Below are 94,872 nucleotides of genomic sequence, written 5' to 3' on the forward strand. Positions count from 1 at the left end.
AGTAGGGTGGCAAACAGTAACCCAAACACCAGTACCACTGACATCGATTGGAAAAACGCATCAAAGTATAGTGGTATTACCCCTAGTACGGTGGTGAGTGTGCCCATCATTACTGGTCTTACCCGACTATTTGCCGAATCGATAATGGCCTCATAGCGTGGTTTTCCTTGGCGTATTTCCATATCCATCTGATCCACTAATACAATGGCATTTTTAATCAATAAACCAGAGAGCGACAGTAATCCTAATATACCCATAAACTCTAATGGGATTTGTGTAGTAACCAGCCCAAAAACAACACCAATTAAGGCTAATGGCACCACAAGCCAAATAATAATAGGTTGTTTTAATGCGTTAAATAACACAATAACAATGAGTACCATGGCTAAAAAACCCAGTGGAATAGTTGAGGCCAGCATTTCGTTAGACTCTTTCGATTGACCATATTCGCCATCCCATTCTAGGCGGTAGCCTTGTGGTAGTTCAATGGCTTCTATTTTTGGTTTTACTCTATTAAATAACTCAGAAGCAAGCTCCCCTGGCAGTGGATCGGCTTGGGCTTTTATGGTCCATTCACGGTCTTCACGTTTTAATATGCCGTCGCGCCATACGGTTTTAAAGCCATTGGTGACTTGAGCAAGAGGCAGTGTTTCACCGGTGATATTGCTTTGCACTTGAATGTTACCAATGTCGTTTATGTCTACGCGTTCTTTTTGTGGCGCTCTGACGATAATAGGAATGAGCTCTTCGCCTTCACGATACTGCCCAACCACTTGCCCTGAAAAGTTTTGTTGCAGTGCTTCAGCAACAGCTTTGCGCGTTACACCTGCGCGCTGTGCATTAATGGCTGAGTACTGTGGCTCAATAACACTAATGCGTTGTCGCCAGGTGTCTTTAATTGATAACGCACCGCCATCATCAATTAATATGGCTTTTGCTTTTGCTGCCAGCTCTCTTAATACACTCGGATCGGGGCCTTTAAATGTGGCTTCTATTTTAGAGCCACCACCTGGGCCCATTACAAAGCGCCATACTTTGCCTTGAGCATCGACAAAGTTATCGTCAATGTAATTTTGTACGGTAGGTAAAAGTTGATCTAGCTTTTTGTAGTCATCGACTTTAGCTAAAATTTGCCCGTAAGAACTGTTTGGTGACTCACTACCATAAATAAGCATGTAGCGAAGCCCGCCGCCGCCAATAAGCGTTTGTATGCCTTCAACGCCATTTTGTTGCTTTACAAATTCCTCTAACTTGAGCATATCTTTTTTGGTTTTTTCAATATCGGTACCTTGCGGTAGCCAAAAATCAACCACCATTTGCGGTGTGGTAGAAGCTGGGAAAAAACCTGATTTTACAAATTGAAATCCCCACATAGACACACTAAAAGTGGCAACCACAATGGCAATACTAAGCCAGCGGTGATGCAGTGCTGACACCACTACCGATTGATAAAGAGCCATGAGTTTATTTGGTTTTGCTGAGCCTGAGGTGTCGTTATCTTGCTCTTTAAACAAGCAATAGCAAAATAAGGGAGTTAGGGTAATGGCAAATAACCAGCTGTATAATAAGGAGATTAAAATAACCCAAAATAAATGGCCGGTAAATTCAGCGGTATCGCCCGGTGCGAGGCCAATAGGTGCAAAGGCAACAATGCCGACTAATGTACCGCCAAGTAGTGGCCATTTAGTTTGTTTTACAACTTCACTGGCAATGTCTAACTTTTTACGCCCTTGTTGTGTGCCTACCAAAATTCCTTCTGTCACCACAATCGCATTATCAACCATCATACCGAGGGCAATAATAAGCGCACCTAAGGAAATACGGTGCATGGGTATACCGCTAAAGTCCATGGTAGCAAGTGTCGCAAAAATAGTTAGCAGTAATACGGCGCCAATAATAATCCCAGAGCGCAACCCCATAAATAGCAGTAGCGTGACCATGACAATCACCAGCGCGACTAATACATTAACCACAAAGTTATCGACTGAGTCTTGTACCACTTTTCCTTGGTGGTAAAACTCATGCACGCTGATGCCAAGCGGTCTGAGGTTTTCAGTTTGCTTTACTTTATCATCAACGCGGTCAAACACTTTTACCACATTAGCGCCTAATACACTGGCAACCCCCAGGGATATGGCAGGCTTAGAGTTGTAGCGCACTAACTTGGTTGCTGGGCTTTGAAAACCGCGGTATACATTGGCAATATCTTTTAGGTAAATTGTTTTACCTTTAGCGCTGGCACTTACCAGTAGGTTTTTAATGGTATCAACGGAGTTTAATTCGCCGGTGGGATCAATAAAAATACGTTGATCGCCAATTTGGGTATTACCTGCACTCAATACGGCGTTTTGTTCATCCAAAATACCGTAAATGTTATTGATAGATACACCTAAAGAGGCTAACTCTTCTCGAGCAATTTCTACAAATATTCCCTCTTGTTGTACGCCCGTCATGGCAACTTTCGCTACACCGTCTACTTGTAAAATGTCACTTTGTAGCGTTTTAGCATAGGCATGTAACTCGTCGGGTGAGTATCCTTCGGCGGTTATTAAATAGCTCAAGCCATACACATCACCAAAATCGTCATAAACTTGAGGCGTGCCAGTACCTGGCGGTAATGTTGGACGTGTGTCATTTATTTTGTTTCTGAGCTTAGTCCAAATAACTTGCAACTCAGATTTAGTCGGAGAAAACTCTGATTTAATCTCTACTTTAATTTCAGATAAACCTGTAGATGAGGTGGACGATATAGTATCAACTTCTTGTAGTTCTTGAATTGCACGTTCAAGCGGCTCAGTTACCTCTTTTGCTACTTCTAGCGGGCTTGCACCTGAGTACGAGACAAACACTTGCGCGGTGCGAATTATAAATTCGGGGTCTTCAAACCGCGCCATATTTTTATAGGATGAAAAACCAAACCCTAGAGTTAAAATTATGAGTATGGTGCTAATTAATTTATTATTGATTGTCCATTTTGCTAAATCCATTACCGCGCTCCTATGCTTTAGTCCAAGGACGTACTTTCATACCCTCAGTTACATAGTTTGCACCTGCACCAACAATTACATCGCCAGCACTTAAACCGTCAGTGACGATGAGTTGTTCTCCAATGCCATTTTCAATAGTAACGGGAGTTTTAGAAGCTTGCATAGTTTGAGCGTCAACTGTCCATACAAAGTGTTCACCATTTTGTTCAAAAATAGCAAAGGTTGGCACTAATAAACGAGTTGTATTTGAGCTGCTTTCACGGGTTATTTTTAGACTGGCATTCATGCCAGGCAATACATTAAGGTTATTTGGTACAGCAAATGCAAATCGGACTTCATAAGTTTGACTCGCAGAGTCAGCTTCTAAATTGGCACGTCTAAATGTTGCTGGAATGGGGGGAGTCGATACATCTTGTAAAATAACTGACGCTACATTGTTTTGCTTAGAGTCAACCGTGGCCACAATTGAAGCGGGAATATTTACCACCGCTTCCATTTCGCCTTTACCAAATAAAGTAACAACATGTTGACCCGCGCTTATGTTCTCAAGCTGCTTTACTGGCACCTCAGCAACAATGGCATCGTAAGGCGCTATAATTTTACTGTCGGATAGTGCTTTTTGCGCTGAGTCATACTGTGATTCGGCTACTTCTTTTTTAGATTTTAGTTGCTCTATATCTCGTTGCGAAATAACCCCATCTTTAGCGAGCTTTAAACCACGTTGATAATCATTGTCGGCGGTTTCAAACTGAATTTTGCTCGACTTAACCTCATTAATAAAGTTTCGTTGTTCCAATACGGCTATTACATCGCCTTTTTTTACATTTTGTGCGGCAATAACATTAAGCGTTTCTAGCTTTCCGCTAACTTGAAAAGCAAGCTTTGAGCTATTTATAGTGTCGATAGTGGCGGGGTAGGTGAGCGTTTTTGATTGCGACTCATCACCTATGGTTATTAGTTTAACCGCACGTGGTTCGTTTTGTTTTTGTGTAGTGACTTCGTTTTCTGAGCAACCGGCTAATAAAAGCAAAAACGTAATACTAATTAAATTAAATTTAGTAAAACATGGTGTTTTGATCATTTGGCTTACCTTAAATAAAGAGTGCGTTGTTAATTGTTGGCATTTTTAAGCAATTAAAAATTACAAAATAGCCAATTGAGTTTGTTTTCAAATTTACCTGAAATGCAATTTATAAAGTAGTAACTACTGACTACTTGAATAGAAGCAGCCGTTAGTTAATGAGTAAAAAATAACATTTTAATTTCAAGAGTTTATTATTGCTGTACGGTTTTGTTTTAATTTGTGTGATTTTGTAGAACGTAATAAATCAGTACCCTAATGCTTGCTTTGTATCAACATTAGTATAATTAACAATCGGCTTTTTTAAAGCGCAGCTCATAAAGATTATATTTTTGGAATTTAAAATACTTAAAGTGCGGTTTTTATTAATTAAATTGAAATATTAATTGCTTGGGGTCGGTCTTGTGAGTGTCGTGTCGGTATAACTAAATAAAAGCTATCCGATCTAAAGCATATCTCAGTAATGGTTAGCCATTAATTTAAAGACGTAATTAAAACTATGAAAAATTCCAAACATAATCATCATGAAAATAATCATACGAGGTCTAATCCTACCATGAGTAAAAAAATCACCTTAATTGCAATAATCACTTTATTTGCACTGACGATTTTATATTTTACCGGCGCTTTTAACAGCGATGCGGTTACTGCGCAGCGTTTTGTTAATTTACAACAAGGTGATCAAGCCCATGCGGGTTTTCGTCGAGCCCATGCAAAAGGTATTTGTTTAGCGGGGTCGTTTGAGTCTACCGGTGAGCTTGCTAAATATTCGCAAGCAAAGGTATTTGATTTAGGGGCCACTCCTTTTGTTGGCCGTTTTTCTATTGCGGGCAATAACCCAACCGCGCCTGATTTAAAAGCACCGGTGCGCAGTTTAGCGTTTTCTATAACTACCGATGATAACCAAGAATGGCGCGTAGCAATGAACACGCCTCCAGTTATGGCTGTAGCGACGCCAGATGCGTTCTTTAAACAGTTACAAGCGCTATCCCCTGATCCGGTAACTAAAAAACGCAGTCCTGAAAAAATTAAAGCCTTTTTTGCCGCACACCCTGAAAGTGCCGCATTTAATAACTGGAAAGCAAGTTATAAACCAACCAGCAGTTTTGCCACTGAGCAATACCACAGTATTAATGCCTTTTATTTGGTTGATGAAAATAATAAAAAGCACGCCGTACGTTGGATAGCTAAACCACAATTAAGTGATGAAAACATTCAACCACTTAATAATGATTCAGCCGATGCATTGCAGCTACAACTTAAAGATCAAGTTGCTCAAGCCCCCGTTAAATTCGACATGCTGTTTAGCTTTGCAACCGAAGAGGATGATGAAAATAACCCAACTGTTTTATGGCCTCAATCACGTAAAACCATAAATGCCGGTACGTTAGTTATCTCAAGGCTTCAGGCGCAAGAAGGAGGCGTGTGTGCTGATATGAACTTTGATCCCTTGGTACTTCCTACAGGGATAGAGCCAAGCGCCGATCCTATATTACGTGCCCGTGGCGCGGCTTATGCTGAGTCATTTCGTCGTCGTGCTAAAGAAGTACTTTTAAATAATTAATAACAGGAAATATCGAATGAAAACAATTAATAAATACTCAGCGTCGAGTATGCTTATTCACTGGGCGATGGCGTTAATCATACTTTCTATGTTATTTCTTGGTTTGTCGATGGTACAAAGTTTAGCGGTTTGGCAAATAGAGGCCATTGCGCTGCATAAGTCATTTGGTATTTTAGCGTTGGTGTTAGTTGCTATTAGATTAATCAATAAAGTCGTCACCACCAGTCCTGCATTACCACCGAGTGTGCCTAAGGCTCAAGCATTAGCCGCGCATTTAACCCAAGTGGGTTTATATGCATCTATGATTTTAATGCCGATTTCTGGTTGGTTAATGCAAAGCGCTGATGGCCGTCATGTGGGCTTTTTTGATTTATTTACTTTGCCTAGCTTAGTTAGTAAAGATATTGAACTATATGCTTTTTTCCGTGAAGCACATGGTTTAATTGCTTACGCATTTTTATTGTTTATTTTTATGCATGTTAGTGCCGCGCTTTATCATGGTTTAATAAAGCAAGATGGCGTATTAGGCTCTATGTTACCTGGTAAGCATAAATAAACTGATAGTTTTATACAAAAAAGGCACAGATGCGCTCGCACCTGTGCCTTTTTTAGAGCTATATTTTTAGCTTAATTTAAGCGCGTCTTCTACGCTAAAAGCACCATCTAATAAAGACTTGCCTAAAATCACGCCGCCAACACCAAGTTCATTTAGCTTTTTAATATCATCTAACGAACTTACCCCACCCGACGCTTGTACTTTAATATCTGCATTATGATTAATTAAATCTTCATAAAGCGCAAAAGAGGGGCCGGTCATGGTGCCGTCTTTACTGATGTCCGTACATAAAAAATCAATAATGCCCAGCTCTACATAAAAATCAATAAGTTCAAATAGCCCAAACTCAGATTCATTTAACCAACCATGGGTTGCTGGCGCCCAGCCGGACTCAGTTTTATTAACATCAAGGGCAATCACAAAGTGCTCAGCGCCAAATTGTTCAATCCAAGCTTTAACCTGTTCACGCTTTTCAACTGCCATTGAACCAATAACCACTTGATTTGCTCCGGCTTTTATCCAATCGCTCACATCTTGCTCTGAACGAATACCACCACCCACTTGGTAGGGTACATCCAGTGCTTTTGTGGCTGCTTGAATATGTTGCCACTGCTTTTTACTTGGATCGCGTGCGCCTTCTAAATCAACTAGGTGCAGTTTACCCGCGCCGCTGTCAGCGTATTCTTTTAGGCGAGCGCCAAGTTCAAAGGGGTAAAACTGTGCGGTATCATATTTACCTTGATACAAACGTACAATTTGATTTTGTAATACGTCTAATGCTGGAATAATCACTGTGTATCTCTTTTATTATTTATTAACAGTCGCTTATAACTGCCAATCTAGAAAGTTTTGTAATAAACGAGTGCCTACTTTAGCACTTCGCTCTGGGTGAAATTGCATACCGGCATAATTATCTTTAGCAACAATGGCTGAAAAAGTTTGCCCGTATTCACTACTGACTAAAGTGGCATCGTTAACGGTGTGCGCAAAGCTGTGCACATAATAAACCTGATCGTCTTTATGCAGCCCTTTGGTTAGTGGGTGCGCTTGTTGGATAGATAAGTTATTCCACCCCATATGCGGTGACGTTAAACTACCTACATCCAGTGCTTTTACTTGGCCTGGTATTTTACCTAAGCATTGCACGTTACCTTCTTCGGTGCTTTCGCACAGCAGTTGCATCCCCAAGCAAATTCCCATTAGCGGGCGCTGATATTCGTTAATGGCTTGCTGCCAACCATTATCGACTAGGCGCTTCATAGCCACAGATGCATGGCCAACACCAGGTAAAATAGCGCGCTCATAGCCCGCTAATTGTTCTGGCGAGGTAATAACCGTAGGGGTTTTACCTAAACGCTCAAATGCAAAGCGTACCGAGTTGATATTGGCACAACCGGTATTAATTATCGCTATCATAAACACCCCTTAGAGCTGGCTGTTTGTTGACTAGTATCTTGTGCAATTGCCATACGCAGTGCCCGTGAAAACGCTTTAAATAAGCCCTCTACTTGGTGATGACAGTTACCGTCACTTACCGACAAAATAAGGCTAATTGCAGCGTTATCACTTAAGCTTTTGAAAAAATGCTCTACCATTTGTACGTCTAAATCACCGGCTTTTTCGCGGCTAAAGTTTGCGTTTAACACAAATGAAGCACGTCCAGATAAGTCAATTTGTGCTTCGGCTTTACATTCATCCATAGGCAATGCAAAACCATAACGCGCAATTTGAGATTTTGTGCCAAGTGCTTGTTTAAGAGCAACCCCTAAGGCAATACCAATGTCTTCAACAAGGTGATGCTCGTCTATGTGTAAATCGCCTTTGGCTTTAATGTTTAAGCCAATGTTTGCGTGGGTGCGTATTTGATCCAGCATGTGATCAAAAAAGCCAAGGCCGGTGTCTATGCTACCGTTTTTAGTTTGATCAAGATTAACCGCTACATCAATTTGTGTTTCTTTGGTATTGCGTGTAACACGGCCTTCACGGTTTGCCGTTGTAAGCTTAGTAACAATAGCAGGCCAGCTACCATCGTATAAAATACCTTCACAACATAAGTTTTGCGCAAGACCAATATCTGTTTGGCGGTCGCCAATTACAAAAGAGCGCGCTAAATCTACGTTGCCAGAGCGCATAAGCTCGGTCAGTAAGCCTGTTTTTGGCTTACGGCAATCGCAGTTTTGTTCATCAAAGTGTGGGCAAATGAGTACATCTTCAAAGTTAATCCCTTGGCTGTTGAGTATGTCCATCATTTTGTCTTGGGCTATGTCAAAATCCGCAGTAGGGAAACTGTCAGTGCCTAAACCATCTTGATTAGATACCATCACTAAGCGATAGCCTGCTGCTTGCAGTTGCAATAATGCCGGAATAACACCAGGTAAAAAAGCCAACTTTTCAAGGCTATCTACCTGTTTGTCGGTGATTGGCTCTTCAATAATGGTGCCGTCACGGTCTATAAATAAATAGGGATTACTCATGATACTTCCTGTTGTGATAGGGCTGTTGGGGTGGTTAAACCATCGAGCCAAATTTTTACTTGTTCTAATTCTTGTTCGCTACCAATTGAAATGCGTAGCCAGTCGTCTTCACCGTATAAGGTAAATGCTCGCATGACTAAGCCTTGTTCAAGGGCAACTTTAAAGCTGTTTTTATCGGCCAATTTTAAGGTAACAAAGTTGCCTTCACCAGTGAGAATTTTTAATACAGCAGGGGAGGCGTTTAACCACTCTATTAGCTTTAATTTTAAGCTGTTTAAAATGCTCACTTGGCGACGCATAGAGGTAATGGCATCAGGGGCAATGGCTTGCGCTGCAATACTCGCTACCACGCTCGATACCGGATACGGTGCAATGACTTTACAAATGGGCGCAAGTACACTGGCTTGAGCGAGGGTAAACCCGGTTCGCAGGCCTGCCAACGCAAACGCTTTTGACAGTGTACGTAGCACTACAATATTACTAAACTCGTTTATAAGTTGTGTTGCACTTTGCTCTGGGCAAAACTCAATATAGGCTTCATCAACAATCACCAATGCTTTACCTGCAAGCGCAGTGGCAATGGCTTTTACTTTATCTAGCGGCGTTAAACTACCTGTTGGGTTATTTGGATTACAAATAAACACCAGTTTTGAGCTACCGACCGCAGTGACAATATCATCAACATTGGCTGTTAATAATAACTCTTGAGTAAGCGCGTTAATAGCCACATTGTGCGTATCAGCAGTGACTTTATACATACCGTAGGTAGGCAAAAACAGCGCAATACTGTCCTTAGCTGGCTGGCAATACGTGCGTACTAAAAGCTCAATGCCTTCATCTGCACCTCGCGTCATAAGGACATTGTCGCTTTTAAGCTCGGTATAAGCTGCATAGCGATCAATAACCAATTGTGGCTGAGGGTCGGGGTAGCGATTTAAATCTTCAATACTCAACTCAAGGTTTTTAGCATATGGGCTTTCGTTGGCATTGAGCCACGTTGTGCCTGTTAACTTTTCACTTTTAGCCGAGCTGTAAGCAGCAAGCGCTTTAATATTCTCGGGTAATAAGCTGGTTGCTTGGGCGCTCTCATTGCTCATTGTTTATTGCCTCTAAACGAATTGAAACCGCATTAGCGTGGGCATCAAGGCCTTCTGCGTCTGCCAGTGGTAAAATAGCTTTTGAAAGCTCTGTTAAGCCACTTTTACTAATAGTTTGTACTGTGTATGTGCGGAAAAAATCAAGCAAGTTTAAGCTTGAGTATGTCGCGCTATAACCGTAAGTAGGTAATACGTGGTTAGTACCCGATGCATAATCGCCAGCCGATTCTGGTGTGTAGTCGCCAACAAATACTGAACCTGCATTTTTAACCGCATCAAGGTACGGGCTTGCATCTGCCAGCTGTAAAATTAAGTGCTCTGGCCCATATTGCGCTGATACATCAAATGCTTGCGCTATTGAATCCACTAAAATAAGTGACGAATTGGCCAACGCTTGTTCAGCGGTGTCTTTTCGGCTTAAGTTAGCTAATTGACGAGTAAGCGCGTCTTGTGTTTGTTTAATAATAGTTTCGCTGTTACACAATAAAATAACTTGCGAGTCGGCGCCATGCTCTGCTTGTGAGAGTAAATCGGCCGCAATAAACTCTGGATTTGCTCGTTCATCTGCTATCACTAATACTTCAGATGGACCTGCTGGCATATCAATCGCCATTCCTGGAATTGTTTGTGCAACTAACTGCTTTGCCATAGTCACAAAGCTATTACCTGGGCCAAAAATTTTATTCACTTTAGGTACTGATTCAGTGCCGTAGGCCATTGCAGCAATCGCGCCTGCACCACCGCTTTCAATAATAGTGGTGATACCACATAATTTAGCAGCATATAAAATAGCAGGATTTATTGCTTTATCGCCTTGTACTGGGGTAGTGAGTACCACGGTTTTTGCACCGCTTAACTGCGCCAATACACCTTGCATTATAACTGACGATGGCAATGGGGCACTGCCCCCAGGGACATAAATACCGACCGCTTCGATGGCTTGATATTTCAGTTCACATTCAACGCCCGGTTGAGTCGATAACTTAATATCTTTAGGCAGTTGCGCTTGGTGAAAACATTTTACATTTGCATAAGCGGTATCAATTGCATACTTAAGCTCAGGGCTTAGCATTTTCTCAGCGGCATTAATTTCATCAAGTGGAACACGTAAACGCGGCTCAGCTCGGTTATCAAACTCTTTTGCTAACGCCAGTAATGCAGCATCGCCTTGCGCATTTACTTTTGCCAAAATAGTTTGGCAAATACTTTCTACTTTTTCACTCGCTGATACAGCAGGGCGCATCAGCGCCGCTGCTTGAACCTGTGATGATTCTTCATTCCAACGAAGCATGGCTGTTACTCCATCATTTTTTCAATTGGCATAACTAAAATAGAATTCGCGCCGAGTGCTTTAAGTTGCTCCATGGTTTCCCAAAATAACGTTTCGCTACTTACCATGTGCAATGCTACATATTCGTCAGATCCTGCTAGTGCAAGTAATGTAGGTTGACCAGAACCAGGCAGGATTTCACAAATTTCATCCAGCTTGTCTTTTGGTGCGTGTAGCATGATGTATTTGCTTTCTTTGGCTTGCTTAACACCACGCAAACGCGGCATCAATTTATTGATAAGCGCGAGTTTGTCAGCATCTTGCAGTTGGGTGTTTTGAATTAAACAAGCGTTTGACTCTAAAATGGTATCACCCTGCATTAAGCCATTAGCTTCAAGGGTTGCACCTGTTGAGACCAAATCACAAATGGCATCAGCAAGACCAGCACGCGGCGCCACTTCAACAGAGCCTGTGAGCATAACAGTGCTGGCGTTGATGCCTTCACGTTTTAAATATTGGCTTAAAATTTCAGGGTAGGTGGTTGCAATACGTTTGCCTTCAAACCAGCTTTTGTCTTGCTTACCTAGTTCTTGTGGCCATGCAAGTGCAAGACGACAGTAACCAAAATCTAATTTTGATAATTTAGTTACTTCGCTTGGAACGCCTTGGCGCTCTCTTTCTGCTTGTACTTCAACTAAAACGTTTTCGCCAACAATACCTAAGTCACATACACCGTCCATAACTAAACCTGGAATATCGTCATCGCGTACACGTAAAACGTCAATTGGCATGTTGGTTGAGTGTGCTATAAGGCGCTGCTCGCGAAGGTTGAGTTTTACACCCAGTTGCTTAAGCAGATCTTGACAATCTTTAGATAGGCGGCCGCCTTTTTGGATGGCGATACGAAGACGATTACTATTATTCATTACTCATTTTCCTTTAATTTTAAAACTAAAAACCCCGAGGGAAACCTCAGGGCGAAAATGAATCTTGGTATGTTGATTCGCCAGAGGTTTCCTTTTAGGAACAACCTCTCAGCGAAAGACCTGACAGGTTATTCCGATGAATGATGGTGGTGATGTACTGCTGTCAGAGTGTTGCGCATTTTTTATCCTGTTTAGCTATTCGTTATTATGTTAACGCTTAGCTGTTGCTTGTTTAATAAATTTCGCATTTATAAAAACACATAAACCAATAGCATGGCAAGAAAAATTTTCTTAAATTAAAGAATACCTTATAACTGTCGATAATAACTAAAGGTTTGCTTTATTTATCAACAGTTTTATAGTGATTAAATTACATTCAATTCAATGGAGGCACGCATGGATATAATGATCCCTTATTTAGGGCCTATTACGCGTTTAACGCTTGAATCTAAAGGGGCTTTTCATATTGCTGGGGTTCAACAAAGTGCCAGTGCCAAAAAAGTCGAGTTAGAAGAGCGTAAAAAAAGAGAAGTAGAAAAGCAACATAAGCTGGCGTTTGACGAAAATAAATCGCGCAATAAAACCGCTGAAGAAGATGACGACAAACCCCATTTAGATACATGGGCTTAGTACAAGTGATTGGCGATACCGTTATTGCCTCAAGTTAAAATCGCCCTCAATAAAAGCAAATTTGTTTAAACATAGCAAATAGTGGTGCATGGCTATGAACTGCGTGTTTTTAAAACTACTCCCTACCCATTTAAAATAGATTACCCCTCTTTTAAAGCTCAACAGGTAAAGTCTTTTCCTTGCAACTACATGCTCATTGAGCAGTCGATTAGTGATTAACAATAAAGCGTGTGATTTTAAAATCTAATGCTTTTTGCTTGCTGTTTTATGTAAATATATGTATACGAAATGTTGTTTCTGGACTTCATTAGTTAAAACAGTAGTTTTTAAATCATTGTAAAATAATAGATTAATTTCCGAGCTAATACTTTAATTGTAAATTAAATGTTTAATTTTCGTTATTTAAGTTTGTAACCTACTCTGATCCTTAATCGGGTACAAGGTGTGCCGATTAATACAAATATATTAAAAACTTAAACTTTAACGGAGCGTAAACGTGAATTTATCTAAAATCACAATAGCAACTTTTGCTGCTTTAACTTTGGTTCAAGCAACAAATGCAGTAGCTGCGAATAAGAAATACCTAAATCAACAACCGACAATTAATAATATGGTGCAATCAAACTCTGCTTCCTTATTATCAGTAAGTCCAAATCAGTTGATTGGGTTGAGTGTAGGGAACGAATTAGTTGTATTAAAAGAATTTACTAGCAATAACGGAGAAGTAACCCGCCGCTATCAACAAACGTATCAGGGCATTCCTGTCATTGGTGATACGGTCAGCTTAACATTTAATAATGGGATGCTTAAAAAAGCCCATGGTGCAGCTGTTTATAATATTGATGAAGATTTATCTGATGTATCGGCTAAATTGACAAAAAAAGATGCGATTTTAAAAGGGTCTAAAACGGGTATAGCTGCAAAATCAGTAGGCTTAAAAAAACATAATGAGCAATCCAGACTTGCTATCTGGGTTGACGATCAAAATAAGGCGCATTTAGTTTATGAAGTGTCTTATGTTACTTATGGCAAGTCACCATCAAGGCCATACCTGATCATTGATGCTAATACCGGTGAGGTCTTGCTTAGTTACGATAACCTGCAACATGCCAATGCAACAGGCCCTGGCGGTAATCTAAAAACAGGCAAGTATTTATATGGAACTGATTTTGACAGCCTAGATGTTAGTCAATCAGGTAATACTTGTAGCATGAATAACGCAAATGTTCGCACTATTAATTTAAATGGCGGAACAAGTGGCTCTTCTGCGTATTCATTTACATGTCCTGAAAATACGTTTAAAGAAATTAACGGTGCTTATTCACCGCTAAACGATGCTCATTTTTTTGGTAACGTTATTTTTAATATGTATAACGATTGGTTAGGGACTGCGCCTTTGAGTTTTCAGTTACAAATGCGGGTTCATTACTCAAGTAACTATGAAAATGCGTTTTGGGATGGCAGTGCAATGACCTTTGGTGATGGCCAAAATACGTTTTATCCATTGGTAAGTTTAGATGTATCTGCACATGAAGTTAGCCATGGCTTTACTGAGCAAAATTCAGGCTTAATTTATAATGGTAAACCAGGCGGGTTAAACGAAGCATTTTCGGATATGGCTGGTGAAGCCGCTGAATTTTATATGAAAGGCAGCAACGATTGGCTAGTCGGAAAGGATATTTTTAAAGGTAATGGTGCACTGCGTTACATGAATAACCCTACCCAAGATGGCCGTTCAATAGATAACCAAAGTAACTATTATTCAGGTATGGACGTGCATTATAGTTCAGGTGTTTATAACAAGGCATTTTATAATTTAGCAACCACGCCGGGTTGGGATACGCAAAAAGCCTTTATCGTAATGGCACGTGCTAACCAACTATATTGGAGTGCGGGTGTAGGCTGGGATTTAGCCGGTAACGGTGTGATGGATGCTGCGTGTGATTTAAATTATGACCCTAATGATGTAAAAGCCGCTTTGGCTGCGGTAGGTGTTAATTCAAATCTTAGTTCAGGTAGTGATTGTGCTACACCACAACCACCGACTGACGATGAAGTGTTAACCAATGGGGTAACCCGTACGGGTATTAGCGGCGCAGAAAAAGAGCAACTATTCTTTACTTTGGAAGTCCCTGACGGCGCAACAAATCTTCAATTTAATACAATGGGTGGCTCAGGTGATGCAGACCTATATGTTAAATTTGCTAGTAGACCAAGCTTAAATAACTATGATTGCAATAGCACAACATCTACCAGTACAGAAAGCTGCAACATAAGTAATGCACAAGCAGGAACTTACTATGTAATGGTTGAAGCATGGAGTGCGATATCTGGTGTATTGCTAACGGGAAGCTACTCTGATGGGAATGGTGGTGTGACGCCAATTAATAGAACTGAGTCTAATATTAATGTGACTACTAATAACTGGAGCCGCTTTACTCAAGATTTATCAGAAGGGTATAGCACTTTAAATATTAGTATTGCCGGTGGTAATGGTGATGCTGATCTTTATGTAAACTTTGGCTCGCCTTCAAGTACGTCTTCATACTTATGTAGACCCTACAAAAATGGTAATAATGAAGAATGTACATTTGATAACCCACAAGCAGGTACTTGGTACATTGATTTAAGAGGTTACAGCTTAGCAAGCGGCGTAACACTCAACGTAACGGCTAATTAGGCATACATATCAAAAGGGGCTTTGCCCCTTTTTTAATGCTTAAAATAAAAGTGACAAGATAAGGAATATTTATGAACTACTTTAAACAGTTAGCAGTTATTACTACTTTAACCTTAAGTTTTAATTGCTTAGCAAATGAAAATCCAGACAATATTTGGGTCACCATTGACTCAACTGCAGCCCAGCATTATCATCATGAACAAGGTACATTTTTGCAAAAAATGCAATTTGCGCATAGAAAATCAAGTATTTTACCTGACGTTGATTTACTCAGTGTACCGCGTGACGCAGTAAACAATTTAAGTGAGTTTATGCACCAGAACTATAACCGTTGTGGTGGGTTTGTTGCGCATAGTTCGTTCGAAGAAGCGAATGATTACGCAAAACAATTAGCTGTTGTTCAAAATAGCCAAGCTACATCAGCCTTTAATTATTCAATTGATAATGCGCAAACAGTACAAAGTTTAATTAGTGCACAAAGCCCAATTAATTTACAAAGCACTGTAAATTCACTCACTAGTTTTAATAATCGTTATTATACTTCGCAAACCGGCGTTGATGCCTCACAGTGGCTGCAAAGTTATTGGCAACAAATTGCCAGCGTTCGAAGTGATATAACCATTGAGAGTTATCAGCATAGCTGGGCGCAATCATCAGTGATTGTAACCATTGCAGGTGCTGAAAATGCAGATGAAATTGTTATTATTGGGGGGCATTTAGACTCGATTAACCAAGCAAATCCAGCACAAGGGCGCTCTCCTGGCGCGGATGATAATGCATCGGGTATTGCAGTGTTAACGGAAGCGTTAAGAGCAATTGTTGATACAAATTATAAACCGCAAAAAACTATTCAAATAATGGCGTTTGCAGCAGAGGAGGTGGGGTTAAAAGGGTCTAAAGCTATAGCCAGTAGCTATCGTTCGCTGGGTAAGAATGTAGTTGGCATGGTGCAATTTGATATGACTGGTAATAACGGCAGTATCGAAGATATTATTATGATGACGGATTACACCACCAATGCTCAAAACCAGTTTTTAGCCCAGCTGATAGACACCTACTTACCACAAATTAGTTATGGCTTTGATCAATGTGGGTATGGTTGCTCCGATCATGCTTCGTGGTATCAACAAGGGTTTGCGGCCTCTATGCCTTTCGAATCAAAAATGAATGACATTAACCCACTGATACATACACAAAACGACAGTAATTTTGACGCTGATCATGCAATTAAATTTGCTAACTTAGCCGTTAGCTTTGTTGCTGAATTGGCAAAAAATGCCGGTGATGTCACTCCGCCAAATAATAATGAGTTAGTCAATGGTGAACCAATTTCTGGTATCAATGCCACTGCTAAAGAGCAGCTTATCTATACATTGAATGTACCAAAAGGAGCGCAAAACTTAAGCTTTGAAACCTCAGGTGATAATGGCGATGCCGATTTATACGTTAAATATAATCAGGCGCCCACGTTAACTGATTACGACTGTAAAAGTACCTCTGCCACAAGTAATGAGCGTTGCGACATTCCAACCAGCAATGAAGGCACTTACTATGTCATGGTTGAGGCATACAGCGCAATTAGTAATGTTTCTTTGACGGGCAGTTTTGAGCCAGCAGGCGCTTTAGAGCCCATTAATCGCGTAGAAGATAATGTTAGCGTAAATACAGGTGGTTGGCAGCGTTTTGAACAACGTTTAGCCGCGGGTTATGCCTCACTAAACGTTGCTATTTCAGGCGGAAGCGGCGATGCTGATTTGTATTTAAATTTCGGTGCGCCATCTTCAAATACACAATTTGTGTGTAGGCCATATAAAAACGGCAACACAGAAAGTTGCACTATTTCTGCACCCCAGGCAGGCGTATGGCACATAGATGTTAAAGGCTATCGTAATGCAAGTGGTATTACGCTAACTATAAATGCACAATAATTAACAGGGGCATAAGCCCCTTTAAAGGCCAAATTCTCACGCTATTTGGCTTGCCCTTCATCAATAGCTTACGTAGAATCCCGCTATTATTTTTTATAAAGTGATTGGTATTATCAAACAGCTGTTTAGTGCAACCGGGCCTTTGGCTTTATCAATAGATGGATACTCACCACGCCAACCTCAAATTGATATGGCCGTGGCTGTTGAGGATGCATTAAAAACAAGTTCCCAGCTTGTTGTTGAGGCCGGTACTGGCACAGGAAAAACCTTTGCTTATTTAGCGCCAGCCCTTAAATCTAAAGGAAAAACAATAATTTCAACTGGTTCTAAAGCACTGCAAGAACAGCTGTATCATCGTGATTTACCTGTGTTAGTAAAAGCCTTAGGCGCGGCTAAAAAAACGGCATTGTTAAAAGGGCGTGCCAATTATTTATGTACTTATCGGCTTACCCAACATGTTGCACACGTACCCACAGACGACCCTGATGTAATGCATCAGCTCGCTATGGTTGCTAAATTTGCCAGTGAAACGCATACGGGCGATTTAGCCGACTGTATTGGTATTGAAGAAGATGCCAAAGTGTTGCCGTATGTCAGCTCGACTGCAGATAACTGTTTAGGTAAAGAGTGCCCTGACTTTCAAGAGTGCTACATTCGTAAAGCGCGTTTAAAGGCAGGGGATGCCGACGTTGTCGTGATTAACCATCATCTATTTTTTGCCGATATGGCGGTTAAAGAGTCTGGCTTTGCAGAGCTAATGCCCAACGCAGATGCTTATATATTTGATGAAGCCCACCAGTTAAGTGAAATTGCCAGCGACTATTTTGGCGAAACCATGAGTACTAAAAAGCTGGTGGATTTAATTAATGATTTACGCGCTATTTACCGCGCTGAAATTCCTGACATGCTGCAATTAGGCAAAAGTTTGAATAAACTGGAAACCAGTGTCGCCGATTTAAGATTGCAGTTTGGTGTGGATGGTAGCCGCGGTGATTGGCGTGAAAAGCTCAGTAATAAGCTTATTTGCTCTGCATTACACCGCGTTATTAGTGATTTAGAATTTGTGTATCAGGTTTTAAAACACTGCCTAGAGCGAAGTGATAAAATTGAACACCCATTTGAGCGGGTGCTGGCATTTAAAGGCCAGTTAGAGCGCGTATTTGATACCGCCCAAACAGGCTTTAGTTATTGGTACGAAACCACGCGGCGCTATTTAACCATAAATATAACGCCACTGAATGTATCGGCTAAATTTGCTTTGATGATGAAAGAGTCTGGTGCAGGGTTTGTGTTTACCTCAGCCACGTTATCGGTCGACAACGAACTCACTCACTTTAATGCCAGCCTTGGGTTAAAACCAAAGCAAAGTATGATGGTAGATAGCCCGTTTGATTATGAAAATCAGGCGCTATTGTGCTTACCGCGCTATTTACCTGAAACCCACGCAGATAATATGCCGCATGCGATTGTAAAGTTAACTCTCGAACTCATAAAATCAGCAAAAGGGCGTTGTTTTGTGCTATTTACTAGTTACCGAATGATGCATTTGGTGGCTGAGGGCTTAACCACACAAATGGACTATCCGGTTTACATGCAAGGGCAAATGTCTAAACGCATTATATTAGAAAAATTTACCCGTCATGGTAATGCCGTGTTGCTCGGTACAGCGTCCTTTTGGGAAGGGGTTGATGTAAGAGGCAGTACTTTAAGCTGTGTTATTATCGACAAACTGCCGTTTGCAGCGCCCGATGATCCGCTTTTGCAGGCTAGAATGCAAGATTGCCAAATGCAAGGAAAAGACCCGTTTGCGCATATTCAGTTACCACAAGCGGTTATTGCCTTAAAGCAGGGCGTAGGTCGCTTAATTCGTGATAACAAAGATAAAGGTGTGTTAGTAATTTGCGATAATCGTTTAGTTACACGCCAATATGGACAAGTATTTTTAAAGAGTTTACCGCCAATGCGCCGTACACGTAGCTTAGAAGATGCAAATACATTTTTAAAACATATTAATTGAGTACAAAAATGATCAAAAGTAACATTCTCGCCCTAGACGCTTCTACTGAGGCTTTATCGCTTGTTTTGCATTATCAGGGTAAAACATTTCATCATTTTGAAGAGTGTCCGCAGCAGCATAGCCAAAAAATTCTGCCACTTATTGATGAGCTGCTTAATAAAGCCAATTGTAAATTAAAAGATTTAGATGTTATTGGCTTTGGCCAAGGTCCAGGCAGCTTTACGGGTGTTCGTATTAGTGTGGCCATAGCACAAGGGCTTGGGTATTCAACGAATTTACCGCTAGTGGGGGTTTCTACCTTAGCGGTTATGGCGCAACAAGCGTTTGAACAATTTGGCGATGAAGTGGTTTATCCAAGCATTGATGCGCGTATGGGGGAAATATACTTTGCTCAATACCAAGTTAATAATAATTTGATGACACTTCAAGGTGAAGAACGTGTTTTTAAGCCAGAACTGCTTGATGCTTCATTGATAGACACAAACAAAACAGCAACCGGCGTGGGGACTGGATTTAAAAGCTACCCCGATGCATTAACTACATTTACAAATGTGAGTGTACACCCTGAAATTACGCTACCCGATGCACAATACATGTTAGCGTTAGTGGATGCACAGTACCTTGCAGGTAATGGCGTAAAAGCAAGTGATGCTCAGCCTAAGTATGTGCGTGACACAGTGACATGGAAAAAATTACCAGGCCGCGAGTAACGCTAAGTTGTATTGTTTGCATATTGAGCTATTTTAAATCATAATTTAAGCATGTTGTTGGTTGGAGAAGCGTAATGTCGCTGCCTATAAGCTCTGGTTTTTTTACTGGTGATATCCCTGCTAAGGTGCGTTCTACTGCTGTTGTTACGGCAAAGCCTGAACGACTATCAGAGCAGCCAATACCACAGAAAACCAATACAGATTATGTTAAGAGCAGTCCTGAAGGGCTTGAACTCGCAAAAGAGTTTGTAAAAGCGAACACCAAAGAGGCCCAATATAGCCAAACTATTTACGATCAACCGAGTGCGCAAGTCAGTAAGGCAATTTCTACTTACACTGAGTTTGCTAATTTAGAGCGAAGAGCTGAAGTTCAAAGCTTAATTGGTGTTGATATATACGCTTAATTATAAAATTAATAGCCAAATAAAAAGCCCGAATAAATTATTCGGGCTTTTTATTTTCATAACAGCGATTACTGTTCTATGTAACTAATCAGTTTTTTAGCTATGTCAGTATTGTTTTGCGAACCAATAAAGTCATCGCTATTTTTACCATAGGCAAATACTTGCACATCGGAAGCGGTATGTCCGCCCGTTGTCCAACCAGTGAAACTTAAATCATTGATAATGCTTTTAACCGCTAAATTAAGGGTTTTTTCACCCATGGCTTTAGCTTGCTTAAGTTTAATTTCGTTTTCAGTTGTAAACTCAATACGGGTATTAGCCTGCCATACCGTTTTAAGGTTATCTGATCCCATTAATAATTTGGTTAATGTACCCGCAGTGGCTTTAACACCTTTGATAATGTCGGTTTCCCATTTATATTGGCCATGCGCGCCAATGGTTAAACCGCCTGTAGAGTGATCAGCCGTGATCACTAAAATAGTGTCTGGGTTGTTATCTACATACGCTTTTGCCGTCTCGATTGATTTTGCAAAGTCATCCATTTCAGCCATTGCACAAGCAATGTCATTTGCGTGGCCACACCAGTCAATTTGGCTGCCTTCAATCATTACAAAAAAGCCTTTATCGTTTTGCCCATCAAGCAAATCAAACGCTTTAGAGGTTAACTGTTTTAATCTCGTAGGGTTTTCATCTAGCGCAAAAGGTAATCCCTTAGGTGCGTATAGACCAATGGCAGGGATTTGTGTGATTTGACCTAAGTTTTTAATATCGTCGCCGTATTGATAACCTGCTTTTTTAAATTCGTCGACTAAGTTTCTGTCATCACGAATAAAATATTGAGTTCCACCGCCTAACATTAAATCAACCGGTAATTTACCAGCAATTTTATTGTCAATGTAGTCGTTTGCGATGTCATCATAATTTCTTCTTGATTCATTATGCGCGGCAAAACTTGCAGGTGTTGCATGGTTAATTTGTGAAGTAGCCACTAACGCTGTTGTCATTCCTTGCTCTTTTGCAATTTCTAGCATGGTTTTAACCGGTTTTTTGGCCGTATCGACAGCGATTGCGCCATTATAACTTTTATGGCCGCTGCTAAGTGCAGTTGCACCTGCTGCGCTGTCTGTTACATAAGTATGGTCATCAGGATAAGTGTGCGCCATGCCTTTTAACATAGTGTCGAAAACGGTTGTTTCTATTTCTTTTGTTGTAGGGTCATCTTTGTAATATCGATAAGCGGTAGTGAAAGCGGGACCCATGCCATCACCAATCATATAAATAACATTTTTAGGCGCTGTTTGAGCGAATGCTCCTGTTGTACATAAAAGCGCTAATAAGCCGAACTGTTTTTTCATTGTGTGTACCCTTTAAGTGTACTTATTTTAATAGCGACTATTATTGTATACCGATAGCAAGATAAATAAATGAATATGTTATGAAATCTCGAAATTTAAGTGTGTGTTCTATTAGTTCAGTTCTATTATTTGTGTATTAACTCTTGTATGTTATGGCCATAACCAAATAAAAAAGTAGAGGTTTGCGTTGCAACCATTTTCGGTAAAAGCTAATGACCTAGATATACACGGTATTAAATTTGGAGACGGTGAAGACGTCGTTATCGCTTTGCATGGCTGGCTAGATAATAGTGCTAGCTTTGTGCCTATGCTGAGTCGAGCTGCAACTTCGCAAACATGGTATTGCATTGATTTTCCAGGGCATGGACTGTCATCTTGGCGAAGCCCTCAGGCACATTACTACTTTATTGATTATGTGGATGATGTGTATGCATTAATCACAGCGCTTAAGTTAAAGAAGGTACACTTAGTTGGTCATTCTATGGGGGCTATGGTTGCAGGACTATTTGCTAGTTGTTTTAGTGAGTATGTAAAATCTGTTTCTTTTATTGAAGGTTTAGGTTGTGTTACTACCGATAGCGATGAAGTGTGTTCTCAGCTAAGAAATGCCATACTAAACCGAGCAAGGCTTAGTACAAAAAAATCACGGGTATACACTTCAAAACAACAAATTTATCAAGCACGTGCAAAAACAACTGATTTAAATAATGAACAAATTGCATTGCTGATGGACAGAAATATAAAACAAATGCACAGTGGTTTTGAGCTAACTTGCGATCCTAAGCTTAAAAATCACTCAGGTTTTCGATTTGATGAAGCGCAATGTATTGGTGCAATAAAAGAATTAATTGCACCATGCCAATTAATATTAGGTGATCAAGGTTATCCATTTGTAAAACAAAATCTAGACAAGTATAGTAAATATTACAATAACTTGAGTGTAATAGATGTGCCTGGTGGGCATCATTGCCATATGCAAAGTAGTGGACTATGTTTTGAACACATTCACGCATTTATGGTGCAAAGTAGTGCATGTTAATTGTATATTACCGATAAATGTGGGATTATCTCTAGATTAGAGTATTTGCTCAATTGTGAAAGTGCCTTACTTAGATTAAGGTTAATAAAAATATAATTATAAACAGGGGCTAAGAGTGGAAAAAATCTGGCTTAAGCGCTACCCAGAAGGTATGCCTGAAACAATCGATCCTGAGCACTACAACTCGTTACTCGAAGTGTTTGAAAAAAGTTTTAATGATTACAAAGATTTACCTGCATTTACTAATATGGGTAAAACATTGTCATATAACGAAATTGACGCGGCAACAAAACGTGTTGCGGCTTATATTCAAAACGATTTAGGATTAAAAAAGGGCGATAAAGTCGCTGTTATGATGCCTAACTTGTTGCAAACCCCAATTGCTATATTAGGTATTTTACGCGCAGGGTGTGTGGTGGTTAACGTTAATCCGCTATATACCGTTCGTGAGCTAGAGCACCAATTAAAAGATTCTGAAACATCAGCAATATTTATTCTTGCTAACTTTGCTGTGACGCTTGAAAAAGCACTGCCTAATACTGACGTTAAACACATTGTGGTTACGCAGGTTGGTGACATGATGGGTGGTCTTAAAAAGCATTTAGTCAATTTTGTTGTTAAGCATTTCAAAAAAATGGTACCAAGCTATACGTTGCCTAACACGATTAACTTTTGTGATTTATTAAAAGCTGATCTAAATGGCTATAAGCGCCCAGAGGTTAACTTAAGCGATTTAGCATTTTTACAATACACCGGTGGTACAACCGGTGTGTCTAAAGGGGCAATGTTGAGCCACGGTAATTTGGTGGGTAACCTTGAGCAAGTATCTGGTTGTTTAGATAACGTGCTTGAGCGTGGTAAAGAAGTGGTTATTACCGCGCTACCGCTCTATCATATATTTGCATTAACAGCGAACTGTTTAGCATTTATGAAATACGGCGGCTTAAACGTTTTAATTACTAATCCACGTGATATGCCTGGATTTGTAAAAGAGCTTAGTCAGCATAAATTTACTGCTATTACAGGGGTGAACACTTTATTTAATGGCTTATTAAATACCCCAGGTTTCTCTGAGCTTGATTTTAGTCACCTTAAAATGTCATTAGGCGGCGGCATGGCAGTACAACGCCCTGTTGCAGAAAAATGGCAAAAGGTCACTAACAGCAAACTAATGGAAGGCTATGGCCTGACAGAATGTTCTCCTTTAGTCACAATTAGCCCGTATGATTTAGAAGCTTATAATGGCTCTATCGGTCTACCTGCGCCAAGTACTGACATTAAATTAATGCTCGATAACGGTGAAGAAGCTGCTAAAGGTGAGCCGGGTGAACTGTGGGTAAAAGGTCCGCAAGTAATGCTTGGTTACTATAATCGCCCTGATGCAACAGCTGAATGTTTGAAAGATGGCTGGTTTGCAACTGGTGATATTGCCACTTACGATGACGAAGGTTTTTTCTACATTGTTGATCGTAAAAAAGACATGATTATTGTTTCAGGCTTTAATGTTTTCCCAAATGAAATAGAAGAAGTGGTTGCCATGCACGAAGGCGTCCTTGAAGTGGCCGCGGTTGGTATCCCTCATGACATTAGTGGTGAACAAGTTAAAGTTTTTGTTGTGAAAAAAGACCCTTCTTTAACTGAAAAAGATATAATAAAACATTGTCGTGATAATTTAACTAATTACAAGGTTCCTAAACTCGTTGAGTTTAAGGATGAGTTACCCAAAACTAACGTGGGTAAAATTCTCAGAAGAGCCTTAAAAGATTAGCAACTATAAAAAAGCCGACATCAGTCGGCTTTTTTATTGTAGGAGACTCAGTGCACTACCAATTGATCCAAACCCAAAATGAGCTTAATACGTTTGTAGAACAAATTAAAAACAAACCCATTCTTGCTATTGATACCGAGTTTATGCGCCGCCGTACTTTGTATCCAGAAGTTGCACTTATTCAAGTTTATGATGGTGAACATTTAGCGCTTATTGACCCGCTTGCCGAGCTTTCCTTGTTTGATTTTTGGCAAATACTTAAAGATCCTAAAGTGCTAAAAGTACTCCATTCACCCTCAGAAGATATTGAAGTTTTTCAAAAGTACGCAGGGTTTGTTCCTTATCCTTTATTCGATACCCAGTTTGCACTTCAGCTATTAGGTGAGGGAAACTGTATGGGCTTTGCCTTAATGGTGAAAACATTATTGAATATTGAGATTGATAAAAGCGAATCGCGCACTAATTGGTTACAACGCCCCCTTACCCAAAAGCAACTTGAATACGCTGCTGCTGATACGTATCACCTGCTGCCTTGTTTTGAGTTAATTATAGATAGCATTAAAGCCGCTGATTTATTTGATATTGTGATCAATGAAAGTGAATTAGTTGCCAATAAACGTGCTTTTCAAATTCCGGATGAACTACTTTACAAAGAAATTAAAAATGCATGGCAACTTAAGCCGCATGAACTAGCGGTACTTAAAGAGTTAGCAGTATGGCGTCGAAATAAAGCTATTCGTAAAAATCTAGCGCTTAATTTTGTGCTTAAAGAGCACAATATGACCGAAATTGCCAAACGAGGCCCTTCAAGTTTAAATGCTCTGAGACAAATTCCTGGGGTAGAACCCATTGAAGTGAATCGTTCTGGGGTTGAAATTTTAAAGTGTATTGAGCAGGCCAAAGCCATTCCAGCTGAGCAACACCCACAAGTATTAAAGCGGTTAATTGATTTTCCTACCTATAAAAAAGTAGCGAAGGAGATCAAACAAAAAATTACTAAAGTTGCTAAAGAGCATAACATTCCAGAAGACGTTATGGCCTCTAAAAAGCAAATAAATCAGCTAATTAGTTGGAACTGGAAGTTAACTGCTCAGCAAAAAGAAAAACACATAAAACCAGATTTAATCAGCTCATGGCGATATGATTTTGTTAAAGATGCGCTAAAAGAGTGGGATAATTAGAGTATTAAATAGCTTGATGTAAAAAATAAAAAGGGCGCTTAGCGCCCTTTTTTATTATTTCTTTTCTTCGTCAGGTAATGTGACATTGAGCTCGAGTACCGCTAAATCGTCTTCATTTTGATCAAACTGAACTTGAACCGCATCGGCGCCTACATTAACGTACTTACGAATGACATCAAGAATATCTTGCTTTAATTGTGGCAAGTAATCTGGTGTTCCACGCTGAGAACGCTCGTGCGCGACAATGATCTGCAATCGCTCTTTTGCTAATGACGCACTGTTTTTCTTTTCTGAGCGGAAGTAGTCAAGTAAAGACACATTAACCTCCAAATATCCGTTTGAATAAACCCTTTTTCTCTACATCTAAAAATCTAAATTCAACCGTTTCGCCTAATAAACGACTGATCGCATCAGCATAAGCTTGACCTGCGTCTGATTCGCTATCAAGAATTACCGGTTGTCCAGAGTTTGATGCACTAAGCACTGCTTGAGATTCAGGAATGACACCTAGTAAGTCGATGGCTAGGATGTCCTGGATATCTTCAACAGATAACATTTCACCTTTTGATACACGATCTGGATTATAGCGTGTTATTAGCAAATGCTCTTTAATGTTTTCTAATCCTTCTTCGGCACGTTTCGATTTACTGTGTAAAATGCCTAGAATACGATCCGAATCTCGTACTGACGAGACTTCAGGGTTGGTTGTAACTATCGCTTCATCAGCGAAGTACATCGCCATCATAGCTCCGGCTTCAATACCTGCAGGAGAATCACAAACAATATAGTCAAAGTCTTCTTTTAACTCGTTCAATACGCGTTCAACACCATCACGGGTGAGTGCGTCTTTATCGCGAGTTTGTGAAGCAGGAAGTAAAAATAACTTTTCTACACGTTTGTCTTTTATGAGTGCTTGATTAAGGTTAGCTTCGCCATTGATCACATTAACAAAGTCATACACTACGCGACGTTCACAACCCATGATGAGGTCTAAATTACGTAAGCCGATATCAAAATCGATGATAACAGTTTTGTAGCCTTTTAATGCTAAGCCTGTACCAATTGCTGCGCTTGATGTTGTTTTACCAACACCCCCTTTACCCGAGGTAACGACAATTATTTTTGCCATGAGATTTATCCTTTAACCAAAGCTGAAATTTCTAAAGATTCATTTTTTTGTTGTATTTGAACTGCGTTACCCCAGTGTTCACCTTGCAGTGAGTCACTGATCCAGTAATTACCATTGATTGAAACGAGTTCTGCTTCTAATTTATTACAAAATATGTATGCGTTTTCGAGCCCTTTTGCGCCGGCAATTGCACGCCCTCGTAGGGTTCCGTAAATATGTACATTGCCATCGGCAATCACTTCTGCGCCATGGCTTACCGCGCCTAACACCACCAAGTCGCGGTCTTTGGCGTAAACTTGTTGGCCTGAGCGCACCGCACCATTAATAATTTGCGCTGGTAAATACACGGTTTTTTCTACAACCGAAGTATTTGACTCTACTCTTGCGGGTTCACTCTTAACGTCTTGTGAATAGTTTAAAACAGATAACCCTGCGGCTTTTGCCTGTTTATGCTGTTCATCCGAACCATTACATACACCTACAGCATTAAAGCTCATGCGTTCAATAAGCGATTTTAAGTGAACAAAGTCGATTGCGCTGTTTTTTACTTCAATTAAATTGACGACAATGGGGGCACCCTCAAAGAACTTTGGGGCTTGGGCAATTTTTACATACAGTTGTTCTGCTAAAAGGTTAATATCAGTACTATAAAGATGTAAAACTGATAACGTAAAAAGGTTGCCTTTTAGCTCAAAAATTTGGTCCGACATAGATGCTCAACTGGATTGTCTAGTTAGCATGTAACTTTATATAAACCTAGGCTGAACAAGGCTTTTATTACAGTTTCCACACTAATTTTTATAACTTATTATTATTGCCATGTTATAGTGTGTAGCACTGTTAAGCAAGATTTTATAGGGCCATAATGCTAACTGCGGTATATAAAAGTAAGAAAAAAGCAGATACTTTCTTATTTATTGAAAAAAGAGACGATTTTAGTAAAGTTCCGGAACCTTTAATGGCCATGTTTGGTCAACCTCAGTACGTGATGATCATTAACTTAGCGAAGCGGACTCAATTAGGCGTTGCGGATTTAGACACTTTAAAACAGTCGCTTAGCGACCAAGGCTATTATTTACAAATTCCGCCACCAGAGGAAAACTTGCTAAGTCAATTAAGAAAACAAAATGGAGCAGATAGTGATTAAAAAATTAGCGGTTGTATTGTGTGGTGTGTGTTTAAGCTCATCGGTGATGGCAAAAACACAAGCTGAGTTTCAACAATATCTTACTAATTTAAAGCAAGAGGCAATAGCAAAAGGCTACGATACTCAGTTAATTGAGCAAGCATTTGCCACTGCATCTTATAAAGAAAAAGTCATTTCAGCAGACAAAAACCAGCCAGAAGTAAAAGAAACGCTGGAAACGTATTTACCAAAACGAGTACCGCAATGGAAAATAGATCGTGCGCGTAAATTGTATAAAGAAAACCAAGAAGTCTTAGAAAAAGTAGCAAAAGACTTTGGTGTTCAAGCGCGTTTTATTGTGGCTATTTGGGGTTTAGAAAGTAATTTTGGCGCTATTCAAGGCGGCCACAATGTTATTTCATCCTTAGTAACTTTAGCATTTGATGGACGTCGTGAAGCGTTATACAAACGCCAATTGTGGGCAGCACTGGATATATTAAAGTCGGGACATATCACGCTTGATAAATTTAAAGGCTCGTGGGCGGGTGCAATGGGGCAAACCCAGTTTATGCCAACCTCATTTAATGCTTACGCCGTTGATTACAATAACGATGGCCGCAAAGATATTTGGACAACCAAAGAAGACGCGTTTGCTTCAATTGCAAATTACTTAAAGCAAGAGGGTTGGAATGACAACTTAACCTGGGGTCGCCAAGTTCAATTACCTGCTGATTTTGACCAGCAGTATATATTAAAGCGCGGTACTAAAACCCGAAAGCAATGGCTAGAGTACTGGGATAAATCAGAGCGCTCTTTAGCAGATTGGCAAGCATTAGGTGTTCGTCGTGTTGATGGCAGTGATTTACCTACGGTTGCTGTAGATGCAGCACTGGTGATGCCGGATGATATAAATGGACGCATGTATTTAGCATACGATAACTACAAAGTATTTATGCACTGGAATCGATCATATTACTTTGCAACCAGCGTAGGTTATTTGTCAGATAGAATTGCTTACCCAAAAATTTAAGCTAAGACGAATAACTAAAAAGCCGCTCATTGCGGCTTTTTAATGGTTTACTGCTCTTTTTTGAATATTTTATCTTTAAGGTCAATGACTTTGCCAATGCCTGAACCTAGCTTCATTAGTTTGTTGAGCTGCTCTGGGGTTAAGCGTTGTAATTCTGACGACCATTTAGTCACTGTTTCAAGTAAGTTATGAATTTCGCCCATTTGTTTTTGTGCATAAATTTCATCGTCGTTACTTGCTTCATCTAATAAATTATCTCTGAGTAAGCTAAGCGTAGGTTCTACTTCACGCTTTTTACGTTCTTCAAACACGCGATTAGCCATATCCCAAATATCGCCTGCAGGTGCATAGTATTCTTTTCTATCTCCTGGGATATGCATTACCTTGATCAGCTGCCAAGATTGTAATTCTTTAATTCCCATACTTACGTTACCGCGTGAAATACTCAGCGCATCTGCGATTTGGTTTGCCGTCATTGGATCTTTGGTAATAATAAGTAACCCGCACATTTGGCCGATTGTACGATTAAATCCCCAGCGGCTGCCCATCTCGCCACAATGCATTACAAAGGCAAAGTTTTTTTCTGATAATGTCATTGTTACAAGTTTCAAAAATAAATGAAATCTATGCTAGCACGCTGGTTAAGTATGGCAAGCGTTTAGCTTGGATAAAAAACCACGTTTTACGACTAATGATTGATATAGATTAATATTTAAGCATTTATAGTGGGTTATGTTGCGGGTATGCAACATGACATTGTTGTTTAACGCCTTTGTTAAATAGCATAATTTTTTATAAACGATGGAATGACTATGAAAGCAGCAATAAATACAGAATATAAAGGCAAGTTAGAAATCACCGATTTACCAATCCCAGAGGTAGGTCCTAACGATGTGCTGGTAAAAATAGCCGCTTGTGGTGTATGTCACACCGATTTACATGCGTGTCATGGTGATTGGCCGGTAAAACCAAAAATGCCATTGGTACCAGGTCATGAAGGCGTGGGTGTGATAGAAAAACTAGGCAGTAATATTAAACATTTAGAAGTGGGCGACCGAGTGGGTGTACCTTGGTTGTATAGCGCCTGTGGCCATTGTGAATTTTGTTTAGATGGACGTGAAACCCTGTGTTTATCGCAACATAATACCGGTTACTCAATTGACGGTGGTTATGCAGAATATTGTTTAGCACATGGTGATTACATCATCAAAATACCGGAAGGATTAGGCTTTGCTGAAGCTGCCCCGTTATTCTGTGCCGGCGTAACAACGTATAAAGCATTAAAAGTATCAGATGCAAAACCGGGTCAATGGGTTGCTATTGTTGGTGTGGGCGGTTTAGGTCACTTAGCGGTGCAATATGCAAAAGCAATGGGCTTTAATGTTATTGCTGTAGATACAGGCAAAGAAAAAATGGCCCTAGCTAAAGAGTTAGGCGCTGATATTACGCTTGATTTTAAAGAAGTGGTGCCAAGTGAGGCTATTTTTGAGCAAGTAGGTGGGGCGCACGCTGTTGTTTGTACCGCAGTATCAAAACCTGGGTTTGAACAAGCGTATAAAAGTGTTCGCCGTGGGGGCAAATGCGTATTAGTTGGCTTACCACCAGAAGATATGCCACTGCCAATTTTTGATACTGTGCTAAATGGTGTTTCTGTGGTTGGTTCTATTGTAGGTACACGTAAAGACCTGCAAGAATGCCTTGAATTTGCCGCACAAGGTAAAGTAAAAGCTATCATTGAAGAGAAAAAACTCGAAGATATTAATGAAATTTTCGATGACATGCTCAAAGGCGAAATTAACGGTCGTATAGTTGTTACAATCTAACTATACCAAAATATAGTGCGCACAAACCAACCTGGCTTGTGCGCATTGTGTTAAAGCGTATAACTAAAGCTTAACTTTGCATTTCTTTCCTCACCTGGCATACCGCCTAAAAACATGGCTTTAGAATAGTATTTTTTATTAAACAGGTTATTAATGTTTAATTGCATTTGCCAGTTGTCTGCTTTATAGCTAACTGCAGCATCATACACGGTATAAGCAGGGACGTAGCCGTTATCAATACCGAACGAACTTGAGTTAGTACTGCGCTTATCAACAAACGTTAAGCCTGCGCTTAAATCTACTGCGTGAGGTAATTCAAATAACGCCGCAGAGTAAGTTACCCATGAGCTAGCAGTTACATAAGGCACGCCTTTTTGGCGAGTATCAAAGCTTGTGCTGTTAGGGTTAGTTTTATCTCTAGCATCTTGATAAACACCGTTGATGTTAACTTTCCATTGATCGTTCAAATACGCATTTAAGTCAATTTCTACACCTTTGGTTTGTTCTTCACCATCAAAGAAACTTTCCACTACGTTTGGTGCAGACACGCCTGCTTCATAAAGTGGGTTGGCATATTCTAAATTAGTACGTGCACTTTCAAATACTACAATTGAAGCCAGTAATTGGTCATCAAACGCTTTAAAACGAAATCCTAAATCGTTACTAACAGATTCTGAGTCTTCTCTATCGGCTTCATTACCAGCAACAGAGCCAAGTACACTGTAGGCAGTACGACCTTTTGAGTGATTTAAAAATAAAGCCATGTCAGCGCTTAATTGATAAGTAGCCCCTAAATTGTACGTTAAACCGCTATCTGAGGTGTTTGCCTCTGGCGTTGGGTTTGCGCGGCTTTGACTATAACGTGGGTCAACACCAAAATGCTCGTAACTTTGTTTTATACGATTATGAGCAATCCCAATACGGGTGGTGATTTTATCGTTAATGTAGGCAACATGCTGAAGGCCTAAACCCCATGCTTGTACTTTTTTATTATAATCGCTGGTTTTAAGCGGATCGTAATTATTAAATTCACCTGTAGGCCAATTTGGCTGACGCATATCAAAAATATACGGCAGTGCGCCTTGGTAAATAACTTCACCGGCTTTGTTTTTAATGACTTTATCAGCATCGTAAATAGAATATTGTTTAAAACGAATATCACGGTCTTCATAGTTGGCATTAACCAGTAATTCGTTTTCTATGTTACCGAGCATAAAGTCATAACGTAAATCTAAAAAGTATTGCCATGATTTTTCATCCGCTTCTACTTGGCGGTACTCTTGGCGTCTGGCTGCAAAAGGGTATAACACGTCATCAACAACTAGCGGTGCGCGTGGGTCTTGGTTGATCACGCCGTTACGTTTCCAGTAAACGTAGTTGTAAGCACCTGTTTGGCGGGCAAAACTTGAGGTGTAATTACGGTACTGTAGTTGTTGATTAACAAATAAATCATCACTAATGTAATAATTATGGGCTAATTTAAAACGCAGCTCTTCACCTTCGTTATCCTTTGCCATCGGTGATATTATGCCATTGGTGCCAAAGTTAAAGGGTGTTAAACCATCATTGCTTGCCAAAGAGTTAGCTAGTTCATTTCGTTGTGCTTCACTCAATTGTAAGCCACTTGCTGTAGGGTCATTCACTAAATCGGCGCCTGATACTTCACCTGCAGTTAAACCGTTTACCGATTCACTGTTAAAAATACGAATAGGATGGCCGATAGAATCCACAGCAATGGCGTCCTTGATATAGGCTCCCGATAACACAAACGCATGTTGATCATTTAGTACATATTTTAAAGACGAATAAATTTCATCACGTTGTTCTTTTAAATCACGAAAGCCATCGCTAGAGGCGGTTTTTGCCATGACTCGATAAGCTAAGTCGTCTGTTATTGCATTGGTGCTATCGAGTGCCAGTGAATAACTATCCCACTGACCAATATCCATTTCTAAGGTATGTTGTTCGTTAAACTGTGGCTTTTTTTCAATCAGGTTAATCACACCACCAGCACTGCCCATGCCATATAAACCAGTTGCTGGGCCTTTTAATACTTCAATTGATTCAACATTGGTTAAAGAACGCGTTGGATTAAAGGTATTGCCTAATCCTGCACCACCGTACATGCCATCATAGGTATAATTAGCACCTAAACCACGAATTACTAAATTATCACCAATGCCATAGTTGTTACCGGCTTGCGTTAAACCACTTACATTTCGGATCACATCTTGTAAACTATCAATACCTTGCGATGCAATTAGCGCTTTATCAACAATGACCACGGGTGCAGGGGTTTCCATTAGTGACATATCAGATTTAGTGGCCAAACCTGAGCTCATTACCACTCGGTTTTGTTGCTCGTAAACACTAATACGTTCAATATCGGAATTAACTTGTGACTCGTTTGCCAATGCCAAGTGCGCGTTTAAGCACGCGAGTGTGAGTAGTGAGTATTGAAACCTTTTCATAGAGTGATAACCATTCGCATTTGTTAATTTTCGTGAATGATAATGGTTATCATTTTAAAATAAAATAAAAAGTTCAAACTTTTTTACTTTAATGGGTGTGTTTGCTTGATAGTTATACAATGTGATTTAAAAACAATCACATTTAAAAATATTAACGGGGTATTGCAGTCGCTAGTTGGCTTTACCAAGAGAGAATTTAAATAAAGTATTGATGATTAAATGGGCAGTTTAGCTACATTAGCTAAAAAATTGTTAAGGTTGAGCTAAGCTCAACCTTATAAAGATGTATTGGGTTTACTGCTTGTAAACGACACCGGCTTTCATTACAAAAGGAATACGCTCTAGTGTAGAAATATTTTTAAGTGGGTTAGCACTCACCGCTATAATATCAGCAGCAAAACCAGTTTTAATTTGCCCCAGTTGTGAATCTGCCTTTAGTAATTTAGCACTATTAATGGTCGCGGCTTGAATAGCTTGTAATTCACTCATACCAAATTCAACCATTCGCGAGAACTGTTTCGCATTATCACCATGTGGATAAATAGCCGCATCTGTACCAAATACCATGTTAACCCCAGCTTCAACGGCGCGTTTAAAGCTGTCTCTTTGCTTTTTAGAAACAAGGCGTTCTTTATTTAGGTTCTCTTCATCTACCCCATTTTGCTCACCAAAGCTCAGTGTATATTCAGTATTGTAAATATCCATAGAGAGCCAAGTACCGTGCTTTATAGCAAGCTCAATCGCTTCATCGTCTAAAAAGCTAGCATGCTCTACGCTGTCTACACCGGCTTTAATGGCTGTTTTAATGCCGTTAGTGCCGTGTGCGTGAGCCGCAACAGGTAATTCTCGCATGTGCGCTTCATCCACAATGGCTTTCATTTCTTCAAATGCGTATTGTTGTATGCCCACCTTTGTGCCTTTAGAAAATACCCCACCAGTTGCACATAATTTAATTGCATTAGCGCCATATTTAATATTTTCACGTACTTTAATGCGAACAGCCCATGGGCCATCAGCAACCCCCGAGGCGGTATATTTCATTTCTGGAGGCAAACGATTATTGTCACAGTGTCCGCCAGTAATCCCCAAAGAAGGGCCTGCAGCCCAGATGCGAGGGCCAATAATATCACCTGCATTAATGCCGTCGCGAACCGCAATAACACTAAAGCCTTCTGCACCTAGGTTACGCACTGTGGTAAAGCCGGCTTCTAATGTTTTTTTAGCAAAGTAACTGGCTTTAATAGCCATACGCGGTACTGATTGGCCTATACGTTCACTGCGCGAAACGGTTGGATCGCTGGTTAAATGCACATGCATATCCATCAACCCCGGCATTACGGTGAGTTCAGGTAGGTTAATCAGTTCATCATTACTGGTAAGCGTTGGCTGTTTATTAAATTGGATTTGGCTTATTACACCCTCGTCAATCGCGATTAACGGATTAGCTTTTAGCTCTCCAGTTTTTACATCAAGCAAAGCTTTGGCCGATATATAGGTGGTTGCCAGTGTACTTGCGCTGGTTAAGCTCAGTAATGCGATTGATGTAGTTAGTAAATGTTTTTTTATTTTGATCATTTTTATTATTTAATTATTTAAATTTACCTGAATGTAGCAATCATTAGCTATTGAGTAAATTATTTAGCGACGAATCCCACTCACCGTAATTGCTTTATTTAAGCCATTTAAAACCGCATAATTGGCGGGTAAAAACTAACAAGGATCTTTATGAAAGTTATTAAAATAGCACTGGTTGCCAGTAGCGTTATGTTTGCCTTAAGTGGTTGTATGAGCACCAGCTCACAATTAAACACAAATCAGCCGGTCGCGCCTGTAATAAGCGAATTATCAGCACAGCAACAGTTGGATGTGCTCGTTGCACAGTACTACGATGAGTCATTAACCTTTAATCCCTTAAGCGCCACTTATAACGGTCGCCATGAATTCGATGATCAATTCTTGCCGGTGATATCGCAGGCTAATCGTGATAAAAAAACTGCTTTTTATAAAAAATATCAACAACGTTTAACGCTAATCGATGAATCACAATTAACAGGGCAGGCGCTACTTAACTTTGAAGTATTATCGCGAGATTTAGCCCTGAAGCTTGAGGGCATGCAATATAAAGATTATTTGTTACCGATTAACCAAATGTCGGGAGCACATAATACCTTTGCTGGATTTGGTTCAGGGCAAAGTGCACAGCCCTTTAATACTGTTGCCGACTATGAGCAATTTATTAAACGTGCTGATGGTTTTGTGAAATGGTTAGCCAGTGTTGAACAATCAATGGCGCAAGGTGTTAAACAAGGCGTGGTATTGCCTATGCCATTGGCTAAAAAATTATTGCCTCAGTTTAAAGTGCACGTAGTAACTAACGCAGAAGATTCATTATTTTATTCACCAATAAAGGCCATGCCCGACTCATTTTCTAATGCACAAAAACAGCAACTCACTGAGCAGTATAAAACGCTTATTTTAGATAAATTAGTCCCCGCTTATCAGCGTATGAGTGAGTTTTTACTCAACGACTATATTCCTCATGCTCGCGATTCTGTTGGTTATGCTGATTTACCTAATGGTAAAGCGTGGTACGAATATCAAATCAAGAAAAACACCACGTTGAGTTTATCAGCAGATGAAATTCATGACATTGGCTTACGTGAAGTGGCTCGAATTTTAAGTGAAATGAAAACGGTTAAAAACACCGTGGGATTTGAAGGTGATTTAGCATCGTTTTTTGATCATTTACGTGACTCAGATGAGTTTTATTATAAAACAGCCGATGAGTTAATTGCCGCCTATGAAGATATTAAACTAAAAATAGATGCGCGCTTACCGCGATTATTTAATATTGAGCCTAAAGCCCCTTACATTGTTAAAGCAGTAGAAGCGTATCGTGCGCAATCGGCAGCGGGGGCATCTTATGCAGGGCCTGCACCAGATGGTTCTCGTCCGGGTATCTTTTACATTAATGCTTACAACTTAAAAGCGCAGCCTAAATTTTTACTTGAAACGCTGTCTATTCATGAAGCAGCACCAGGTCATCACTTTCAAATTGCACTGCAACAAGAAGTGGAAAGCCTGCCCGATTTTCGTAAATTTGGCGGCTACACGGTGTTTGCTGAGGGCTGGGCATTATACGCAGAGAGTCTTGGCAAAGAGCTTGGCTTATTTACCGACCCGTATATGTGGTATGGGCGTCTTAACGATGAGCAGCTAAGAGCTATGCGTTTAGTGCTTGATACAGGCTTTCATGCCAAAGGGTGGACACGTCAACAAGGCATTGACTACATGTTAGCAAACTCTTCAATGGCAAAAAGCGATGTTATTGCTGAGGTTGAGCGTTATATTGCATGGCCTGGGCAAGCATTATCGTACAAATTGGGTGAGTTTAAAATTAAAGAGCTCAGAGATTACGCCCACCAGCAGTTAGGTGAGCAATTTGATATTAAAGCCTTTCATACGCAAATATTAATAGATGGCGCATTGCCTATGCCTATCTTAGAGCAAAAAATTAAACGTTGGGTTAAATCTCAGCAGTAACATAATCGCGCAAAGTCATTATTTGAACAGGGATTGGCTTTGCGCGCTTTGCTGCAATACGTTAGAATGCGCGCTCTTAAAAGGCGCGAGAACACCATGTTTGATCAACAATTAGCAAAAACCCAATTTTGGCTTAGCAAAAGTCTCAATGAAATGAACCAGCAAGAATGGGAAGCCATTTGTGACGGATGCGGAAAGTGTTGTTTAAACACCTTTATTGACAGCGAAGACGAAGATGACTTTACCGCCACCGATCAGCTAAGAGAAGGTGAGCAACTTATATTTACCAATATTGTTTGCCAATACCTTGATAACACAACCTGTGGTTGTAGTGAATACGAAACCCGCCAAACCTTAGTGCCTTCTTGCGTTAAGCTTACCAAAGAAAACCTCAAAGACATTTTCTTTATGCCGCAAAGCTGCAGCTATCGCCGACTTCACGAAGGACGTGGATTAGCAACGTGGCATCCGTTACTTAATAACGGCGATAAAACTAAAATGCACGAGCTAAACATTTCTGTTAAAGATAAAACCGTAAAAGACTGTGACGTAAAGCTAGAAGATTTTGATTTGTATATAGCCGAGTGGCCAACCAAGGATTGCAATTAATGAGTAAATTACAAGCAAGTATTGGCTTAATTAATCCTAAAAGCCCGACCAACGTGGGGGGCGTATTACGCGCCGCAGGTTGTTATGACGCACAGCAGGTTTTTTTTACTGGCAACCGTTATTTAAACGCACAGAAATTTCATACCGATACTAAAAATGTAGTGCAACGTATTCCATTAACCGCTACCGATAATTTAGCATCAAGTAAACCACAAGGCGCTAAAGTGGTGGTGATAGAGCTAATAGAAGGGGCCACTCCCTTGCCTGAGTTTACCCACCCTGAGAACGCATTTTATGTGTTCGGCCCAGAGGATGGTTCAGTGCCAAAAGACGTTTTAAAATGGTGCGATGAAGTTGTTTATATTCCAACCATAGGGTGTATGAATTTAGCAGCAACCTGTAATGTTGTTCTTTATGACCGGCTCGCCAAGCTTGGCGGTATTCAAAGTAGTGATGAAACCATTATCACTTCACGCGATACCAATAATAAAATGAAATGGCAAAAACAACCTTAAATATATTAGCTTTTTAAGGTTTATCCCTTGCTAAATGTAAAATAAAGTAACTAGTTAACTTAAAAAATAAGCAATTCGTCTTTTTTAAACACTATAAATGTAAAACTATGTAATTATATTAAAAAATTATAATTATAAGAGCTTATTATTTATGTTGTTCTTGCACCATGTGATTAGGTGTTACTTGGTTGTTACATTGATATATATACTCAGTGCCTGCACCAGCAAACCTGCAAAATTAGATCCCCTCGTTGCTAATACTGGTCAACCATTATCTAGCGTGGCTCAATCAACCGATGTTATTTTCTATGATCTTAAGTTAGCCGTTTTTCCAGAAGAAAAGCAGATAGCCGGCACAGGGAAAACAGTATTTCGGGTCGTTAAAGAAACTCAGCAAATTGAACTAAAACTCGATAGTCGCTTTAGTATAAACACAGTAACAGTGGCTGATAAGAAAGCCGAATTTCTCCATTCTCATGGTGTGATCACGATTAACTTATATGAAAAAAAGTACCCTGGAGAAGTGGTTGAAGTTGCCATTAACTATTCAGGCAAGCCACATATTGCGCTTAACCCTCCATGGAGTGGTGGTTTTGTATTTAGTGAAACAAACGATGGTAAACCTTGGATAGCAACAGCGGTGCAAGGTGAGGGCTGTGATTTATTTTGGCCTTGTAAAGATCACTTTAGTGACAAAGCCGATAGTATGCGTATACGGGTAACGGTACCCACTGGATTGTATGTTGCCAGTAACGGGGTACTAAAAAATATAACTGTATTACAAAACAAGACTACCGAGTTTGATTGGTTTTTATCTGAGCCTGCGAGTGATTACAACATTGCGCTGAATATTGGCCCATTTGAGCGTGTTCAACAGCAATATACCAGTATAAATGGTACTGACATTCCTGTGGAATTTTGGGTGTTACCTGAAAATAGGCAAAAAGCCAGTAATTTGCTCACCAACGATGTTTATCAACAAATGGCATTTTTTGAATCTGTGTTAGGTCCATATCCATGGGGGCAACAAAAACTTGGCTTTGTAGAAACGCCTCATTTAGGCATGGAACATCAAACGATAAATGCTTATGGCAAAGGGTACACTCGCGACCCTAGTGGTTATGATTGGCTTATTCAGCATGAATTAGCGCATGAGTGGTTTGGTAATTTAATGACACACGAGCAATTGAATGATGCGTGGTTACATGAAGGTTTTGGCTTTTACATGCAACCGTCTTACAGTTTATATACCTTTGGTGAGGCCGCTTATAACCATGCAATGTATAAAGCCTATTTAGGGATAAAAAACTGCCAACCTATTGTTAAAGAGGGTGAGTTAAGCTCAAAAGAAGCTTTTAACTCAGATATTTATGGTAAAGGAGGCTGGACATTACACACTTTGCGTTGGTTAATTGGTGATGAGTTATTTTGGCAAGCAACACGCGAGTTAATCTACGGGAGTAGCGACACGCAAAGTCTCAGTTACCCAATTCAATCGCGATATCGCAACACGCAACAGTTTATTGATATTGTTAATCGCATTACAAAAAAAGACTATAACTGGCTATTTGATGTGTATTTAAAACAAGCTGCATTGCCAACACTAACCATGAAACGTCAAAATAACGTGGCCAATTTATATTGGAGCAAAAGTGAAAAAGATGCGACGCCTTTTAAAATGCCAGTACCCATTTCAATTAATGGCCAGCTTCAAGTTTATACACCAATTGAAGGAGTCATTACCATTAAAGCTAAACCTGTTGATCATATTATTGTAGATCCACAGATGAAGGTACTTCGGCAATTACCGATCACAAGCCAGTGCCAACAAGATGAATAATTTAGATAAAGCGTTACTATGGGGATAAAATTTATCCCCATAGTGCTTTTAAACACTTATTTATCTAGCTCTGCTAGTCTAAAAATTAAACGCACTGTGGCAAAGTCATCCTTGAAAGAACTAGTTATTTATTATTATTTTTGTTCTTTAATTTCATTGAAATCATATTTGCTAAGACATTCAGTTAAAAATTTGTTAAAAAGACACTGATAATAATGATTAATACTTAAGGTACTTATGTTTAGCTCGCTTAAATTCACCTCCAAAATCACCATTGCTGCATCATTAGTGTTAGTTTTAGTGCTAGGTGTTTTCACCATAAATAATTATTTTTCAATGCGGCATCAAACTCAAGAGCAGTTATCGCTAGTACTAGAGCAAAACTCTGAGTCTGTCTCTAAAAATATTGCAAGCTGGCTAAATAATAAATTAGCGATTGTGATCTCTATCGCAAAAACATACCAAGATGACGATGCCAAGTCTTTAACGCTTTCGCAATTAAATACCGCTGAGCTTGCAGGGGATTTTAAAAATACCTACATAGGTAAATCATCGGGTACATTTATTCTAAATGATCAAAGTGTTGTACTCCCCAGCGATTTTGATGCGACAAGTCGCCCTTGGTATAAATTAGTAGAAAATAAAACAACAACGGCTTTTACAACGCCTTATATCGATGTAACGACCAACGAACTGACAATTTCAGCCGTTGCCCCTATTAATAGTAATGGTCAATTTAAAGGGGTAGCGGGGGCAGATATTGATATGCAAACCATCGCTGAAATTATTGGAGATATTGATTTTTTAGGACTCGGTTATGGTTTTTTGCTTGATAATAAAGGGCAAATATTGAGTCACCCTGATAGCAAATTAAATTCAAAAACAGTCGCTGACTTAATTGGTAAAAATGCACCGTTAGCAAGAGAATTCACCGAGCATCAAGTAGCAGGTGAAACCTCGCTGGTATCCTTTACTAAAATTCGTGGTATTGAAAACGTTGATTGGTATCTAGGTGTAGTAGTCAATAAAGATAAAGCGTATTCAAGTGTTTCTTCGTTTGGGCAAAAGGCAATTGTATTTTTAATTATTGGTATTTTAGTGATTGTTGCGTCACTGGAATTTTTACTGCGTTATTTGATGCGCCCTATGTATCGTCTCAATGATGCCATTAGAGATATAGCGCAGGGTGAAGGCGATTTAACCTGTCGGTTAAGCGTTGAAAACGATGACGAATTTGGTCAATTGAGCAATTCGTTTAATATTTTTATAGAAAAAATCCAAAATTCAATAATTCAGGTTAAATCTTCAACGCAGTTACTGGAAACGGCAGTTGCTAAATTGGTTACGCAGACAGACTCAACATTAACTATGTATGATGACCAAAGTGAGCGCACCAACAGTGTGGCGTCGGCAATTAATCAGTTTTCAGCTACCTCAACAGAAATTTCAACCAGCGCCAGTAATGCCTCGACGCTTGCCAAAGATGCAGATCAATACTGTGCTAAGAATCAACAGACCCTCACAAACAACGTTTCAAGTATTCATCAACTGTCACAAAATATAGAGCAAGCGCAAGAAACCATAAATAGTTTAGACTCGCATACCGCTAATATAGGAAATGTATTGGCAGTAATAAAAGGGGTGAGTGAGCAAACCAATTTGCTGGCTTTAAATGCGGCGATAGAAGCGGCTCGTGCTGGTGAAGCGGGAAGAGGATTTGCGGTTGTTGCCGATGAAGTAAGGCAACTTGCACAGCGTACTCAGCAATCAACTCAAGAAATAGAAAACACCGTCATTGAATTACAAAAAGGTTCAAGCTCTGCCGTTGAACTTATGAAAACCAGTTTAGAAGAAAGTGAAAAAAGTGTTCAGCAAGCGGATGCAGTTGGCGATGTAATGAAACAAATAATTAGTGCGATTAAGCAAATAACCGACGCCAATCATAGTGTCGCTAATGCTACGGATGAGCAAAACCAAGTGGTTAAGTCATTACATAGCGATATTCACGTTATCAGCGACTTATCGATTCAAGGCCAATCAAACCTAAATCTTACTTTGGAAGAGTGTACCAAACTTAAGCATCAATTTAGTGACTTAGAGCGCATGGTTAAAAAATTCAAAGTATGATCAGTAAAACAAAAATAAATAAGCCAAGCTGGCTCAATTTAATCAATATTGACAGCGTTTATAGCTTTGATAAACAACGCCAAGTATTTTCGTTATTTACCATGATAGCGATTGCCTTGGTGTTAATTACCTATTTAGTAATTGCCAATCATCACGTGTATGCACCAATCCTTACTATTGCGTTAATTGTGGTTAACGTAACGATTGTAGGGTGTATTATTTATTTTATGAAAACAAAGCAGATTGATGCAATCGCCCTCATCACTTTAGTGATTGTATTTGTGATGTGCTTAGCTTTGGTATACACCGGCGGTAAAGAAAACACTGCTTTATATTGGCTAATGTTTTATCCCGTTGCTGTATTTGCCATACTGGGTGTGAAGTTTGGCGCCTGGTTAAGCAGTGCCATGTTATTGAGCTGTATTGTTATGTTGTATGGCCCTGATATGGGGCAAGTTATTTATGGCGCGGTAGAAAAGACCCGTTTTGTTGCTGCATTTTCGCTGGTGTTAGTGTTTTCGTTTATCGGTGAGTATTTTCGTCACCGCAGTCATTTAGCAATTGCTGATATCACCTTAGAGCAAAAACAGCATGCTCATACCGATCAGCTTACCGGGGCGCCTAATCGTCGCTTTATTACCTCACATTTTTTAAAGCTAGCAGCTTCAAGGCCAGAACATTATTTGCCGCTGTCTATTTTACTCATTGATTTAGATAAGTTTAAACAATTAAACGACAGCTACGGACATGATTTTGGTGATACGGTTTTAATTGAATTTACTAAGTTATTAGAGTCTCAGTTTCCTGCAACAGCGCTTAAAGCACGTTATGGCGGCGAAGAGTTTGTGGTTATTTTACCGCAACAAACAACCCTTGAGGCCAGCATTTTGGCCAACCGTTTTAGAGAATGTGTGCAAAACCATGTGATGCTAACCGACAAACATCAGCGAGTATCATTAACGTGTAGTATGGGTATTGCTCAGGCTAACAGTGTAGATGATTATAATAATGCGTTAAAGCAAGCGGATCAGTATTTATACAGCGCTAAGGCGCAAGGTAGAAATAAGGTGGTATCTGTACATGATCAACACGCCTCAGAGTAAATTAATATATGTACACGACCCTATGTGTAGCTGGTACTGGGGTTATAAACCTACATGGCATGCGCTTGAGGCTGCCTTGGTAAACAAACTTCCCATTGAATACAGAGTGGGTGGTTTAGCTGCAGATACTGACTTGCCAATGAGTCAGGATATGCAGTTGCAACTACAAGCCATATGGCAAAAAATTAGCAGCCAGTTAGGCACAGAGTTTAATTTTGATTTTTGGCGAGACTGCCAACCTCGCCGTTCTACCTATCCCTCTTGCAGGGCCGCTTTAATTGCTCGCAGCTTCAACAAAGAACCACAGATGATAGCGGCAATACAGCAGGCATATTATTTACAGGCACAAAACCCATCGGATGAAGCGGTTTTAATTAAACTGAGCGAAATAATTGGTTTAGACGCCCGTTTATTTGCACAGTTACTTCACTCTAATGAGCTTAAGCGTCGCTTTGATGATGAGCTTAATTATGTTCGCAGTTTACCTATTCAAGGTTTTCCGTCGTTAGTATTAATACATAACAATCGCGCTTACCCTATTGCTATTAACTACACAGATTGGCGACAAACCCTGATTGAAATACAATCTTACTTGTAAACTTAATCCCACTATTTTCATCCCTGAATTGTAAAATAGGCCAATAAGGCTAATTTATTACCGTTGTCATAAAAGCGACTTTTTTACGCAACACGCTTGTCATTTTTAATCTATACACTTTCGCTCATTGAAACTATCTCGCTTTAAATTGTTTTTTTGTAAACAAGCTAAAGCGATTAATAAACACTAGCAAATCCGCTAATTAACGAGCAAAGGTGTATACGATGAAAGGCGTTAAACCATTAATTTTAGCTGGTATTGTAGCCGCAAGTGCAGCAGTCCACGCCAATGATTTAAACACGGTAATTGAGAAAAGCAGCGAAATTAATAATTTAGCTGCGCAATCACAAACAAAAATAGACAAGATTGCAGATTCAATGCAAGGGCGTTTACAGCAATTTAAAACCCTAAATAAAGAAATAGATGGCCTAGCCGTTTATAACGCACAGCTTACCAAACAGTTAAATAATCAAATAGAAGAGATGGAGTCGATTAATTTATCGATGGATCAAGTATCGATAATTGAACGCCAAATAACCCCTTTAATGCTTCGTATGATCACCGGGCTTGAACAGTTTGTTGCCTTAGATGTGCCGTTTTTAAAGCAAGAGCGTAAGCAGCGCCTTGAATCATTAAATGCAATGATGGCGCGTGCTGATATTTCATCAAGTGAAAAATTTCGTCGTGTTTTAGAAGCTTACCAAGTTGAGGTTGACTACGGACGCACTATTGAGGCGTATACCGCATTGCTTGATGTGGATAATAAAGAACGCGAAGTCGACTTTCTACGCATTGGTCGTTTAGAGCTAATTTACCTCACCCGCGATGGTAAACAAGCAGGTAGTTGGGATCAGCAGTCACAGTCGTTTGTTGCGCTACCAGATTCAACCATAAGCCAAATTAATAAAGGGCTTCGCATTGCTCGCAAACAACTTGCCCCCGATATGTTAACACTGCCAATTCACGCTGCAGAATAAGAGGTTTACCATGAAATTATTAACGAAAATGACAAAAATGGCCGTGTTTGCAGCCAGCTTAAGCTTTGTGGGCACCAGCATTGCCGCTGAGCCGATGAATTTAGATGCTTTATTAAAAACCTTAGAGCAGGGTAAATTAGCGCAATCAGAGCAAAATAAACAACGTGAACAAGAATTTGCAGCACGTCAAAATGAACAAGTGCAAATGCTTAAAAACACCCAAGCTAAACGTAACCAAATGCTTAGCGAGTCAGAGCGTTTAGAGACGCAATTTGAAGAAAACGAAATTAAATTGGCTAATCTAACTGATACCTTATCAAAGCGTATGGGTTCATTAAAAGAGCTATTTGGTGTGCTACAACAAGTCGCTGGCGATTCAAGTAACAAGTTTGCTACCTCTGTGGTATCGGCACAGTTACCTGGGCGTAGTACTTTTATGGACGAATTGGCGCAAAAAATGGGTTCAACTTCAAAGCTTGCGTCTATTGAAGATATAGAAAAGGTTTGGTTTGAGCTACAACGCGAAATGACCGAACAAGGAAAAGTAAGCCGCTTCAATACTGATGTAATTGTTGAAGGGGGCAATAAAGTACAAAAAGAAGTGGTACGTGTGGGTGCATTTAACCTTATTAGTGACGGTCAGTACTTAGAGTATACACCGGCCACCAATACCATTAGCCAGCTTACTCGCCAACCAAGTAGCCGCTTTACTGCGACTGCGGCTGATTTGCAGCAAGCAAACACGGGTGTTGTACCGTTTGCGCTTGACCCAACAGGCGGCTCAATTTTAGGTTTGTTAGTACAAGCCCCTGATACCAGCGAGCAAGTTCATCAAGGTGGTGCGGTCGGTTACGTTATTTTAGGCGTTGGTTTATTAGCGTTATTAATTGCGCTAGAGCGTTTTGTATCGCTCATGCTGATGGGTGGAAAAATCCGTCGTCAATTAAAAGACGATACAGCCCGTGATGACAACCCGTTAGGGCGCGTCATGAAAGTGAAAGATCAATACCCAAATGTGGCCTACGACACGCTTGAACTTAAGTTAAGCGAAGCCATTTTACGCGAAATGCCAAAAATCACCCGTAATTTAACGCTTATTAAAATTATCTCTGTGGTAGCGCCATTACTTGGCTTGCTCGGTACGGTAACCGGGATGATTAATACCTTCCAAGCAATTACTTTATTTGGTACTGGCGACCCTAAACTAATGGCGGGCGGTATTTCGCAAGCCCTAGTTACTACGGTATTAGGTCTTGTGGTTGCCATTCCAACGGTGTTTTTATACACCTTATTGAATACTCGCTCAAAAGGCTTACTGCTTATTTTACAAGAACAAAGTGCAGGTATTATTGCCGAGCGAAGCGAGAAAGGAGCCTAAACCATGGTGCTATTGATTGATTCAATCAATGCTATCCGTGATTTTCTCGACACGGGTGGCCAAGTGCTCTTGGTCATTGCCGTGTTAATTTTCGCGATGTGGTTATTGATACTCGAGCGATTTATGTACTTTTTTAATGGCTATCGGCACTACAAAAAAGACGTTAAAAATACGTGGAAAACGCGAAGTGAACGCAACAGCTGGAATGCAGAGCAAATACGCCAAGCCATGGTGTCACGCGCCAGCATGCGTTTAAACGCAAATTTACCGCTGATTAATGTAATGGTGGCGCTGTGTCCACTATTAGGATTGCTTGGCACAGTTACAGGGATGATAGAAGTCTTTGATGTAATGGCCATTACAGGTACAGGCAGTGCACGCTCTATGGCATCAGGTGTGTCAAAAGCAACCATACCAACAATGGCAGGAATGGTCGGTGCGTTATCTGGGGTGTTTGCCTCAACCTATTTACAACGAAAAGCAAAGCGTGAAGTTGAATTGTTGCAAGACACTATGGTGTTAGACCACTAAATAATTATTGAAAAGCGGTGAACATAATTACCGCTTATTCTAGGAGAAATAACATGAGAGCCCCATTAGGTAATTTATTCCAAGAAGACGAAGCAGAAGAAATAAACATGACCCCTATGCTGGATGTTGTATTTATTATGCTTATTTTCTTTATCGTGACAGCCTCGTTTGTTAAAGAAGCGGGTATTGATGTAAACCGTCCAGAAGCGGCAACCGCAGTAAAAAAAGAGCGGGCTAACATATTAGTGGCCATTTCAGATCAAGGCGAAATTTGGATCAATAAACGTCAAATTGATGTACGCGCTGTACAAGCCAACATTGAGCGCTTAAAAGCTGAAAATCCACAAGGCAGTGTAGTTATTCAGGCTGATAAAAAAGCCACCACAGAAACCTTGATAAAAGTCATGGATGCCTCGCGTGCAGCGGGTGTATTTGATGTTTCAATAGCGGCTCAAGAAGGGTAACGAGTGATGCGTTATGTACTTGCGTTAATTATAGCGGGTGTGGTGACCTTTATGCTGTTTTTAGGTATGCAGGCATTGATCACCGGTGGTGAAGGCGCCATGACGGAGCCTGCTAAAGGGAATGTGTTAGATTTTGTACGTTTGAAAAAAGAAGAAACGGTACAAAAAAAGGAGCGTAAACCACAAAAGCCGCCAACGCCTAAAGAGCCACCACCGCCAATGGAATCGCCACAAATGCAAAGTAGCGATAACAACGCAGCCAGCAACAACTTTGATTTTGCTGTCAATGTCGATGCGGATGTAAATCTAGCGGGTGGATTAGCGTTAGAAACCAGTGATGGTGAGTATTTACCCATAGTAAAAGTAGCACCGGTCTACCCAAGGCGTGCGTTATCGCGTGGTATTGAAGGGTATGTCATTGTTGAATTTACAGTGACAAAGCAAGGCACGGTTAAAGAGCCGCAAGTTATTAAAGCCGAGCCAGAGTCATTATTTGACAGAGCAGCGATGGATGCGGCCCTTAAATTTAAATATAAACCGCGCGTGGTTAATGGTGAAGCCGTTGAAGTAGCCGGTGTGCAAAATAAAATTTCTTTCCAAATTAATGGTTAATTCTGTTAAGTAAGCAAAGAGTGAACGTGAGGCAATTATGAAATTAAAACTAACAACCAAGCTATTAAAGCTGAGTATGCTGTGCACTGTTGCAATCAGTGCCAGTATTGTTACACCAAGTGCATTAAGTGTACTTCCGGGTGTAAATTTGGCGACAGTACAGGCCGCTGAACAGCAAAAAACAACACGAGTACCCGCACTGCGTGAAAAAGTATACAGCCAATTGGCTCGCGCCCAAAAACTAGCGGATGATGGCGACAGTAAAGCGGGCTTGGCTGCGCTTGACAGCATACAAGCGCGCTCATCAAGTATGAACTCTTATGAAATTGCGATGATGCATAACTTTTATGGGTTTATTTATTACAATGAGAACGACCTTGTAAAAGCGATTGCTTCATTTGAAAAAGTGATTGCCGAAGACGGTATTCCAGAAACACTACGCCTGAGCACAACATTCAGCCTTGCGCAGCTTGCTATGGCTAACAGTGACTATAAAAAGGTGATTGCATTTTTAGACAAATGGGACGCCATAAACACTAAGCCTAAAACCGACGCCTATTATTTATTAAGGGCGCAAACCTACTATCAATTAAAAGACTATGAGCAAGGCCTAAGTTACATTACCCAAGCCATTAACTTAAGTGATAGCGAAGGCAAAGTACCCAAAGAAAACTGGCTGGTACTGCAACGCGCTATGTATTACTCACTTAACCAAACCGATAAAGTAGTGAGCGTACTTGAGCGTATGGTAAAGCTTTACAATAAACCTGAGTATTGGGTGCAATTAGCCGGTATGTATGGTGAAACTGGGCAAGAAAAACAGCAGCTTAGTGTTTTAGAGGCTGCTTACCAGCAAGGATTTTTAACCTCTAAATCTGACTTAAGGCAGCTTGCGCAGGTATATTTATATAATCAGCTTGCTTATAAAGCAGCCAGTGTAATGAGTAAAGCAATAGAGCAGGGGATTGCTGAACCAACTGCTAAAAATTATGCCTTTGTAGCCGAGGCCATGGTACAAGCTAAAGAAGATGCTAAGTCGATTAGTTACTTTACCAAAGCTGCAGAGCGTTCAGAGCATGGTAAATACGATCAGCGCTTAGCTGAAGTGTATGTAAACACCGAGCAGTATGACGAAGCTGCCGATGCAGCGCGAATGGCACTGGATAAAGGCGGCCTTGATTTTGAATCAAATGCGTTTGTTGCTTTAGGGATGGCGCAATACAATTTACAAAATTTTGATGCGTCTATCCTTGCGTTTGAACAAGCCGAAAAGCACAAAAAGTCGCAACGTTTAGCCCAGCAATGGATCAAATATGTAAAACGCGAAAAAGTGCATGCGCAAACATTAAAAACAGCACTGCTTTAATTTTTATAGTGCGATTATTAGTTCTTAATTGACGCACTAAAAACCATTTCATAATTGCACTACTCAAACCACACTAACATTCGGTTAGTGTGGTTTTTTTGCTTGCATTTTTAAAATAACTGATTGATTTTTAATTAATTAACATTGTCATTTTATGTTTATTAAAGTGTAACTTCATTGTCATATCACTCCCGTATTGTACTTCGTATTCGATAACTCAAGTGACCTTAATGCATGAGTATCGTGCCTTAAAGTGACTTAAGTTATTACTTAATGCGCTAACACAATAATTAAATACTTTTACGGAGTGAACAATGAAATTATCTGGCTTATTCAAAATCAGCTTAGTGGCTACAGCAATGACACTTGCTGGTTGTGGTGGTGATATAGAAATTACACCAACCGTTAATGATAACAGCACCAGTACAGACAACAGTGTTAATAATTCTAATAACAACACCGGTTCAACAACTGATGATGAGGCTGTATGTGCAAGCTATGAATCAGATGCAGGCACGGTAACAGGTGTGGTCAGTGGTATAGATTGCTTATACAACGATTCATTTTCAAGTAAAACTATTTCAATTACTAACAACATTACATTTAAAGAGTTACCTGGCGGTGGTGTACATGTATTTGCTGATGCCCTGCAAATTGGTGAAGATGGCAACACAGTTGATGGCTTTTCTATTCCAACTAATGGCCCAACTATGACTGTAGAGCCTGGCGCAACGCTTGCGTTTCAATCAGGTGAAGCGATTTTACGTATTGCACGTGGTGCAAAAATTCAAGCCGTGGGTACAGCAGAAAAGCCAGTAGTATTTACCTCAGCTAATGCCTTTGACCGTTTTGATACAGCTGGTGAAGGTGCACGTTATGCTGACTGGGGTGGCATTATCATTAATGGTCAAGGTATTACTGACCAATGTACAGATGCAGAGCGTGATGGCGGTACATGTAACGTAGCCTCTGAAGGTATAACAAGCTACTTTGGTGGTAACGATAATAGCGATTCAAGCGGTAATATTAAATGGGCTAAAGTATGGTATGCAGGCTCTGGCCCTCGCGTAGGTGGTGAAGGCGATGATTTAAATTCATTAACACTTAATGCTGTTGGTTCAGGCTCTGAGTTTGATTACATTCATATTCACCAAGGCTTTGATGACGGTATTGAAATCTTTGGTGGTGCAACCACGCTTAAGCATATTGCAGTAACAGATACTCAAGATGATTCGTTTGACTTTGATGCCGGTTGGCAAGGTAAGGCGCAGTACTTATTTGTTCAACACGGTACGGTAACGCTTAACGATGGTTCTGTGGTTAATATGGGTAATAATGGTTTTGAGTCTGACGGCGTTAAAGGTTCATCTTCTGCTCAAGTGTCACCTTCAAACCCGATGGTTGCTAATGTGACTGTGATTACTACTGATGGCAATTCAGTTCGTGATGATGACCCTTCACAAGCCTACAAGTTTGATGATCAATTTAATTCAAGCATTTATAACGCGTTAATTGTTAAGAAAAACGCAGTTAATACACAATGTATCGAATTCTCGGGTGATGGTGAAAAGCAAGCCGATAACATTTCTTTTACTAGCTCAGTAATGGCATGTTCAAATAATTTCGCTAATACAGATACCTTTGCTGGTGGTCCGCTTGCAGGACAAACTAAAACAGCATGGTTTGAAAATGGCGGTGCGAGTGAAATTTTAACAGATGATGTCTCTGTACTTGCTGCTAATGGTTTTGCTACTAATACGGCTTCTACAGATGTGAGCGTTACAGCCACTGATTTAAGTACAACAGATTCGTTCTTTGAATCGGTAAATTACATCGGTGCCGTATCGGACCAGGATACAACGTCAAATTGGTATAAATGGGTTGAAGCAGCAGTAGCCGCGGCTAACGCAGACTAATTTAGCACTATTTATAAACTTCTGAAGGCGCCTTGGAGCTTGCATAATAAGCGTTTGGCGCCTCTTTTGTATAATCTGATCAGGATGTATCTTATGTCTAAAAAGCATAGACTTAATCAAATTACATGGGCGATTGGTTTAGGGCTGTGTGCCCAATCTGTAAGCCTATTTGCTGCGCAAAATGATGTTGATGTAGCCCAAGAAATAGAAGAAGTAGTGGCAGTAGGTACGCGCTTACAAGGCAGTGCTGCTGCTGTGGTTGAAGAGCGAAAAAATCAAGCCTTTGTAGCCGATATTTTAGGCTCAGAGCAATTAGCACGTACTGGCGATAGCGATGCCGCTTCTGCCCTTAGGCGTGTAACCGGTTTGACCCTCGTTGATGGCAAGTTCATTTATGTGCGTGGTTTAGGTGAACGTTATTCGAGCGCACGTTTAAATGGCGCGTACATACCCAGCCCCGATCTAACTCGCAATGTGATCCCGCTTGATATTTTTCCCGCTAGTATAATTTCAAGCATGGCAGTACAAAAAGCTTACTCACCAAATATGCCCGCCGCGTTTGGTGGCGGTAATATTGACATTAGAACCAAAACTGCACCGAGCGAGTTTACAGCGGGTGTAGAGGTGGGTGTTGGTTATAACACTGCTGCAAGTGACGGCTTTACTTACAACCGTAAAGAAAGCGGACTACCTGATGCGTTATCATCTGCAATAACACAATACCGAGGTGATTTTGGTATTGGCAACATAGTAAAACGCGATGGCTTAGTCGATGGTGATACAACACGTGCAGAGCAAGCGACTGCGATTAATAACGAATTGCTTAAGTCGTTACCGCGTGGTTATGAGTTAAAAGAAGACTCTCTCGATCCACAATACAATATTAAAGCCCATTACGGTGATAGCTTTAGCGAATCTTACTTTGGCGGCAAGTTAGGCTTTATGCTTTCTGGCGCTTATAAAAATGAGTGGGATTTTGAAGACCGATTTAGCTCAGTGATAAGCCAAGATTTAAAAAATGAAGACGGTAAAATTGACTGTACGACAGCGCTAAATACTGCAGATGATGTCGCAAATTCATGTTTTAATACTGTAAAAAATTCCCAAGTGACCACAGAAAACGAGCGTTATAATGCGTCATTTAGTTTAGGCTATACCTTAGGTACTCACAGTATATCAGCGCAGCAGCTATACATTATTGATAATGAAGATGAGTCTGAAATTGCTATTTCGCAAAGTCCAGCGGGTAGTTCAACATTTAGTATTGCAGGGGATGGCGTTGCTAATCGTAACCATACTTTTAACTACGAAGAGCGACAACTCAATATTACCCAGTTTATTGGTCAGCACACCTTTTTAGATTACATGGGGATTGGCGCTGATTGGCAGTATACCGAAGCGAAGGCAACAACGGATATTCCGACGAATGCTGATTTTGAATTTCGCGATGAGTACAACACAGACGGGTCGTATGTAGGTTCTCAAATCACGGGTGATGATAATCGTGTGATTATGTCATACACCAACATGGAAGAACGAGTTAAGTCTTACAGTGGTAATTTAAACTTACCGCTTAGCTTTGACAGCATGGATGTTGAATTTAAAGTAGGGTATGACTTTTCAGATAGGGCGCGTATTTTTAATACCTCAAGTTTTGCTATTAATAACAGTGGTGGTGCTGGTATCACTATAAATGATGGCAGTGATAATGCGCTAAATAATAGCGGGTATCTAAGCGATGAATTTATTAATAATAACGCGATACTGGTTGATTTTAACGAACCAACAGCTCCTGATGCGGATGATTACCTAGCAGGACAAAAAGTAGATGCGGGTTATGCCTCGTTTGATATGTTTTATGATCAATGGCTACGCATTAGCGGTGGTGTACGCTATGAACAATTTAAACAAACGTCTATTGGTACATCTAGCCTAATATTTGATCAAGATGACTTAAATACTTTCTACGACCCTGAAAAAATTCAAGCAGGCTCTATTGTTTCCGACGATTGGTACCCTGCGCTTTCTGTCACCTATGTAGGCGCTGATAACTACCAAATACGTGCAGGCTATGGTGAAACGGTAGTTCGTCCGGATTTTCGTGAAGTGGTACCGGTTACTTACTTTGACCCACTTACCGATATTAGAACATTTGGCCGTACAGGGCTTAAAAGTAGCCCAATTAAAAACTATGACCTACGTTATGAATATTACGGTGAAGCCGGTAATTCGTTTAGTGTGGCTGCCTTTTACAAAGATATTACTTCACCCATTGAAACGGTTCTAAATATTGGCGATGAAGACTATTCAGCCTCATTTATCAATGGTGAAACCGCTGAGGTCTACGGTATAGAAGCTGAATGGTTGCAAGATCTTACGTTTTTATCTGAAGGGTTATTTACCAGTGGTAATATAACTTTGAGTGATTCAGAAGCGTCTATCGATCCTGCGCTTGCGGGCACCTTAACTAACCCTAAAAAACGTATGACGGGTCATTCAGAGTACGTAGTTAATTTACAACTTAACTACGATTCACTCGACGGAATGCACAGTAGTTCTTTGGTTTATAACGTATTTGGTGAACGTATTTTAGCAGCCGGTGTTGCGAGTCGAGATGATGCTTATGAGCAGCCATTTCATTCACTTGATTTAGTTTATACCTTTTACCCTGACTTTAACTCTAAGGTGAAGTTTAAAGTTAAAAACCTACTTAATGAAGATCAGGAAGTATCGCAATCAGATATTATTGTTCGCTCTAAAGAAGTCGGTATGAACTTTGATATTAGTTATAGTTACGAGTTTTAAGTAAAAGCCCAAGGATAGGATTTATAACAACGCCTAACTACTCATTAGCCCTGTATTTTATACAGGGCTTTTTTATGTGTATGAAAAATATTTAAGTTACAGTTTATTGACTAGTTTTAGCGTGCTGGTGGTGTTAGCTTAGGGCTGTAAAAATTAAATCTCACGCAATGAATTTTTAATTTTTAATGTATAGGCTCCTTTTATGAATCAAACAGTGGAACAAACAATGAAAAAAGTAGGATTAGTCGGATGGCGCGGCATGGTAGGCTCAGTGTTACTAGAGCGAATGGAACAACAACATGATTTTGCACATATCGACACCACCTTTTTCACCACCTCACAAGCAGGTCAGCTTGGCCCTGAGTTAGCGGGTGCAGCTAAACCGCTTTTAGATGCCAGCGATATTTCTGAGCTTGCAAAAATGGACATTATTGTTACCTGTCAGGGTGGCGATTATACCAATGCGGTGTATCCAAAATTACGTGAATCAGGTTGGGATGGCTATTGGATAGATGCAGCCTCTGCACTGCGTATGAGTGACGACAGTATTATCGTACTTGACCCTGTTAACAAAGATGTCATTGAACAAGGGCTAGAGCAAGGCGTTAAAACCTTTGTAGGTGGTAACTGCACGGTTTCACTTATGCTACTAGCGCTGGGTGGTTTATTTGAGCACGACCTAATTGAATGGGTAAGCCCAATGACTTACCAAGCTGCGTCGGGCGCCGGTGCGCGAAATATGAAAGAACTCATAGCTCAAATGGGGGCTATTCATGCAAGTGTTTCACAGCAACTAGATAACCCAAGTTCAGCTATTTTAGAAATTGATAAAATAGTCAGCGAAAAAATGGCATCAAGCGATTTGCCACAAGACCAGTTTGGTGTGCCACTGGCGGGTAGCTTAATCCCATGGATTGATGTGCCTATGCCAAGCGGTCAATCTAAAGAAGAGTGGAAAGCGCAAGTTGAAGCCAACAAAATCTTAGGCTCATCTAAACAACCTGTGCCTATTGATGGTTTATGTGTACGCATTGGTGCAATGCGTTGTCATAGCCAAGCGATGACCATTAAATTACGTGAAGACATTAGCGTAGAAAAAATAGAAGAAATTTTAGCCTCGCACAATGAGTGGGTTAAAGTAATTCCTAATGAGCGTGACATTACCAGTACCGACTTAACCCCAGTTAAAGTAACCGGTACGTTAAGTATACCTGTTGGCCGTATTCGCAAACTCGCCATGGGGCCAAAATATATCAGTGCCTTTACCGTAGGCGATCAGCTTTTATGGGGTGCAGCGGAGCCACTTCGCCGTATGCTACGTATTATTGTTGATAATAAATAATATTTACTTTGAGGGTTAGCATTGGCTAGCCCTTTTTATTTAATAATTAAATCGCTAATATCTTCATAGCCTTTACCAACGTTTATATTATTGCTTCCGGTCATTTTTATTAATTCAAGTGATGAGTTCAGACTTATTGGAGAATATTATGCACAGTAAATTTCATGTTCACGCATTTCTTGATGACGATAGCGAAACCTTTAGTTATGTTGTTTCTGATAGTAACTCTCAGCAAGCAATCTTGATTGATCCCGTTTTAAATTTTGATTATAAATCAGGTCGCAGCTGTGAATCAGGCGCCAAAAAAATCGGCGAGTACCTTCAAAGCCATTCTCTTTCATTAGAGTGGGTTCTCGAAACACATGCTCATGCCGATCATATCTCTGCAGCTCCTTATTTTAAAAAACACTTTGGCGCTAAAATAGCCATAGGTGAACATATCAAAACGGTACAACAAAGCTTTAAGGCGCTATTTAATCTTGAAAAAGAATTTTTACCCAATGGGGCTGATTTTGACCGACTATTAAAAGATGGAGATAGTTTTAATGTTGGCCAGTTATCAATACGAGTAATGCACACACCGGGGCATACACCCGCCGACTTAGTTTACATTATAAATGAAGAGGCCATTTTTGTTGGTGATACGATTTTTATGCCTGACGTAGGCACAGCAAGGTGTGACTTTCCAGGTGGTAGCTCTGAAACATTATACGATTCAATCCAGAAACTACTCTTGATGCCCGATGAGGCAACAATTTATGTATGCCATGATTATCCGACTGAAAAACGAAATCACCGTTTTGCGGTCACAGTAAAAGAACAAAAAGAAACAAATATTCATGTAAAGACTAAAATAAGCAAAGAGCAGTTTGTCCAAATGCGTGATAGCCGTGACGAAGAATTACCTATGCCTCGCTTAATTTTACCTGCTATTCAAATGAATATTAGAGCTGGCAACCCACCTCCCGCTGAAGATAACGGCATAAGCTACCTTAAAATTCCCTTAAACCAATTATAGTTCAATATCATAATGATTATTCGGATAGAGTAATAAGCACAAGTAAATTTATTGTAGCTAGATGATCGCTTAACCATCTCTCATACCTGAATATAGCATGGTTATTTTTATAAAATAGGCGTGATAATTTTACGTTGCAACATCGTATAACTACCTAATAATTATGATAAGTTGCTTAAATCCGTTTTAATGCCTACTATCAATGCTCAACTAAACACTCGTTTGACTCTGTATAATAATTTCATCGCAAAATGCTATTTAAATGTTGCATTTATTCGCCAGTTTTACGCATAAACCTGACTACAGGTTTTTTATGATATTTATATTCTTGGGAAGCATAAATGAATAGCATTGAGCAACTTCAGTCTGAATTAGCTATCGCACATTCTCGAATATCTGAGCTAGAAACAAGCTCAGCCCAAAGCCATATCTTTTTAAATATTTTTAATTCCTCGCCTTTGCCTTTTGCATTAAATGACGTATATGGAAATATTATTAATGTAAACCCCATGTTTACAAGGCTTTATGGTTATAAACTTAGCGATATTCCCACACTAAATGATTGGTGGCCCAAAGCCTACCCAAACCCTAAATACCGTGAATGGGTGATTAGTTCATGGGAAAAAAACACTGAGCGAGCAAAAAAAACAAATACCGACTTTGAACCTATAAAGTTAGATGTACATTGCAAAAATGGTGCACAACGAACCGTGCTTGCCAGCTGTGCGCCCTTAACCGATTTTGAGCAAATGTATTTGGTGATTTTTTACGATATTACTGATTTAACGCAGGCAAATAGTAAAATAAATATATTATCTGACTCATTGACGCAAATGACTCTTTCATTAGAGCAGCAACATAAAGAACTTATTCTCGAAAAAGAAAAAGCGCTAGCCAATGAAGAGCGTTTGAGTTTAGCTATGCAAGGCGCAAATGATGGCTTATGGGATTGGGATATAGCCAACGATAAAATGTATTACTCACCCCGCTGGAAATCAATGTTAGGTTATGCAGAGGACGAGCTGGTTGATCATTTCTCAACCTGGGAAGGCTTATTACACCCTGACGACCTAGAACAAACGCTTGCGCAGATCCAATCTTTTATAGATGCGAAAATAAAAAAATATGAAGTCGAATTTAGAATGCGCCATAAAGACGGCCATTATATCAATATTTTATCTCGTTCTTTCATGGTTGAAAGTGAAGAAGGGGAGATCACCCGTTTAGTCGGTACTCATATTGATATTACAGCACGAAAAAAATCAGAGGAAAAACTCAGTTATCAGTCTACTCATGACTCACTAACGGGGTTGCTAAACCGCAGAGAGTTTAAACGTCGAACAGAGTTACTACTTGCTGTTCCTGCTCATAACCGGCCTGTTCATGCTTTATGTTATATGGATCTCGATCAATTTAAAGTTGTAAACGATACTTGCGGTCACTCAGCGGGTGATGAATTACTTCGCCAACTTAGTTTTATTCTGGAAAAAGCTGTTCGGCAATCAGACATAGTGGCGCGCCTTGGCGGAGATGAATTTGCTATTTTAATGGAGGATTGCTCGTTTAGTGATGCGCACCGCATAACACTCTCTATTCAAAGCGCTATTGAGGACTTTCAATTTATATGGGAAGGGCGAAGTTTTCGTATTGGTGCCAGTATAGGGCTAATGCAAATTACAGAAAAAGCACTCGACTTTATCGAAGTGTTAAAAGTAGCCGATGTTGCCTGCTACATTGCAAAGGATAAAGGGCGAAATCGTATTCACGTACATTATGAAAACGATAAAGAATTGGTACAAAGGCAAAGTGAAATGCTGTGGGTAAACCGCATTCAATACGCGATTGATGAAGACAGCTTTCGCCTGTATGCGCAAGCAATTGAGCCACTGACCAGAGATTCAAATAAACATTACGAACTGTTACTAAGAATGATTGATGAGCATGATAATGTTATATCGCCTGGTGCATTTTTACCCGCAGCCGAGCGTTATCATTTAATTGTAAAAGTGGACAGGTGGGTTGTTAAAAACGCCTTTAGTTTAATTGTTCGTAACGCTGCTTTTCTTAAAAATATTAACTTTGTTTCTATTAATCTTTCAGGGCAATCGCTGACTGATGAGAGTTTTCTTGATTTTATTATTGAGCAACTACAAACGCTAGGGGTAAACAGTCATAAAATTTGTTTTGAAATTACAGAGACGGCAGCTATTTCAAATTTAGAGCTTGCAGGAAAGTTTATTAATAAGCTGAAAAATTTTGGATGTCGTTTCGCACTTGATGATTTTGGTAGTGGGTTATCATCGTTTGGGTACCTTAAAAATCTTAAAGTTGATTACCTAAAAATTGATGGCATTTTCGTTAAAGATATCGCAAGTGACCCAATAGATCATGCTATGGTTAAAGCTATTAATGAAATAGGTCAAATTATGGGGATGAAGACAATTGCTGAATTTGTCGAAACCGAGCAAATTAAGTCTATCTTAAAACAAATGGGAGTCGATTACGTTCAAGGTTATGCTATCCATAAACCACAGTCCTTGAGTGAACTATTTGAAAAGTAACCTCCCATCTTTATTAATTAAATGATATTCATGATTTATGGTGACCATACAAACAGTAAACAGGCGCTTAACTGTCATTGGTTGAAGATTAAATGAGTGATGTTTAAATAATTGCTAATTTCTTGCTCAATACATATTCCAAGACTATATTTTATCTAGCTTCTTGGGATGTAACTACATGAATATATCAAAAAAATTAAAGCTGTCTTTTGCATCAGCTATCGCACTGCCTTTGTTTGTAATTGCTGCTATTGTTATATCGCAAACGAGGGAGCAAGCACTCGATAATTTTTCTCAATTGAGTGAGCGAGAAGCGCGCCAAGTAGACAACGCTATTACGATGTTTTTTGCCGAAATTGCCAAAAATGTTGATTATTTAGCATCCCACACCACCATTAAAAACGCACGCACCAATGTTAAAACCCATATGGATGCTTCCAACTCAGTGATGCTTAACCATCCTAATCAAAGCCCAACAGAGCAAGCTGCATATAGCTTGTTTGACCATTTTGGCCAAACACACCCAGGACTTGCTTATATCTACATGGGGAACGAACAAGGAGGGTATATTCAATGGCCCATGGGGGAAGTAAACGCCAATTATGATCCGCGCGAGCGCCCCTGGTATATGGCAGCAAAAGCGGCTAATGGTAAAACAACGCGTACTAATGCCTATTATTGGGCCGCTGATGATTTAGTTATTGTATCTACGGTTAAAGCGATTATTGATAACGGGGAATTAATTGGCGCCCAAGGAATGGATGTATCATTAGGCGGGCTTACCGATATTATTGCCGATATTAAATTAGGCGAAACCGGTTATTTAATGTTAATTGAAGATAGTGGCAGTGTGCTGGTGGATGTTAAACATCCAGATTACCGATTTAAAAACTTAGCAGATCTTGAGGGGGGGAAATACGCCGACTTAGCTAAAAATACCCAAGGGCTGTTTGATGTAGAGATAGATGGTAAACAATATATGGCTAATATTCATACCTCTGCTACCTTAGGTTGGAAGTTTATTGGGGTAGTAGAAAAAGCCGAAGTGATGAGCACGGCGAATACTATGGCCTATACCATATTGGTTATTAGTGCGATATTAATTGCCGTATTTGTTGCTATAGCGAGTTATATTTCTAAATTAATATCAGCCCCTATTGTTGAAGTGAGTGATGGCTTAACTGAAATATCGCAAGGTGGCGGTGATTTAACCCAACGCTTAACAATAAAAACCAAAGATGAAACCGCTAAACTGGCTAACAGCTTTAATTTATTTTTAAACTTGATCAGCGAGCTGGTAACTCAAATTAATGAGTGCGCGCAAAATGTAAGTAAAACCTCATCGCAAACTTCATCGCAAGCTGCACAATTAACAAGCTCCACCAGCCAACAGCAACAAGCTTTAGAGATGGCAGCTACGGCTATTAATGAAATGGCTGCCACCGCGAACGAAGTGTCTAGCAGTTGTGCAAATGCAGCGGATTTGGCTGTTCAAACACAGCAAGCATCAGATTTGGGGCAATCGGTTATTACACAAACTGTGGAAAGTGTGGTTCAGCTATGTGAGGTAATAAACAATGCCTCAGCAGATATTACTCAGCTAGATACTGAAAGCGAAAACATTATGTCGATACTCAGTGTTATTCGCGGTATTTCAGAACAAACTAACTTATTGGCCTTAAATGCTGCGATAGAAGCTGCACGTGCCGGTGAGCACGGACGCGGCTTTGCTGTGGTGGCCGACGAAGTGCGCGCGTTATCGCAACGAACCGCTGAGTCAACCGAAGAAGTGGCTTCACAGCTTGATAAACTACGTACTATGTCATCTAAGGTATCTAAAGACATGCAACGCAGTATAGAAACCACTAATAAAACTGTCGAGCTTGCGCATTCGGCGCAGCAACAATTTAGTGAGATCACGGCATCTATCGTTCATATTAGCGATTTAAATACCCAAATAGCCACCGCTGCTGAAGAGCAACAACATGTAGCTGAAGATATAAACCGCAATGTTACTGAAATTAAAAATGCGGCTGATGAGGTGAGTGATATTGCCGTGACCACCAGTGAAAACGGCAACGAAATGAATCGTCTTTCGTCAATTTTAACGGGGTTGGTGGGTAAATTTAAAGTGTAAGGGCAAGCAAATGCATGCCCTTTTTATCCCTGCTACTTATTTTTAAGTAGTTCTTTTAATTCTGCTAGTTGTGCTTTTAATTCGTTTACTTGGCCTTGGGTGGCAGGGAGTGAGTCTATATCGGCTTGCTCTTCGCGTGCATTGCGATGCTCTTCACTCATCACTTCTAAAATAGCGCCAACCATCATATTTAAAAACACAAATGCAGTTAAAAAGATAAAGGTTAGGTAAAAAATCCAACTTAATTTGTACACGGCCATGGTTTCGTACATGACGTCAGTCCAATCTTCAAAGGTGGCTATTCTAAACAGGGTGAGCATAGAAATAGACACATCGCCCCAAAGTACCGGATTTATATCAGCAAACAACATACTGCCAGTGGCGGCATAAATATAAAATATAACGAACATGAGTAGCGCAATGTAGCCCATTTGCGGTATTGCTTTAATTAGCGAATTTACTAATAAGCGCAGTTCTGGGATCATTGAGACTAATCGTAACACGCGGAAAATACGCAGCAGTCGAGCAATAAAAATAGTAGAGCCTGCCGCGGGGTATAAACTTCCGATCACGATAATGAAGTCAAAAATGTTCCAACCTTTGGAGAAAAAGTCCTTGATACCTTTGCTGGCAATATAGCGAATAATCAGTTCAATTAAGAAAAATACCGTTATGCCTATATCCATCCAATGTAGAACGAGTTCGGCGGTTGGGTGCAATGAATAAGTATGTGCGCCCACGGTCAATGCAGAAATAACAATAACTGCAATAACAAATGATTGAAATAGTTTACTTTTATCGATACGCTGGAACAGCTCTTGTAACTGCGACAACATCATAACGTGCCCTTAACGGTTATAAATACAAAACCAGTGCAATATACAGCAAAAATAACGAAAATCAGTAGTTTTCCCGTTAAAATAGTAGGAATTTTGAATGTTAAATAATAAGTTAAAATATCTATTTTCGTTATCCGCATTATTGGTGTTAGCGGGATGTAGCAGCGATAGCCGCTACCATGAAATTCAATCAGCGCGGTTGGGTGAATGCAGCTACATGGCAGATAAGGAATACCATGAGTGTGTTAAACAACAGCAAGACAGTTACAAAGAATTTAAAGAACAACAAGCTCGCGAGCAGCAATAAACGATGACCAAAACCCAAAAGCAGCTAGATAAACGTATTCGTCAGCAATTAACGCTCGCTTGTGAGCAAATAAAAGATACTGTGGAGGACTTTAGCTTTCTTACCCATTCAGCAGACTTAAACAATTTACCTTCTAAGTTTAAAGTAAGTTGTTATTTTATTGATGATATTGCACTAGAGCAGGCTAAACAAAAAAATCAGTTTGATTACATTGAGCAGCTTATTTGTAATGCGTTAGCCAGCTTGAACATACATATTAAAGCCAATGCCATTTCATTTTCTAAGCAGCCATAATGTGTACGATGGGTTTTGTTTATTCTCCACATTAGCTTGAATTAGGCATTTATAGGGCCTTTAAAAGCTTTAATATGGAGTGATTTTATTAAGCAGGCTATAATCCCCAAAAATAGCAAAAGAGATTATATATGGCTGTTCCAACACGTTCACAAATAACACCCGGCACTGAGGTTAATATTGTGCTTAAACAAGATCAACGCAGTGGTACTTTAACCAATGGTATAGTGTCGCGTTTATTAACTAAGTCACCTAATCATCCGCACGGTATTAAAGTACAGTTAGAAGATGGTCAAGTAGGTCGGGTAAAAGAGATCATTGCATGAGCGATTTAACCTTAACTGATTTTTGGCGATTGGTAACTGTAAACGACAGAACCGCAGAGCCTGAGTCTGTATGCCAATCCCTTAAGGCTGCATTGAGTGATTTATCCGACGAGCAGCTTATTGAATTTGATAAACAGTTTAGTATTTGTATGCGCCAAAGTTATACTTGGGATTTATTTGGTGCGGCGTTTGTAATGGCTGGTTGTAATGATGAATATGGTTTTTCTGAATTTCGTTGTTGGCTAATTTCTCGGGGTGAAGCGGTATTTAAAGCAGCGTTAGAAAACCCCGATAGCCTTGCACAGTGCACACCACTTTATTTTTTAAACGAGCAACCTTACCCGTATTTAGATGAGTATGACCTAATTGCAGGTTTGTTATATGAAGAACGTAATGACGATGAGTTACCCTTTATCCCCTCAGGGCTTGAACAACCTAAAGGTAAGCGCTTTAAAGACAAACCTAAGTTTTTAAAACAAAATTACCCGCAATTATTTGCAAAATATTGGCAGTAAGACGTTAATATTGCATAATTCTTAACAACTTTTTGAAACATAAAACTGCGTGGATATTTAATTTTTCTATGCAGTTTCTTTGTTCTTTTATCATTTATTTTTTGCATCCTTAAAATTCAAATCACGGTTTCAATTAATTATTTAGTTACCTCTTACATTAGTTAACAATTGTACCTGTTTATTTAGTTTTTTGAATGACTCTCCATTATCAAATATGTTACATTTAAACGTTTTTAAATGAATAAACACTGAATAATTATAATATACGACATAGGAATGTTATGTATAAAACACTTTCATCAGGATTGATAGCATTTTGCTTTTTGAACACGCTAAGTTCCCAAGCTGCTGTTTCACAGCGAATAAACAAATCATCCACCCAAGAAGTTAAGCAACTTTTAAATCAAAACTCTTCTATTGCTAATACATCTTCTGCAAGTTCTTATTTTGTAGAATTAAAGCAACCTCAATTGAGCCTTTCACAACAAGTTAATGCATCTTCTAAAAAGATGCAGCAATACTTTTCTGGGGTTCCAGTGTGGGGTCAGCAAATTAGAGTTCAGTCTAACTCTGAACATATTAGTGGTTTTTTTGCTAAAAACATTAACTTCGCATCTTTGAATAAAACAGCGACCGCTACTTTTGATGAGTTAAAAGCGGTTAAATCGTTGCTGACTAAGTCTAAATTAGATGATTCACTAGAGAGTGAAATAATAAATAATAAGCGCTACATTTATATTCATGATGGAAAAGCGTACTATGTTCGCTTAATTGAACTTAAAGTAACTGAGAATGGCATTGAAAAAATGCCAATAGGTTTAATAAGTGAATCGACTTATCAGATTTTTGAACTGTGGGATAATATTCAAAGTGTTGACGGTAAAGGACCTGGTGGTAATCAAAAGATTGGCCAATATGAATACGGTACAGATAAAGACGCATTTAATGTTACCCAAGTTGGCGATACTTGTTTTTTAGAAAATGACAAAGTAAAAACAGTCACTATGGAATCGGGCTCTGAGCCAAGTGAAGCCTTTTCATTCACATGTAATCGTAATACGCATAAGGAAATAAATGGTGCTTTTTCCCCATTAAATGACGCTCATGCATTTGGAACTGCAGTTTTTGATATGTATCAACAATGGTACAACACTGCACCGCTTACATTTCAATTGTTAATGCGAGTTCACAGTGGTGATAACTGGGAAAATGCCACTTGGAATGGCCAAGCAATGACCTTTGGTGATGGCGCTGATAGGTTTTATCCGCTGGTTTCTCTTGATATTGTATCTCATGAGGTTAGCCATGGCTTTACTAGTCAAAACTCCAATCTTATTTACTCTAATCAATCAGGCGGAATTAACGAGTCTTTCTCTGATATGGCAGGTGAAACTGCAGAGTATTTTTTACGTGGTGAAACCGACTGGTTATCAGGGGCGGATATTTCAAAAGTAGAGCCAGCTCTTCGTTACTTTGAAACGCCTTCATTAGATGGTGTTTCTATTGATAAAGCCAGCGATTTTTATCCGGGCATGGATGTTCACTTTAGTAGTGGTGTTTTTAACCGTGCTTTTTTCCTGCTTTCAAATACTGATGGTTGGGATCCTCAAAAAGCGTTTGAAATAATGCTAAAAGCAAATCAAAACTACTGGGTTAGCTCGAGTGGTTTTATCGATGGTGCATGTGGTGCAATCAACTCTGCAATTGACCTACGTTATAATGCATCTGATGTAATTTCAGCATTTAATGAAGTAGAAGTTATTTGCGATAATATTAAGTTTGTCGATACTGATTCAGATTTAATGGATGATAACTGGGAACTGTTATACGGACTAGACCCTTCAGATGCCGATGATGCTAACTTAGATTTGGACCAAGATGGTCTTTCTAACTTGGAAGAATACTTAGCAAATACTCTTCCAAACTCAGTTGATACTGATGCTGATAGTTTATCTGATTACGATGAATTAAACGTCTACATGACGTTGCCTAACAACGTGGATTCAGATTCCGATCGTATGCCAGATGGCTGGGAAGTCACTTTTTCATTTAATCCACTCGATGCAGCTGATGCAGAACTTGATTTTGATTCCGATAGCTGGGCTAACTTAATTGAGTACTATGGCAACAGCGACCCAACTGATCCAAACTCTGAACCTTCTATTTTTCCTGAAACTACTTATAATTTTGATGACGCAGTTGTCCCTGAATTTTTAGTTTCTTCAACCCCTCAAACGCCTTGGTTTATTACTGATTATGACGGCCACGATGGCTTAGTGTTAACTAACAGTGATATTACTGATTCGCAACAAACGAGTGTTGAATTTCAATTTATAAGTGACGAACAACGTTTTGTTAACTTTAACTACTTATTGGAAACTGAAGCAAATTATGACTTCTTTAAAGTTTATATTAACGACACACTAGTTCTTGATGAGTCAGGCCTAACTGATTGGAAGGTGGCTTCTTTTCCATTACCTACTGGGTTTAATACAGTTAAGTTTGTATACACTAAAGACGTTATAGTGTCTGAAGGTTTAGATGCTGTATTTATCGATAATTTATACATTGGGCCTAGTTTCCCTGACTCTGATGGTGATGGTATGTCAGATATGTGGGAATTATCGTATGGTTTGGATATAAATACTGACGACTCAGCGCTTGATTTAGATAACGATGGTTTATCTAACCTTCTTGAGTTTTTAAATAACGGTTTACCTAACAACTCAGATACTGATGGCGATTTAATGCCTGATGGGTGGGAGTATAACAACAGTCTAAATCTTACAGATGCCGCTGATGCGTCACAAGATGCTGACAATGATGGATTTACTAACTTCACAGAGTATCAAGCAAATACAGATCCTCAGTCAGATACTTCTTACCCTGTTGTTTTAAATATCACAACGTCATTCGAAGGCGATACACTTCCAACATGGATGACTGAGTCAGTAGACTCAAGTGCGCCGTTTTTTATCACAAACGACTTTGCCACACAGGGCTCACAAAGTATTCGCTCGGGAGACATCACTGATTCTCAGTTTAGCGGGTTTACCGTCACGGGTTTATTTGAAGAAGGGGTTTTAGCGTTCGATTATAAGATTGATTCTGAAGCGTGTTGTGACTTTTTTATCGTGACTATAGATGGTCAAGAAGTTATTGGTAATGCTGAACGTGGAAATTTGGACGCACCTGAACCAACTTCATTTTTAGTTAATATTAGTGAAGGGGTGCATAAGATTGAGTTCAAATATACCAAAGACGGATCAGTATCAACTGATGCTGATGCAGTATGGCTTGATAATTTTGCTATGCTTCCAGTCGGTGATCAAACCGATACTGATAACGATCAAATGCCAGACTATTGGGAACTACTAAATGGTTTAAATCGTTTTGATGCAAGTGATGCACTATCTGACAAAGACGCTGACAGCCTTTCAGCCCTTGATGAGTATAACCTAGGAACAAATCCAAATTCATCTGACACAGATTCTGATGAGTTAAGTGATGGCTATGAAGTTATTAATGGCTTGCTACCACTTGACCCTTCAGATGCGAGTTTAGATTCTGATGCTGATGGTTATACTAATATCCAAGAGTTCTATGGGCAAAGCCTTGCTAATGACGCAACATCAACTGTGCAGTCTTTTTCTCAGCTAAATGAAAGCTTTGAAGAAGGGCTTTTGCCAGCTATGTTTACTGAGCTTGCAGAGCACTCTACTCAATGGCAGCTTAATACCAACTGGTCTACGGATGGTACATCAAGCTTAAGCCTAAATGCTTCTCCAGCAGGTAGTATAAGCGGCTTTGCAATTGCAGGGTTATTTGAGGCGGGGTTCATTAATTTAGATTACTTTTCAAACAGTAACTCGTCATTTCAAATTAGTGTTAACGGTACTCAGTACAATATTAAGCATTATCGCTCTCGTTTGTTAATTCCTGTAAATGATGGTTTTAATATTGTGAAGGTAAAATACGAAAGCCCTTACTTAGCAGATATGCCTTTTTCAGTTGATAATATCTCATGGACTGCTGAGCTGGATGTAGTTAGTGACTTTGATGGCGACGGTATTCCAGACTATTGGGAAGCACAGAATGGACTAAATGCACTTGACTCTTATGATGCATCAAATGATCCAGACTACGACGGTTTATCTAACTTAAACGAGTATCAGATGTCGAGTAATCCGCTTTCTACAGATACAGATGGCGACGGTGTGCAAGATAGTGAAGATAGCCACCCAACTGATTCTAGTTTGGGTGAAAATATAGCCCCTGTTTTTGTATCAAGTTTAGAGCCTATTACTCTTGAAGCAACTTCTCAAAATACTAACCTTACAAATATTTTTGTTCCTGAGGCAACTGATAACGGACATTTAGAACCTTATGTTTATGCTGCTTCTGGGTCTTACTTGCCCCTTGGTGAACATCAAATTACATGGGTTGCTCGTGATTATGTTGGTAACGAAACTACGGCTATTCAAACGGTAACCTTGGTTGACACAACGCCACCTGTTATACAAAACTATTACTCAGTTAATGTTTATGGCAGCTCAATTGATGACATAAAAGCGGCATTATTTAACTCTAATGCTATCTACGATAGTGTATCGGATGTGGCCACTATCGATATTGATAGTAACTTTGTGTTCAGAACGGGGGATACTTTAATTCCTGTTTCTGCCGCTGATGGAGCGGGTAATACTTCTACAGGTGAAATAAATGCTCGTGTTTTTCCTAAGGTTAGTATCCAGCCTACTACCTATGTTTACCAAGATGGTAATGCGGTTATTGATGTATTCATAAGTGGTAAAAGCCCTTACGGTTCAGTAAGCTTTGATCTGATTGGAAATAATACTAGTAAATATATATCTACAAATCAGCATGGTCTTGTCAAGGTAGTGCTAGAACGTGAGTTCTTTGAAAATGCGTCGAATATTCGCATTAATACGAGAAGCAGCTCATTTACTGATAGAAATGATACTAGCCAGTTAGTATTTCTAAATGAAACTGCAAAACCTGAATTCATTACTAATTTATATCAGAATGGAAAAGTAATAAGCAAGATAGTTCAACGCGATTCGTCAGACTTTATTGTTGATGTTCATGCAGTTAATTTACCTAGTGCAGCAAGTGATAACTCAATAGAGCTCCAGCTATCTTCACAAGGTGATTACTTTGTAAATAAAATTGGTCCCTCAAAGTGGAATATTACATTTACGCCTCAATTACTTACAGATTCTGACAATCTAGACATTGCATTCACTATAAAACAAAATAGCGAAGCTGTTGCAACGGATCAAATTAGTTTACGTGTGATTGACGCAGTTACTTTCAATGATCCTGAGTTAGATACTGATGGTGATGGTATTTCTGATGCTGAAGAAGGTGTGAGTGATGGCGATAAAGACGGCATTGTTGATTACTTAGATAGCTCTTCTATTACGCACTCAGCTGTTTTAGATTCAGGCGATATGGTTCGTAGCATCGATGAGTTTAATCATTTGTCAGTAGGTGATATTAAACAGGCTACTGTAACGCAAATGATTGCTGATATGTCTATTTCAGAGCAAGACTTAAGTACTTACTTTGATAGCTTAGACATTGCAGAACCTCACTTTCAAGCTAAAAGTGATATTGTAAATATTCACATTACTCTTTCAAACTCATCGGGTACGTCTGAAATTGCGATACCAGAGTACGTTAACTCTATTTTAAGTTCAGAAATGCAAATTCGTTTGTTATCTAATACAGGCTGGCAGTCGGTTTCAATGCTAACTGGTAACGTCTACGAGCAAATTTGTTCAGGTTGCTTTACTTTTGCAGTAACAGACGGCAGTGAATTTGACTTAGACGGTCAAGTTAATGGTGAGATTGAATTAGTTGCTAAGTTAGCTGAAGAAAGCTTAAACCAAGCGCCAGTTTTAGATGTAACAATTCCAGCAACAATTGAAGAGCTTACAACTATTGAGCTTGATGCGTCAGGAACAACAGACCCTGATGGTGACCTACTAAGTTTTGAGTGGAGTATTGATCATCCTCAATTATCACTGACGCCTTCAGAGACAGACAGTAAAGCGACACTGACTGTAGGTGAAATAGAGCAAACGTTCACTACAGATATCACTTTATTAATCTCAGATGGTTACGAGCAATTTACAGAGATATATACAGTGACCTTTATGCACGTTAATCAATTACCAGCAGTTGAGTTGAGCTCATCTTCTTTATCGGTTGATGAGGGTAAAGAAGTTAGCGTTACAGCAACTGCGACAGACAAAGAGTCATCTGAACTTACTTACAGATGGGTTCAAACACAAGGTATAGAAGTCGCAATTGAAAATGTTAATTCAAGTACATTGTCGTTTATGGCGCCAAATGTATCTGTAACAAGTGAACTTGGCTTTAAACTTAGTGTTTCTGATGGTGAAGGGGAGACAGAGCAAAGTGTTATCGTTACTATTAATAATGTACCTGAAGCACTTGCAACACCTAAAGAAGGTGATAAAAGTGGAGGAGGTTCTTTCAGTTTCTTCTTATTACTTTTAGCCGCTTTGTTTGTTTATAGAAGAGTACAGTTGTTACACAAATAACAACAGTCTGCTTTATAACTATTAAATCCCTTGATTGTTATCAAGGGATTTTTTTTGCATAAATTTTAAAATAAGTAAGTAGGCTTAATGTGTTAAGCTAATTATATTGTGACTCGTTAGGTTTTTTTAATGAAGAATTATAAAGTTCTATTGTGTATTGGTTGTTTGTTTTTTGCTAATCAGTCTTTTGCTAAAACGATTTTACCTAGTAACAAAACTAAGTTTGTTAGCTTGTTTAATAGTAAAGTTGGCGATTATGAATTAATTTCAGGCGATGCTCGCTATTGTGATTCAGGTTCATTAATGTGGCTCGATAGAAATAATACCGATTTGGGTTTTAGACTTGGTAGTTTAATTTCTTTTATTGATTTACATAATGGAACACAAACTAATAAAGTCCCTGATTTTTGCCTAGTGACTACTAAGTTTAAATATACGAATATTGGTTTAACAATGGATTTGCGCCAAGACAGGTGTGACAATAATAGCGATACATTAGATGTTAGCCGCACGCTAAATTTTGTTTCTGACACACAGTTAGAATATTCGATTAAAAATGCTAATGTTCAATGTAAGTTTGAATTAAAGCGTCTATAAATCGCATTTTATTTTTGGAATATCACGCCAACGAGTCGTGTATTGCGGCGATAAAAAAGCCCTGTTCATATGCCAATGATCATTTAATTGGCTGCTCGCCACGCTAAGCATTCCTTTACCGTATCTATGATTTATCGCATCTAAGCAGCCCATTAACTGCGGGTTATCGGTTTGCTTATCAAATAAATGATGTTGTTGAAACTGCTGCGGGCTGAGCTCTAATGCGCCCACACCACATTTATAAAATCGAATTCCCGGTTGATATATTTGCTCAAAACTCTTTGATACCGCATTGGCCATAACGCGAGTATCGTTAGTGGGCGGATCAAATTGATACATAACTGACTTTTTATAAAAGGCGTGTTCATGTGATGAGCTGGCAGCAAAAATATAAATACGATGAGTGAGCGACTGTTGTGCTCTTAATTTTTGTGCAACTACACTAGCATGATTTATTAGGGCGGTTTTAACTGCATCGGGGTCGCAAAGTCGCTGACCAAAACTACGAGTTGAAAAAATAGCTTGTTTATCTTGGCGTACATCATCCCAGTTTAAACAGGTAATGCCGTTGAGCTCGTTAATTGTGCGCTCAAGCACCACACTAAATTGGCGACGAATAGTTTTTGGGCTTTGCTCAGCCAGTTGCCACGCGGTATGAATGTCCATGAGAGCCAGCTTTTTAGCTAAACGTTTGCCCACCCCCCAAACATCTTGGCAGTGCATTCGTTGTAAAATAGTGCGGCGACTTACTTCATCGTCAATCACTGCAACACCATTAAAGCCAGTTAGTTTTTTAGCTGCATGGTTAGCGGCTTTGGCTAAGGTCGGTGTTGGCCCAAAGCCAACCCCAACAGGGAGTTTGGTTTCGCGCCATACAGTACGCCTAATTAGTTGCCCATATGCTTGCCAATCGTTAATTAAAGGTTGATAACCATTAAAGTGTAAAAACGATTCATCGATACTGTAAACATGCTGGGTGTCACAAAAGCGGCCAATTACACTCATCATCCGGTCGCTTAAATTAGCGTATAGTTCATAGTTACTAGAGCGTACAACCACATTGTTTTGTTCTAGTAACTGCTTAACTTTAAAGTAAGGGCCAAATTTAGGAATATTAAGCTTACGCGCAATTGGGCAGACCGCACACACACAACCGTCGTTATTGGTAAGCACCACCACAGGCTTTGAGCGAATAGCCGGATCAAATACTTTTTCTGCACTGGCATAAAAAGCAACGGCATCGACTAAGGCATACATGAAAGTAACTCAGGGCTTTGTCGATGCAGCCTAATAGAGCGAGTTACCACGCCTTCAAGCTGAAACTCATCTGATTCAGTCAATTGCACCGGCTTATAAGCAGAAGAGGCTGATAGCAAGCGTGCATTGGTCTTATCAAGCAGCTTACATACAAATAAACCATTTAAGTTAGCCACAATAACATCGCCATCTTTTGGTATTTCTGCACGGTCAACCAACAGTAAGTCGCCCTCAAAAATACCAATTTCTTGCATAGAGCACCCAGATGCTATCCCAATAAACGTGGCATCAGGGTGCTTTATTAATAACTCATCAAGTGAAACGCCAAGCTCTGTATATTGTGCTGCAGGTGACTCAAATCCGCATACACCGGCCTCTATATAAATGGGAATAACAAACATAACACAACCTAAAACGCATATACTGTATAAGTGTACAGTATATGCGTTTTATATAAGTTATGCCAAGTAATGGATCTGCGATCAATCCATATTTTTGATCATTTGCTGAGCTGTATCTAAGAAGTCATTGATTTGCTGTGGGTTTAAGTTTTTACACATTTGGGCATTTACATGCTGCTCAGCGTTTAATAATTTGTCGTAAAGCGTGCACCCTTGTGCGGTAAACGACAGAATAAAACAACGCTTGTCATGCTCACTGGCATTTTTATGAATTAAGTTTAGCGCGAGCAGTTCTTTCACTAACCGTGCTATTTGGGCTTTGTCGCGTTGGGTTTGATTCACAATATCGTTAGCAGTGCACTGAGGTGTCGCTGCAATAATATGCAGACAACGCACATGCATCGCGTTTAATCCAAGCTCACCTGCATTAATGGCTTCGCGTATGGTAACGCGATAATTTTGCATTAAAGCAAATAATGTATTGGCCAATGAAGAGTTCATAATAAATCCATAATGGTTGACAAAGTCAATTAAATTGCTATGGTTGATTTTATCAACCAATGGGGCGTTGTGCAATTCATCATTTTAGTGAGGTAAATTTATATGGGTAAAAAAGTACGCAAAGCAACCGTATTAAGCACAAAGCAAATAACCCCACATTTACAACGCATTATTGTCGGCTCAGATGAGTTTAACGACCTGAGTGCGCAATACATTGGTAACTATGTAAAGGTGCTTATTCCACAAAATGGCCGCGTTGACTTTAATATTAAAACTACGTGTATGCGTTCATACACTATAAGACATGTTGATGAGCACACTGGTGCACTTACCCTCGACTTTGTGATAAATATGCACCAAGGTCCAGCCACTAATTGGGCTAAAGAAGCAAAAGTAGGCGATGAAGTGGGTATAGCAGGGCCAGGCCCTAAAAAGTTGGATAACTATGATCATTCATATTATCTATTACTTGGCGATTTAACTTCGGTTAATGCAATTAAAGGCTACGTGCAACAATTGCCTATAAACGCAAAAATTGACGCGATTATCCATGCACCAACAAAAGATGATGTGATTAGCTTAGACTCCTCGCGTGATGTAACGTGGTTAATAACAAATAACCCCGATACAGATATGATAAACGCATTAAAATCGCTACCACTTAGTGAGCAACAACCTATTGTATTTATGGCACTTGAAGCCGGATTAGTCCGTAAAGCAAAAACCATATTAACTGATGAATTAGCTATACCGCGCAGTCAAATTGTTGCATCGGGCTATTGGAAAAAAGGACTTGATTCAGAAGCTTATAAACTAAAGCGCCAACACGCTGCGGCTAAAAATAGCTAACTTAATTGTTGTTCAATCACATCGCTATTTAGCTTTTAAAAGGCAAGGCGCCTTGAATTGACTGTCATACACACCCATCTCTTAGCGTAGACTCATTATTTATGGCTAGCGCTATAAATCGCTATTTAATTTGGAGGTGCTACTTTGTTATCAACTATTCCTTTTTCGTTATTAGAACTGGCGCCTATGCCTAAAGGCGCCACTGTGAGTGACACCTTAAATAAAAGTACAGCCTATGCACAAAAAGCTGATGAGCTCGGTTTTAACCGTTTTTGGTTAGCCGAGCATCATAATATGCCTGGGATTGTTTGTGCGGCTACTTCAATTTTGGTGGGGCACATAGCCGGTAACACTAAAAAAATACGCGTAGGGTCGGGTGGAATTATGTTACCTAATCATGCTCCTTTAGTTGTTGCTGAGCAATTTGGCACCTTAGAAAGTTTATACCCAGGTCGAATTGATTTAGGGTTAGGGCGCGCTCCAGGTAGCGATCCTGTGACAAGTCGTGCATTAAATAACGATATCAGTCGTGCTGAAAACTTTCCTAATGAAGTGAGCGAGTTACAAACATTATTGGGCCCTTATGAGGGAACTAAGCGCGTGCGAGCAATACCTGGTGAAAACACCAATGTTCCCATTTGGCTTTTAGGTTCAAGTTTATTTAGTGCGCAGTTAGCTGCACAAAAAGGATTACCCTATGTATTTGCGGGGCACTTTGCACCGCGTTTTGTGCATGATGCAGTAGCCTTGTATAAACGAGAATTTAAACCATCAAATGTATTAGCTAAGCCTTATGTCATGTTGGCATTACCTTTAGTGGCTGCAGATACAGATGAAGAAGCACAGTACTTATCAACTACATCCAAACAGCGAGTGTTATCGTTAATTAGAGGCGACGAGTTGTGGTTAAAACCCCCAGTAGAAACAATGGAAGGTTTGTGGAGCGAACAAGAGCGCGCTCATGTTGAGAGCTTTTTAGGGTTAAGTGTTACCGGTGGGCCAGCCAGTATTAAACACAAGCTAGAAATGATTGTAAATCAATTAGGGGTTGATGAGCTTATATTCACCAACGACTTATTTGATAATGAAAAGCGCCATAAAGCGCTTGAAATTTTAATGCAAATAAAACATGGATAAGCAATTGGTTAAGCAAGCGTACACTCAACGCTTGTTATGCTATTAAACAGATTAAAGTTGATTACGTCGGGGCCATTTTACATTATTTAAAAAGTGGCAATGAAAAGGTTTGTTCTGTTTTTTCAATAGAACTGATTTAAACAATCAATTTTAATTATGAATATTGAACGATTATTATAAGGGTATGCAACACAATTCAGCTAAATAAATAGGAAGGTAAAGCGTGAAATCTCAAAATAGTACGACACCCCATTCATGCAACAACTCAGTGCAGCCAAAAGTAGCGCTGATAGCAGAAGGTGGCGGACAACGAGGGATATTTACCGCGGGTGTACTCGATGCTTGGTTAGAGCAAGAGTATGATCCGTTTGACTTATTTATTGGCACATCTGCAGGCTCTCAAAACTTAACAAGCTATTTGGCGCGTCAAAAAGGCTATGCTAAACGCCTGATCAGAGGCCTTTCGCGTCATAAACGTTTTTTTCAATTAGGTCGCGGCCTAATGGGTAAACATATTGTTGACCTAGATTGGTACTTTGATAAAACTACCGAAGTGAACAGAGCGCTTGATTTTAAAACCGCAAAAGCCAGTTTAGGTGACCGTGAGCTATTAATTACTGCAACTAATGCCCGTGATCGCAAACCTTATTTTTTATCCCCAACAGGGGAAGGCCAGCAATGGCGAGAGCTATTAAAAGCGTCAAGTGCACTGCCATTTTTATATAAGCAAGGTGTAAAATTGACGCCGTGGTTAAATGCATTAGCCGCAAATGAATTAGGTAAGACCGAGATACAGTCAGAGTCTGATTTTTACTTAGACGGTGGCCTTGCCGCACCGCTTCCTGTACGCGAAGCATATAATCGTGGCGCACGCAAAATTGTGGTTATACGCACCGTTGATGAAGCCTTTCAGGCTCAATCAGCATGGGTAAGTAAATTAAAATCATTTGTTGAAGTATCTGGCTATTGCCCAAAAACAATAGACTACTTATTACAACATGAGCAAGCTTACGAAGATGAGTTAGCATTTATTGCTAACCCACCAAAAGATGTAGAAATAATCCAAATTTTTGCAAATCAAAAGTTGTATAGTAAGTTATTAGGCAGCTCAAATGATGACTTACGATTTGACTATAAACTTGGTTTAGCAGCAGGCCATAACTACTTAAAAAACCATCACCCAGATCAGGATGATTATAAACACAGCTACATAGCGTAGCTGTGTGTTTATTATCAGCAAGATAATAAATCAGCATTTACTGTGTTCTCATGGCAGTCATTTAGCCGTGAGAAATATTCGGTTTTTTACCTCGAAAATAATGCGCTAACGGTTATTAAAGCACGCGACTAATTCCTTTCTAAAACATTCCTTTTACATCAGCAATTACACTGCAATATAAATTAGTTTGTTTGGTGAATTTATATTCATTAATAAAGAAAAATAATTCACATCTAATTAGCTTTATTATAAAGTGGCTAAGTCTCTACTAAACTTAAACACTCACGTCGCTAAATTAATAACGTGGCAAATAATAATAAAAAGGAAGCCTGATGTTCGACACGCTGATCAAAAGTGTAAATAGCCTTTTATGGGGCGAAGGCCAAGTACTCATTTACATTTTACTTTTTGCTGGCATATGGTTTTCTGTGCGTTTAAAAGCTATTCAACTCGTTAAATTTACACATATGTTTAGCTTGCTAAAAGGCAGTAGCAAGTGTGATAAAAATAACATTAGCTCCTTTCAGGCTCTATGTACGGGGCTTTGTGCGCGTGTTGGTACTGGTAATTTAGCCGGTGTGGCTGTTGCTATATCACTTGGTGGAAGTGGCGCCATATTTTGGATGTGGGTGATTGCCATACTGGGTATGGCGACCGGTTTTGCAGAAAGTATTCTTGGGCAAATTTATAAAATTCGTGATAGTAATGGCGATTTTAGAGGTGGCCCTGCGTATTATATTCAACAAGGCTTAGGCAGCCGTGCGTTTGCTATTGTGTTTGCCGCCTGTTTATTTTTAGGTTACGGCTTTACCTTTAGCGCCATGCAAACCAACACCATTACCGATGCGCTTAATTATGCCTTTGAAATTCCCACACACTATTCCGGCATCGTGATCACTTTGTTAGCCGGTTCAATTATTTTAGGTGGATTTAAAGCTATTGCCCGTTTTGCTGAGCGAGTAGTCCCTGTTATGGGCATCGTGTTTGTGCTTGTTGCTGTGGTAATTACACTGATTAACTTTACCCAAGTACCCAGTATGCTAAAAGATATATTTTTATCCGCGTTTGGCTTACAAGAAGCGGGAGCAGGCGCAATGGGGGCGGCGATTAAAAATGGTATTCAACGGGGCTTATATTCAAACGAAGCAGGCGCAGGTAGTGTGCCGCATGCATCGGCAAGTGCCAGCCCTATACCTAATCACCCAGTTACCCAAGGTTACATACAAATGCTAGGCGTGTTTTTCGACACTATTGTACTTTGTAGCTGTACCGCGGTTATTATTTTATTGGCCGATGTGAACATAAGCGGCGAAATGGAAGGCATTCGTTTAACCCAAACCGCTATGACCTCACATTTAGCACAAGGTGGCGTGTATTTTGTAGCCGCTGCCATTACTTTATTTGCTTTTACCTCGGTGGTTGCTAACTACGCCTACGCTGAAAGTAACCTGCACCTATTTAAGCTTGATAACAAAGTAGGGCGCGGTATTTATACTTTGCTTTATTTATCAATGATGTTGTGGGGCGCATCAGCCACCTTAAAACAAGTATGGGATTTAGCCGATATTGCCCTAGGGTTAATGACAGTGGTGAACGTAATCGCTATTATACTGTTAACGCCAACTATTTTGTCTGTTACTAACGACTACCACGCACAAAGAGACAAAGGCATAGAGCCTGAATTTAAGGTAAAAAACGTAAAAGTGCAGGGCAAATGTGAAGACGGAATTTGGGATTAAGATTAAAGTTTAAAAGTTTTTTATTGCATAAGTATTCATTTTTAAGTTTGGCTTTAACAACATTAAACTGCGACTCTACAGGTAGTATTTTTAGATGATCGACATTTTTGCAGGTAAAACTGCAGCAAAAATAATAAACGAACAAGGGTTTAAACCTGAGCTTTTTACCTCGTTTTTAGGGGCAAGTGGTGGCCCTAAATGGTTTACCTTATTTGGCTTAGACAAATATATATTTGGCGAATTTTTTAAACATCGCATCCAACCGCTTAATTTAATTGGCTCATCGGCAGGGGCTTTTCGTTCTGCGTGTTTTGCACAAAACGATCCAGTTAAAGCCATTGAACGTTTAGCAAAATCGTATTCGCAAACCCGATATTCTAGTAATAAACCCACCCCAACTGAGATTACCACTAAAGCCCGCGCATTACTTGAAGATGTATTTGGTGATGATGGCGTTACTGAAATTATAAATAATCCGGTATTTAAAGCGCATTTTATTGTCGCAAAATCTAACGGGTTTATTGCCAGTGAGAATAAATTAATACAGCTTTTGGGTTTATCAAAAAGTTATATGCTTAACCGCGTTAATCGAAAATTATTAGGCTCGCAATATGAGCGTTTTATTTTTGGCGCGCCCAATAGTGATTTAAGTATTACCGACAGCTACAATTTTAAAACTCAAAATATCGCACTCACACAAACAAATTTAAAAGATGCCTTATTGGCATCGGGCTCTATACCACTAGTAATGCAAGGCATAAAAAATATTGCCGGTTCCCCACCAGGAATTTACCGCGATGGCGGCATTATTGATTACCACTTTGATTTAAAAATTAATAACCCAGGCTTAATTTTGTATCCGCATTTTAATTCAGAACCAAAAGCAGGGTGGTTCGATAAAAATTTAAAACGAAAAGTGTCACCACAAAATTATGATAACGTTGTGATGATCACCCCATCAAAAGAATTTGTCGCGGGTTTACCTTACGGGAAAATCCCAGATAGAAACGACTTTACTGATCTTGATGCAGACACGCGGATTAAATATTGGAACACCGTGTTTAGTGAAACTGAGAAACTGGCCGAAACATTTGATAATAATTTAGAAAATGAAAGCTTTGATTTAAAAATTTTTTAATTATTACTTACTATACATAAATTACGGTATGCAGTATAAATAAAAGGGCGTAAGCCTTTTTTTATTAGATATTTATAGATTCTGCCTGAGTGACAGTTTGTCGTCTGATAAAAAATTCATAATATTTTTAAAATGATAGTGAAGCATGGCTAAAAAAATCTTATTATCTTTAGTAGAAAAATAATTTAAAAGATTTGCTGTTATTTGAAACATACACAGAGTAAGACCTTCTATTGGGACTTTAGCACCTAAAGAACTTCTTCCTACACAAAGTTGATCATAAGAAGAACCATTCGTTGCAAGGTTCAAAATTAAACTTTGAGAGCTAGCATGAATATTTTGACTAGCAATTTTAGAGTAAGGTGCATAATGATCTAAAGACAAAGTCTTTTCTATATCTGCAAAGGTTATTTTACCATTCTTATTACTTGGCTCTACAAAGCCATCCAACCAGCCATAATCAAATCTGTATTTTTTACCATATGTAGTTAATAAATAATTATAAAGTTCTTCTGTTTGTTTGGCTTGGTCGTCATCGACGACTAAGTCTTTATACTTTTCTGGATAATTATCTTTGGCTTGCTTAGATTTATTTAGATTATTAAACTTATCAACAATATGATGATGATAAAACTTTTCAGCGCATTCAGGGCCATATGTAAAAATGCTTATAAAAATAACCAATATATCATACAGGCTTCTCCATCTTGATAAAGCAGCATCAGGATAGCCATTTTTTATTAAGCATAGTATTTCATTTGATGCTAAAGATGCTCTAGCATGAAGTTTAATTAGAACATCAAACATTACATCATTTGTTTCAGATGCACTCAACCTGAACTCTTCATTAATTTCTGAACCCACAAAAACAGAAAATGAAATGAAGCGCTCAAGCTTTTCAATTAAAGTACCCCATTGTTTATTATGGGATTTAAAAAAAATGTCGTCCGATTCTGTGTTAAATTTCAGGATAGAATCATCTATAAAATAAAATGATAGTTTAGGTAGAATGCTATCAACGGACTCTTGAACATAAGTCCGAAAATCAGCTTCAGTATATTCTTGGTAAGTATTTTTCCCATTTTTTGATTCGTATTCATACAAATCATAAAGAGCCTGAGTAAGAATATCTTTTATGTCTTTCATGAATTTCCCTGTAATTATTTGATTACTGTTTTTTGCTAGAACACCTACAATATCTAGTAATTGACTTTGCAAATCAAATAAATATTGGTCTTAAGTCTTAATTTGCTCCATAAGTTTTTTGTACATGGTTTCATATTTTTTGCTGACCAGTTTATATCACTTAACTAATGTACCGCAGATGATTTACTTTTCCTCAATGTTTAGACATAGTGTTGTCTTAATAGGGAGTTCTATACCTGGGCATGGGCAAGTTAGGGAAAGGAGACGTAATTAATAATGAAAATATACGTTAATAACATTAAATAATAGAGAGTTTATTAAGTAATAAAAAGAAAATAATAATAAGTATTTTACCTTTGAAATTATAAGCGTTAAATTATTTTAGCTGATAGCTGATAGCTGATAGCTGATAGCTGATAGCTGATAGCTGATAGCTGATAGCTGATAGCTGAAAACCCATAAATTACGTTATGTTAAATTAAGCAATTTAAATTAAAGTGGGCGTAATCCATAAAACTAGCCCACTTATGATAGGGTTTTGATAGCTTAGTTTAGCTCAGAATCGACCCAAAATTTAGTACCTTTTAAAACAGCTTGCAGTGCAAGGCCACTTTCGGTTAAAGAGTAAACAGTAACTTGGTCAGCAATAGCTTCGGCAACTAAAGCGCCACCTTTATCTTGGTATTTTGCAGCAGCATCGGCATTACCACCGAACGCCCAACCATGTTTAATAAATCTATTTAACGCAGCTTGATCGTGAAAAACCATCACAATATTGAAATCTTTAACACCTAAACCTAAGCCTAAACCAGCTTCACCCATATTCATATAGGTAGATTTTCCGGTTAGGTTATTTTTTACTACACCGTACCCACCACCAAAACTGGCTAAAATAACGTTTACATTGGCATTATCAAATACAGCATAACCGGCAGAGTTTGCAATTTGAGTTTTAACATCTGGTTTTTTTTCGTATAGAGCAGTTAATGTATTCGATTTCATACTTTGTACTAAAGCACGTTTTTCTCCAGGGGAAGCACTGCCTGTAGTAGCGCAACCTGTTAATAAAACGCTAATAACTAACATGCTCAACAGAAGTAATTTTTTCATGATTTTTCCTTTAATAAGGTATATGGTTAATAAATCTGCGTTTAGCATAAATATCAAAATTCATTATGTCCAATACTAGACAGTATCGGACTTTAAGGTTAACCTATAAGTCTATTATTTTCTTATATATTTTACTATTATGCTTGTTGCTCTGGTCGATACATTAAAACAATTACGTTATCAAATAGCTCATCTTGAAGATAATACACTCTCATCAGAATATCCAGAACTAGCCTCTTTTATACAGCAAGTCAGCTTGACTGTAACTGAATCAAAGGCTGATCTTAATTTTTTATACCAGTTTTTATATGTTTATGGACGAAAATCTGAGGCAACCTATAGTCGTTTTCGTAATGAGTTGGAACGTTTTTATTTATGGTCATGGCTTATAGCTGAAAAATCTGTATTTGAACTTAAGCGTGAAGATATTGAAGCCTATGTTGATTTTATGGTTGAACCGGATAAAAAATGGGCATCTAAATCTGTTCAATGGCGTTATAAAGATGAGCAAGGAATTCGTCGGTTAAATCAAAATTGGCGCCCTTTCATGTTAAAAGAATCTATTGCGAGTCAGCAAACATTATCGGCCATGTTTACTGCCCTCAATGTATTTTATAAATTCGCTATTTTAGAAGAAAAAACCTTTGCTAACTTTGTACCTGTTGTTAAAAAAAATAGTCCCTACTTGGTTGTGCAATCGCAAATACAAATCCCCGATACATTAAGTGATATTCAATGGGAATATGTATTTGGCGTTACCAGAGATATATGCGAAAAAAAACCAGAGTATGAAAGAAACTTATTTACCCTCGCCTGTTTAAAAGGACTCTATCTTCGTATTTCAGAATTATCAGAGCGACCACAATGGTCACCTGTTATGTCTCATTTTTGGCAAGATAATGATGGCTTTTGGTTTTTACGAATAATGGGCAAAGGAAATAAATTACGCGATGTAACATTAAGTGATGATTTTCTTGAGTATTTAAAACGTTATCGCTTGTATCGAGGCTTGCCTGCTCTGCCCCGCGTTGATGAGTCAGACCCTCTAGTTCATAAAATTCGTGGTCAGGGTGGAATGACCGTAAGACAAATTCGCAGATTGGTACAACAAAGTTTCGATATTGCGCAACAATCTTTACTTGATGATGGATTTAAAGATGACGCGGAACAATTAGAAGCGGCCACTGCGCATTGGCTACGCCATACGGGGGCAACGCATGACGCGCAAACTCGCCCTTTAAAACATTTATCTGAAGATTTAGGCCATGCAAAAATTGCTACAACCGATCAAATTTATATTCAAACAAATATAAAAGAGCGGGCTAAATCTGGAATTAAAAGGAAAATTTAATGGAATACTTAGTGATCTCATTTATTGGCGTTTTATTTTTAGTTTATTCCTTAACATTTCGCCAACTAGAAAAAACCGAAGTAACGGGGCCAATGTTTTTTGTAATTGGTGGGATATTGCTTGCCACACTTTTACCTAACGAAAGTAGCAGAATAAAAACCGGCATAGATTTTTTACTGCCCTTTATAGAATTGACACTCAGTATTTTTTTATTTTCTGATGCGGCTAAGTCAAAATTAAGTGTTTTAAGACATAGCTTTCAGTATCCAAGTTTACTGTTATTTATCGCCCTCCCCTTAACGTTATTACTTGGGATTGCCGTTGGGTTATTTTTGTTTGCCGATTTATCTGTTATTCAAGCGGCGTTACTTGCAATAATATTAACGCCTACCGATGCGGCGTTGAGTAAAGGGTTATTGGCAAGTACGCAGGTACCTGAAAAAATTCGTGAAGGAATTAATACCGAAAGTGGTTTGAATGATGGTTTATGTGTTCCTATTTTTTTAATATTTATATTACTGGCAAAAAATCCTGAATCTGCAATCACAGCAACGCAAACGTTAAGTGTGTTTGGCAGAGAACTTGGTTTAGCCTTATTAATTGCCTTTACAAGTACCGCTATTTTTATTCCGTGTTTAAATTTTGCAATGAAGCGCCATTACTTTGCGCAAAACACGAGTCCTTTTTTATTATTAGGTTTTGCTATGGCGGTGTTTTCGATTACGCAATATTTTCATGGCAGTGGATTTATTGCGGTGTTTGTTGCGGGTTTATTATTTGATAAATACGCCACTACTAAAATAAGCAAAGAGTTGATAGAAGACTCAGAGCATATTGCTGACTTTACTTCTTTAATGATCTGGTGTTTGTTTGGATTTGTATGTGCTTATTTAGTTTTACCTAAATTAAATTTAGCGATAATAACGTATGCATTATTAAGTACGACTTTAATTAGAATAATACCGGTTATGCTGTCATTGCAATTTACAGCACTAACAATTAAAGAGCGTTTTACATTTGCTTGGTTTGGGCCAAGAGGATTGGCCTCAATTGTTTTTACCTTAATGGTAATAGACACACAAATAGAAAACAAATTTCAAATTGCGACCATTGCCATGACAACAATTTTATTTAGTGTGTTTATTCACGGTATTAGTACAAAACCTATAGCAGATAGTTTTGCTAAAAAAACTAAATAAATATAAGCAAAATAAAAAGGCGTACTTAATAATAAGTTACGCCTTTTTATTTTCAGCTTAATTAATTAAATTATTAACTAAGTACATTTGCCAGTAACTCTATCGGATGCTTGGGTTTAAACTTTTCATAACGTTTAACTTGGCTGCGACATGAGAATCCCGTTGATAAAAGTTGCTCAGGTTTATTTTTATCAATAATTGGTTTCCAACTCATTTCGTAAAGCGATCGAGAGTTATCTTGGTTTTGCGCTTCATGGCCATACGTACCCGCCATTCCACAACAACCAGTACTTGTTGTTTTTAATGTTAAACCAAGCTCATCAAAAATAGTTTTCCAAACGTTTGCTGCTTTTGGTAATGCGGTTGTTTCAGTACAGTGACTTAATAATGTAAATTCAGTATTTAAATTTTGTTTAGCCGTTAACTGTTTAAATGATTGTGTTTCTAGCCATTCATGAGCAAGTTGCACATGAAAATCACCACGGTTATTTTCTAAAATTGTATTATATTCATCGCGATAACACATAACTAAAGACGCATCTAAACCAACTAATGGCGCATTTATTTCGTTAAGTTGATTTAAAAATTCTGCGGCATTTTTAGCTGTCACTTTAAACTCATGTAAAAAACCTTTTACATGCTGAGGTTTACCATTGGGTTTAAATGGTAACAACATTGGTTTTTTTCCAAGCTGTGTGATCAGTGTAATAAAGCTCTCAACCAATTCGGCTTCGTAAAAGCTGGTAAATGGGTCTTGAACAATGAGTACATAATCATTTTGCTCATCGGCGCTTAACTTTTTAAGTAAATCTAAATCGAATTTTTGCGCTTTGTTTACACGTTTACCGAGTGCCGGAATACTTAGCTGCGGGGTATCAACATAACCGACCGTTTTTTTAATGATGCTACTAACCAATGATGTTTTTACAATTGGGTTAATAATCCGAGCAAATTTTGACATTAACGGTGCGCTATTTTCGATACTACCCACTAAATAATCTTTCAGTGGGCGCGCATAATAACTATGGTAATAATTTAAAAAACGAGCTCGAAAAGTTGGTACATCTACCTTTATTGGGCAAGCGGTAGTACACGCTTTACATGCTAAACATTCGTCCATTGATGCTTTTACTTCGTGAGAAAAATCGTAAATGCCTTTATTTTTTTCACGGCTATGAACAAAACGCTCCCACCAGGTGATCACTTCACCTTTGTTTAGCTCTTTTTCTACTTCAAGCAAATTAACATCTTTTGACTCTTGAAGTCGTAACCATTCACGCATTAAACCCGCGCGACCTTTAGGTGAGTTACGACGATCGCCGGTCACTTTATAAGATGGGCACATTGGCGAGTTTTCATCATAATTAAAACACAAGCCGTTACCATTACAGGTCATTGCATTGTTAAAACTGGTTTTAACATCAATAGAAATTTGCTTATCGAAGTAAGAACGTTTCTGCCCATCAACACTAACTAGTGAGTCTTTACTTTCAATTGGCGTACATATTTTACCGGGGTTTATTTTATTATTAGGATCAAAAGCTGACTTTATTTTTCGTAATTGAGTAAATAAATGCTCACCAAAAAATTCAGGGCCGTATTCACTTCGGTATCCTTTGCCATGCTCGCCCCACATTAATCCACCGTATTTAGCGGTGAGTTTTACTACCTCATCTGAAATTGTACGTAGTAATTTTTCTTGTTCTGGGTCGCACATATCCAGTGCAGGTCTAACATGTAATACACCGGCATCAACATGGCCAAACATACCATATTGTAAATTATAGCTGTCGAGTAATGCTCTAAATTCGACAATGTAATCGGCTAAATTTTCAGGCGGTACGGCAGTATCCTCTGCAAACGCGAGGGGCTTTTGGCTTCCTTTTACATTACCTAATAAACCCACTGATTTTTTACGCATTGCATAAATTTTTAGTATATCGCTTTTATCGCTTGTTAACTGATAGCCAATAACCCCATTAGTTTGATTTTCAACGCACTCATCTAATAATTTACATAAAGTGTCTACTTTGTCTTTTATGTCTTGTGGTGATACAGCATTAAACTCAACCATGTTGAGTCCTTGCATATCTTTATTTGGTACATCGGTTATTAAGTCCGATACTGAATGCCAAATAATGTCTTCGCGCGCAAGATTCAAAACTTTGCTGTCAACGGTTTCAACCGAGGTAGCACGGGCATCAACCAAAAATGGTGAATGGCGAAGTGCAGAATCAAAACTGTCATATTTTATATTGATGAGTGTTTTAAATTCAGCAATGGGTGTTAGGTTTAATTTCGCCTCAGTAACTATACCTAATGAGCCTTCAGAACCTGTAATTAGTCGACTCATATCAAAAGTTTGTAAGTCTTCACTTAGTACATGCTCTAGGTCATACCCAGTTAAGAAGCGATTTAATCGTGGGAATTTGGCTAATATAGCGTCGCGTTCACTAATTGAAATATCTAAAACTGTTTTGTATATTTGCCCAATTAATGAGTCTTGATCGGCAATTATTTTTGCTTTTTCTATGTCTATTGGGCTGGTACACATTGCTGTGCCGTCGACTAAATACGTGGTTAGCCCTAAAACATGGTCGCTGGTTTTGCCATAAACTAATGAACCTTGGCCAGATGCATCTGTACTGATCATGCCGCCAATGGTGGCGCGGTTACTGGTAGATAAATCGGGTGAAAAGAAAAATCCATACGGTTTTAAAAAGTCGTTAAGTTGATCTTTTATCACGCCCGTTTGAACTCGTACCCAACCTTCTTCTACATTTATTTCGAGGATTTCACGCATGTAACGTGATAAATCAACCACAATACCTGGGGTTAAAGACTGTCCGTTAGTGCCTGTGCCGCCACCGCGAGGACCAAAAGTTAACGACAAAAACGGGTCATGAGATGCAGTTTGTAAGGCAATTTGAATGTCTTTTTCACTTTTTGGAAAAATAACACCTTGCGGAAGCTGCTGGTAAATACTGTTATCGGTTGATGCAGTCAGCCTCGTTGCATAACTGGCGTCTGTATCTCCAGTAAACCCTTGATTTTTTATGGTATTTAAGTAATTTGCAACCAATTCGGTCGCGGCATCTTGTTGTGTAATCGTTGCTATCATGGCGGCGCTTTTTAATGCATTTGTGTAATTATATCATGGTGATGGCTAATAGAAATTGAAGATTTTACAGTTTGTAACACTCTTTTAATCGTAATATGAGCAGCTGCAATTATAATCAAATTAAACGCCTACTATGAGGTTTATATGAAAAAACTACTTATACAGATCAGCGGGACACTGTTTATTTTATTAGGACTACTATTTGCCGTAGTACCTGGACCCTCGTTAATATTTTTTATTGCAGGTTTACTGTGCTTTTCTATGTATTACCCAAAAGCGAGAGGTTATTTAGCGTGGTGTCAAAAAGCGCTTACTCGTTCATGTGCTTATTTAGATAAAAAATTAGCAAAACACACATTTTAAGCCATAAAAAATGCCAGCAGATGCTGGCATTTTTTTAACAAGGTAATTTATTTAGCGAGTTTATCAGCTAAGTATAACCATGTTTCTAGTACTGTATCTGGGTTAAGCGAGACAGAATCAATGCCCTGCTCTACTAACCATGCAGCAAAATCTTCATGATCTGAAGGACCTTGACCACAAATACCTACGTACTTACCTTTTTCTTTTGCTGTTTTAATAGCCATAGAAAGAAGTTTTTTGATTGCAGGGTCGCGCTCATCAAATAAGTGCGCAATTAAACCTGAATCACGGTCAAGACCAAGCGTTAACTGAGTTAAATCATTAGAGCCGATAGAGAAACCATCGAAGTATTCTAAAAATTCTTCAGCCATTAATGCATTTGACGGAAGTTCACACATCATAATTACTTTAAGACCATTTTCGCCACGTTTAAGGCCATGCTCTTCAAGTAATTCAATAACGCGTTTACCTTCTTCAAGGGTACGTACGAATGGGATCATGATTTCGATGTTAGTCATATCCATGGTATTTCTAACACGTTTTATTGCTTCACACTCAAGGGCAAAACAATCACGGAAATCTTCAGAAATATAACGCGCAGCACCACGGAAACCAATCATTGGGTTTTCTTCTTCTGGCTCGTATTGCTGGCCGCCCACTAAGTTTGCGTATTCGTTTGATTTAAAATCAGACATACGCACAATTACACGCTCTGGAGCAAACGCACAACCTAGGGTAGAAATACCTTCAACAAGTTTGCCAATATAGAATTCAACAGGTGATTCGTAACCGGCAATCATGTCAGTAATTTCTGCTTTTAATGCATCAGTTTGTGCATCAAAATTTAATAACGCTTTAGGGTGAACACCAATCATACGGTTGATGATAAACTCAACGCGCGCAAGGCCAACACCTGAATGTGGTAAACGAGCAAAATCGAATGCGCGATCTGGGTTACCTACGTTCATCATTACTTTCATTGGCAGTTCAGGCATTTCGTCTACGCGTGAAGTTAACACTTCAAAGTCTAAAATACCTTCGTAGATGAAACCTGTATCGCCTTCGGCACATGATACGGTAACTTCTTGACCTGCTTTAATTAAGTCTGTTGCATTACCACAACCAACAACGGCTGGAATACCTAACTCACGTGCAATAATTGCAGCATGACATGTACGACCACCACGATTTGTAACAATCGCAGCCGCGCGTTTCATGATAGGTTCCCAATCTGGGTCGGTCATGTCGGTAACTAAAATGTCACCTACTTGTACTTGGTCCATCTCTTTGATTGAATCAAGTACACGCACAACACCACTACCAATTTTATGACCAATTGCACGGCCTTCAACAACAACATTGCTGCTGCCATTAAGTTGGAAGCGTTCCATTACGTTAGTGTCTTCGTTTGAACGAACTGTTTCTGGACGCGCCTGAACTATATATAGTTTGCCATCGTTACCATCTTTTGCCCATTCGATGTCCATTGGACGACCGTAATGTTTTTCAATGATTACAGCTTGTTTGGCAAGGTTTTGCACTTCTTCATCTGTAATCGAGAATTTGTTTGAAAGTGCTGGATCTACATCAACAATTTCTACTTGTTTGCCGTGGGCTTTGTCTTGAGAGTAAATCATTTGAATGGCTTTAGAGCCAATATTACGACGAACTACTGATGGCTTGTTTTTAAGCAGCGTTGGTTTATGAACATAAAATTCATCAGGATTTACCGCACCCTGTACAACCATTTCACCCAAACCATAGCTTGATGTAATAAATACAACATCTTCAAAACCAGATTCAGTATCAATACTAAACATAACGCCTGATGCTGATTTATCTGAGCGAACCATGCGTTGAATACCTGCTGATAAGGCAACACCACGGTGATCGTAGCCTTGGTGAACACGATAAGAAATTGCACGGTCATTAAATAACGAAGCGAATACGTGTTTGATGGCTGTCATTACAGAATCAATACCAACAACGTTTAAAAACGTTTCTTGTTGGCCTGCAAAAGAGGCATCTGGCATATCTTCAGCGGTTGCTGATGAACGAACAGCGAATGAAACATCTGCAGTTGTGTCGCCATGTAGCTGGCTGTATGCGTCGCGGATTGCTTTGTCTAGACTAGGTTGGAATGGGGTATCGATAATCCACTGGCGGATATCGGCGCCGACTTTGGCGAGTGTGTTTACATCATCAACATCGAGTGTATCTAAAATGTCATGAATTTTTGCGTTGAGTCCTGATTGTTCTAAAAACTCGTTAAAAGCGTCTGAGGTAGTAGCAAAACCACCTGGGACTTGCACACCTGCGTTAGCTAAGTTTGAAATCATTTCACCAAGTGACGCATTTTTACCGCCAACTCGAGGAACATCTTGCATACCAAGCTCTTGATACCAGAGAACGTATTCTTGCACGGATCTTTCTCCAAAAAACAAATTGTAGTAGTAACTGTGAGAGTTAAGAAAGAAAACCTTTTATAAAGGTCGCCACCATTCTACACTGGCAAACGTCCCCACGTAAACCGTGATACACTGATTTTAAAATTAAATGTAATAAAAAGAGGCTTTATGAGAACTGCGTTTTATATTTCAGATGGCACAGCAATCACATCTGAAGTGTTTGGTCATGCGACTTTATCTTTATTCCCTGTCGAATTTAATCATAAAACAATCCCTTTTGTAGAAACTGAAGAAAAAGCGCATGAAATAAAAGCGCTTATTAACGCCACGTCATCTAAGCAAGGTGAAAAGCCTTTGGTGTTTTTTACTTTTGTGAATCATAAGCTGTCTGAGATTATTCGCTCAGCGGATGCAGTTTCATACGATTTTTTAAGTACCTATAGTGAAAAAATTGAAAAAGAATTAAATGTAGCGCCAGTACCAAAAGTACACAGAACACACTCTATTCATGAAAAAAGTTATGATTTTAGAATTGATGCCGTTAATTACGCGTTGATGAATGATGATGGTGGCAACATTAAAAACTTTGCGGAGGCTGATATTATTTTAGTTGGCGTTAGTCGAAGTGGTAAAACACCCACCAGTCTTTATTTAGCTTTGCAGTATGGCATTAAAGCAGCCAATTACCCGATCACCGAAGACGACTTAGAAAGCGAAGGTTTACCAAAATGCTTAGTGCCTTATAAGCATAAACTGTTTGGCTTAACTATTGATCCAGAGCGTTTGGCTGCAATAAGAGACAGGCGCATGGCAAATTCAAAATACGCATCAATCAGGCAGTGTCGTATTGAAGTGCGCGAAGTTGAAATGCTGTATAAAAAACATAAAATTGCACATTTAAATTCAACTCACCATTCAGTTGAAGAAATTTCAGCAAAAATCATTTCTGATACAGGCCTTGAGCGTCGTAAGTACTAACAAACTAATGTGTGATTTAAGCATGTAATGACACACAGCACACAAAAAAGCCGCTAAATAATAGCGGCTTTTAACTTATTAGGAGAGTATTACTTGCGAGCATCTTTTAAAAGGTCTGCAACTAAAAAGCCAAGCTCTAATACTTGATCGGCATTTAAGCGAGGGTCACATTGAGTTTTGTAACGCTGCGCTAAGTCATCATCTGATAAACCGTATGCACCACCGGTACATTCAGTAACGTGTTGTCCGGTCATTTCTAAATGAACACCACCTGCGTATGAGCCTTCAGCTTTGTGAACAGCGAAGAACTGACTAATTTCGCGCATAATGTTATCAAAGCTGCGAGTTTTATAACCTGAGCTGGCTTTTTCAGTATTGCCATGCATTGGATCTGAGCTCCAAATTACTTTGCGACCTTCTTGCTGTACTTTACGCACCAGCGCAGGTAACTTCTCTGGTAATACATCCGCACCCATTCGCGTGATAAGTGTTAATCGGCCTGGGATATTATCCGGGTTAAGCGCATCGATTAAACGGATAAGCTCGTCTGGATCCATACCTGGTCCAACTTTAACGCCAATTGGGTTTTTAATACCTTTAAAAAATTCAATATGGGCATGGTCTAGCTGGCGAGTACGTTCACCAATCCAAACAAAGTGTGCTGAACAATCGTACCAGTCACCTGATAAATGGTCTCTACGTGTTAATGCTTCTTCGTAGCCTAGTAATAACGCTTCGTGTGACGTGTATAAATCAGTTTCTTTTAAGCTTGGCGCTATAGTTGAATTAATACCACACACTTCCATAAATTCTAACGCGTCTTGAATTTTGTCTGCAAGTTGTTGGTATTTTGCTTTTTGTGGATTAGCAGCAACAAAGCCCATGTTCCAACGGTTAACTTGATGTAAGTCGGCAAGTCCACCTTGTGCAAAAGCGCGTAGCAAATTTAGCGTTGCCGCACTGTGATGATATGCCGTCATTAAACGTTGAGGGTCTGGAATACGTGCTTCTTCAGTAAACTCAAAGTTATTTACTATATCACCACGGTAAGATGGCAACGAAACGCCGTCTATTGTTTCTAAGTCGGCTGAACGTGGCTTAGCGTATTGACCTGCCATACGTGCAATTTTAACAACCGGGCACTTTCCACCATAGGTTAATACTACAGCCATTTGTAAGATGGTTTTAAATGTATCGCGAATATTAGCGGCATTAAAGTCGCTAAACGATTCTGCACAATCTCCACCTTGAAGTAAAAAGGCACGGCCTTCGCATACGTCTTCAAGTTGTTTAAATAAACTTCTTGTTTCTTCGGCAAATACTAAAGGCGGTGCACTTTTCAACTGGCTTTCTACCGACTTTAATACGTCTTGATCTGGGTACTGTGGTTGCTGCAGTATTGGCAGTTCTCTCCAGCTATTTGGGTTCCACGATTGCATGTTCATTCCTCATTCCTATTACCTGATGTAATGAAATTAACGTATGCAGTGTGCTTTGTTCAAGGACTAAATACACTATTTACCAATTATTTAGTTATTAGTTAAATTTTAATAAGATTTAAGAGCCTATTTTGAGTTACTTTTGATGAGCAAGTTTATAAAGCAAAAATAAATAAACATTTAAAAACAATAATCTAAGTAGGTAGAGTGTGCATTATAATGGCTTGAGTAGAAGCTTAACAGCTAAGCGATGGTGACACAGATAGTAATAGGAACACATCATACTTAATTAGCACTTATGTAATCTTAACTTTACGGGTGGTTTTAAAAAAGAATGCTACTCAATTATGCGTTTTTAAATATTTATGCTAACGCTTCATACAAAGCTCAGTGCCTTAACTCAGCCCTTCTATTATTTCCTTTAAAGTATATGAAGCAAAAGTACTTAAAAAACCATAAAGAACACATCATACTTAATTAAAATTACTGTAAATCTTAGCTAAAGCATGTTATTTAAAGAAATAAATATCAAAAGAAAGGGTTGTTTGCGAGAATAGTATATAAGTAAGATGTGTTCTAGGTAGGTAGCTAATGGTTACAAAGGTACAAATAAGAAGTCAGTTTGATTTACTCAATGAATTAACACTTAGCTTAATTGATGAGCTTAAAGGGGTTGGCTTTGCTAAAGCAGAGTATTTTCAATTACCTGAGATTAGTAGTACTGAAGAAAATATAATTCCTGAGTCTATAAGCGTTTCAAAAATAACAGGGGAATTGGCACATAAGGCAATTTTAAATGCTTTCTCAGATATGTATAAAAAGCCAGGGCTAAGCAGCCGAGTATTAAAGCGACACCCTGGTTTGCTAGTAATAAAAGAGGCGAATAAACAAGCCATTATTGATCGCATAGCACAGGTAAATAGTGCAAAAGCAGCTTTTAAAAATTGTATTTTAGCAATAGATAATAACGACGCGCGATTTGAAGCGGTGCATAATGCAATGCCAAATTTAATAACGCTTGCGGCGTATCGTAAAATTCATAGTGAAATTGAATCCCCTTTTTCTGTTCGCTTTACTTGGATGCATAAACACGCAACCAAAACACTTACAAAAAAAATGGCGCTTGAAATGTTAGAAAAATCGGCAGGCTATAAAAACCCGCGAATGATTGATCAGCAAAAATGGCAGTCACTGGTTGCACAAGAACAGGTTCGAGTAGCCAGTTTGGGTGAAAAAGAAAAATTGCGAATTAGGCGCCCTACTCGAGTTAGTCCTCAAGTTAATGTGAGGTACACTGCACAAAATCGCTATCATGTTAGTGCTGCTTTACCTTTTATACTAATTAACCCACAGCCCGACGTAAAATTTGGCGAACTACCGAGTTACCAAAAACCCTTATCGCATCCCCGAAAACGCGAATATGATTTTCTAGTGGACCGATTATATTTAGAACAAGTAACTAAATAAATTATGTTAAAAAGGCCACATAATGTGGCCTTTAATATATTTGTTGGTAAAAATAAATAGAATTACTTTTCTACAATTTCTTCCAGCTTATCTTCATCAATCAATACCGCATTTTCAACAATGCGTTTACCGCCTTGTATTTCAATACGCTTATTGTGTTTATTTAATGCCAATATCTCATCACAAAATTGATCAGACGGATGCATTTCATAAGTGTAATCGACTATGTTGCCGGTTTTATCATCTTTAACATTGGTAATGCTGTATTCAGATATTGCTCCTTTTTCAATTAAATCTTTCATCGTGGTTGTCATATCACGACGCAGTGCTTTTAATTTATTTTCGGTAATATCATCCGTTGAGTAAATAGAGCCATATTTTTCCATAATAGAAAGTAATCTAAAATGGTAGGTTTTTCCTGGTGCTGCATAACGCCATAAATGATATAAACGTAGCATCATCCAACGCGATAATCCGCGTTTTAATTCTTGTGCACTGTTAAAGTAATAACCTTTGTATTCAAGGTTATCAATCATGTTGTGTACAAATGCATTTAAACACGCAACACATTTTACATTTCCGCCTTGGCCTTTCTTACCACTAAAGTGCAAAGACGATAAAAAGTTCATATTAGACTCGTAAAACGAATCATCAATATCAGAATTTTTAGTATCCGTTGCAGAATATTTAAAAGAAAGTTTAGAACCTTGCAATGCTTCAAGCGACTCTTTAATTTGCGGATATGGCATAGATTGGCCAACCGCTTTAAGCTCTTGTGCTAATTCGTTCATAGAAAACACAACGGCATATTGAATACCGGACTTAAAATTAATTTTTACAATTTTACCTTTTGAAGCTAGGCGAATTAATGCGCGCTCTACTTTTTCTTCTCTATCTGATGGCCACACTAAATATTCTACATCTTCGCCATCTTTACGAGTACTGACCACAGCCGGTGTTATTTTTATTTCGCCATCATATAAAATACCATCTACTTTTTCAGATATCTTACGCGTAATGATGGTTTTTTTAGGGGCTTCTTCAAGTGGCAGTTTTTTGTGGCCTGAGCGAACAAAACGTCCCCACAGATCATAATGGTTAAATGTGTTAGAGTAAGCGCGTAACCCATGGGCTGCATTTTCTATCGAAATTCGCACATCTTTATTATCTGTAAATAGTGCTAGGCTTTCGTTATCGATCGCACTTTCCACCCCGTGAATTTGGCCCCTAAGTGTATCGGGCAAGTTATCTACCGAGATGTTGACCTTTCGGCTCATGGTTTTTATTTCCGTTTTTATTGTGACAGCTAATAACAACACATAAAGCCACAAAAGTTAAATGTTTAAGTTAGTATAAAAGTGATCTGACTTCAAATAAAATGCTCAGATCAGTATTTTACTAAGGAAAACTTAAAACAAGCGTTTTCAGATCACATTTTTACTAACTGAGTGTTGATAAGCCAAATTTTTACTAACTAAATAATAATTTTGTCCATTACAAAGTGTTTTTTTTTATATTTTACACGACAAATTATATAAAAATCTTAACCCCCTGTGGATAAGCTTAGTTCGAGTTAGCATAGATCTGATCTGTACTTACTACAGATCAGATCTATACTAATTAAACCATGCATTATCACTATTGCTTAGTGCATAACTTTATAATTTACTTAGTAAAAATATGATCTACAGGTAGGTATTTGTGAGTAACTCAGTGCTTAACCTGTGCGTAACTTAGATTGTAAATATTCGCTTAGTAAAAAGCTGATCTGCAAGTAGATAAGGATCTGATCTTAACCACGTACAATGCTGATCCACTATTTTTAATATTATTTATATAAATCATTACGTTATATATGTATTTTACACCCTTAGCCTTAAATACCTTATA

General features: G+C 39.1%; 74 protein-coding genes (1 of these 74 cut by a window edge). 49 read left to right on the forward strand and 25 right to left on the reverse strand.

All coding sequences use genetic code 11. The features are described from left to right. Both PTET_RS18560 and PTET_RS18565 read right to left on the reverse strand, forming a co-directional pair. On the reverse strand, positions 1-2,987 hold the 5' portion of the coding sequence (locus PTET_RS18560; protein WP_096039089.1) for an efflux RND transporter permease subunit. Its footprint begins 73 nt before the window's first position; only the first 2,987 of its 3,060 coding nucleotides appear in the window; it begins with the start codon at positions 2,985-2,987; the stop codon falls past the left edge of the window. 10 nt (positions 2,988-2,997) lie between these two features. Further along, positions 2,998-4,068 (reverse strand): efflux RND transporter periplasmic adaptor subunit, encoded by a 1,071-nt coding sequence (locus tag PTET_RS18565; RefSeq protein ID WP_096039090.1) that lies wholly within the window; start codon positions 4,066-4,068, stop codon positions 2,998-3,000. A gap of 556 nt (positions 4,069-4,624) precedes the next feature. Here PTET_RS18565 and PTET_RS18570 point away from each other — a divergent pair. Together PTET_RS18570 and PTET_RS18575 are read left to right on the forward strand one after the other, a co-directional pair. Continuing rightward, a complete protein-coding gene (locus PTET_RS18570) occupies positions 4,625-5,632 on the forward strand; it encodes a catalase family peroxidase (RefSeq protein ID WP_013463290.1) in 1,008 nt (335 codons plus the stop codon). A 16-nt stretch (positions 5,633-5,648) separates the two neighbouring features. Further along, positions 5,649-6,188: a cytochrome b gene (locus tag PTET_RS18575; protein WP_013463291.1), complete on the forward strand. Its 540-nt coding sequence runs from the start codon at positions 5,649-5,651 to the stop codon at positions 6,186-6,188. 66 nt (positions 6,189-6,254) lie between these two features. On the opposite strand, the gene PTET_RS18580 is transcribed toward PTET_RS18575, so the two are convergent. From PTET_RS18580 to hisG, 6 genes are read right to left on the reverse strand one after another with little or no spacing between them, the layout of a single operon-like run. Continuing rightward, complete coding sequence (locus tag PTET_RS18580; RefSeq protein ID WP_013463292.1) at positions 6,255-6,980, reverse strand: 1-(5-phosphoribosyl)-5-[(5-phosphoribosylamino)methylideneamino] imidazole-4-carboxamide isomerase; 726 nt, start codon at positions 6,978-6,980, stop codon at positions 6,255-6,257. Between the two features lie 33 nt (positions 6,981-7,013). Next, positions 7,014-7,604 (reverse strand): imidazole glycerol phosphate synthase subunit HisH, encoded by a 591-nt coding sequence (gene hisH, locus PTET_RS18585; RefSeq protein ID WP_013463293.1) that lies wholly within the window; start codon positions 7,602-7,604, stop codon positions 7,014-7,016. Continuing rightward, positions 7,601-8,662 (reverse strand): bifunctional histidinol-phosphatase/imidazoleglycerol-phosphate dehydratase HisB, encoded by a 1,062-nt coding sequence (hisB, locus tag PTET_RS18590; protein ID WP_013463294.1) that lies wholly within the window; start codon positions 8,660-8,662, stop codon positions 7,601-7,603. The genes hisH and hisB overlap by 4 nt, the downstream gene beginning before the upstream one ends. Further along, positions 8,659-9,759 (reverse strand): histidinol-phosphate transaminase, encoded by a 1,101-nt coding sequence (gene hisC / locus PTET_RS18595; RefSeq protein ID WP_096039091.1) that lies wholly within the window; start codon positions 9,757-9,759, stop codon positions 8,659-8,661. The genes hisB and hisC overlap by 4 nt, the downstream gene beginning before the upstream one ends. Beyond that, complete coding sequence (hisD, locus tag PTET_RS18600; protein WP_013463296.1) at positions 9,749-11,050, reverse strand: histidinol dehydrogenase; 1,302 nt, start codon at positions 11,048-11,050, stop codon at positions 9,749-9,751. The genes hisC and hisD overlap by 11 nt, the downstream gene beginning before the upstream one ends. A 5-nt stretch (positions 11,051-11,055) precedes the next feature. After that, complete coding sequence (hisG, locus tag PTET_RS18605; RefSeq protein WP_013463297.1) at positions 11,056-11,955, reverse strand: ATP phosphoribosyltransferase; 900 nt, start codon at positions 11,953-11,955, stop codon at positions 11,056-11,058. A gap of 396 nt (positions 11,956-12,351) precedes the next feature. Here hisG and PTET_RS18610 point away from each other — a divergent pair, with 396 nt between their 5' ends. From PTET_RS18610 to PTET_RS18635, 6 genes are all read left to right on the forward strand, one after another. Next, positions 12,352-12,585 carry a hypothetical protein gene (locus PTET_RS18610; protein ID WP_013463298.1) on the forward strand — a complete coding sequence of 78 codons (234 nt, stop codon included), beginning with the start codon at positions 12,352-12,354 and terminating at the stop codon, positions 12,583-12,585. 496 nt (positions 12,586-13,081) lie between these two features. After that, positions 13,082-15,265 (forward strand): M4 family metallopeptidase, encoded by a 2,184-nt coding sequence (locus tag PTET_RS18615; protein ID WP_013463300.1) that lies wholly within the window; start codon positions 13,082-13,084, stop codon positions 15,263-15,265. Positions 15,266-15,336: 71 nt separating this feature from the next. Further along, complete coding sequence (locus PTET_RS18620) at positions 15,337-17,193, forward strand: M28 family metallopeptidase (protein WP_013463301.1); 1,857 nt, start codon at positions 15,337-15,339, stop codon at positions 17,191-17,193. Positions 17,194-17,293: 100 nt separating this feature from the next. Beyond that, on the forward strand, positions 17,294-19,210 hold the full coding sequence (locus PTET_RS18625) for an ATP-dependent DNA helicase (protein ID WP_013463302.1): 1,917 nt from the start codon (positions 17,294-17,296) through the stop codon (positions 19,208-19,210). Positions 19,211-19,218: 8 nt separating this feature from the next. Further along, positions 19,219-19,920 (forward strand): tRNA (adenosine(37)-N6)-threonylcarbamoyltransferase complex dimerization subunit type 1 TsaB, encoded by a 702-nt coding sequence (tsaB, locus tag PTET_RS18630; protein ID WP_036954768.1) that lies wholly within the window; start codon positions 19,219-19,221, stop codon positions 19,918-19,920. A gap of 74 nt (positions 19,921-19,994) precedes the next feature. Further along, on the forward strand, positions 19,995-20,324 hold the full coding sequence (locus tag PTET_RS18635; protein WP_013463304.1) for a hypothetical protein: 330 nt from the start codon (positions 19,995-19,997) through the stop codon (positions 20,322-20,324). 68 nt (positions 20,325-20,392) lie between these two features. Here the strand turns inward: PTET_RS18635 and PTET_RS18640 are convergent, their stop codons facing one another. Beyond that, complete coding sequence (locus PTET_RS18640; RefSeq protein ID WP_013463305.1) at positions 20,393-21,679, reverse strand: alkaline phosphatase; 1,287 nt, start codon at positions 21,677-21,679, stop codon at positions 20,393-20,395. Between the two features lie 187 nt (positions 21,680-21,866). Between PTET_RS18640 and PTET_RS18645 the strand changes: the two genes are divergently transcribed. From PTET_RS18645 to rnd, 3 genes are all read left to right on the forward strand, one after another. Further along, entirely contained in the window at positions 21,867-22,718 is an 852-nt protein-coding gene (locus tag PTET_RS18645; RefSeq protein WP_013463306.1) for an alpha/beta fold hydrolase, read from the forward strand. A gap of 115 nt (positions 22,719-22,833) precedes the next feature. Further along, entirely contained in the window at positions 22,834-24,486 is a 1,653-nt protein-coding gene (gene fadD, locus PTET_RS18650) for a long-chain-fatty-acid--CoA ligase FadD (RefSeq protein WP_041695994.1), read from the forward strand. 50 nt (positions 24,487-24,536) lie between these two features. After that, the gene (gene rnd / locus PTET_RS18655) at positions 24,537-25,667 is read left to right on the forward strand and encodes a ribonuclease D (RefSeq protein ID WP_096039092.1); all 1,131 of its coding nucleotides are present in this window, start codon (positions 24,537-24,539) and stop codon (positions 25,665-25,667) included. A gap of 54 nt (positions 25,668-25,721) precedes the next feature. On the opposite strand, the gene minE is transcribed toward rnd, so the two are convergent. The 3 genes from minE to minC are packed head-to-tail and all read right to left on the reverse strand — an operon-like array spanning position 25,722 to position 27,506. Further along, entirely contained in the window at positions 25,722-25,985 is a 264-nt protein-coding gene (gene minE, locus PTET_RS18660) for a cell division topological specificity factor MinE (protein ID WP_008111532.1), read from the reverse strand. A 1-nt stretch (position 25,986) separates the two neighbouring features. Next, positions 25,987-26,796 (reverse strand): septum site-determining protein MinD, encoded by an 810-nt coding sequence (gene minD, locus PTET_RS18665; RefSeq protein WP_013463309.1) that lies wholly within the window; start codon positions 26,794-26,796, stop codon positions 25,987-25,989. A 5-nt stretch (positions 26,797-26,801) separates the two neighbouring features. Then, on the reverse strand, positions 26,802-27,506 hold the full coding sequence (minC, locus tag PTET_RS18670; protein WP_013463310.1) for a septum site-determining protein MinC: 705 nt from the start codon (positions 27,504-27,506) through the stop codon (positions 26,802-26,804). A gap of 155 nt (positions 27,507-27,661) precedes the next feature. Here minC and PTET_RS18675 point away from each other — a divergent pair, with 155 nt between their 5' ends. Together PTET_RS18675 and PTET_RS18680 are read left to right on the forward strand one after the other, a co-directional pair. Continuing rightward, on the forward strand, positions 27,662-27,943 hold the full coding sequence (locus PTET_RS18675) for a YcgL domain-containing protein (protein ID WP_013463311.1): 282 nt from the start codon (positions 27,662-27,664) through the stop codon (positions 27,941-27,943). Further along, on the forward strand, positions 27,936-28,952 hold the full coding sequence (locus PTET_RS18680) for a lytic murein transglycosylase (protein WP_013463312.1): 1,017 nt from the start codon (positions 27,936-27,938) through the stop codon (positions 28,950-28,952). The genes PTET_RS18675 and PTET_RS18680 overlap by 8 nt, the downstream gene beginning before the upstream one ends. Positions 28,953-28,999: 47 nt before the next feature. On the opposite strand, the gene PTET_RS18685 is transcribed toward PTET_RS18680, so the two are convergent. Then, positions 29,000-29,548, reverse strand: coding sequence for a GbsR/MarR family transcriptional regulator (locus PTET_RS18685; protein WP_013463314.1), 549 nt, complete (start codon positions 29,546-29,548; stop codon positions 29,000-29,002). Positions 29,549-29,764: 216 nt separating this feature from the next. Between PTET_RS18685 and adhP the strand changes: the two genes are divergently transcribed. Continuing rightward, a complete protein-coding gene (gene adhP, locus PTET_RS18690) occupies positions 29,765-30,775 on the forward strand; it encodes an alcohol dehydrogenase AdhP (RefSeq protein ID WP_013463315.1) in 1,011 nt (336 codons plus the stop codon). 50 nt (positions 30,776-30,825) lie between these two features. Here the strand turns inward: adhP and PTET_RS18695 are convergent, their stop codons facing one another. Both PTET_RS18695 and PTET_RS18700 read right to left on the reverse strand, forming a co-directional pair. Beyond that, entirely contained in the window at positions 30,826-33,246 is a 2,421-nt protein-coding gene (locus PTET_RS18695) for a TonB-dependent receptor (RefSeq protein ID WP_036954764.1), read from the reverse strand. Positions 33,247-33,540: 294 nt separating this feature from the next. Further along, positions 33,541-34,812 carry a Xaa-Pro dipeptidase gene (locus PTET_RS18700; RefSeq protein WP_174818640.1) on the reverse strand — a complete coding sequence of 424 codons (1,272 nt, stop codon included), beginning with the start codon at positions 34,810-34,812 and terminating at the stop codon, positions 33,541-33,543. A 159-nt stretch (positions 34,813-34,971) separates the two neighbouring features. Here PTET_RS18700 and PTET_RS18705 point away from each other — a divergent pair, with 159 nt between their 5' ends. From PTET_RS18705 to PTET_RS18795, 19 genes are all read left to right on the forward strand, one after another. Then, the gene (locus tag PTET_RS18705; protein ID WP_096039093.1) at positions 34,972-36,789 is read left to right on the forward strand and encodes a DUF885 domain-containing protein; all 1,818 of its coding nucleotides are present in this window, start codon (positions 34,972-34,974) and stop codon (positions 36,787-36,789) included. 96 nt (positions 36,790-36,885) lie between these two features. Next, positions 36,886-37,398, forward strand: a complete 513-nt coding sequence (locus PTET_RS18710) for a YcgN family cysteine cluster protein (RefSeq protein ID WP_013463319.1) — start codon at positions 36,886-36,888, stop codon at positions 37,396-37,398. Beyond that, the gene (locus PTET_RS18715) at positions 37,398-37,913 is read left to right on the forward strand and encodes an RNA methyltransferase (RefSeq protein WP_013463320.1); all 516 of its coding nucleotides are present in this window, start codon (positions 37,398-37,400) and stop codon (positions 37,911-37,913) included. Before PTET_RS18710 ends, PTET_RS18715 begins: the two co-directional genes overlap by 1 nt. A 196-nt stretch (positions 37,914-38,109) precedes the next feature. Next, positions 38,110-39,753 (forward strand): M1 family metallopeptidase, encoded by a 1,644-nt coding sequence (locus PTET_RS18720; RefSeq protein WP_244186392.1) that lies wholly within the window; start codon positions 38,110-38,112, stop codon positions 39,751-39,753. Between the two features lie 237 nt (positions 39,754-39,990). Next, on the forward strand, positions 39,991-41,880 hold the full coding sequence (locus PTET_RS18725; protein WP_096039095.1) for a methyl-accepting chemotaxis protein: 1,890 nt from the start codon (positions 39,991-39,993) through the stop codon (positions 41,878-41,880). Continuing rightward, a complete protein-coding gene (locus PTET_RS18730) occupies positions 41,877-42,983 on the forward strand; it encodes a GGDEF domain-containing protein (protein ID WP_090494943.1) in 1,107 nt (368 codons plus the stop codon). The genes PTET_RS18725 and PTET_RS18730 overlap by 4 nt, the downstream gene beginning before the upstream one ends. Further along, positions 42,961-43,581: a DsbA family protein gene (locus PTET_RS18735; RefSeq protein WP_096039096.1), complete on the forward strand. Its 621-nt coding sequence runs from the start codon at positions 42,961-42,963 to the stop codon at positions 43,579-43,581. The genes PTET_RS18730 and PTET_RS18735 overlap by 23 nt, the downstream gene beginning before the upstream one ends. Positions 43,582-43,805: 224 nt before the next feature. After that, positions 43,806-44,558 (forward strand): DUF3450 domain-containing protein, encoded by a 753-nt coding sequence (locus PTET_RS18740; protein ID WP_058156055.1) that lies wholly within the window; start codon positions 43,806-43,808, stop codon positions 44,556-44,558. A 10-nt stretch (positions 44,559-44,568) separates the two neighbouring features. Beyond that, positions 44,569-45,936, forward strand: coding sequence for a MotA/TolQ/ExbB proton channel family protein (locus PTET_RS18745; protein ID WP_096039097.1), 1,368 nt, complete (start codon positions 44,569-44,571; stop codon positions 45,934-45,936). Between the two features lie 3 nt (positions 45,937-45,939). Then, positions 45,940-46,467 carry a MotA/TolQ/ExbB proton channel family protein gene (locus PTET_RS18750; protein ID WP_008111501.1) on the forward strand — a complete coding sequence of 176 codons (528 nt, stop codon included), beginning with the start codon at positions 45,940-45,942 and terminating at the stop codon, positions 46,465-46,467. A 53-nt stretch (positions 46,468-46,520) separates the two neighbouring features. Beyond that, entirely contained in the window at positions 46,521-46,931 is a 411-nt protein-coding gene (locus PTET_RS18755) for an ExbD/TolR family protein (protein ID WP_008111500.1), read from the forward strand. A 6-nt stretch (positions 46,932-46,937) separates the two neighbouring features. Beyond that, positions 46,938-47,543 (forward strand): energy transducer TonB, encoded by a 606-nt coding sequence (locus PTET_RS18760; protein ID WP_096039098.1) that lies wholly within the window; start codon positions 46,938-46,940, stop codon positions 47,541-47,543. 37 nt (positions 47,544-47,580) lie between these two features. Continuing rightward, positions 47,581-48,909, forward strand: coding sequence for a tetratricopeptide repeat protein (locus PTET_RS18765; RefSeq protein ID WP_024601017.1), 1,329 nt, complete (start codon positions 47,581-47,583; stop codon positions 48,907-48,909). A 314-nt stretch (positions 48,910-49,223) separates the two neighbouring features. Beyond that, on the forward strand, positions 49,224-50,825 hold the full coding sequence (locus tag PTET_RS18770) for a hypothetical protein (RefSeq protein WP_028834590.1): 1,602 nt from the start codon (positions 49,224-49,226) through the stop codon (positions 50,823-50,825). A 93-nt stretch (positions 50,826-50,918) separates the two neighbouring features. Then, a complete protein-coding gene (locus PTET_RS18775; RefSeq protein WP_096039099.1) occupies positions 50,919-53,630 on the forward strand; it encodes a TonB-dependent receptor domain-containing protein in 2,712 nt (903 codons plus the stop codon). Positions 53,631-53,832: 202 nt separating this feature from the next. After that, positions 53,833-54,972, forward strand: a complete 1,140-nt coding sequence (asd, locus tag PTET_RS18780; protein ID WP_064663215.1) for an aspartate-semialdehyde dehydrogenase — start codon at positions 53,833-53,835, stop codon at positions 54,970-54,972. Positions 54,973-55,120: 148 nt separating this feature from the next. After that, complete coding sequence (locus PTET_RS18785; RefSeq protein WP_028834593.1) at positions 55,121-55,990, forward strand: MBL fold metallo-hydrolase; 870 nt, start codon at positions 55,121-55,123, stop codon at positions 55,988-55,990. 341 nt (positions 55,991-56,331) lie between these two features. Continuing rightward, positions 56,332-58,551 carry a bifunctional diguanylate cyclase/phosphodiesterase gene (locus PTET_RS18790; RefSeq protein ID WP_096039100.1) on the forward strand — a complete coding sequence of 740 codons (2,220 nt, stop codon included), beginning with the start codon at positions 56,332-56,334 and terminating at the stop codon, positions 58,549-58,551. A gap of 178 nt (positions 58,552-58,729) precedes the next feature. Continuing rightward, positions 58,730-60,688, forward strand: coding sequence for a methyl-accepting chemotaxis protein (locus PTET_RS18795; protein WP_096039101.1), 1,959 nt, complete (start codon positions 58,730-58,732; stop codon positions 60,686-60,688). Positions 60,689-60,720: 32 nt separating this feature from the next. Here PTET_RS18795 and PTET_RS18800 read toward each other — a convergent pair whose 3' ends face one another. Then, a complete protein-coding gene (locus PTET_RS18800; protein WP_174818639.1) occupies positions 60,721-61,524 on the reverse strand; it encodes an ion transporter in 804 nt (267 codons plus the stop codon). Positions 61,525-61,624: 100 nt separating this feature from the next. Here PTET_RS18800 and PTET_RS18805 point away from each other — a divergent pair, with 100 nt between their 5' ends. From PTET_RS18805 to PTET_RS18830, 6 genes are all read left to right on the forward strand, one after another. Continuing rightward, complete coding sequence (locus PTET_RS18805) at positions 61,625-61,834, forward strand: hypothetical protein (protein ID WP_013463335.1); 210 nt, start codon at positions 61,625-61,627, stop codon at positions 61,832-61,834. A 3-nt stretch (positions 61,835-61,837) separates the two neighbouring features. Further along, entirely contained in the window at positions 61,838-62,128 is a 291-nt protein-coding gene (locus PTET_RS18810; RefSeq protein WP_024601009.1) for a hypothetical protein, read from the forward strand. 131 nt (positions 62,129-62,259) lie between these two features. Then, positions 62,260-62,454 carry a YwbE family protein gene (locus PTET_RS18815; RefSeq protein WP_008468098.1) on the forward strand — a complete coding sequence of 65 codons (195 nt, stop codon included), beginning with the start codon at positions 62,260-62,262 and terminating at the stop codon, positions 62,452-62,454. Next, positions 62,451-62,969 (forward strand): DUF4240 domain-containing protein, encoded by a 519-nt coding sequence (locus PTET_RS18820; RefSeq protein WP_024601008.1) that lies wholly within the window; start codon positions 62,451-62,453, stop codon positions 62,967-62,969. Before PTET_RS18815 ends, PTET_RS18820 begins: the two co-directional genes overlap by 4 nt. Positions 62,970-63,250: 281 nt before the next feature. Next, positions 63,251-69,562 (forward strand): M4 family metallopeptidase, encoded by a 6,312-nt coding sequence (locus tag PTET_RS18825; protein ID WP_096039103.1) that lies wholly within the window; start codon positions 63,251-63,253, stop codon positions 69,560-69,562. Positions 69,563-69,691: 129 nt separating this feature from the next. After that, positions 69,692-70,159, forward strand: a complete 468-nt coding sequence (locus PTET_RS18830; RefSeq protein ID WP_058156080.1) for a hypothetical protein — start codon at positions 69,692-69,694, stop codon at positions 70,157-70,159. Here PTET_RS18830 and PTET_RS18835 read toward each other — a convergent pair. The 3 genes from PTET_RS18835 to PTET_RS18845 form a co-directional block, all read right to left on the reverse strand. Continuing rightward, positions 70,154-71,416, reverse strand: coding sequence for a Y-family DNA polymerase (locus tag PTET_RS18835; RefSeq protein ID WP_096039104.1), 1,263 nt, complete (start codon positions 71,414-71,416; stop codon positions 70,154-70,156). The genes PTET_RS18830 and PTET_RS18835 overlap by 6 nt on opposite strands. Then, complete coding sequence (locus PTET_RS18840; protein ID WP_013463339.1) at positions 71,404-71,817, reverse strand: LexA family protein; 414 nt, start codon at positions 71,815-71,817, stop codon at positions 71,404-71,406. The genes PTET_RS18835 and PTET_RS18840 overlap by 13 nt, the downstream gene beginning before the upstream one ends. Before the next feature lie 81 nt (positions 71,818-71,898). Beyond that, positions 71,899-72,318 (reverse strand): MarR family winged helix-turn-helix transcriptional regulator, encoded by a 420-nt coding sequence (locus PTET_RS18845; protein WP_028834599.1) that lies wholly within the window; start codon positions 72,316-72,318, stop codon positions 71,899-71,901. Between the two features lie 102 nt (positions 72,319-72,420). On the opposite strand from PTET_RS18845, the gene PTET_RS18850 reads away from it, so the two are divergent. From PTET_RS18850 to PTET_RS18870, 5 genes are all read left to right on the forward strand, one after another. Continuing rightward, positions 72,421-73,167 (forward strand): siderophore-interacting protein, encoded by a 747-nt coding sequence (locus tag PTET_RS18850; RefSeq protein ID WP_024601005.1) that lies wholly within the window; start codon positions 72,421-72,423, stop codon positions 73,165-73,167. A gap of 144 nt (positions 73,168-73,311) precedes the next feature. Beyond that, positions 73,312-74,304: an LLM class flavin-dependent oxidoreductase gene (locus PTET_RS18855; RefSeq protein WP_096039105.1), complete on the forward strand. Its 993-nt coding sequence runs from the start codon at positions 73,312-73,314 to the stop codon at positions 74,302-74,304. A gap of 223 nt (positions 74,305-74,527) precedes the next feature. Further along, positions 74,528-75,523 carry a patatin-like phospholipase family protein gene (locus tag PTET_RS18860; protein WP_064663222.1) on the forward strand — a complete coding sequence of 332 codons (996 nt, stop codon included), beginning with the start codon at positions 74,528-74,530 and terminating at the stop codon, positions 75,521-75,523. A 332-nt stretch (positions 75,524-75,855) separates the two neighbouring features. Further along, positions 75,856-77,262, forward strand: a complete 1,407-nt coding sequence (locus PTET_RS18865; RefSeq protein WP_024601003.1) for an alanine/glycine:cation symporter family protein — start codon at positions 75,856-75,858, stop codon at positions 77,260-77,262. A gap of 94 nt (positions 77,263-77,356) precedes the next feature. Then, entirely contained in the window at positions 77,357-78,400 is a 1,044-nt protein-coding gene (locus PTET_RS18870) for a patatin-like phospholipase family protein (protein ID WP_096039106.1), read from the forward strand. Positions 78,401-78,472: 72 nt separating this feature from the next. Here PTET_RS18870 and PTET_RS18875 read toward each other — a convergent pair whose 3' ends face one another. Beyond that, complete coding sequence (locus PTET_RS18875; RefSeq protein WP_147154708.1) at positions 78,473-79,546, reverse strand: DUF5677 domain-containing protein; 1,074 nt, start codon at positions 79,544-79,546, stop codon at positions 78,473-78,475. Between the two features lie 546 nt (positions 79,547-80,092). Next, positions 80,093-80,656, reverse strand: coding sequence for a lipid-binding SYLF domain-containing protein (locus PTET_RS18880; protein WP_008108715.1), 564 nt, complete (start codon positions 80,654-80,656; stop codon positions 80,093-80,095). 139 nt (positions 80,657-80,795) lie between these two features. Between PTET_RS18880 and PTET_RS18885 the strand changes: the two genes are divergently transcribed. Together PTET_RS18885 and PTET_RS18890 are read left to right on the forward strand one after the other, a co-directional pair. Beyond that, positions 80,796-82,007, forward strand: coding sequence for a tyrosine-type recombinase/integrase (locus PTET_RS18885; protein WP_016898932.1), 1,212 nt, complete (start codon positions 80,796-80,798; stop codon positions 82,005-82,007). Further along, the gene (locus tag PTET_RS18890) at positions 82,007-83,206 is read left to right on the forward strand and encodes a cation:proton antiporter (RefSeq protein ID WP_013463350.1); all 1,200 of its coding nucleotides are present in this window, start codon (positions 82,007-82,009) and stop codon (positions 83,204-83,206) included. Before PTET_RS18885 ends, PTET_RS18890 begins: the two co-directional genes overlap by 1 nt. 73 nt (positions 83,207-83,279) lie before the next feature. Here the strand turns inward: PTET_RS18890 and ydiJ are convergent, their stop codons facing one another. Further along, entirely contained in the window at positions 83,280-86,327 is a 3,048-nt protein-coding gene (gene ydiJ, locus PTET_RS18895; protein WP_013463351.1) for a D-2-hydroxyglutarate dehydrogenase YdiJ, read from the reverse strand. A gap of 144 nt (positions 86,328-86,471) precedes the next feature. Between ydiJ and PTET_RS18900 the strand changes: the two genes are divergently transcribed. Beyond that, positions 86,472-86,690 (forward strand): PGPGW domain-containing protein, encoded by a 219-nt coding sequence (locus PTET_RS18900; RefSeq protein ID WP_013463352.1) that lies wholly within the window; start codon positions 86,472-86,474, stop codon positions 86,688-86,690. Positions 86,691-86,737: 47 nt separating this feature from the next. Here the strand turns inward: PTET_RS18900 and ppsA are convergent, their stop codons facing one another. Further along, positions 86,738-89,113 (reverse strand): phosphoenolpyruvate synthase, encoded by a 2,376-nt coding sequence (ppsA, locus tag PTET_RS18905; RefSeq protein ID WP_016898933.1) that lies wholly within the window; start codon positions 89,111-89,113, stop codon positions 86,738-86,740. A gap of 153 nt (positions 89,114-89,266) precedes the next feature. Between ppsA and ppsR the strand changes: the two genes are divergently transcribed. Further along, a complete protein-coding gene (ppsR, locus tag PTET_RS18910) occupies positions 89,267-90,076 on the forward strand; it encodes a posphoenolpyruvate synthetase regulatory kinase/phosphorylase PpsR (protein WP_008464475.1) in 810 nt (269 codons plus the stop codon). A gap of 89 nt (positions 90,077-90,165) precedes the next feature. Here the strand turns inward: ppsR and PTET_RS18915 are convergent, their stop codons facing one another. Further along, positions 90,166-91,515 carry a class II 3-deoxy-7-phosphoheptulonate synthase gene (locus PTET_RS18915; protein WP_024602472.1) on the reverse strand — a complete coding sequence of 450 codons (1,350 nt, stop codon included), beginning with the start codon at positions 91,513-91,515 and terminating at the stop codon, positions 90,166-90,168. A gap of 591 nt (positions 91,516-92,106) precedes the next feature. Between PTET_RS18915 and PTET_RS18920 the strand changes: the two genes are divergently transcribed. Next, positions 92,107-92,982, forward strand: a complete 876-nt coding sequence (locus tag PTET_RS18920) for a DNA replication terminus site-binding protein (RefSeq protein ID WP_013463356.1) — start codon at positions 92,107-92,109, stop codon at positions 92,980-92,982. Positions 92,983-93,044: 62 nt separating this feature from the next. On the opposite strand, the gene PTET_RS18925 is transcribed toward PTET_RS18920, so the two are convergent. Beyond that, entirely contained in the window at positions 93,045-94,259 is a 1,215-nt protein-coding gene (locus PTET_RS18925) for a hypothetical protein (RefSeq protein ID WP_013463357.1), read from the reverse strand. Positions 94,260-94,872 lie beyond the last annotated feature (613 nt).

The organism is Pseudoalteromonas tetraodonis, from assembly GCF_002310835.1.
GTDB lineage: Bacteria > Pseudomonadota > Gammaproteobacteria > Enterobacterales > Alteromonadaceae > Pseudoalteromonas > Pseudoalteromonas tetraodonis.

Bases quoted from the DNA above. Each gene is read 5' to 3' on its own strand.
- PTET_RS18755 (WP_008111500.1), top strand. From the start codon at position 46,521: ATGAGAGCCCCATTAGGTAATTTATTCCAAGAAGACGAAGCAGAAGAA.
- hisB (WP_013463294.1), bottom strand. From the start codon at position 8,662: ATGAGTAATCCCTATTTATTTATAGACCGTGACGGCACCATTATTGAA.
- PTET_RS18640 (WP_013463305.1), bottom strand. From the start codon at position 21,679: ATGAAAAAACAGTTCGGCTTATTAGCGCTTTTATGTACAACAGGAGCA.
- PTET_RS18840 (WP_013463339.1), bottom strand. From the start codon at position 71,817: ATGTTTGTTATTCCCATTTATATAGAGGCCGGTGTATGCGGATTTGAG.
- PTET_RS18890 (WP_013463350.1), top strand. From the start codon at position 82,007: ATGGAATACTTAGTGATCTCATTTATTGGCGTTTTATTTTTAGTTTAT.
- PTET_RS18925 (WP_013463357.1), bottom strand. From the start codon at position 94,259: ATGAGCCGAAAGGTCAACATCTCGGTAGATAACTTGCCCGATACACTT.
- PTET_RS18635 (WP_013463304.1), top strand. From the start codon at position 19,995: ATGTCGCTGCCTATAAGCTCTGGTTTTTTTACTGGTGATATCCCTGCT.
- PTET_RS18885 (WP_016898932.1), top strand. From the start codon at position 80,796: ATGCTTGTTGCTCTGGTCGATACATTAAAACAATTACGTTATCAAATA.
- PTET_RS18565 (WP_096039090.1), bottom strand. From the start codon at position 4,068: ATGATCAAAACACCATGTTTTACTAAATTTAATTTAATTAGTATTACG.
- PTET_RS18675 (WP_013463311.1), top strand. From the start codon at position 27,662: ATGCTAACTGCGGTATATAAAAGTAAGAAAAAAGCAGATACTTTCTTA.
- PTET_RS18810 (WP_024601009.1), top strand. From the start codon at position 61,838: ATGACCAAAACCCAAAAGCAGCTAGATAAACGTATTCGTCAGCAATTA.
- hisD (WP_013463296.1), bottom strand. From the start codon at position 11,050: ATGCTTCGTTGGAATGAAGAATCATCACAGGTTCAAGCAGCGGCGCTG.
- PTET_RS18915 (WP_024602472.1), bottom strand. From the start codon at position 91,515: ATGCAATCGTGGAACCCAAATAGCTGGAGAGAACTGCCAATACTGCAG.
- PTET_RS18920 (WP_013463356.1), top strand. From the start codon at position 92,107: ATGGTTACAAAGGTACAAATAAGAAGTCAGTTTGATTTACTCAATGAA.
- PTET_RS18790 (WP_096039100.1), top strand. From the start codon at position 56,332: ATGAATAGCATTGAGCAACTTCAGTCTGAATTAGCTATCGCACATTCT.
- PTET_RS18875 (WP_147154708.1), bottom strand. From the start codon at position 79,546: ATGAAAGACATAAAAGATATTCTTACTCAGGCTCTTTATGATTTGTAT.
- PTET_RS18805 (WP_013463335.1), top strand. From the start codon at position 61,625: ATGTTAAATAATAAGTTAAAATATCTATTTTCGTTATCCGCATTATTG.
- PTET_RS18880 (WP_008108715.1), bottom strand. From the start codon at position 80,656: ATGAAAAAATTACTTCTGTTGAGCATGTTAGTTATTAGCGTTTTATTA.
- PTET_RS18575 (WP_013463291.1), top strand. From the start codon at position 5,649: ATGAAAACAATTAATAAATACTCAGCGTCGAGTATGCTTATTCACTGG.
- PTET_RS18830 (WP_058156080.1), top strand. From the start codon at position 69,692: ATGAAGAATTATAAAGTTCTATTGTGTATTGGTTGTTTGTTTTTTGCT.
- PTET_RS18835 (WP_096039104.1), bottom strand. From the start codon at position 71,416: ATGTATGCCTTAGTCGATGCCGTTGCTTTTTATGCCAGTGCAGAAAAA.
- PTET_RS18770 (WP_028834590.1), top strand. From the start codon at position 49,224: ATGAAATTATCTGGCTTATTCAAAATCAGCTTAGTGGCTACAGCAATG.
- PTET_RS18825 (WP_096039103.1), top strand. From the start codon at position 63,251: ATGTATAAAACACTTTCATCAGGATTGATAGCATTTTGCTTTTTGAAC.
- PTET_RS18820 (WP_024601008.1), top strand. From the start codon at position 62,451: ATGAGCGATTTAACCTTAACTGATTTTTGGCGATTGGTAACTGTAAAC.
- PTET_RS18705 (WP_096039093.1), top strand. From the start codon at position 34,972: ATGAAAGTTATTAAAATAGCACTGGTTGCCAGTAGCGTTATGTTTGCC.
- hisC (WP_096039091.1), bottom strand. From the start codon at position 9,759: ATGAGCAATGAGAGCGCCCAAGCAACCAGCTTATTACCCGAGAATATT.
- hisH (WP_013463293.1), bottom strand. From the start codon at position 7,604: ATGATAGCGATAATTAATACCGGTTGTGCCAATATCAACTCGGTACGC.
- PTET_RS18730 (WP_090494943.1), top strand. From the start codon at position 41,877: ATGATCAGTAAAACAAAAATAAATAAGCCAAGCTGGCTCAATTTAATC.
- hisG (WP_013463297.1), bottom strand. From the start codon at position 11,955: ATGAATAATAGTAATCGTCTTCGTATCGCCATCCAAAAAGGCGGCCGC.
- PTET_RS18765 (WP_024601017.1), top strand. From the start codon at position 47,581: ATGAAATTAAAACTAACAACCAAGCTATTAAAGCTGAGTATGCTGTGC.
- asd (WP_064663215.1), top strand. From the start codon at position 53,833: ATGAATCAAACAGTGGAACAAACAATGAAAAAAGTAGGATTAGTCGGA.
- PTET_RS18865 (WP_024601003.1), top strand. From the start codon at position 75,856: ATGTTCGACACGCTGATCAAAAGTGTAAATAGCCTTTTATGGGGCGAA.
- PTET_RS18715 (WP_013463320.1), top strand. From the start codon at position 37,398: ATGAGTAAATTACAAGCAAGTATTGGCTTAATTAATCCTAAAAGCCCG.
- PTET_RS18725 (WP_096039095.1), top strand. From the start codon at position 39,991: ATGTTTAGCTCGCTTAAATTCACCTCCAAAATCACCATTGCTGCATCA.
- PTET_RS18695 (WP_036954764.1), bottom strand. From the start codon at position 33,246: ATGAAAAGGTTTCAATACTCACTACTCACACTCGCGTGCTTAAACGCG.
- adhP (WP_013463315.1), top strand. From the start codon at position 29,765: ATGAAAGCAGCAATAAATACAGAATATAAAGGCAAGTTAGAAATCACC.
- PTET_RS18795 (WP_096039101.1), top strand. From the start codon at position 58,730: ATGAATATATCAAAAAAATTAAAGCTGTCTTTTGCATCAGCTATCGCA.
- minC (WP_013463310.1), bottom strand. From the start codon at position 27,506: ATGTCGGACCAAATTTTTGAGCTAAAAGGCAACCTTTTTACGTTATCA.
- ppsR (WP_008464475.1), top strand. From the start codon at position 89,267: ATGAGAACTGCGTTTTATATTTCAGATGGCACAGCAATCACATCTGAA.
- PTET_RS18800 (WP_174818639.1), bottom strand. From the start codon at position 61,524: ATGTTGTCGCAGTTACAAGAGCTGTTCCAGCGTATCGATAAAAGTAAA.
- PTET_RS18570 (WP_013463290.1), top strand. From the start codon at position 4,625: ATGAGTAAAAAAATCACCTTAATTGCAATAATCACTTTATTTGCACTG.
- PTET_RS18900 (WP_013463352.1), top strand. From the start codon at position 86,472: ATGAAAAAACTACTTATACAGATCAGCGGGACACTGTTTATTTTATTA.
- PTET_RS18710 (WP_013463319.1), top strand. From the start codon at position 36,886: ATGTTTGATCAACAATTAGCAAAAACCCAATTTTGGCTTAGCAAAAGT.
- PTET_RS18620 (WP_013463301.1), top strand. From the start codon at position 15,337: ATGAACTACTTTAAACAGTTAGCAGTTATTACTACTTTAACCTTAAGT.
- PTET_RS18845 (WP_028834599.1), bottom strand. From the start codon at position 72,318: ATGAACTCTTCATTGGCCAATACATTATTTGCTTTAATGCAAAATTAT.
- PTET_RS18610 (WP_013463298.1), top strand. From the start codon at position 12,352: ATGGATATAATGATCCCTTATTTAGGGCCTATTACGCGTTTAACGCTT.
- minD (WP_013463309.1), bottom strand. From the start codon at position 26,796: ATGGCAAAAATAATTGTCGTTACCTCGGGTAAAGGGGGTGTTGGTAAA.
- ydiJ (WP_013463351.1), bottom strand. From the start codon at position 86,327: ATGATAGCAACGATTACACAACAAGATGCCGCGACCGAATTGGTTGCA.
- PTET_RS18745 (WP_096039097.1), top strand. From the start codon at position 44,569: ATGAAATTATTAACGAAAATGACAAAAATGGCCGTGTTTGCAGCCAGC.
- PTET_RS18760 (WP_096039098.1), top strand. From the start codon at position 46,938: ATGCGTTATGTACTTGCGTTAATTATAGCGGGTGTGGTGACCTTTATG.
- PTET_RS18750 (WP_008111501.1), top strand. From the start codon at position 45,940: ATGGTGCTATTGATTGATTCAATCAATGCTATCCGTGATTTTCTCGAC.
- PTET_RS18775 (WP_096039099.1), top strand. From the start codon at position 50,919: ATGTCTAAAAAGCATAGACTTAATCAAATTACATGGGCGATTGGTTTA.
- PTET_RS18685 (WP_013463314.1), bottom strand. From the start codon at position 29,548: ATGACATTATCAGAAAAAAACTTTGCCTTTGTAATGCATTGTGGCGAG.
- PTET_RS18740 (WP_058156055.1), top strand. From the start codon at position 43,806: ATGAAAGGCGTTAAACCATTAATTTTAGCTGGTATTGTAGCCGCAAGT.
- PTET_RS18815 (WP_008468098.1), top strand. From the start codon at position 62,260: ATGGCTGTTCCAACACGTTCACAAATAACACCCGGCACTGAGGTTAAT.
- PTET_RS18785 (WP_028834593.1), top strand. From the start codon at position 55,121: ATGCACAGTAAATTTCATGTTCACGCATTTCTTGATGACGATAGCGAA.
- tsaB (WP_036954768.1), top strand. From the start codon at position 19,219: ATGATCAAAAGTAACATTCTCGCCCTAGACGCTTCTACTGAGGCTTTA.
- PTET_RS18735 (WP_096039096.1), top strand. From the start codon at position 42,961: ATGATCAACACGCCTCAGAGTAAATTAATATATGTACACGACCCTATG.
- PTET_RS18870 (WP_096039106.1), top strand. From the start codon at position 77,357: ATGATCGACATTTTTGCAGGTAAAACTGCAGCAAAAATAATAAACGAA.
- PTET_RS18850 (WP_024601005.1), top strand. From the start codon at position 72,421: ATGGGTAAAAAAGTACGCAAAGCAACCGTATTAAGCACAAAGCAAATA.